The organism is Roseivirga pacifica, assembly GCF_900111145.1.
GTDB classification, from domain to species: Bacteria; Bacteroidota; Bacteroidia; order Cytophagales; family Cyclobacteriaceae; genus Roseivirga; species Roseivirga pacifica.
On record NZ_FOIR01000002.1, the window covers coordinates 403701 to 519043 of the forward strand.

Genomic DNA, 115343 nt, shown 5'->3' on the forward strand with positions numbered 1-115343 from the left:
GTGATACTTACCCAGCACCTCTCCTACAATTCTTGCTGATTTTTTATAGGGCTTATTCCAGTTAACACCTAAGTCGAGCATTCCGTATAAAACCCTGCGGTGTACGGGTTTTAAACCATCTCTTACGTCTGGTAATGCTCTAGAAATAATAACCGACATTGAGTAGTCGATATAAGCACCCCGCATCTCATCTTCTATGTTGATCGGGATGATGATTTCCTTATCTCCTTCTGCCATATATATTGCTAAAAGTGGGTTCTCGTTAAGCGGGCAAGATACTAAAATTAATCCTATTCAACAGCCTTGAATAGCACTAATCGTTTCCTTTATCTCCCTTCTTATCCTTACGTATTGAGAATGAAGAACCTGGCTCCTTTTTAGAGTTTCTTCTCTGGCCGTAACGTGGGTTTTGTTTGCGGTAAAAAGGCCTTCCTCGGTACATTTTTCCGTTGAACACATGTTCCATTTGTACCATATGCGCCTTGTATTTATTGCGCGGATATGTGGGGTATTTTAACAGTAGGCCAAAGTCGATGCTGAAGATGGTAAAATTGTGCGGTACACTCACCTGCTCATTGGCAATGGTGTAGCTTCTCATTTCAACCGATGGGCGAATATAGCCTTTAAAGTACTTGGAAAAGCTGCGCTGAAACATTACACCAACATTGAAGAACGGGTCGTAGGTAACCAATTCCTGGTTGAGCTGACTGGTTTTGGTTTTCCAAACCCCACCTTGCACATCGGCCAGAATAGCGAAATCGCCTAAAGAGTAGGCGTTGTATGTAATGGAACCATACATTTTGGTGGTTGAAATTTCTTGCTCCGGCAAGGTGTAGTTTCTTAAAAACGGGTCAACATCTTGGGTAGAAGCCGGATTTCTGAACTTCATTTTTCCCCAACCAATACCGCCACCAATACGCAGTAGGTCCTCTTCTAAGTAGCGCCTCTCTCCTGTTGTTTCCAAATGTGTTTTATCCACCTTTTTCAAGCTGAATGAAACGCGCAGACTCAGTGGGTTATAACGTCCATTATTTGAATAAACAAATGAAGTGGTGTCCGTTCGTACAATCTGACTATCATCGTCAATCCTATTGATTGTAATAGGCGTCAGGTCGGTCATCCAGTTGGAGAATGCATTGCTTGGTGAGGTCTCCTCTCCTAGTGGCACGATGTACAATAAGTCTCCTCTCGGGTTTCTGACTACGGACACATCGGTGAGTTCCGATTTATAGGAAAAGTAGCCATAACTCTTTTCGATATTGAAATTAAAGCGATTGATGAACTTGCGCACAGGACTCACCAGCTGACGCTCCATGGCTTTTTTGCGCTCTTCGGGCGTTAGTGCCTCTTGCACGGTAAAGCCACCAACGCTCGACATCTTCTTTTTCTTTTTACCAAAGACCTGTGCGCTTGCCTCAGGCGCACCAAAAGACAAACCAATAATTAGGAGAAGAAGGAGTTTAGTTAGTCGCAAGATTTTCGCTTTACACTATTAATGGCAAACTAATGACATTATTATTTGCTGCACAAAAAAAGACTGCGAAAAGCAGTCTCTTTAGTTTTAATATATTAAGGTTGATTAAGGTCAGCTTATTCAGCTGATAGTTCCGCTAGGTAGCCATCTACTTTGGCTTTTGCGTCTCCGCCACCAGCGTAAGCTTTTTTAACAGCATTGTATTTTTTAGCACCAATTCCGTGCGTAGCCAATTGGCTTACTACAGTTTGAGCTGCTTTTTTCTTTTTGTTCACTTGCTTCTGAACGATACCGTAAAATTGTTTCTCAAAATCGGTTGCATCAGCAGGAAGCTTTGCAACATCTCCACCCGCAGCAGCATCAAGCTCAGCATAACGGTTCCCATCAATTCCATCTTGTTTTTCAATTAGCTCGTTTACGTAAGGACTGATTTTGTCAGTAATAGATTTCTGAGCTAACAAAATAATCGCATAGTCTTTGAAGTCTTCGTCTGTAAGGTCTTGCGCGCTTAATCCATTAATGGAAACAAACCCTAGCATCAAGAATGCCAATACTACTTTCGATAATTTTTTCATCATAATTCTAGTTTTAATTTTACGAGCAGAAGCTCAATTTAAGACACAGTTAGTAGTTTAGTTGCGTAACAAGTCTACAAGAAAAATGATTTGTTTTTAAGATACAAGCCTAAACCGCGGTAAATTAAAAATTTAGGTATAACCGGTTAACGGTGCCCAAATTTTAGTCCAAACAGAAAAGATTTCACAGAATATAATTCGGAAACCCTCAAATTAACCCTAGAAACAACAGAAAATGCGAAAAGTATATTACCTATCGACTTGCGATACCTGCAAAAGAATAATGAAAGAGCTTGACCTGAGTGATTTTGAGAAGCAAGACATTAAAACTGAACCAATGACTGCCGAGCAGGTAGATGAAATGAAGGCCTTGGCAGGTTCTTATGAAGCACTCTTTAGTAAAGTAGCCAGAAAGTACAGGGCTTTGGGGCTAAATGAGCAGACCCTAAGCGAAGATGACTTTAGAAAACATATAGTTGAAGAGTACACATTTTTAAAGCGGCCTGTTTTCATTATCGATGACCAGATATTTATTGGTAACAGCAAAAAGAACGTGGCCGCTGTAGCTGATGCACTAAAGTAAGGGCTTAACAATCGAGCTAGCTTATTAAAAAAATAATTACTTCATGCCAAAGGCTGTGTCCTCACAGCGTAATACAAGGCCATTTGTAAAGACCTGCTAATGCAGGCAGGCACAAATAATGGTGGCAGGTTATAAAACTTATCTCTCGATACCTAAGTAAGTGGCCCTATTAAATAGAAAACCCCGACAGTAAACTGCCGGGGTTTTCTATAACATTCGTATCAATTCCTTATTTCGATCTAAGCTTAGCTTTGTTTTTGTTGGCTCCTGAATAGATAGCGTTGAAGATCAGCTTGTAGGTTCCTCTTGGTTGACCTCTAAATTGTGGTCTAAAACCAAATAGCACCATTTTACCACCGCCATATTCAACATCTAGCATGGCTGAAGTATTCGCTAGGTGCTCGTCTTCTCCCATGGCCCAACCACTCATTAGCAAGTCATCAGAAGCATATTTTACCACTTCGGTAATTCCTTCTGCACCGGCATTCACTTTAAAGGCACTACTCTGATTGAAAGAAGCCGCAACCTCCGGCATCATACCAAAAGCCATTGGCTGGCTTGTATCAACGTCAGAACGAATAAGTGAACCTGGAATAAAGAAGTCATTCGACTTTAGGTCTTCCAGTACATTAGTCACAGGCAACTTGAAGTGCTCAATGGCCATGTTACTAGCATCATCGAAGAAGATAACTGTTCCGCCACCTTTAGTATAAGCATCAATTGCAGCCACACCTTCTTCGCCTATACCACCACGGAAACGTTCAGGTGCACGGTTGGTGCCATCAACAATGGTTCTAGAATTTTGAGAAGGCACTATAATAGCACTGTATTGTGCTAAATCACCAGTTTTAATATCAACATTGTGCAGCGTATCCAAATCAAACTCAAACTGCTCAAGCATCCAACGTGTCCAACCTTCGTCCATATTGGCTCTCCACGATTTGTAAATACCAATTTTAACAGGCGCTAATTCTACCACCTCGGCAGATGGCTTTTTAGCCAGTTTGGCAAAGTTCAAACCTAGCTCCTCGCTCATTTTTGCTACATCAGCGTCAAGCTTACCTTTTCTGCGTACCAATACTGAACCTGCTTCAAATTCACCTTCCGCTTCTTGTAAAATGCTTACTGTATAACCAGCCTTTTGTAGCCTGTTAATGGCTGTGGCGCTTTGGTTGTCTTTGTTAGAAAACACATAGCCGTAACGGCCAGTACCTGTTACAGTACCCGCATCGAAGGAAAGTTTTTCTGTCAGCTCTTCTGCCTGAGCATTGAATGAAGTGGTTACTCTGTCAACTGTTACCCCCATTTGCAGTGGAAGTGTCCAACCTGCCAAGTCGTATGGCGGCATTGGTGGCCCACCTGGATACAAGAACTGATCTGGGTAATCTTGCTTCTCCATCAAATCGGCTAAGAAAGGTCTGAAAGCCTGACTACCATAGAAAATGATTGAACCAGCTTTATACGACTTGCCATTGGCAGTAAAGTCGCTAGTAGCACGGTGCGCTTCTATCCCACCCTGCATTAAAATGTTAGTCAGGTTTATGGCCTCACTTGGATTCCACTGATCTGTAGGAATCACATATGCAAAAGCACCAGACTCATCTTCAATGGCATCGCGGCCCATGCTATATATATTGTATAGGAACTCATCCTTTTTATCTGCTGCCAAATCTAGTACAGCCATAGATGCTTCCAACATGTAGTCAATCGCCATTCTGAAACGCATTGTTCCACCTTTATAAGGATACGGATAGAAAATCTCGGTAGAGTTAGCCGGCTTACCAGCTACGCGCTCAGGCATTTTCTCAGGATCGTATTCTGTAGGAGAAGGCGTGGGTTGTGCCGTTTCGGTCAAAATACCAATTTGGTTGTGGTAATAAGGAGCAGTACGCATACCACCATTCCAGAACATGCTATAACCTGTAGTTGCAATAGCTCCTGGCATTTTCTTCATGGCAAAACGATTGGCCATGGCCGTACCTACCAAGTTAACTCCTGTGGTTACACCAGGGTGAATTTTCTGGTTTACAGGGCTGCGGAAAGGCGGAATAAATATCATAGCGCCTCTTGGTGCAGTTTGGTGGTGGTTGTGCACAATTTGCGGATACCACTCACTGTAAAGCACCTTAGTTACGGCTTTGGTTTCAGGCATGTTATTCATAAACCAGTCACGGTTGTTATCGTGACCAACGTATTTCTGATACAAAATTGGTGGGCTTGAGCTCTCGTATGGAGTCCCCAATGTTTTGCGGTACCAGTCTACCACAATATCAAGGCCATCAGGATTAATTACCGGTACCACCAAAGTGATTACGTTCTCCCTGATCTTTTGCATTTCTTCAGACTCTTCTGCAGCTACTCTCCAAAGCAACTCCGAAGTCATTTGCGCGTGCGCACGTTCTGTAGCATGCATACCGCCATCAAACCAAACAATGGCCTTTCCATCTTTCGACAGTTTACGTGCCTCTTCTTCAGTAATTTCGGCACGCGAAAGTTTTTCACTTATCTCTCTCCACTTTTCTAACTGAGCAATATTCTCTTCAGTAGAAATAAAGAAAAGCTTAATAGGACGGCCCATTACGGACTTCCCAATCTCAATCATTTTTACACGATCTGTAGATGCCTCCAGCTTTTCGTAGTACTCAAGCATCTGGTCGTAGTCAGCTAGTTTATAGTCTGCGCCTACTTCATGGCCAAAGGTTTCTCTTGGGTGCGGAATTTGCCCTTGCACCGAAAAACCCACCACCATAAGCATGGCTAATAGTAATTGTATGGATCTCTTCATAAGATTATTAAAGGTTTGCTTGAAGATACTACTTAAGCCATCAGCATTTCACCAGATATTAGACGACTATCGCATATTTAAAATGAGTGGGAAATATGCTTAGTTATCGGTGAGGGGATTGCACTGACTAGTTAATTGGGGAATTAGGTAATTGGTTATTCGTGGACCAGTTATCCGTTAATCGGAAAACAGAAAACAGTGTGTTAACCTTTGCCACTCCCTATTCTCCTCGACCGTAGTGGAGATGCCTGTCCAACATTTTAGTTATCAGTATATTGGTTGATCAGAAATCAGTGGCATCCCTTTAGGGACAGAGGGTAATTAGTGCACAGTGCGCGGTTATTCGTGGATCAGTTATCCGTTAAACGGAAAACAGAAAACAGTGGCATCCCTTTAGGGACAGAGGGAATTAGTTAATCAGAAAACAGTTCTGCTTTTCATAACTCATGGTTCAAAGTGGCGGCTACCGCAAAACCAACTACAGCGCGTCATGCTGAACTTGTTTCAGCATCTCCAACAGCCTTGCACCTGACTGGTTAATTGGGGAATTAGGTTATTGGTTATTCGTGGATCAGTTATCAGTTAATCGGAAAACAGAAAACAGTGGCATCCCTTTAGGAATAGAGGTAATTAGTTAATCGGAAAACAGCTCTATAGTTCATGTTTCATGGTGTCGGCAACCGCAAAACCAACCCATTGTCTCCAGTAATCTGACTACTCAAGCTAATAGGCTCTGTACTCAAATGAGTTATGAAAACGGCACAAAGGCCACCTTGGAAGAGGGTACTAATTTTTGGCTAAATATTTATTTTGCTAGGACACTTCCGCAATAACGACCAAAATCGATAGCATGTTAACCAAAATGGAAATATGCGGAACTTTATGAAAACCGATACCATAGCAATTGTAAAAGTTGGTTATTGCGGAATTATTTAGGAAGTTCCTTATATAAATGAGTTATATGCCATGACTGCAAATCCAAGTACATATCTCCTTGATCAACGGAACGGTAAATTTATACTGTACTTGGGCGAGTATTCATCTGAACAAGGAATGTCGCTACTCCCAAGAGATTTGGAGATTGCGAACGTATCACTTGGAACAAGCGATTACATGAACTTGAGCTGGGCAACCGAAAGTGATTTTCCAACTTTTAGAACATCGGGCGAACTCTCAGACTTCCTGAACTCAAACGAAGTTTGGTTTTTAACTTTTGAAGTGGATTTTAAAGATTATGGCTCCCTCAGAACTCATGATAACGGAGAGTGTCATTTTGAACTGCTGAATAAATCTGATGCAATCGAACTAATCAAGAAATCCGCTCCTGAACAACACTCGTCACTAATTCTTTCTAAACTTCTCGAACTTCCTGACAAGTATCTAACTGTCAACTCTAACGGAGAACTCCAAGTTTATCATACATTCGACCAATACCTGAACGAAAACCAAGGCATATAACAGACACTATCGGTTATGCGCCAAACTGCCTCTTTGCCAGCTTCATTGGAACTTGCCCGCTCCAGTGCACCTTCTGATACTTCATCGCTTTTGGAGACTTTTGTGGTTCTGGTTTTTTACTTGTGGAACGCAGTGCCTTGTAGCCACCGTTGTGCTTCTGGTGCACTTCCGCTATTTTAGCTGTATTTGCCAACTGTGGCACACAAACCGATAGTTGGGCGTTGTGGTGCATTACGACCGAACACTAAGCAATGACAAGAAGACTTTTACTAACGACAATTATTTCTATGGGAATCTTCAACCTTTTTGGACAGAATAAGACGACTGAATACAAGTTTTCAGACCCCGAAGACAAAGCAATCATTACTTGTGACCACGTTTTGAATGGCGACAGACCGATTCTGTACGCTTCACACGATGCCGAAGGAGATTGGCAGTTTCTATGTGGACACGAAGACCACACGGAAGACAATGCGAAAGTTATTTCGCTCAAACAGGCGACAGAAATCGACCCTTCAATTAATGACCTGTATGAAATGCCTGTGAACGTGGGTGCTGAAAGGGAATCTGTTAAGGACAAGTGGCAACCATTCCGAATGCCAGCGGAATGAAAAAGAAAGAAAACGCACCACAACAAGAGCTAAGTGTCAGGGCTATGGTATTGCGTAACTTGGGACATATCACATCGCTCTCGTGTTCGTCACGGTGGACAGGCTATCGCCCGTCTCCCGCCCCAACACTTAGCTGAACCGTTACAAGGAATTTCACCGATGAAGAATTTACTCACCTTTACCTTAATATGTTGCTGTATGAGCCTGCAAGCCCAAACGATGGATTCTACTTGGGTTAAAGGTCAAAAGAAACTTGAGGATGGCTACTACAAAGCGGATAAAATTACATTTTCAAATGTATTAGTGACGGATTATCAAGATTCTAGTAATTTCTATTTCGTTGATGAAAAACTAGAAATTCCATTGAACAGCTTAGAGGATGCCACAATTACTGAGAATAATAATGGGAACACTTTTATCCTTCTAAAATTTAAATCAGGTTCTCACAAAAGATGGGAAGAATTGACGTCAAATCAGGTCGGAAAAGAATTAGTGCTTATAGTTAATAATCAACTCGTTCAAGCATCTAAGATCAACATGACTGTCTTTAATGGAATGAGTGCAATTAATAGAAATGATCTATCCCAAGAACAAATGCAGGGTTTAATGAAAATGATAAAGGAGAGAATTAAATAACTGCTTGTAACACAACCTATACGCAATGCGGCTGATGGTAGTGCCGAGCCTGCATCTCTCATAGCCCGTCTAAGCTGCGCTTTGACGTTTACAAAAATGAAAATTAACTTAAACCACAACTTTGGCTACGAACCGTGCTCGATTCAAAACTATCGCTTTTGAATCCCGCACTACGCATAGCCAGACCGTTACCTGCCATTGCATGAGCCTCTTCAGAAGATATGACTTAATCGAAAGCCCTCAAGAGCTATTGATAATTCGAAGGAGGGTTAGAAATCTCTCTAATGCAATAGTTTATTTAGTCGGCTTTCTTCTATGGTATATCGTATTAGAAGCCCAGGCAAATTCAGCTCAAAATGAACTTATTTACATCTTCTATTTATTCCCACTACTCTTTATATCTAGGATAATTAAGTCCATCAAATCATTAATCATAAGAGACAAAATATCATTTAATTTTAAGCTAGGCGACCTGATAATCAATGATCAAAGACGAGCTAAGCTTTCAAATATCAATTGTGTAATCGTTGATTATGATAATAAATTGGACATTCAACAGTGTTCACTTGAATTACAGACTTCAGATGAAGCAAACATCATTTTAGACAAATCGGATGCTGGCATGAATAAAGAAGTTATAGAAACAGCAAAGAGCATAGCTTCATTTCTGAAAGTACCCATTCAAGATTTACACCCATATGAGGAGAAATTATAACGGCAGGTAACATAACCTAAAGTGCAGCACCTCATAAAGTTTCTGTTTTCACAAGACCATTTAATCAAAGCCTTACCGCAAAGCCTCGTGGAAGAAGGATTGGCTGTTTAGAAATTAACAGACTGCCAATCTTGATCTTATATCCTGCGGTGTGTCTCTCCTACTTCAGTAGTTTCTCGGACTTTGCTATATTTCGTTACATTAACAAAACACGAAAGCGGCAGCTGCACATTAGCCAAACCGTTTTCCTCCCAAAACCATCAAACCTTAAACATTCATCATTAAGCATTATCCCCCTACCACCAATATAAAATCCTACAACTCTCGTGCATCAAAATTATTCCGGTAGTATTTTAATTGCATGAAATCGCATTCAACCGAAACCTATTGGCGATCCATCTTCGCCTCATTCCTTTTTTTAAGTTCATTTTTCACCCTAAAGGCGCAAGAAATACCAACTCCAGAGCGTATGCTTGGTTTTCCTGTTGGGGCAGATTTTAAACTCGCTACTTACGATCAGTCGCTGACTTACTTCCAAAAACTGGCGGAAGTAAGCGACCAGATCAAGCTTTTTAAGGCCGGCAAAACCTCTTACGGCCGCGACTGGTATTACTCGGTTATCTCTACCAAAGAGAATTTAGATAACCTGGATCGTTACAAAGAAATTGCGCAGCAACTGGCGCACCCAAAAGACCTGACAGACGAGCAAGCCAAAGCTTTGGCCCGCGAAGGCAAGCCATTTGTACACATAGATGGTGGCCTGCATGCCAGCGAGGTAGCCGGAGCGCAGCACACCATTTCATTGGCTTATGAGCTACTCAGCAGCGATGAACCCAAAATCAAAGAGATACTGGAAAACACCATCATCATGCTTTGGCCTTCCCTTAATCCCGATGGGCAAAACATTGTAGCCGATTGGTACCATTCCAATGTGGGCACGCCATACGAGGTAGCTCCGCTGCCAGTGCTTTACCAAAAGTACATTGGTCACGACAACAACCGCGATGCCTATATGCTCAACATGATCGAGTCGCGGGTAATTGCACGCACTTGGCGCGAGTGGGAACCACAAATTATTCACGTGCACCACCAGAGCAGCCCCTTCCCCACGCGTATTTGGCTACCACCTTTTGCCGAGCCAATTGCAGGTCAAACTCCGCCAATTATGGCCCGCGAAGTAAATATGATCGGGATGGCCATTGCCCAAGCGCTAGAGTCGAACGGCATGCCTGGCGCAGTGCATATGGGCACGGGCTTCGATGCCTGGTACCCGGGCTATGTAGACTACATGCCCATGATGCAAAACATTGCCGCTTACTGGACGGAAACGGCACTTTACCGCTATGCCACACCACATTTATACACCATCAACGATTTCCCCAAAAACCGCTCTGACCTCAGGGTAGAATCGCTTTATTCAAGCCCATGGAAAGGCGGCTGGTGGCGACTGAAAGACGCGGTGGATTATATGCAAGTGGCTTCTGTAGCCGTACTGGAATACGCAGCAAAATATGGCGAAACAGTACAGTATAACCGTTATCAGGCAGGAAGAAACACGATTCAAAAGTACGAGAACGAACCGCCTTACTCCTACTTTATTCCACAAGACCAACGCGACCCCGTGCGTCCGGTTGAGCTATTGAAGCGCTTGGCTTTTAACGGCATTGAAGTGTCTCAGCTCACTGAAGATGTAACTTACAATAATATTAGTTACCCTGCTGGCACATGGGTAATTCCAATGAATCAGGAATATGCCGAATTAGCACGTCAATTATTGGATGTGCAGGAATACCCAGACTTGCGCGAATATCCGCAAGGCCCGCCAGAGCAACCTTACGATGCAGCCGGATGGACGCTTCCATTTATGTTCGAAGTGAATGTAGTGCCTGCTATGTCGCCACTGCCAGAGGACCTAAAAGCGGCTATGGAAACAGTAAAAGGCAGCACCGTTGCTTGGGACTCGGAAGCAGATGGTTCCACCATCGACTTCGCGCCAATGTCCGGCTTCGACACGAATGAAAATGCAGCGGGTATTGTGCCAAAAGCCTCCAGAATTAGCGGTAGCGGCAGTATCGCCCTACTCGACCCGAAAGAGAATAACAGCTTTAGAATCATTAATAAAGTATTAAAAGCAAACGGAAGTGTTTCATTCAGCAATGGCAAATATGCGGTTCAGAATGTCTCTTCAGGAAAAATAAATGAGTGGGCAAAAGCCTTGAATGTAAACATACAATGGACCAACAGAGTGAATGGCACCGAAGTGAAAAGTCGCATTGCACTTTACCGTCCGCATACCGCCAGCATGGACGAAGGCTGGACGCGTTGGCTATTGGAGCAATTTGAGTTTGAGTTCACCAACATCGGTAACAGCGATATTCAAATGGGCAACCTCAACAGCCGTTTCGATGTGATTCTTTTTGCCTCGGAAAGAGCAAGCACCTTCACCCAAGGTTTTAGAGAGGGCTCTGTGCCACCACAGTACGCAGGCGGTTTGGGCGAGTTAGGCATTCAAGCCCTAAACGATTTTGTAAGCACTGGCGGAACACTAGTGGCTATGAACAGCAGCACCACTTTTATGATTGATGCGCTGAACTTACCAGTGAAAAACGTAACTGATGGCGTAGATAGAAAAGACTACTTTGCCGGAAGCTCCATTCTTTGTGTTGAAACAGACCCAACACACCCGGTAATGGCCGGTATGCCAACCAAAGCCAACATTTTCGTTTCGCGCAGCCCAGCATTTACCACGTCAGAAGGCTTTGAAGGCGAAGCATTAGCGAAGTATCAAACAACCGGTTCTCCGCTTCGTTCGGGTTATTTATTGGGTGAAGAATTTATCAATGGCACAGCCGCGGCACTTTCGGTAAAACATGGCAATGGCAATGTAGTATTGCTTGGTTTCAGTCCACAATGGCGCGGCCAAACCATGGGCACTTATCGCGTCTTGTTTAATTCGCTACTTTACACAGCCAATGTTGCCAGTGCTACTAGCAGCAATGCTGGTTTCTGGACAGCACCTGAACTAAAAAACTAAGACAATGAAAGCACTCACCTATTTTTCATTCCTTTTGTGCGCTGCGGCCATTATGGTTAGCTGCAGTTCCTCTGAGCAAGAAACCGCTCAAGTAATCGATGTTACGGCAAAAGCACGCATTGACTCTACCTTAACGGCTTTTGTGGCCAATGGAAAAGTGGCCGGGGCATCCGCTTTGATCTACGAAGATGGCAAGGAGGTCTATTTTGGTGCCTTTGGTTTTGCAGATAAAGAAGCCAGAAGGCCAATGGACAGAAACACCATTGTGAAGGTTTATTCCATGACAAAGCCGATCACTGGAACAGCATTAATGACGCTCTATGAACAAGGTAAATTTGACTTGGACGATCCGCTGGCCAAATATGCTCCGGAGTTTGCTGATATGACGGTATATGTAGGTCGTGGAGAAAACGGTGAATACCTTGGAGAACCACTTGAAAGACCAATTACCATTCGCGACCTAACCCGCCACACAGCAGGCTTTGGTACTAACACAAATATTCCAGGTTTAGGCGATTTAATCGCTGATGCTGACGCCTCAAACTGGAACAACACTTTGACTGAAATGGCTGAGAAAATGGGACAAACCCCACTTTGGTTTCAACCGGGTACTCAATGGCAATATGGCCCTTCGGTAGATGTGCAGGCGTTTTTGGTCGAAAGGATTTCAGGCCAAACCTACCACGAATATGTGCGCGAACATGTGTTGGATCCTTTAAGGATGGAAGAAACACGCTATGTTGTTCCGCAAAAAGACATCGATCGTTTTTCCGCTTCTTATACACAAACTGAAAGCGGCCTTACGCAACTACCGAATGAAGAGGCCCATGCTTTCAACCTAAAAAAGTGGCCACTTACACCCGGAGGTTTCGGCCTTACCTCTACCCTTGATGATTATATGAAATTTGCGCAGATGTTGGTGAACAATGGTACTTTGAAGGAAACGACCATTCTCGAACCAGAAACCGTAAAACTTATGGCCACGAATCACTTAGATGAGAACATTGAAGAGCGCTCATGGCTACCAAGCAAGGGACAAGTCGGCTTCGGTATCGACTTTGCCGTGCGATTGCGTGAACCTCAGTCGGCTGAGGAAAACAACGGTGTAGTAGGCGAATTCTTTTGGGACGGTGCTGCCACCACACTCTTCTGGGTTGACCCTGTAAATAAACTTACGGCTGTGTTCTTTGTCCAGGTATTCCCATTCGATGGCACCTTACACAAAGGCTTTAGAGATGCCGTTTATGGTCCTGTTAAAGTAGCCTCAAAGAAATAGTAACGAGGTTTTGAAGTGCTCAGACACTCCCAATTTGAATAAATAAGCCGTAACTTCGCCTTAGCCACTAAATCCTATGGGTATGAAGAACACTGTTAAAATCATCGCCTTCGATGCGGACGATACGCTATGGGTCAATGAGCCCCTCTTCACACGCACAAGAGTTCAGTACGAAGAAATTCTTAGCCACTACTTCGAGATCACCGATTCATTGGAGCAAGAGCTTTACGAAACCGAAAGAAATAACCTCAAACTTTTCGGTTATGGCATTAAGGGTTTTATGCTTTCCATGATTGAATCGGCCCTACAGCTCACCAATTATAAGATCAGTGGAATGGACATTGAGTCCATTATTAAACTGGGGAAAGAAATGCTTCGGCACCCAGTAGAAATTCTGCCCGGAGTTGAAGAAACCCTGAAAGACCTTAAAGAAAACTACAAATTGATGGTGATTACCAAAGGCGACTTGTTCGATCAGGAAAACAAAATTGCCAGATCGGGTCTTGCAGAATATTTTGATGTGGTAGAAATTCTGAGCGAAAAAACCATTGAAGCATATGCCGATGTGCTCAAGCGCAACAATGTACACTGCGATGAATTCTTAATGGTAGGCAATTCACTTCGTTCTGATGTATTGCCAGTTTGCGAGCTAGGAGCTTTGGCCGTGCATGTGCCTTTTCATGACACTTGGATGCACGAAAATATAGTAGATGAATCCCTGCTCGACAATCACTACATCAAGATTGATGAGATAAAAGAGTTGGTGCCGTTGTTGGTTTAAACTTTACTGACACCGAACCCAAACAAAAAAGCCTTCCTGCAACGCAAGAAGGCTTTTTTATTAATTTAGTTTATTCTTAAGTCAAAAGATTTCCATCTTCATCCCATTCGGCAATATCCATGCGCTTGCTCTGGTCTACGCATTTGGCAATCCACTCCGGATCGTAATCCACATCGTGCTCTGCCAAAACATCTTCAGGAATTCCATCCCAAACACCAGGAGTATTTCCCTTATAGCCTAGGTCTTTAATGCCCATTTCTGAAGTAAAGTAGCCCGTCATGGTTAGGTTACGCATTCTGGTGAAGAATTTCTCTCCATGAATTAACTCAGGAGCCGTTTTACCTGGAAAAGCAATGCTATCACAAATAGCCTTTTGCTCTTCAACACTCAGGTCTTTAAAAACCTTATTGTGGAGCTTGTTAGAGTGAATATCCAACCAAGCCAAACCACCTCTAATCGGTAGCTGATTGTTTGGCATATCCTTCACTATAAACTCAATAAAGTCTACCACACCAGCATCAGAAGCCGAACCAAACTCAGCATTTGCTGGCAAGATCAGGTCAACTAATACGGCAATAGTTTCTAGCTCATATTCGGTCAAAAACTCTTCCGCAAGTACTTCACGGTCGTGTGCTTTTTCTTTTTCGTTTCTACCGTAACCAGGCAAATCCTGAATCTCAGGTGCCACATGAGGTGTTTTGGTTTCAGGCGCACAGCCCGTTACCAACATACCACCGGCAACAGAACCAACAAGTAATGATTTTAATGAATCGCGTCTATCCATGATTAAATATTTCTTTGTTTTACTTGTTCCACTAAATAATCAGAAGCTCTCCAAGCCAGTGCAAGAATAGTCCATGTAGGGTTCTTATCGGCTTGCGATACAAATGGTCCTGCATCCATTACAAATACGTTCTCACAATCGTGCAACTGGTTGTATTTGTTGGTTACAGAGTCTCGCTTATCGTTACCCATTCTTGTAGTACCTACTTCGTGAATGATCTCTCCCGGAGCAGTCAAGCCATAGTCTCTATCGGCACCTGGCTTATCTCCTAACAATATTCCGCCTGTAGCCTCAAGAACTTGCTCAAAAGTATCCTGCATGTGCTTGGCCTGTCTTACCTCGTGCTCAGTCCATTTATAGTTGAACTTCAACACAGGAATTCCCCACTCATCTACAGTATTGTTATCAATCTCACAGAAGTTGTCTCGCTGTGGTACAGATTCACCACGGCCAGAGATACCCATTACGGCACCATAGTATTTCTTCACGTCTTGTCTCAGTGAATCACCATAGCCGCCTATTGTACCACCAGTCACCTTGTTGAGGTCGTTCGGGTTAAAACCAAAGCCGTAGCTTGGCATGCCCATTCCACCCCAAACCTCAATGTGGTAACCACGCGGGAAGTCTAGTTTTTTATCGTTCAACCACCATGGTGTGTAAACGTGCATTCCACCAGTTCCATCTTCATTGTAAATCTTACGATCCATCAATTGAGGAATGAATACCGAACGGCTAGCACCTGTAGAATCGTGCAAATAGCGGCCTACAAGTCCACTGCTATTACCCAATCCATCTTGGTGAACAGAACTCTTAGAGTTCAATAGAATTCGCGCAGTAGAACAAGCCGAAGCAGCCATTACAACTACCTTCGCTTTTAAGTGATACTCTTTGCGATCTTCTTTATTAATATAGTTAACGCCAGTAGCCTTACCGTTTTTATCGGTAGTTACTTCGCGTACCATTGCGTTGGTAAATAGCTGTACTTTTCCGCCACCGCGCTGAGCAGGGAAAATCAAACAAGTTCCTGCTGAGAAATCTGCATAAGCAGAACATGCTCTGTTACACTGACCACAATAGAAACAGCTACCACGTTGGTTGTTTATTCTTTTGGTAAGAATAGAAAGACGAGAAGGAATTACCGGAATACCCGACTTTCTTGCTGCTTTTACATAGTAAAGCTCGTGCAATCTTGGCTTTGGTGGTGGCAAGAAGAAACCATCAGGCTCATTCGGTATGTTTTCTTTGGTTCCGAAAACCCCGATAAGTTTATCCACTTTATCGTAGTAAGGTTTTACATCTTCATAGCCAATTGGCCAGTTGTCGCCAAGGCCATCAACACTTTTTCTTTTAAAGTCTAATGGTCCAAAACGAAGTGAAATTCTTCCCCAGTGGTTTGTTCTACCACCGAGCATTCTCGAACGGAACCAAGCAAAGCGCGTTCCTGGTTCTGTTGTGTAAGGTTCTCCTTCAATGTTCCACCCTCCATAGGCTGCGTCAAAGTCGCCAAAAGAACGCCTGTTTGAGCTTGCACCGCGCCTAGGAGACTCCCAAGGCCAGCGCAACTGGTTTCTGTCTTCTTCCTTTTGTGGATCGAAATGTGGACCGGCTTCTAACACCGCCACATCGAAACCAGCCTCTGAAAGGATTTTAGTGGCCATACCGCCACCAGCCCCTGAGCCCACAATGGCTACGTCAAAGGTTTTAGCTGATTCAATAATTTGCATAAAAAATGAGGTAGTTAATCTACGGTTGTAATTTGTTTTTTCACCAAAAAAAGAACCCACCTACAAACATGGGCACTTGCCTTGATTTTTGTTGACCTCAAAAGATAGAGAGTTTCTCTTTAAATCCGAAAGCTTTATTTGACCAGTCGTTCAATCAATTGGTATTTAGAACTGATTCAAATTTCTAATCCATCGAAATATTTTTTGTCCAGAAGGAAAAGTATAAATTCTCGCTTTGTTCAGTATTAAGCCATTCACCATGAATTCGAGAAGAACGTTTATAGGCAAAGCAGCATTATTTGCAGCCAGTGCATTACTGGGAAAACCAGTCTATTTAAACAGATATAACTCAAGCAAAGCGCTACCACTCCCCTCGCTTAAAGGACGAAAAATACTATTTACTTATGGTGGTTGGCCCGGACACGAACCCGATAAATTTAAAGACTACATGGTGCCTTGGTTGGAAAGTGAAGATGCTACTGTGGTTAGCTCGAGCAACCTTGAACCTTACGCTGATGCTGACTTTATGAAGGAAATCGATCTGGTGATTCAGTGCATTACCATGTCTTCTATAACTGCAGAACAAGAACAAGGCCTTTTAGCGGCCATAAAAGCAGGCACAGGAATGGCCGGTTGGCATGGCGGTATGTGCGATTCTTTTCGAAATAACCCTGAGTACCAATATATGACTGGTGGCCAGTGGGTTGCGCACCCAGGTGGCATACTGGATTACTCGGTGCAAATAAGCCAACACACCGATGCAGTAACTGACGGCCTGAATGATTTCAAAATCAAAAGTGAGCAATACTATATGCATATAGACCCAAATGTAAAAGTGCTGGCTACCACCAAATTTAATGGCAACGCTGATAGTTGGATAGATGGCTGTGTAATGCCGGTCGCTTGGAAGAAAACTTACGGCAAAGGGCGTGTATTTTATAGTGCCTTAGGCCACAGCTTGCAGCATTTGGCAGATACGCCTGCTGCCCTAACCATAATAAAACGCGGCATACACTGGGCAAGCGCCAGTAAACATGAAGCTACCGAAAACTGGGTAAATCCGGTTTATGGACTGTAGCTCGGTAAAGAATAACGCTTACATATCTATGTGACCTTAATATCTCCAACATATGTTTTGGTGAGGACACCAAAACTGGCGAGTTCAGATATACGTAATGACACCATATGAAATTCAACACCACACTTCCGCAAAAGCTCAAACCTTACTATCAAGTAGAGTTGATTGCATATCAAAACAGTTATGCTCAGAAAGACTTGCAGTCGGCTTGGAATCACCTAGAAAGAGCACATGTAATTGGTCAAGCTTACCCCTGGCCGCACACTTATGTACATTGGAAAATGCTACAATTCGGCATAAGCATTAAAAGCTGGAAAGAAGTGCTTGGCCAAATCCCCAGACTGCTGGTTGGCGGTGTAAAATCCTATGTAGGTAAAATTCCGGTAGGCAATACTGGTGGAGCAAATGTACCGCCACTTAAGCCGCTTCCCATAGACTCTGAGATCATGGAAATATTTAGAAAGGCGGGGATTAAATAATAATTACAAAACTAATATTGCCGCTACTCTAACTTCATTCGGAATATCAGCAAGCTCAATTCTCCCATTTAAATCTACACCCAACTCCTCCATTTGATAAACATCTAGTAGAAATGATAAATCCTTTTCCTTACTGTAAACCACAATATTGCCTTCCCCTCTTAACACTTCTTCAAACGAAAAATATTCTTTAAGCTCTCCTAATGTACTTCCAATATGTACACCTTCTTTAGTTTTATAATCAGGAGAAACCACTTTTATCCTCCAAATAGTATTGCAGTTTAGTTCTGCCACTAATTCTACCATTCCGTGCTCATTTTTTATGTTAAAAGCAGGAGAAAATGTGGCCTCCAAAAACTGATCGAATAGTTCTAATGAGTTGTGTTCATAATAACCATAAAGCTCATCGGCTTGCATTCCAATTTGGACATAGCCAGCTTTATGGTCACCAAGTATTTTCTCTTCTGATTTAAAATAAACCATAATTGTAACCAAGAAAAGGCATGCTAGTGTACTCTTCATTATTATTAGCTTTGTGTATCAATGTAATTCTAATCGAATTTATTCATAACTCTTCCTTGAACCAGATAATTTAACAGCATGAGCATCCAACTTCGTCCTGCAGCAATTACCGATATAGATCGCATTTTCGAACTAATTCAAGAATTCTCCATCTTTCAGAAAACTCCAGAGAAAGTAAAGATCACTCCCGAGCAGATGAAGGCCGATATGGACATTTTTAAATGCTTGGTTGCGGTTGATGGCAACACCATTATAGGTTTTTCGACCTATTACTATGCCTATCACTCATGGTCGGGCAAGGTAATTTACCTAGACGACTTGTATGTACAGCCTGCTTACCGTGGCCAGCACATCGGGAACCTAATGTTCGATGCAGTAATGGATATTGGAAAGCAAACCAACTGTATTAAAATGAAATGGCTCGTTTCCCACTGGAACACAAAAGCCCAAGAGTTCTACAAAAGCCGTGGCGCCACCATAGAAGATACCGAATGGATTTGTGATCTGGTTTTTTAGGGAACTGGTTATTAGTTATCGGTATATCAGTTGATCAGAAAACAGTTTTTGAGTTTATGGTTCATAGTTCATGGTATCGGCCACCGCAAAACCGACTATAACGCGTCACTCAGAGGGAGGTACGACCGAAGAATCTCAACAGGGTTTGCACCTGACTAGGTTGTTGGGTGATTAGTTATCAGTATATCAGTTGATCGGAAAACGGTCTTTGAGTTCACGGTTCATAGTAACGGCCAGTACAAAAAACCATCATATGAAATCATTCAGAGGGAGGCACGACCGAAGAATCTCCACCGGCCTTGCAGCAAAGCCCCCATCCAAACCTTCCCCCAAGGGGGAAGACTTAAACACTCTCCTTTTTACCTCGACCGTAGTGGAGAGGTCTGCCAGGAGGTTGGTTATTTGGTCGATAGATCTCTGGTCATTAATGGGTTCCTTAGCAGTCTTTTAGCTCAAAGTGAACCAGCCAACCCTCTATTCACTCTTCAAAGTATCCACCGGATTTTTACTGGCCACATAAAGGGATTGGTAACCCGTGGTAAATATGGCTATTAACAAACTGATAAGTGCTGCTAATGCAAATACACCAACTTGGATAGGTGTTCTGTAGGCAAAGCCTTCTAACCAAATATTTACCAACCAATAAGCTAATGGCACCGAAACCAAAATTGACAAGCCGACCAACTTAATAAAGCCTGTACTAAATAGTAAAGTCAGCTGGCTGGTCTTAGCACCTAATACCTTGCGAATACTCAACTCTTTGGTACGTTGCTCTGCCGAATAAGCAGCCAAACCGAACAAACCAAGACAAGCAATTACCATGGCCATTAGCGTAAAGAAATTCAGCACTGCCCCCATTCTTTGCTCATTGCGAAAGGAGTCTTCAAACTGTTGATCCATAAAACTGAATTCAAAAGGAATAGATTGGTCAATACCCTTAAGTATCGCTTCAGAATCGTTAATTAAAACCCTTAAATTGTCTGATGTTTGCACAGCACTAGGCTTTAGGCGCAAGGTATAGTAAGACAAACCAGCACCATAATCCCACACCCTATCATTGCCATGATGTAAAAGGATCAGCGGCAGTATACCTGTTTTTGTACTTTGAAAATTAAAGTCCTTAACTACCCCGATCACTTTAAATTCATCCTCATTTCCGGAGGCTACAGCGATGGACCTGCCTATGGCATCTTCCGCATTCCAACCCAAGAGTTTTATCGCCTCTTCGTTGAGAATCACACGATACTTATCAGCAGGCCGTTCAATGTCAAAATTTCTACCCGAAAGAAACGACACATCAATGACATCTAAATAGTCTTCGTCTACTCGCAAATTGCTTAGTTGAAGCACAGGTGCATTTGGTTCTGTTGAGCGATAACGGTCGCCAGAACCAACATTGGGAGGAATGCCAAAGGACTTACCAATCTCTGAAACCGCGGCCAAGCCACTCAATGCTGTTTTTATGGGTTCAGAATTAAAGCCAAACTGTTCAATATTGTGTATTTGCAGCAGGTTCTCTTCGGTCAAACCCAAGTCGATAGTCGATGCGTAGCGCAGTTGCTTTTGCACAAAAAGCGAGCAAATAATAAGGCAAATTGATATGGTGAACTGAAAAACTACCAAAGCATTACGGAAGCTTTTACCCTTGTTGCCTTTACTCAATTGGCCTTTTATTACAGCAATTGGCTTAAAGGATGACAGATAAAATGCCGGATAACCGCCCGAAAGTATTCCTAAGCCTAATACAAAAAGTAACAGTATTAGCAAAAAGCTAGGCTGGCTTAGCCATGGTATTAAACTGAGCTCCCGCTCGGCCACTATGTTGAACCAATTGAGTGCACTATTTACAACTACCAAGGCCAGCAGCGTGCCTATAGCCACAAACAGCACTGACTCAAACACAAACTGTCGTACCAATGTACCGCGCTGTGAGCCTAGCACCTTTCTTACCCCAACCTCTTTGGCACGATTGGCCGAGCGAGCAGTAGAAAGATTAATAAAGTTGATGCAGGACAGCAATAAGATCACAACGCCTATAGCCGCAAATATCTGCACAACCTGAGCATTGCCCACCGGACCAAAAGCGTTTTGACTTGGCGATACACCCAAGTAAATATCGGTTACCGGCTGTAGTTCGAGTTTCCATGGATTGCCTGCCGTGAATTCCTCATAGCTTTGATTGAAAATGCGTTCGGTAGTTGGTGGCGCGTATTTAGGTGGAATGGTCTGGAGCTTGTCCGTTAACGCATCAATGTCAGCACCTTCATTTACAAGTACATATGTTGAAAAAGCTGTCCATATCCACTTCCAGCTATGATAATCCATTTGCTCCTGATTACTTGTTAAAGAGGCCAGCATATCGAATTGGAGGTGGCTTTGGCTTGGCAAATCGGCTAAAACTGCTGTTACCACATAGGTTTTCCAGCTGCCATCCCAGTCTTTCACTTCAATTGATTTCCCTAAGGCGTCAGTAGTACCAAAGTACCTTTTCGCAGTAGTCTCGGTTACTACGAGATTCATTGGTGCAGCCAAAGCTGTGGCTGGATTTCCCTGTAAAAACTCGTAGTCAAACACTTTGAAAAAGTTCTCTTCAGCAAGGTGAAAGCGCAGTTCTTTAAATGTCTTAGCCTTAGTTGATTCCGCTGAATACCTTGTGAACTGATTTCCCATTACGAGTATACGCGTCACCTCTTCGAATTCAGCAATTTCCGCGCGCAGCGCAGTAGCTACATTTGGCCCCGTAGTGGAACTCATTTCTGTCCACTCATTCCAAATATCGGGTTGATTGACACGGTAAATCCTGTCCTTCTCGGTCAGAAATTCATCAAAGTTGCTTTCGTTGTAAACATAAAGCCCAATGGTAAGGGAAATGCTAATGCCGATAGTGAGCCCCAGCAGGTTTAATACGGTAAATTGCTTTTGCCTGATAGCGTTGCGCCAGGCAATAATGAACATTGATTTGAGCATAATAGTGTTGTTTTGAGTTTTGAAAAGTTTGAATGATGTAAATCCGAAGAGCAAGTGCAGCGCATCGACCCAATACATGCACCAGGCATAAGCGCGACTTTTGCTCGCCAACCTGTCTTCATAAATTTCTTGTAGATCCCCGAAAAACTCTTCGAGGTATTCATCACCTATTAGATTTGAAACCAGCCAATCGGCCAATCTAGGTGGTTTATGACCCTTTTTGCTAAACATTTACTGACCCGAGTTTAGCTGTGGAATTAGCGACCACATTTTCTGACGCACATCTTGAGCCGCCTCAAGCTGTTTCATTCCTTCTGTAGTAATCTCAAAAAGTCGCTTGCGTCTATCTCCTCTTTTCTCGGTGTTGCCTCCCATTTCAGAGGTGAGCAAACCTTTGTCCTGAAGTCGGTAAAGTGTAATATGCACTGCACCTAGCAGTACCGAACGCCCCGAATGCTTCTCCACCTCCTTTTTTACATTAATGCCATAGGCCTCTCCTTTCAGAATGCAAACGGCTAGTAAAACCAATTCTTCGAACTCACCTAAACCCTTGTTTTTCATTAGTTATAAAAATGTATGTTATACAAAATTATAAATAATAAATTATTTAGCAAGGGTTGCGATTGATTGACATATCCAACCATCAGTTAGATGGAGAAAAACACCTGCCTATTCAAGTATTAGGGAGTTAGAAATTAGTTATCAGTATATCAGTTAAAGGGAAACGGGGTTCAGCTCAAAGTAAGCACACCACTTACTCTCATCATCCAACAAAAGACGAACGCAGTCGCCAAGACTAAACATGAACAATTATATTTGCAGCCATTTATTACAAAGGCATTAATAATTGATTGATTATGAGAACTCCAATGATCACTCCGGAGGGATTAGAAAAGTTGAAGGAAGAACTGAACTACCTATGGAAAGAAGACAGGCCTGAAGTTACCCGAAAGGTTTCATGGGCGGCAAGCTTGGGAGATAGATCAGAAAATGCCGATTATCATTATAATAAAAGACGACTAAGAGAGATTGACAAGCGCATTTTGTATCTGCGCAAGTGTATCGATGATTTTCAGGTAATCCAATATCATCCACACCAAGAGGGTAAAGTAATGTTTGGGGCCTGGATAGAAATTGAGAACAACCTTGGGCTCAAAAAGCGACTGAGGATTGTCGGTTACGAAGAACTGATTGGCAATAAAGACCACATCTCCATTGACTCTCCCATTGCCAAAGCCCTGCTAAAAAAGCAAGTAGGCGATGAAGTAGAAGTAACGACTCCTGCCGCTACATTCACTTGGAAAATCCATAAGATAGAATATACGAAGTAGGCGTTTTTGATCTAGTCAACACAACCAGTCTCTTCACACCAACTCTCCTCCTTGTTCACCGCTAGCTGGGCCTAGCATAATCACTCTATCGGCAGAGGAAATCATGGTTTTATTATGCTCGATGAAAATGATGGTATCGCCCTGATCTATCAGCGACTGAAACACCTCATTCAGCTGGAGAATATCGAAATAGTGCAAACCTGTGCTAGGTTCATCAAATAGGTAAAGCGTGGTGCCCTTCTCTACTTTTTTGCCTTTGGCAGTAATCATCGAGTGAGCCAATTTCAATCTTTGCGATTCACCTCCCGACAAGGTGTTTCCCGACTGCCCCAAAATCACATGCCCTAAGCCCACATTCTTCAAAATATTCAGGCTATCTACAAGGGTACTGCTCTGGAAAAAGTCAACAGCTTCTTGCACTGTTAGCTGTAAAACCTCACCAATCGACTTACCTTGATAGGCGACTTCTAAAATCTCCTGACTGTAGCGCATACCTTGGCACGTATCGCAGGTAAGCCAGATATCGCTCATAAAATCCATGGTGGTTTTGAGCATTCCGTATCCTCCGCAGGTTGGGCACTTACCTCGCTTACTCTGGTAAGAAAAGTCAGCTCGTTTCCACCCACCCGCTTTGGCCGATTCGGTTTTGGCATAAATAGCCTTTAGCTGATCTAAGATTCCTGAATACGAAACAGGAGTAGTTAGTCTGTTGGCAGTCAAGGCTTCTTGAGTAATCATCAAAACCTCTGAAAACTGCTCTAAACCAAATACTGACGAACAATTAATTGCTTTTCCCTTTTCCCAAGAACGATAAAGTACCTCTTTTACCAAACTCGATTTCCCGCTTCCCGATACGCCTGTTATTGCAGTGATTTGGCCAGCGAAAAAGTCCACATCAATCTGCTTTAGGTTGTGCGCAAAAGCACCTTTTACTCCAAAAGCTCCCCTTGCTGAATTCTGTTGTTTCTTTGCGCTTTTTTCATGCGTCTTTAAAAGTCGAGCGGTCACCGAATCTTGCACTTGGCTTACACCTTCAACGCTTCCTTGATAGATAAGCTCGCCACCTTTTCTTCCCGCTTCTGGTCCCATCTCTATCAAGTAATCGGCTTGAGATATAAAAGTAGGATCATGCTCTACCACCACCACTGTATTGCCATTGGCTACCAGTTTTTTCAACGCTTTTGAAAGCACGAGCACTTGCTCTTCATCCAATCCAATAGTTGGTTCGTCTAACACATAAATCACTCCGAAAAGATGCTTAGAAAGCTGACCCGCTAAGGTTACTCGCTGACGTTCCCCACCCGAAAGGGTGCTCACCGCTCTATCGAGGTTTAGGTAACCCAGGCCTAAATCGATCATGGTTTGCAGCGATGCTTTCACCGATGGCAACACCACCTGTGCAATTGCTAAAACAGTCGAATCAGTGGATCCTGGAGTTTCTTCCAATAAAGCGAAACATTCACTGATGCTCAGTGATGAAAGTTCGTGGATGTTTTTGCCCAAGAAAGTGGGCTTTAACAACTCAGGTTTCAGTCGGCTACCATGGCAAGTAGTGCAAGTCACTTCATGCATTAAACTCTCAAAATCGCTCAACTTTTTGTTGTGCAATCTGCGTTGGTATTCTTCGTCAACATATCGGCAGAAGCCCTTCCATGGTGCTTTTATTTCTTGCTTCCCCTCGCCCGTTTTGGTCTTATAATGCCAAGTAGCCTCCCAAATTCGGTCGCCCGTTCCATAAAGAATGGATTCTTGAATTTCTGAGTCGAGATCGTTCCACGGTTGCTCTAAATTCCACGAATTTTGGTGTGCTACTTCTTTCAACGTAGCCATAAACTGACCATTTACATCGGCATAATACGCAATGGCTTTGTTGGTTGAAACCGCTCCTTCAAAAATCGATTCTCTTGGGTTCACGATAATTGCTTCAGGATCGGATTTGAGTTGAATTCCCATGCCTTCGCAAGCTGGGCAAGCTCCCAAATAATGATTGAAAGAGAAATGCTGTGCTGTGAATACTTCTCCCTGATGTTGAGCAATTCGAGAGTACAGCAAACGAAAAGCATCGTGAATGGTAGATTGTGTTCCTACCGTAGACCGTTTAGATGGGCTACCACCTCTTCGGTTAATGCCAATGGCAGGACCCAAACCACTGAACGACTTTATTTCTGCTTGGCTGTTTTGCTGCAAAAAGCTTCTGTGATACGTAGAAAGCGATTCGGTAAATCGCGCATTCGACTCTGCAAAAAGCGTGTCGTAAACCAACGATGATTTTCCACTTCCAGAAAGACCCGTTACTACCGTTAGCTTGTTTTTAGGAACCCGAACATCTACATTTTTAAGACCGTGAGTTGTTACCCCTTCCAGTATAATTTCGTTCGCTGAAAGTTTTTTGACTGACGCTTGACTCTCTTGATCATCTATCCTTTCTCTGTTTTGTTGTGGTACTCCTTGGTAAAGAATAGTTCCACCTTTTTGACCACTTTCTGGCCCTAACTCAATGTGCCAATCGCTGTGGGCAATCACCGTTTCGTTCTGTTCAATACACACAATGGTGTTTCCCTTTTGCTTGATGCGATCGAACAAACGCAAGAGCGAATGGATGTTATCGTGGTGGAGACCAATGCTCGGTTCTACAACAACATAAAGGGTATCGCCCGTATCTTTTTTCTGTAGTTGATTGGCGATTTTAATTCGCTGGGCTTCACCACCAGACAAGGTGGTTGAAGACTGACCTAAAGTGAGGTAACCCAAGCCCATTTCTTCCAACAGGAGAAGTCCTGCAAGTACTTTTTTGTCTTCTGCAAAGAACGCCACTGCGTTAATCACCGACAATCGATACACATCGGCTATGGATAAGCCTTTGTACTTCACCTCTAGCGTTTCTTGGTTAAACCGATCACCATTACAGGTTCCGCAAACCAACTCCACATTACCCAAAAAGTGCATCCCAATTTGGGTTTTCCCCGCCCCTTGACAAGTCTCACAGCGTCCACCTTTATTGTTGAACGAAAATCGAGACTTGGTAAATTTCTTCTCTTTCGACTCTGGCAACTGGGCAAAAATATCGCGGATATAATCTGACAAGCCCAAATAAGTAGCAGGATTGCTTCTTGGCGTTTTTCCGATGGGTGAATGATCGATAAAAATCAGTTTATTGATGGCTTCTAGGTTTCGATGTTCGGCAACTTTCACTTTCCCATCTACCGAAACACCTAATTGCTGCTCTACCACCTTGAGCAATGTACCTTTCACCAAGCTCGACTTGCCTGCACCCGATCGGCCACTGACTACATTGAGTTGCCCAAGATGAAAGCTAACATCAATATTTTTGAGGTTTCGTTCAAAACAGCCAATGAGTTCTATCGCGGCTCCCTTTTCGATTAATTTTGATGTAGAAAACGCTTCAGCTGTAGTTTGTAAAGCTCTAAAAGTAGGACTCGTTGCTGCCAAATCTTTTTGTTGCAAAAAATCTGACAAAGCTCCATTAAAGATGAGTTCTCCCCCATTCACTCCCGCTTTAGGACCTATTTCTATAATGTGATCTGCACTTTTAATGGTGGCCAAATCATGCTCTACCACAATTACCGTATTGCCCTTCCGCACCAGCTCTTTGAAGTGAAAAATCATTCTTTGCTTTTCGTGCCAATGCAAGCCAATTGAAGGTTCATCGAACACGTAAAGCACATCGCTAAGCGGCACCAAAATCTGATTGGCCACGCGAATTCGTTGAATTTCACTCGCTCTGAGCGAAGCCGAAGACCGATCTAAAGTAAGGTGCCCCAAACCTAAATCGGCCAGTAAATCGGTTTGAGCTTTTATTTTTTCTACTATCTCGGAAGCGACTTCGTTCCACTTGTTTGCTTCTATCCAAGCATTGAGTTCATTCAATTCAAAACGGCTGACTTCAGCAATGTTTTTGTCTTGCACCCGAACACTCAGCGCATCTTGATTGAGTCTTGCCCCATGGCATTCAGGACAAGTAACTGCGCTCACAAATCGGAGAATGTTCGGATTCCTATCGCGCTTCAGGATATCCGACATGATGGTAAGAATGCCTTTGTAATAGCCTTCTTCCCTGGGTTTTGCCTTCATGCCTGTCCACCGTAAACGCGATTCTAAAGTATGTTTACCGAAAGGCACTTTTATCTTGTCACTACCATGAAGAATCACATGGCGTTGAGCATCGGTGAGTTCGTTCCAAGGAACATCAACACTAAAACCCTCGGCCTCACAAACTTGGTTGAGTACATCAATAGTAACCTGAGAATATGTAATGTAGCCATTGGGCAAAGTGGTGGCCAGTGCGCCTTCTCTAATGGTTTTCTGAGGAAAGGCGACCAGCTTGTTGACATCAATTTGCTCTTCTTGGCCAATACCTTGGCAACGCTGGCACTTGCCGATAGAAGAATTGAATGAGAACAGCGAGCGAGTAGGCTTAACATTCCGCTCGGTCTCTCCTGTTCTAGCAAATAGTAATCGGAGTAGATCGTGAATATCGGTAAGAGTTCCTACGGTAGACCTTGCATGAGCACCGCTTGTGCGCTGACCGATGGCAATTACTGGAGAAAGCCCTTCGATTTCATCTACCTCTGGGCGATTGAGTTTACCCATAAATTTGCGGGCGAAGGAAGGCAAGGTTTCGAAGTACCTACGCTGGCCTTCTTGAGCTATAATATCGAAGACCAAACTCGATTTTCCAGAACCAGAAATACCCGTCACGACAATCAGTTGATTGTGGGGAATTTTAAGCGAAACATCTTTTAGGTTGTTAGCTTTAGCTCCTTTAATAAGAATGGCAGGCTGCGAATATTCTTGCATTCCGTGAAATTAGTAAAAGCCCTATGGAATGCTAAACCTCACTTCGTCTTCTGCCCTTATTGGTGTTGTCTCATCTGGTCTAAGCGTCTCGCTTAGACCTGTGCCCTATGCCCTAATTACTGTTGTCACCAACAAGCAAAGTAAAACCGATTGTATTCAAACATAGAAGTCTTAGCCTGTCTGCCAACAGGCAGGCGAGACGATTAGACTAGTACTAGGCGCTTAGACTAGCAAGAGTATTTAATGGATCAAAGCAGGAATCATTTGCCTATTCATTAGGTTTACCCTATTATGGAAAATAGAACCTTCACCTACAAATTGACCATTGTCACCAACAAGTAAAATCGAACCGATTGTATTCAAACACAAAAGTCTTAGCGAGACACTTAGACTAGTACTAGTAAGAGAGAGTATTTAATGGCTCAAAGCAGGAATCATTTATCTATTCACTAGGTTTACCCTGTTATGGAAAATAGAACCTTCACCTACAAATTAACCATCAAAGAGCATCATCTAGATACTTTCGGACATGTGAATAACGCCACTTATCTACAGCTTTATGAGGAAGCTCGTTGGCAGTTAATTACCGACAATGGCTACGGACTGAGTACGGTAAGAGAAAAACAACAAGGCCCAATAATTCTGGAAGCTAACTTAAAGTTTATGAGAGAGCTCCGCCTTCGCCAAGAAATCACCATTCATTCTCAAACAACCGAATACAACGCTAAAGTCGGTACCATTAAACAATGGATGACCGATGCAGATGGAAATGTTTGTTCGGAAGTGGTAATGAAATTCGGACTATTCGATACTAAGAATAGAAAGATCATTTCTGCCACAAAAGAATGGTTGGAGGCTATTACTTAGGTTAAGTATCGTAATTACACGAGTACTTAAAGGTTTATCCCCTTCAACTCAGCAATTGTACCAACAGAGTCAACAGATTTAAAAACAAAGCTACCAGCTACCAATACATCGGCACCGGCTTCTAGAAGGGCTGGTGCGTTGTGTGCATTTACACCACCATCAATTTCTATTAATGTCGAGGCTTCATTCTCCACAATGATCTCCTTTAGTTGGCGAACTTTTTTATAGGTGTTTTCTATAAAAGACTGCCCACCAAAACCTGGGTTTACACTCATTATAATTACCAGATCGATATCTTTAATGGTATCTTCCAGTAGCTGCACATTAGTATGTGGGTTTACAGCCACGCCAGCCTTACAATCAAGTGCTTTTATGGCCTGTAGGGTTCTGTGCAAGTGATTACAAGCCTCATAATGTACAGATATATTTGCTGCTCCAGCATCGCGAAAAGCTGCAAGGTAGCGGTCTGGGTCTTGAATCATCAAATGAACATCAAGAGGTTTTTTCGCATGCTTGTACACCGCTTCTACCACTGGCTGTCCAAAGGAAATATTGGGCACAAACACGCCATCCATTACATCTACATGGATCCAATCGGCTTGGCTTTCATTCAGCATCTCAATGTCGCGCTGAAGGTTGGCAAAATCTGCTGCTAAAATCGAAGGGGCTATAATGGGTGCACTCATGTTCAAATATAAATCAATTAATCATCAACTTTTTGGTGACTTGTCGTCCATTTGAGTTAATGCGAATAAAGTAAAGACCAGATGGCATTCCTTCCAAATTGATCTCAAGTCTATTATTCGCTATTCCGTTACCGAAATCCAGTTGTTGTATGGTTTCTCCCCGCACATTGGCAACTGCCAATTCTAAGGCTCCTGCAAACTCATCGTCCAAGGCTATGGTAACAAAGTCTTGACCGGAAACAGGGTTAGGAAAAACCCGAATCTCACCCGTTTTTAGGTTTAGTGGTTTCATCAACTCCTTTGCTTCGGTATAGCTGGGCACGCCATAACCAAACAAATTATTGGGTTCATCGCTAATATTTGCGGAGTTTCTAATAAGTGTTCGTAACTCAGCTGCAGTTAGCTCGGGATAGGCCTGCCATAAACCAGCAGCAAAGCCGCTGACAATTGGTGCGGCAAAAGAAGTTCCGTTTTGATAAACGTATGCACCATTACTAGCGACTAGAGCCGTAGAAACACCCAAAGCCACCACCTCGGGTTTAATTCTGTTATCTGCCGAAGGTCCAATACTCGAAGTGTTCGCCTTGAAACCAGCTTGATTAATACCGCCAACTGCAATTACATCGGCTACATCGGCCGGAGCAGAAATGATTTGCCAGGCCGTATTACCCAAGTTTCCTGCTGATGTTATTAGTAAAATGCCTTTATCGGCAGCCAGCTGAGCCGCCTTTGAAATTACCGCAGTTTCACCGTCCATATCACTTGGGCTGTAGTCCATGGTTTCATCATCAAACTCAGTATAGCCCAAGGAGGTTTGAATGATATCAACACCCGCACTGTCAGCCATTTCTGCTGCAAACACCCAGTTGTACTCTTCTATTCTGTACTCTTGCGGAGCCTCAGTAACCGAAAGAATGTAGTTAGCATTAGGCGCAGAACCGATATAGGTTTCAGAATTACCAGCAATTGCCGATAACACCCGTGTTCCGTGCGTTTGACTGTTTTCTACTTGAAATGCGTTTGTAGTAAAATCTCTGGTATAGAGAACTCTATTATCGGCCACTAAATGAGCGAATTCATCTATCTGACGATAGTTTTCAAAGCCCGAGTCAAACACTCCAATCAAGATTCCTTCCCCCCTAAATCCATCTTGATGCATTCGGTTTATACCTAGCATTTCGAGCTGAGAAGCAGTGATGTTGCTACTTGCTGCCGTTGAAACCGTTTCAGATTGACTCGGTGTTTCATCGGCCGATTTGCTAAGTAGTGTATTCGGTGCTACTAGCTCAACTTTGGTAACATAAGGCAGTGCCTCTATTAAAGGCAAAACAGATGAATCGGCCTGAATCAGCAATCCGTTCATCCATTTGGTGGTAAAATAAGTTTCCGCATCTAAGGATGCCACGCCAGCTACATAGTTCGGATCTACCGGCAAATCGGTGTTCGTAATGCTAATCCCTTGTTTTGACCTGCGTTGAATAGCACGTTCCGAAAGGAAAGCTTCAGGCGTGTTAATGCTGTAAGGTGTGTTTGTTTTATCTGCAAAGAAAACCATAAACCTATGCTGACCATTAAGACCAAAGCACAGGAAAAGGAGCATCAGGACGATACTAGTCTTCTTCCACATCATAAATATTACCACTCTCTATCAGTGTTTCTCTATAGTACTTACCGGATTGAATAATTCCGGCTCCAATCTCGCATTGGCCAGCAGTACTACAGTAAAGTAGTTGATTATACTCTTTTTTCACTAAACCTATACTATCTGCATAAACCTCGTAGCGCACATCTTTAGATACTATGATATCGTCCAAGTTGCTTATTTCAACCTCCATTGCATGCAAAAAAGTATTCAAACCTACGGTATATGGCTCATCGAATGATAAGATTTTAGTGTCTGTCTCTGGCTGAACGTTGAAAATATTACGGTCCCATTCACGTCCTTCAATTGCCGGAAATACCAGCTTTACAAAAGGCACATTGTTTTCTACAGAAACTGCAATATCCTCTTCTACTCTGGCAGACCAAATTGAATCTAGCTCCCAACTCTCTTGGCTGTTCAACCTGCTGTAGCGCCTGATTGTATGCGAGGTACTCCCGTTATTATTAAAAGGCTCGCCTACTTCTTCGCGAATCTGATACTCTAAAGTATCGCTCATATCTACCGCCTCGTACTTTATTTCGTACACATTGTATATGCGGTATTGCCCTTCTTTTAGGTAGAAATAAGTCTTCCCTTGATCAGGGTCGGTCGGCTTTTCTGCCGCAACGTCTTCCCCACACGACCAAAGTGCTAGTGCAGTACAAATCATTAAGCTTAAGACCAAGTATCTCGTCATGCTGCAAAAATAATAGTAATAACGTATGTTATACTCCTGAATTATGGAATATTCAAAACTCCTTAATTAGACACCATTAGTGGCCTTTCCCCTAGCATTACCCGTAAAAACCTTTTTTATTAAAGATTGAACTAAGGCTAACAACTTTCCCTTTAATTCTCCTCAAAAACCAGAGTAGTTTTAGTCCATAGTGGTTTAATCAATTACCTTTGCGCCAATTCGAATAAAAATTAAAAGTATGGCACTGAAGACATTTGTAAAAGTTAGTGGAGTGAACAATTTGAGTGATGCACGTTACTGCGCAGGCATGGAGGTGAATCATATTGGATTTAATATTGAATCTTCTCACCCTAACTACACTAGCCCTCAGGACTATAAAGAACTTTCAGAATGGCTTTCAGGTGTTGAGTTTGTTGGTGAAATCACAAGTACCAATAGCGATATTTTGGCACTTTTGGCCGACTACGATGTACATGCCATTCAAGTGGAAGACTTGGCACAAGTGGACACTGCCCTTACGACCGGTAAGGAAGTGATTTTTGCAACGGATGATTTGGACACTGCTGAAAAAGCCTGGTCTGCTTCAGGTGAAAAACTTAAATACGTTTTGTTCGATTCTTCTAAAACCGAGTTGGATGCTATTGCTACTGCCGCCTTGTCCACTCCTATTGTGCTGGCCGGTGGCTTTACCGATGAAGATGTAGAAGGTAAAATAGATTCGCTTAACCTCTTTGGTATTGCAATGAAAGGTGGTGATGAGATTCGTCCTGGCTACAAAGACTTTGATGCATTAGCCGATATTTTAGAGGCCTTGGAAATTGACGACCTAGCCTAGCTGTTGGTTATTGCGATATTTTCGAATGGTTTGGAATAATTCGATGCATGCTTAAAATTGCTACATTGAGTTATGAAAAGAATACTTCTACTTGCCGCCCTTTGTTTCTCCTTTGCTTCAACCACTTTAGCACAAGAAGAGCTAACCACTTTTATCCTTGTTCGCCATGCCGAAAAAGGAACTGATGATGCCAGAAACCCGAACCTATCAGAGATAGGTAAAGCCAGGGCCGAAAAGCTGAAAACAGTATTAGCGTCTACAGAAATTGCGGCCATTTATTCTACTCCTTACAAGCGCACGGAACAAACGGTGGCGCCTATTGCTACAAGTTTAGGCTTAAAAGTTCAACCTTACGACCCAAGTAACATGGACTTGGTGGTTGATGTATTGAAAGCACACAAAGGCAAAACCGTTTTAGTTTCTGGCCACTCCAACACCACACCAATAGTTGCTAACTTTCTACTTGGGGTAGAGAAATTCGGATGGCTGAAGGAAGACGAATACGACAAAATCTTTATCGTAACCGTTTCTGATATCGGTAAAGGAACTGTTAATGTGTTGAGTTACTGATTAGAGTTTACAATGCTCTTCTAAAGCAGACTTGCCGTTTTCATCCCCCATTTCTGCTGCCTTCTTAAAATCCTTGCAAGCATCGAATTTATTGCTCAGGTTAATTTTAGCTAGCCCTCTTTCGTAGTAAATGTTCGAATCTTGTTCTAAATCTAAGGAAGAAGTAAAATCCTCGACAGCTCCCAAATAATCACCTATGGCCTCTTTCATTCTTGCTCTATGGTCATAATAAAGTGCAGCATTAGGAACGAGCTTTATGGCTACAGAAATATCATGAATGGCTTGTTCGGTCATTGAAATTTCAAACTTAGAAATGGCCATATCTGCCCAAGCACTGTGTTGAGTCGAGTCTTGTAAAACTATTGTTTCATAAACTTCAATGGCATCCGCATAATTGTTCACTTCTGTAAGAGCATTAGCATAATTGGTACTATACTGGACATTACTGCTATCCATAGCCATTGCTCTCTCAAAATTCACAATAGCAGAATCGTATCTTTCTAAGTAATACAGAGCAACCCCTTTGTAATTATATACCGGTGCCTCATTCAGGTTTAACATTTGTGCCTGACTATAATCATCAACAGCCAATTCATAATTACCTAATTCTGCGTTAGCAACCCCTCGGTAATAGAAGCCTATGGCATTAGTACTATCGTATTGAAATGATTTTGAATAATAATCTACCACCTTATCATAATCTTGAAATCTAAATTGTAACAAAGCCATATTCCTTAGAATAGTAGCATCTGTTGAATCTAATTCAATCGCTTTCAAATAATCAGACTTGGCTCCTTCATTATCGTTCAAGTAGTACTTTGATAAACCCAAGTTATTATAGTCAACTGGCTTAATAGTATCCCTTAGTTCAATAACACGATTAAAGTCTGATATAGCACCGTATTGATCTCCATGCTGACGCTTGGCTGCACCCCGCTTTGAAAGTACCGTAATATCATTAGGCGCTAATCTATTTGCCTCATCAAAACGCTCAATTGCCCGATCATACTCCTGATTATCAAACGCTTCAACTCCTTCCTCATAGGCAATTAGTGCAGGACTCTTTTCTTTCTGCTTCAGAATAAATTCTGCGTATGCCTTCTTTGTTTGCTCGCTCATTTCAAATTCCTCGGGAGTCATGTTTAAAGAAAAGTCAAACTTGCTAACATTAAACGTAGTAAGGTCATTTGTGGCGTTTTGATAAATAAAGCGATGAGGCAAAAGCATTTCATTCGAAAGCTTGTAATCAAAATAATACTCTTCTGCACCCTCCTTTACAGTTCCAATTACATAATATGTGTTTTGATCAAAGTAGAATGTTTTAGATTCTTCGGTTCCCTCAACATCATTAGTCAAGACTAATTCATAAACATCCAAGGTGTCAAAAAGAACAAGCTCCTTAACATCGGAAGGTTCCCATCCACTATCCAGTAAATGCAAAACATCATTTTGCTTATTATCAACAAAGTTTAGGTTATTACTTTGGTCACTAGCTGGCTCAAAGTTGTATTTGTTAGAAAATGGATCAAATTGCCACTCAAGCGTGTCATTAGATATTCTAGTAAGCTTGGTTCCCAAAAACTCCATTTCAAGCTTCATAAAATTATTCTGCATCCAGACCCTAACAGGGATATCCTTCAACTGTCCAATTTCCATTTGTCCTTCCATGAAAACTGACTGCTGGTCGGCCAAATCATAATCATAGCCCTCCAAAGTCTTTGAATACTTCTTTATTAAATTTTTACTCGAAATTTGGGCCGAAGTAGTCAAGCATAAGAGCAACAATAATGTTGAAATGAAGTGTGTTTTTCTCATGTGTTAATTATTAAGCATCTTCGGTTGTCGTTCTTAAGTCTAAGAACGCAATACCCGTCAATGCACTGATTAAGCTAATTAAAAAGAAGAGTGAAGCCAAAGCCACAGAAGAGGTTTGGTCAATCATAAAGTAGGTATAGCCGTAGGCAAATATAGCTTCTCGAATACCTATCCCTCCGGGCAGTGATATAGGCAGTGAGGCAGCTACTGAAGTAACCAAAAATAACGTCAGGTAGTCTAAATACCCTACTTCTACGCCAATGGATTTTAGGATAAAAAAGGCACAAATCAACTGCAAGCCCTGAACGCCAAGTGCCTGAAGGTTTGTGGTGCTGATTACTGCTCTATAGGTAGGAAAAACATACTTTACCAAAAGGTAAAACAGCGGATAGGCCAAAATTAAACAGAGCCAAAGTAGAAACCCATATTCACCCAGAAGGTCCTTAGCTGATCCTAAAAAGCCTAAGCCTAAGGCTAAAACACCCAATGCTACTACCCCACTAATTCTATCTAACAAAGTGGCGGCAATAAGCCCTTTTACAGGCGCCTGAAAGCGTTTGTTAAGTAAGTATACTTTATAACCATCTCCTCCTATTCCACCTGGCAAAAACTGGTTGTACAGCATGCCTAGGTAGTAAAGCTTTAGGTTGAATACTTCGTCAAGGTTTAAACCGAGTGCTCTAAAAAAGTAGTTTAAACGAAAGGCACTTAAGATTTTAGAAGCGTTGAAAGCCACAAAGGCCACAAATAGCCACCAGAAGTTTGCGGTAAGCACTAGGGCCTTGAATGCCTCGAAGTCGATATCGCGAACAACAAAGATGATAGCCACTACAGCAATCACTAGTTGCACCCCAACCTTAGCCCACTTTTTAAGCTTTTGCTTCTCCAACAAAAGTCTCCTTTAAGCGATAAACCTTTTTGTTTTGCGACTCATAGTAAGTACGCATCATCAGTTCGGCAATAATACCCACGGTAATAAACTGAATACCGCCAATCACCAAAATGGCACCTAACAATAAAAGCGGTCGTCCCCAGATATCTTCTCCAAAACCAAACTTAACGATCAGTAAGTAAAGGTTAATAAGCATACCAGCCGCAAAGGTCAGAATTCCTAAACCACCAAAAAGGTGCATCGGTTTTTTAAAGTACTTCTGAAAGAAAATCATCAGAATCAAATCGGCCATTACCTTAAACGTTCGGTTAATACCGTATTTTGATTCTCCGTGAATTCTGGCGTGGTGATTCACGTCCACCTCTGTCATACGTGCGCCTTGCAGTTTGGCCAATACAGGAATAAAGCGGTGAAGCTCTCCGTACAAACCAAGATTTTTGGCGATATCTGAACGATAAATTCTTAGTGAGCAACCGTAATCGCTTAAGCGCACATCGGTGGTGTTTCTAATAATCCAGTTGGCGATTTTACTCGGGAATTTCCTCAATACAAAGCCATCCTGACGGTTGGCTCTTACCCCTGCTACTACATCTAATCCAGACTCTTCTAGCTTAGCCAACATTACAGGAATATCGGCAGGGTCATTCTGAAGGTCACCATCCATTGTTACAATGTACTCTCCTTGTGCTGCATCAATTCCGGCAGACATGGCAGTACTTTGCCCATAATTCTGATTGAAGATAAGTAGCTTGGTTCTCTCGTTAGCCACCTTTTTAATGTTCTCAACCGTTTTATCTGTTGAGCCATCATCAACCAAAATCAATTCGTAATCAATTCCTTCTAACGCTTCGTACTCCTTCTCGCACAATGGAATTACATTGTCTTCTTCGTTGTAAACTGTTACGACAACAGAAAGCTTCATAGACCTTTAAATTTGACTGCAAAATAAACGAGTTCTGCCCCAATTACCTAACCATTGTACAATTGGTTGCTATGGCAGCGCTATCTCGAACAAAAAGCATCAACAGTTAGGCCGAAAAATAAGTTTCGGGGAGCGTTTTTTCTTTAGTTTTGCAGCCAATGAAGCCTTATCGCTCAATCGCCATTATAGCCGCACTGGCCATTGCCACCATGTTTGCCAACATTGGCGGACTGGATATTTATGCCTTGGATGAAGCGAAAAATGCAGAAGCCGCTCGCTATATGTTTGAAAGTGGAGACTATGTGGTGCCCTATTACAATGGGGATATACGCACCGACAAACCACCTTTGCATTATTATTTTATGGCTGCTGGTTATCAGCTTTTTGGTGTCAATGCCTTTGGTGCTAGGTTCCTGTCGTCTCTTTTTGGTGTGCTTACGGTAATTATCACCTTCCTTTTTGTGCAAAAGCACTTTAATCAGCGAATGGCCATTTTCAGTAGTGTTGTGCTTATTTGCTCATTGCACTTCAATTTGCAAATGCACATGTCGGTGCCCGATCCCTACTTAATCTTCTTTACCACATGGGCATTCTTTGCCTTTTACGAAGCCTACAAAACCGATTCTTGGGTGCATAAATTGGCTTATTATTTTGCTATTGGCTGCGGCATTTTGCTCAAAGGCCCCATTGCGATTGGCTTGCCAGGTTTAACCGCCTTGCTGTTCCTCATTATAAATAAAGACTTTAAATGGAAAACCATTTGGCGTTTGCAGCCATTTGGTGGCCTGTTGCTCAGTTTGACCGTTTCAGCACCTTGGTACTATGCGGTGCACAAAAAAACTAATGGCTTTTGGACGGAGGAATTCTTCTTCAAACACAACTTTTCGCGCTTTTCCGATGCTATGGAAGGCCACGAAGGCATTTTTCTAATGACTTTCGCCTTTGTGTTTTTGCTCGGAATGCTCACCTTCTTTCCCTTTGTGTTCCAGTCATTGAAGTTCGCTTTTCAAAAGCGTCAATCAGAAGCCATGCTTTATTGCCTAATTGGCGTAGTAGTGGTTGTTGGCTTTTTTAGCGTTTCTAGCACCAAATTGCCTAACTATACGGTGCCTTCCTACCCACTTTTGGCAGTACTCTTGGGTGTTTACTTGTCTCAGCTTGATGCAACTTGGTTCGATAAAATTGGAAATAGAGTCATATACTTCTTTTATGCTGTGTTAATCACCCTTTTTCCGGTTGGAATCTATTTTGGTTTGAAAGCAGCCCCAAGCTTAAACCACCTTACAGGCCTGTTTGTGTACTTTATTCCACTATCATTAGGTGGAATACTTCTGCTGGCAAACGGTTTTAGACGAACCAAAATGGAACAAACACTTGCAGTGAATAGCATGGCTTGGTTAGTGACAATTCTGCTTTTCTTTTACTTCGCCTTTCCGCAAGTAGATGCTGAAAACCCTGTGAGGAAGCTTGTTCCTAAGATGGACACCTCTAAAACCATAGTGGCCTACGAGCGGCTTAATCCAGCCTTTGTCTTTGCATTGGAAAGAGAAATTCCGCGCTATCCTACCATTGCTGAAGTAAAACAAGCCATGGCGGAACGCCCAAGCGGCTATGTAATCTCACGAACCAACTATCGCGAAGCTCTTGAAGAAATTGATGGCCTCACCTATTTTGATGAAGCCAAAGATCTCTTCGAAAATCCTACAACACTTATAATGAAGTGGGGAGAGTAGCCGCTCCTACTTGTGCAAGTCAAGTGAATCTATTCTGATCTAAGTGCTTTGATAGGGTTTGCACTGGCCGTTCTAATAGATTGATAGCCAACAGTGAGCCATGCAATAAGTGCTACAAACAATGCAGGCAATACCCAAACTAAAGGGTTATTGATGTCGATTTGATAAGCGAAATCAGAGAGCCACTGCTTCATTGCCCAATACCCAAGCGGAATGGCAATTACAGCCCCAATTACCACCAACTTAGTAAAGCTACTGATAACCATTAGCGTAAGGCTTTTTACAGATGCTCCAAGCACTTTCCTTACAGCAATTTCCTTGTATTTTCTTTCCAATGTATAGGCCGCCAGAGCAAACAATCCCAAGCAAGCAATAACTATTGCCAAGCCAGAACTTGCCGTAAACAACTTACCGAAGCGTTCTTCTTCCACATATAAATCATTAAAAGCATCGTCTAAAAACACAAACTCGAAAGGCTCATCGGGAATGGCGCGTTCCCACGCGGCCTTAACCGACTGCACCGTGTTCTGATAGTCTCCGCTGAGCTTTAAAGACAGGTAATTACCGGCATACCACCCAGCTTCGGCCTTTCCATCCCATGTCATTGGTCTTATTACGAAAGGTTCAATCTCCCTTTTCAAGCTCTCAAAATTGAAATCCTTTACGATACCAACAATCGTGTAATCGGCATTCACTCCCCTGCTTAACTTTCTACCAATCGGATCTTCCCAGCCAAGCCATTTTGCTGCTGATTCATTAATCAATATGCTTGCTGTATCAGAAGTAACCTCGTTGGAGAAATTTCTTCCATCTACTAGCGCTATACCCAGCGTTTCTAAATATTCATCGGTAGCGAACATATTGATAAAACTGTGTTCACGGGGTACTTCTTCCACCGTTTGGTAACCCCAATCAGATATGCCAGAAGAAACAAACTGACTTGACAGCGTAGCATTCTCCACACTTGGAAGTCGGTTTATATCATTTAAAAACGATTGTCCCTTTGCACCCAATCGGTTAGCATTCTTTACCACCAACACTTGGTCAGGTTCAAAGCCCAAAGACTGCTTACTTAAAAAATTGAGCTGAGTAAAAACCACTACAGTACTCACAATCAAAAATATAGAAATGGCAAACTGAAAAGCCACAAGCCCCTGACGCAAGGCGGCATTGCCTTTGCCTCCCGTTTGCGACTCTCCCTTCAATGCTTTGATAGGTTTGAAGGCCGATAATACAAAAGCAGGGTAAGCTCCTGCCAAAAGACCAACAACCAAAACTAGCCCAAGTAACTTGAGCAGTGTTGGCAGGGCAAAAAGCTCATTCAAAGTAAAAGTTCTATTAGCCAGTGTGTTGAAACCATCTAGCGAAAGCGCTGCAATCCCCAAAGCCAAAACCATGGCTGAAACGCTAATCAACATAGATTCAACCAAAAACTGACTGATCAACTGGCCTCTAACCGAGCCCATGACCTTGCGCATTCCCACTTCTTTAGAGCGCATGGCCGATCGGGCAGTGCTCAAATTCATAAAGTTGATGCAGGCAATAATTAAGATAAACAGTGCTACGGCAGAAAAAATATAGACATTCTCTATGCTACCAGATGAACCAAGTGCTAAGTGCGGATACCTTAGGTGCAAGTCAGTCATAGGCAACAACGAAATACCGGGTTTTCTACCACCTTGTGCCAAATAATCCTCATAAGATGAATGCCCTGAATACTGAATGATTACAGGCGCAATGTACTTTTCAGCCAAACCATCAAACTTAGTCTCAACAGATGTTGGCAAAGCCCCATTGCTCAGCTTAGCATAAGTATAAAAGTTATTACCCGTCCAGTTGCCAATGGTTACCCACGATTCGTGCGGATATGAATTGATGTAGTTGTATTTAAAATGAGTATTGCTTGGCGCATCGGCAATTACACCGGTTACCTGAACATCTTCCCCATCTACCTTAATCACCTTGCCCAAGGCAGATTGGTAGTTAAAGAATTTATCTGCCAAAGATTTGGTCAGCAATATGGCGTTGGGCTGAGTAAGTGCCTCATCAGGATTACCCTCTACAAACTTTATTTCAAAAAGCTTATGCACCGTGGAATCTGCATTAAAGCCTTGTTCTTCTTTGAAAATTCTATCGCCAATTTTGAAAGTTTGACTAAATGGCCCTTGAATTCTCACAGTTTCTTCCACTTCTGGCAAGTCGCCCTTCATGCGCATACCAAGCCTTGCGGGTGTCCAAGCACCCGACTTACCATTGGCTACTCTGTATACACGCTCCACATCAGGATGATACTTATCGTAGCTTACTTCATTTGAAATATAAAGTACAATGAGCAAGCACACAGCGAGACCAAGCGCCAAACCTGCAATGTTTATGAAGCTATAAAACCGTTGTTTCATTAAGCTTCTAAATGCTGTTTTGAAATAGTTTTTGAACATTGAAATGTTGTTTAATGAGTTAAAATCTTCAAGACCTTTGATATAGCGAAGGCGAAAAAAGCGAATGACATCCCACGAGAATTTTCTCCGAGCCGCCTTCAACCCTTCCGTTTCTATGCGCCTGTAAAACAGCTCGTAAGCATCGCCCTCTATAATTTCGAGTGCCCTTGGTTTGCAGTACAGACGCAGCAGTGTAATTGACCAGCGTGGTGGCTCATGATCATATGGCGACATACTTGAGCCCTAAGTTGATTTGGTTATACAATCTATTGCGTTGCTCATGAATTGCATCTAATGCCGTTTGACCCGCGGTATTGATGCTGAAATAGCGTTTTCTACGTCCGCCACGTTCTTTTGTGGCACCACCTACACGAGAGTCCAAATAGCCCTTGCCTTCCAACCGATCGAGCGCAGAATGCACCGCACTGATGTTGATTTTACGGCCGGTTTGCTGCTCAATTTCTTCCATTACGCTAATGCCGTAAGCATTATCTTTTAGAATGGCCACCACCAACAGCACAAGCTCTTCAAACTCCCCTATGTTCGTTCTTTGCATGGTTTTTATTTATTTCACTTTAGTAAATGAAATATATTTGTTTCACTATTGCAAATTAAATAGAACCGTGTTGTACTGAACCGTAATATCACCTGACTCAAACGGTCAGTACAAGCTTTAAACAAGATAAATTGAAAAGGTAATGTGACGGAATTAGTCCTTCTGTACGCCCCTATAACCAATGGTATATGTGCCTTTGCCAGCCTTTATTAATTCATAAACCAAATTATGAATGCGAGGCCGCACGTTTAACTGATAGATCTTACTGTTGTTGCGTGTTGGGTGTACACGGTTAGAAAGGAATACGAACAGCACATCATTATCCGGATCGGCCCAAACCAGCGTGCCGGTATAGCCTGTATGACCGAAACTGCGTGGAGAAACATCTTTGGCCACACTACTAGCCGTTTCGCTATATTCTAACAAGGGCTTATCAAAGCCCATCCCGCGCTTGTTGTCATTCTCGGGAAACTGCACTTTCGTAAACTCTTCTATTGTTTCTGGCTTTAGGTATTGCTTCCCATCGTAAGTTCCACCATTCTGCAGCATTTGATAAACTTTGGCCAAATCTTCTGCATCACTAAAAAGCCCAGCATTGCCCGATACTCCCAACATCATAGCAGCACCTTCATCGTGCACCACGCCATGCAAAGTCTGCATTCTAAAGAAAGTATCTACTTCTGTAGGAACGATTCGCTCTAAAGGAAAATGCTCTCCGGCTTTAAAGCCCAAGGTTGTAGCACCAAGCGGTTGGTAAAAAGTTTCCCTCAAATAAACATCGAATGGCTCACCTGTTAGGCGTTCTACTAGGTCTGGTATTAGGTAGAAAGTTAGCCCTGAATAAAGATATTTCTTCTCATCGCTCACCTTCGATTTTTTGATCATCTTATAGATTTTCTTCTCTTTGAAGTCCTTATGCATCCATAAACCAGCATCGGAAATTTTATAAGGGAATCTACGACTAGAATCGGCCTTTACCGTATTCCAGCGGTATTTACCGTTCTTTCGCTGCGACTCAGACCAATACGGAATCCAAGCCCTAAGTCCAGCCTGATGCGCCAAAACATCGCGCATTACCAAGTCTTTCTTGTCTCCTTTTGCTACATCAGAAAAATAGTCGCCCATGGTTTTATCTGGGTCGAATAATCCGTCTTCGTAAAGCTTCATTAGCGCCAGTGTTGCAGCTGTCGTTTTGGTAACAGACGCCAAATCGTAGATGTCCGTTAGTTGAACTTGGTTCTCTTTAGCATAAGTATGGTAGCCAAATGCCTTTTGATAAAACACCACACCATCTTTGGCCAAAAGCACTACACCGCCAGGAAAAGCCATCGAATCCATTGCCTGATGCATTACCTCTTCAATGCCATGCGATAAAATTTTACCATCAATGCCAACAGATGCTGGGGTTCCTACAACTAGGACATCAGTTTTAAAATTGGGCTGTTCGGTTACCGTTAGCTGACCTTCCTGAGCAAATGAAAGTACCGTACAAAGCGAAAAAAGTGATAATAAAAATGAACGCATTCGGGAAATAATAAAGAACGTTGCTAAACTCCTAATGGAAATACATCTAAACTCATTTCCATGGCACGAGCGAATTCGTCCTGATCCAAGCCGGTTTCAATTTGCTGCTTATCAAAGTAAGCGATCATCTGCTCTGTGGCAATATTTCCGGTCAGATCATCCTTGGCCATTGGGCAACCACCAAAGCCTTTTATAGCACTATCGAATCTGCGACAACCCACCTCATAGGCCGCGCTTATTTTGTCCACCGCAGTTTGCGGTGTTGAGTGAAAATGTGCGCCAAATTCAATAGTTGGATAAGCAGTTATACTTGTACTGAATATTTTCTTAATCAACTGTGGTTCAGCCACTCCTATCGTATCAGATAAACTAACAATAGAAACACCTAATTGATCGAGCTTTTGGACAAACTGAGCTACAATTTCTTCATTGAAGGGCTCATTATACGGGTTGCCAAAGCCCATAGAAATATAAGTAACGAGTGTCTTATTTTGCTTTACACAAATCGACTGAATTTGTTCCAATTGCACTAATGCTTCGGCTACGGATTTGTTGGTGTTACGCTGCTGAAACTGCTCCGATATTGATAGCGGAAAACCGAGATAGTCTATCTCATCAAACTGTACAGCGTCCTCTGCCCCTCTTACGTTCGCAACTATGGCCAAGAGTTTTGACGATGTTTGCGAAAGCTCCAATTGCCTGAGCACCTCAGCCGTGTCGCGCATTTGTGGAATGGCCTTTGGCGACACAAAGCTTCCAAAGTCAATCGTATCGAAACCGACTTTTAATAGCTGGTTGATATAAGCCGCTTTCCTCTCTGTTTGTATAAAATCATGCAGCCCTTGCATGGCATCCCTCGGGCACTCGATAATCTTCATCTGGTAAGTTTATAAAAGTTAGACAGCTCCTCAAAGCGATAAATTCAAAACAGCGTATTTGGTTAACATGTTCGTTGAATTTGAATGCTAATCACAAAAAAGCTATTTTCATACAAACCGAATGAACATGAAAAAGCGTGATTTTTTAAAGAACCTTGCCTCTATCTCTTTAGCCACTCTCCCAGTTTCTCAGGGTATTCAACAACTTTTAAGTGCGGTACCTGATAGTACTCCTAAGGCTTTAGCTTCTAATGAAGCATTTTGGGCTAAAATTAGAGCCGATTACAAACTCAAACCTGACTACATCAACCTAGAGAATGGTTACTACTGCATGATTCCGGAGCCCACACTGGAGAAACTGATACAGAATATGCGAGAGGTAAATTATCAGGCATCGCACTATATGCGCACGGTTCGGTTTGAAAACAAGAAGAAAGTGGCAAATGCCCTTGCCGATATGGCTGACTGCAACCACGGTGAACTGATTGTTACGCGCAATGCAACCGAATCGCTCGACACCATTATAGCTGGTTTTCCATGGCAAGCAGGTGATGAGGCTGTTATGGCACATCAAGATTATGGTGCAATGCAAAACATGTTCAGGCAAGTAGAAAACCGACAAGGCATAAAGGTAAATTCGATTGATGTGCCGATGCATCCGAAAAATGATGAAGAGGTTGTGGCGGCATATGAAGCGGCCATTAGCCCTAAAACCAAACTGCTAATGGTTTGTCACATCATTAATATTACTGGGCATATTTTACCCATACGCAAGATCTGCGACATGGCGCATAGCAAAGGGGTTGAGGTGATGGTAGATGGTGCTCACGCCTTCGGTCAGTTTCAATTTTCTATAAAAGAACTCGACTGCGACTATTATGGCACAAGTTTGCACAAATGGCTCTCGGCTCCGCTTGGTGCAGGCTTTCTCTTTGTAAAGCGAGAAAAAGTAGATCAGATATGGCCATTGATGGCGGAAGGAAAACGCGAGCCTGGCGACATTTCTCGGTTGAACCATATTGGAACACACCCATGCCACACCGATCTGACCATTTTAGATGCCGTAGCCTATCAAAACGCAATAGGTGGTGCTCGCAAAGAAGAACGATTACGTTTTATTCAACGCTATTGGTCAGAAAAGGCCCGCAAAATGGAGCATGTGGTGGTGAATACGCCAGCCGACCCGAAGCGCTCGTGTGCCATAGCCAATGTGGGTATTAAAGGCATGAAACCAAGTGATATGGCAGATACTCTGCTGAAGAAATACAACATTTGGACCGTGGCGATTGATGGTGCGGGCGTAAAAGGTTGTCGTATTTCACCAAACGTTTACACCTCTTTGGAAGAACTTGATACGTTTGTGGCAGCCTTGGAAGAGATGAAAGTTTAGATTTTCACTGAGCCTGAGAAATATCCTACCAATGCTTTAGTTATTTAGTGAACCAAACCTCGGCAGCTCTATGGAAGGCTAGTTCTTTATTCATAGTTCAAAGCTGAAGCTCCCGAAAAAGCAAACCACTCCACGTCATGCTGAACTTGTTTCAGCATCTCCCAAAGTGCTCGGCAGATTTAGTCACTCCATTTTACCTAGAGAGTAAATAAGCTCGCTTTTTAGTCCTTTGTCTTAAACTCAACCACTTCAGACCAATCACTCCAGTTAAGATGCTGATCGCGGTAACGCACACGCACATAGTAGGTGGTATTTGGGTGTAACCTGCGCATGATCAGCTCATCGGTCAAGTCATCGCCTGCCTGACGGTTTTCATTGTAGTACCAGTTTTCGAATTGTTTCCAGCTGTCAACTATAGTTGTTTTAAAGTCAGGTATAGTCGAAATTTGCCAATTGCTAGCCGCATGAAAAGCATTCACCATTTGGCTTTCAAATTGGCTGGCCTTTACGGTTAAACCAGTAATATCAACCGACTCATTGGCAGGGTAAGTAATCTGGGGAGCATTTGGCAAGGCATTCATTTTGAAAACCGTAACACTATCGGTCAGCACATTATCTTTTGGGTTGGCCAAATTGCCACGGCTAATCCGTTTAACCGTAAAACTTGGGTTCTCCTCATTGGCATCCACTTCTACCATTACGAAGCCGTAATCATCATCGCTGCGGCTGAACTCTGCGTAGTCCCGCCCCTCAAATTCACCCCAATTGTCGATGGCCCCACCGGCAGAAGCCACATTGATCCACAAGTGTTTGTGGTCTCTAGATTGACCACGCGAGTAGCCATGCGTATGCCCAAACATGTGCACACTTGGTTTGCCTGTTTTAGTAGAAAAGTCTTCCAGCATTTTCACCACTTCGCCAGTAAAATCTGTCTCACCCGGAATCCACAACTCCGACTTGTGTGGATGGTGGAGCTGTGCAAATACAAAGTCTATATCATCATTTTTGGCTGTTTCATTCAATAGCCTTCTTAACCACGATTTTTGCGCACCCATATCGCGGTATTTATCATTAGAGTCTAAACCGATAATCCGGGTATTACCATAGTCCTTGTACCACCAATGTTCGGCATAGGCAGGCGTACCGTTTTCGGGCAAGGTAAAATACTTGAAATAGAACAGCGAGTTATCCTCGTGGTTACCCAAAACCGGATATACAGGCACTTGGGCAAACAGCTGTTGCGCAGGACGGAAGAAATGATCGTTCCAATGTGTGTATTCGCTACCGCGGCTGACCAAGTCGCCCGGAATCATTACCAACGCCAAATTATCAGGAACTTCTCCCCCATACTGCTTTTTCATATAGGCCAAAATACCATCGTTCACTACTTCCAAAAACTTGTCTGGCTGGTTGCTATCAATCTGCATATCGCTCATAGAAACCATATTAAAGGACTGGTTATCCTTAGCGAATGGAGGTGTTTTAAACTGGTAAATATCTGACTTTAGTTTACCCGTCTGCACACGATAATAATAAGTAGTGAGTCGTTTTAAGCCAGTAAGCCTTACCTCATGCAGCCTCGACTCGGTAAAGTTTACGCCTTCCGCCTTTCCAGTAGTTTTTTGGCCTAGTTTAGCTGTTTCTCCCCACTCAACAATGCTCTCTTCATTGGCACTGGTTTCCCATTTTATTACAATGCTATTTGGCTCTGCATCTTGCAAATAGGGTTTTACAATAAAGGTAGGTTGCTGCGCCAAGGCTGAAAAAGCACAAAGCATAGCAGCCAAAAAAGTGATTCTAGCGAACATTGCTGCGGTGGTTTAAAAGTGTTAAGGTTGATTTGGTGAATAATCGCAGCGAAAATAAGAAAGAAAACAACCTTCACACCCAGCAGCCGTGTTTCGAAATGATTATGAGATTGTGAAGGCAGAGGCTTTCAAAGAAGGGAAATAATTGTGCTAGGGTAAATTAATAGACTAACTTGTATCCTAAGCTATAACTGAAGAACAATTATTTGCTTTATGAGTTTTTTTAGTAAACCCGAAGTTCTAGCGTTCCCTGTTTCATTGAAGACCGATGAAGAAGGCTTCCACTTTTTAGCAAACCTATTAATACATACTGCGCGGAAGCAAAAGTTCATTCTAGACTTTAAGAATGTTACTTGGTTAGAAGCAAATTTATGCGCGATACTGGGTGCAATTATAATTACTAACAAGAAAGAGGGAGCTAGTTTCACATTTCAAAACTTTAATAATCAATTCATTGAAAATACCCTGAGGAATAATGGCTTCCTAAAATACATCAAAGCGCAGGCTCCAGAACCTTCAAAGAAACATTCTGGAATACCTTTAGAAAAATTTGACCTAAAAGATGAGGATGATCTTGAAGAATACATCTATGAATATGTCCTATTGGCTAAGGCTGTTCCGGACATGAGTGAAGGTGCTAAGAGGAAGATTTTCAGAAGCATTTTTGAACTATACCAAAATTCAGTCATGCATAGCGGTGCTGAGAATGTATTTGTTTGTGGACAATTTTATCATAATAAGAAGCGAATGGCTCTTACAATGGTAGAAGTTGGTCGAACATTTAAAGATAATGTTACTGAACATGCATATGGCTTCGGGAATTTCTCTGGAAGACAGTCTATAGAATGGGCCGTAGAATCTGGCAATACAACGAAACCAAAAGGAGAGACAGGTGGTTTAGGATTGGATTTGATAAGAGAATTTCTTAGAATGAATTTTGGAAAGATTCAAATACGGAGTGCAGATGGATATTGGGAAGAAAAAAAAGGCGTTACTTTTGCAGTAGATTGTAAGTCTTATTTTCAAGGTAGTATTGTAAACATCGAATTCAATCTGCGAGATAAAAAAGAATACACTACTCCAGAAGAAATTGACATAAAGAGTATTTTCTAATGAGCGTAATTAATATCACTGATATAACACATAGTAAACGAGCAATTTCAGCTGCAGATGGAGAAGTACTTTTTGACAAAATCAAAAGTCATATAGATAAAAAGGAAAAAGTAGTCTTAGATTTTTCTGGCATCGAACTTACTATAACCGCTTTCCTAAACTCAAGTATCGGCAAACTCTATTCCCTTTACTCTTCAGACGAAATTAAAGAACATCTTGATATCAAGAACCTCCCAAATGAAGAAATCAGTTTATTAAAGTTAGTAATTGATAGAGCCAAGCAACGTTTTACAAAGGAATATCCTTCCGACTTAGATTCGATAGATATTGTAAATGAAGATTAGTAACACATACAGTTTCAAGCCTAATTACACACATAAATTCTTCTTTGATTCAAATGTGTGGCTCTACTTAATGTATCCTCAATTCAATGAAAAGGCTACAGGATATATAAAGCGCTATTCCGAATTTAGTAATAGGGTTTTTGACAATGAGTGCTTAATTCTCACAAACCCTGTCCAAGTTTCTGAAATGATTAATGTAATCGTTAACACAGAATTAAAAGTTGCTAGGAGAAAAGGAATTGCTAATGACCTTAAAAGCTTTAGAAAAACTGAAGAGGGAAAAAAGGCAATGTTTACTGCCAAAACCTTTTTAGAGCAAGTACTGAAGTTTGCTACAATAAAGTCTGGAATATTTAATGAGACTGAACTTAAAAGGATTTCAGCTCAATGTGATAGGGCTGACTTTAATGATCTTTTCTTTTCACAGTATTGTTTGAAAGAAAGCTGCATCTTGGTAACTCATGACTATGATTTTCAGGAATTACCAAATCTAGACTTACAAATTATCTCTGCCAATTCGAGTTATTTTAATTAGTAAAGCCCCACTTCTCAGTGAGGCTTTGTTATTTTAGGCACAAGCTAGACGCTTGCGCTAGATTTCTATAATGTGCTTAAAGCTCGCCAGCTTGAATCTTCTCGGCCACAGCCTGTGTTTCGTCAAGTACGCGCAGCAGATTGCCACTCCAAAGCATACCAATTTCTTCTTCGGTATAGCCTCTTTTTACAAGCTCTAGCGTAACATTAAAGGTTTCTGAAGCATCGGCCCAGCCTTCTACGCCACCACCGCCATCAAAATCGGAGCTAATACCAACGTGCTTCAAACCGATCTTATTAACCAGGTAGTCAACATGGTCTACAAAGTCGGATACATTAACGGCCGGAGCCACCTCGTTTACCTCTAGTGCAATGCGCTCAGCTTGACCCTCCTGAAAACCAGAGTAAGCAGCAAAGTAAGCTTCACGCTCTTCGGCATTCATATTTCTAATATCAGAACGCTCCTTTAGTTCAAAACCAACTTCTTCAGCAATTCTGCCTTCTACTTCCCTTCTTTTGGCACTATTGGCACTGTTCTTTTCGCCATTCACATAGCTTTTAAAGGCGACAGTTTGTACCACACCGCCATTTTCTTTTAGCATCATTAATTGCTCATCGTCCAAGTTGCGGCTATGGTCGTTCATGGTTCTAGCCGAGGAGTGAGAGGCAATAACTGGAGCTTTAGAGAGGCGCATCATCTGCATATTGGCCTCCTTACTCGGGTGCGAAAGATCGATCATAATCCCCCATTTATTCATTTCGGCAATCACTTCCTTACCCAAATCGCTTAGGCCATTGTGCAACCATACGGTATCTCTTTCGCCTGTGTTAGAATCACTCAACTGGCTGTGTCCGTTGTGTGCTAGCGACATGTAGCGCGCTCCTCTATCGTAGAATTCTTTCACTCTATCGATGTTGGTACCGATTGGGTAACCGTTTTCAACTCCGATCATGGCTACTTTTTTACCAGCCGCTACAATGCGCCTCACATCGTCAGATGTGTAAGCCAGCTCAATATCGTTTGGTGCAATTTCTTCGCACAAGCGGTGAATTGCCTTGAATTTATCATCAGCATTTTCATAGGCTTTGGCATAGCCTTCTTCGGTAAGCTCTCCTTGGCCTGTGTACACTACAAACCAGGCTACATCGAGCCCACCTTCTTCCATTTTAGGTAAGTTAACCTGCGTAGAAAGTCGCTCAGTGTAGTTTTTCTCTGTTGTAAAATTCGATGTATTGATGTCATCGTGGGTATCGAGTGTAATTACTCTATCGTGAATACCCTTGGCGTATTCTGTAAGCTCAGCTTCGCTCATGGTACTTACATCTACTGTTTTTTCTTCCTTTTTAGTTGAATCGCAGGACCATAAAAATGCTAAAGTGGCCGCAGCGTAAAAGATTCGTTTCATAGATTATGGTTTAAGGTTCTAGCCTAATCTAGGAAGAATTGCTGCCCTTTTCAGCCATAATTCTTTTAGTGGTAAGGGGATTTGATTTTAGATGTGGGATTTATGAAGTCCGAATGGACTTGAAGCCATTTGATCCTCGGTGCCAATAGAATTTAAAGTACCCGCCCTTCATTTCCCTAAAGGTAATGCTTTATAATTTTCCTTTTATGGACATACTGCTGCCAAAAGAAAACGGCTTGAAAGCATGCTTTTGCAAGATTTCAAGCCGTTATTTTATAATCTCATCGATAAGGATTTTAGAATGACAAATCGTAAATCTAAAGTCCTATATCATGCATTTCTAAACTCTAACTTGGCCTGTACCAAATACATAGTACTTATTCGTCACCAACTGCTTAAGTCCTAGCGGACCTCTATGGTGAAGCTTATCTGTACTAATTGCAAGCTCGGCTCCAACACCCATTTGACCACCATCAGTAAATCTGGTAGACGCATTATGGTACACTGCACCACTATCTACCTGTTCCATAAAGCCAATGGCTTTGGTAAGATCGTTCGTCATAATACCCGAAGAGTGACCTCCTGAGTACTGATTGATCTTGTCGATTGCTTCATCTTCATTTTCAACCAAGCCAATGCAAGCTTTAAGTGCTAGAAACTCCTCATACCAAGTCGATTCTTCTGGAATCAATGGCTCATTTTTAAGCGTTTCTTGCACTTGCTCATCAACCAAAAGGCTTACATTAAACTTGTGCAGTGACTTCTGCAAATGAACCAGTTTTTTCTCCAATTCAGGAATATGCTTATCAATAAGTATTTTATCTAAAGCATTGCAAGCTGATATTTTATCTGTCTTAGCATTAAGTATTACTTTAATACTTTCATCCCAATCGGCTGTACGGTCAACATAGATGAAATTGTTTCCTCTACCGCTCACCAATACCGGGCATTCAGCGTGTTCTTTTACAAATGCAATTAGGCGCTCACCACCTCTCGGTACAATTAAGTCGATTTTTTGTGGCGGATTTTTTAAGAACTCCTGGGTTTGGGTACGGTTTAGTTTGAGCAGCTGTACCCAATCCACAGGGAGTTCATTTTCCTTCAGGGCCTGATGCCAAATATCGACCAACACCTCGTTGGAACGAATGGCTTCTTTCCCCCCTTTTAGTAAAATTTTATTGTTCGCTTTAAAGGCCAAAACTGCTGCTTCTACAGTAACATCAGGTCTTGATTCATAAATAATCATGATGGTACCGAATGGTGCAGTTTTATTGATAATGTTTAACCCATTATCCCTGTTCACTTCAGAAATAACCTGCCCAACGGGATCTTCCTGCTCCATTACTTCCCTTACGGAATTGATCATGCCATCTACCTTTTTATCATCGGCCACCAAGCGATCGTACATCGCCTGATCCTCCTTGGTAAAGGCTTCCAAGTCCTCTTTGTTTGCAGCAATAATCTCGGCTTTGCGTTCACCCAAAAGCCTGATTACACTCTTTAAAACGTTATTTTTTATATCTGTTGATAGTAATTTCATTTCCTAGTGTTCTATTATGATACAAATTTTGTTCCTACGGTTTTTCCGTCCACAATGTCGAGAATCACGTTATCGCGTTTACCATTAGCTATATAAACCGTGATGTCTTTGGCGGCAGTATCTTGCGCCACTTTTACTTTCGACCCCATTCCGCCACGGCCTTCGCCATCGGCTTTACCACTCTCGCGAATAAACTGGCTGATTTCATCATCAACGCTTACTTCGCGAATAATTCGGGTGTCATCATCATCTGGATGACCATTATAGAAACCGTGTGTATCGGTTAGAATTATCAGCATGTCGGCACCGATCAATTCGGCCACTAAACTGGCCAGCTCATCATTATCGGTAAACATGGTATTCGAAACTGATGTGGCGTCATCTTCATTGGCAATCGGAATAATTCCTTCGGCCAACAGACCCTCATAACAGTTGATCATATTTTCTCTCCACACCCCTGGATTAAAATCACGCTTAGTGGCTAGCACTTGGGCGCATTTCATACCGTAGTCGTGGAATGTTTCATAGTAAGTTCTCATCATTCTAGGTTGCCCCACAGAGGAGAAAACCTGTCGCCTGATGGCTTTGTCTGTGATATCACAGTTTCCTAATACTTCTTTTCCGGCAATCACCGACCCTGATGATATAAGGACAGAAAGTATGTCTTGTTCGTACAATTCGGCAATTTGCCTTACAATGTTGTGGATGATTGGACGAACAATTCTGTTATCCTTGTTTGTGAGTACATTAGTACCCACCTTAATCACTACTCTTTTCTTATCTGATTTTACCAAAACTTATTTTTCAAGTTCAACTTCTTCTTCAGGCTTACCTAGCTCTATAGCCCTGTTAAAGGCAGCGTAGGCAGCTTCTCTAATTAGGTTGTGTACATTGTTATCATCGAAAGAATCCAATGCCGCTTGGGTAGTTCCACCCTTTGAGGCCACGCGCTTCATCCATCCTTTTGGGCTCAATTTATTCTTGTTGAATAATTCGATAGCCCCTTCAAAAGTCTGGCTTACAAGCACTTTAGAGTCGTTATCTGAAAAGCCCATGTTTCTGGCCGCTTCCATCATAGACTCCATAAAATAGAATACATATGCAGGCCCACTACCAGAAATACCTGTAGAGGCATCAATAAACTTTTCAGAATCTACACGCACAGATTTACCTGTACTATTCAATAGATCTTCCACCATCCAAAGCTCAATTCTTGAGATTTCTGGCGCTGCCAAATAAGAGGTCATTCCCTTACCTACTTGTGCTGGTAAGTTTGGCATAGCACGCACTACTTTCTGAATACCAAGCCCTGCTTGAATGGTCTCGATGGTAACACCAGCCATAATGGATATTGCCAATTGCTGGTCGTTCATCATTGGCTTCATTTCTTCCATCAAGGCATCATTGTGGTAAGGTTTTACCGCAATAAAAATGATGTCGGAAATTGGCAAACACTCTTCCAGGTCATCGTAAACCTCGTAGTTCGGATTGTTCTTTTCTCTTAATTTTTCAACTACTTCGGTCGACTTATCATATATCATTAAGTCTTCCTTGTCTAAGTAGCCGGACTGACCAATAGATGCCCCATACGTTAGGCCCATATTGCCCGCCCCAATTACTAATACTTTCATTTCTGATTAATTATTTATGGTTTGATTAAATACAATAGCATAGCAATCCAGCACCGACCTTATGTCGTGTGGAGTGTTACGTTAATTGAAGGGAATTAATATTGAATAGAGCGGTTGGCCTGTAAAAGGCACTTGGGATGTGACTTGAAACAATTTGCTTCGGGTAATACATTACTTAAGCTGCTCATACTACAAAGAACAGGATAATGAGCGTTTGGTTCAATAAATCTGAACTTTTCTCCTGAAAACGTTTGAAAAGACAGAAAACCGACCTCATTTTTCAGGAATTTCATTCAAATCGAATCACTTTTTAAGTTAAAACAGAGTCAAATCCCGTTTTTCTAGCTTACATAATCAAAAATGGAAATCTCGGTATTCATACTAAATGTATTAAAGAAAGACTCCGCTTAATCTCTTTACAGCCATTCGTACATCAGTTAATTATTGTAGATTGAATAAGAGGTTTCGAACCCTTTTTGTAATTATGTGTTTATACATACAAATAATACAACAATGACAAAATCAATCATAAAAATAGAACAACTACAATTTCCCTGGCAAACACAAGATCCTTTCCTTTTCTGTGCTTTTCACAATGATAGCTACCCAAAAGGCAATGGCAAACTTGGCCCAGATGCCTCGCTTAGTGGCCGAGCAATTGGCAGCGATTTTAGCGGAAAAGATGGCTGGAGCATGTACCATGGGCAATCGGTACCCGGTTTTCCCGCCCACCCACATGCTGGCTTTGAAACAATTACTATAGCCGAAAAAGGCCTAGTAGATCATTCCGATTCGCTTGGAGCAGCAGGCCGTTTTGGAAATGGCGATGTACAATGGATGACAGCAGGTGGCGGTGTTCAGCACAGTGAAATGTTTCCGCTGCTGAAAGACGATGAGGAAAACCCTTTATTGTTATTTCAAATTTGGTTGAACCTACCAAAAGCCAGCAAACATGTACCTGCTTACTTTGGCATGTTGTGGAATGAAGACATCCCAGTACATGAACACACGGATGCAAGCGGTAGTAAAACAAAAGTAAAAGTAGTTGCAGGAACCCTTGGAGAAATTACGCGCCTCGCCCCTGCTCCCGATTCTTTTGCGGCTAACGCACAGAATGAAATAGCAGTATTAATGATTGATATGGAGCCCAATGCTGAGTGGACCTTACCAGTCGCTTCTTCCGGTGCAAACCGATCATTATATATGTATGAAGGAAGTTCGATCACAATTGACGGTGAACGCATGAACAACATGCAGGTGGCAAGTTTACACGCAAATGAAGCTACTGTGCTAAAAAATGGCGACCAACCAGCAAGAATGCTTTTACTGCAAGGCAAGCCAATTGGTGAGCCGGTGGCCAAGTATGGCCCGTTTGTAATGAACTCTCAAGCGGAGATACAACAGCTGATCATGAACTTTCAGCGTACAGAATTTGGTGGCTGGCCTTGGCCAAGCCATTCACATACGCACGATCCAAAAAGCGGACGTTTTGCATTGCATGCCGATGGCCGCAAAGAAATAAAAGACCAAACTGAAGCATAAAACACTAGAAATATGAAAATCAAACTAACCTTTTTATTCCTGTTTTTGGGCGGCATATTAACCGCGCAAGAGCTGACAGAACCCGACATTATCAGTACCAACAAAGGAGAGCTAAAAATTCAACCCGTTACACATGGCTCTTTGGTACTTGAGTGGGATGGAAAAACCATCTACGTTGACCCGTATGGAGGTGCAAACCTTTATGAAGGCTTAAACGCCCCAGATTACATTTTAATCACCGACATTCATGGAGACCACCTGAACCCTGCAACACTTAATGAGGTTGTAACGAGTAATGCAAAGATCTATGTTCCTCAGGCCGTTTATGATCAAATGCCCGAAGACCTTAAATCTCAGGCAAATGTGGTATCGAATGGAGCCAGTAGAAAGGTGGATGGTTTTACAATTACAGCTATTCCTATGTACAACTTACCCGAAAGCGAAGATGCTTTTCACACCAAAGGGCGTGGAAATGGTTATGTACTCGGCCTTGGAGGTAAAAAGATATACATTTCAGGAGATACTGAAGATATTCCTGAAATGCGAAGACTGAAGAACATCGATGTTGCCTTTGTATGCATGAATCTTCCTTATACCATGACGGTTGACGCAGCTGCAGATGCCGTTTTAGCCTTTAAACCCAAAACGGTATACCCTTACCACTACAGAGGAACAGAAGGTCTTAGCGATGTAAATAAGTTCAAAAGCACTGTAAACGAAGGCAACAAATCCATTGATGTAAAACTTAAAAATTGGTACCCCGGCAACTAAACCAAAAGGCATTTTGATTGTCAATAAAACCAAGGGTTCGGAAAACATTATTTCGAACCCTTTTTCATGAATTAAACCATTCAAGAGGGTAAATATTCAACCCTTTTTACCCGAAAACACGAACTTTAAGCACACTTGAATTTTCCCCACACATTATTTCACTTTTGTGCTAAATCTAAAGACACAAGCTTTATATAAAGTATAACCATTTATAAGAATTATTCTTCTATTACTTACAATCCTTTAATAATATGCTGAATGAGTTTGAAAGTAATTGGAGTTGGAGGACCGCGAACTGGTACTGCCTCGCTTAAAATGGCGCTGGAGCAACTGGGCTTCGGCAAGTGCTATCACATGGAGTGGGTTTTTAATCACACAGAAGATGTAGCTTATTGGAAAGAATTATATGAAACAGGCACCACAGACTTCGAAAGGTTATTCGATGGTTTTCAAAGCACTGTAGACTTCCCTGGCTACCTTAATTATCAAGCTTTTCTTAAACAATACCCTGAGGCTAAGTTTATACTTTCGGAACGTGACCCTGAGGCATGGTATGAAAGTGCACTAAACACGGTTTTTAGCGTAACGCCACAAACTTTTGGGCAAAAACTTGGCATGATGAAGAAAATGCTGTTTTCTAAGAAGTTCCGAGATATGTCGAAGGCATTTTTATTGGTTGAAAAGTATTTATGGAAAGGGCTATACGAGGGACGCTTTAAAGATAAAGCCTTTGCATTAAACCGCTACCAAGGCACCAACGAAGACATTATTAAGACAATTCCTGCTTCACAACTGTTAAGGTTTAACCCCGCTGATGGCTGGGAACCATTGTGCGAGTTTTTGGGAGTTGCAGTACCAAATGAGCCCTTCCCTTATAAGAATAAGAGGAAGGACTTTAAAGAACAACTAAATAAAATGCTTAATACTGGTGAAGCGCTTGTGCTGAAATAGTTGACTTGCTCGAGGTTGCGATTTCCTTGCCCTGACCATCGTCATAAAGGTTGTAACGCTGGCCTCGATAAACCAAATCGAACTGAGCCCAAGCTTGTTCTCCAGTTCCTTTTGCGTCTTTGAAGTAGATTTCTGCTTCAAAGACTACCTCATTTTTAGGGTATGTAATTTCAATTAACTTAGCATGAGCCGGCTCATCTGAAAGCCGAATATTGCCAGAGGTAATTAATCTATTGCCATTTGCGAGTACATCCACATCACTTGTAATTGGAGAAAACATTTCTAATCCTCTTTCCTTTCCATATTGCCAAACCTGCTGAATAGTCCTTTTTTCATCGTCAATTTTGTACTCAACAGCTCTTGAATAGGTAGGCTTTTCAGCAAAATCTCTAGACATGCCATTATCGAATATCAGTAAGTTGCCGTTGGGTAAAATATTCATGGAGTGCTGTCCAGTATTCCAACTAAAATCATCGGTGCTTTCAATACCAAACTGAACATTCTCTGGCAAAGGCTTCCCCTCACTATCCAGTGCTGTAAGTAAAAACGGTTCGGTAGGATTTCCCTGTCCGGTTCTTCCGGCCCTTCCCCACCGGGCGTGAGGTGCCATAATCCACTTAAGCGATTTATCCGCACCCATTTTCACCACCCCTTGGCTACGGCCAGAAGCAATGATAGAACCATCCTTTGGATCTTTAGCAATACCATTTAGGTGAAACCAATCTGCCATAAAATCGAGGCTATAACCAGGATTAAAAACTATTCTATCAATATCTAAGTACTCTCCTATGTCCCAATAGTTCACAGGTTGGTTGGCTGCTAGATCCCACTCCAAAACATGGTCGAACCTAGTAACTACTCGCCTACCATCAGCCCTAACTACATCTGCTCCCTTGCGAGTCCCTCCCATTAGCAAATTGCCGTTGTCGGCCTCCATTACGTGGTGGTTGCCCGCAAAACTGGTCATTTGCTTTTTGCTAACCTGCCTTCCTAGGTCGTCTAACTCGTAAATATCATCCCAATCTAAATAGAGCCAATTGCCACGCTTATTTCTAAGTGCGCTGTAGGTTATCTGGCCTGTGCTGCTCATATCCATGTACCATCGAACTGCTCCATTATCATCGAACATCATGGTATATGAATGAAATTTACCATTGTTTGCGACCAGCATCTCAATTAAATGCAGTCCCTCTTCCATCTTGTTTTTTTCAAGCTTGGTAATATTTATACTTGGTAAAAAATCAGGAAGTGGTGCAGTTTGTATTGAAAAGTCTTTGGTAACAGATGCACCAGCCTCTGTTGTTAGCGTTAGCTTAACACTATTGAGTTTGTTTGGGTACAAACCTAAAATGGGGACACTATGGATTGTATTGTAGGTGTCAAAGGTCTTGGATATAGATATATCGCCCGCTATCTCCAAACTCACAGCCACAGGCTCGGTGGTGGTAAATGAAGTTAAGGCACCTAACGGAGACCTTTCATATGGGTTCAGCGTAAGCGCTAAGTCGCCTTTAACTAGCTCATCGAATGTTTTGGGAGCGGTACCGCAGCCAGACAACACAAGCAGAACAGCAAAAAAAGCACCAACCTGCTGCAGCCCCTTCACAGACCAATTAATGTGTGTTTTCATTACCTCAATCATCGTTTAAAGAATATCGATTCAACCAACTAAATATTTAATAGTTGGTCACTTAACAGACACCTCTGTTTAGCGCTACCCTTAGATGCCTTCACTCCCTTTTGGTTTACTGAACCATGCGGTTCTTATGTCAGTGGAGAGACAGAAACATTACCGACCAAACACCCATTAATAATCAATGAATTACAAGCCGTTATCAGCACATTTATTTACATGAATGGAGTGTGATAAATTCAAAAAATATTAAAAAATTATGGAGATATATTTAAACTATAATGCTCATATAGCTACTACATGCTCAAAGACTTAATTTACTTTGATACCTCTTTAAACAACCTATAAATCAACACAGCCGCTCTTTTCGACTGCTTTGGTAATGCTCTGAGGTCACCGGTTTCGTTAATCGTGTGATCGTCTTTTCCACTCATTCCCATGCCGTCTATGCCCATTTTAATGTACTCCGATGTGAAGGAGATATCGGCAGCTCCGGCATCTGCAGGATTAACAGGGCCTACTTCGCCATAACCCAAATCTTGACTCACTTTACTAAACTGACGCATAAGATCGTAATTGGCATCTTTTGGAGCGAATGGAGGGTAACCTTCGCTAAATTCTATCGTGGCTGAAGTCTTTGGAAGGTTTCTTGCTACAATGGCTTTCATTACCTTTTGTGCGTTCGTCAACTGCTCTGGAGATATACAGCGAATGTCGCCTGTTACGGTTACATCTTTAGAAACTACATTGTCTTTGCCATAAGCCGAACCACCGTTCTCGTTTTCATTATAGGTTACGGTAGTTCCTCCCAAAATCATTCCTGGGTTAAAAGTCAAAAACTCCTCTTTCGATAATTCTTCATAGAATTGATAAAGTATTCTAGATGCTTCGTAAATGGCACCAGCACCAACCTCGGGCTTAAACACCTGTGACGAATGCGCTGCGTTACCGGTTACTGTCAACTTCCAGCCAGAAGAACTTCTGCGCGCTACATTTACTGTAGCTGGGTTACCATCGCCATTCTCAAAGCCTAAGGCAATATCTGCCCACTTGGCGGCTTCCACCAACTCTGCTTTAGAGGCAGAAAGCGGGCTTCCACTTAGCTCCTCATCTCCAGTCATAATCACACCGATATTCATATCCTTTAGCAAGCCTTGGGCATGCAATGCCGAGAGCGCCTGTAAAATAATCACGTCCCCACCCTTCATATCGGCAATACCCGGACCAGCAACCGTATGATCATCAATCTGTCGCCATTCCTGATTTGGACTGTCTGGTTCAAAAACAGTATCCAAATGACCTATCATTAAAATCTTAGGGCCTTTTCCTCCTTCGATTTTCGCCATTAGGTGTCCGGCACGATTAAATTCACTACCCTCTTCCCAAATCACGTCCATTCCCAATGCTTCAAACTTTGGAGCCAGTACATCGGCCACAGCCTTTACTCCTTCAAAGTTCATTGTGCCACTGTTTATGTTCACAATTTGCTTTAAGAGCGCTAAGGCATCATTATTATTAGCATCTACCCATTCCGCAAGTTTTTTCTCGGTTCTATCTAACTGAGCAAAAGCAAATGGTGAGGTAAAAACAAACAGGGTAACTAGTAGGAATAATCGGTTTTTCATAGTCAGTAATTTGCTCAATGATACACAAGTATTTGCTTTGGGCAAACCCCAAAAAACAGAAAAGGTAGCCAAACCTGACTACCTTTCAATCTATCTTAATTGCTTTTCAATTACTTGGCCATCCAAATGGTTTGTTTGGCAGCATCGCCTACTGTAACCACAAGCCTTGTTGGGCCAGGCACAAGGGCAATGTACACTTCTTGGTCAGGAAATTTATCCGACTCAATCGGAATACCTTCACGGTATTCAATATCGTATCCCGGTCTGCCTTGGTTATCTTTTTGCTTTCTCACATAGTGCTTAGCAATATATGCAGTTGGCAAAAGCACATCATTATCTGGGCACAAATTGTCATAAGCCTCGGCAATAGCATCTTCCAACTCATCACCAAAGTCTTCCATCAATTGGTCTTCTAGGTCATGCAGCTCTTCTTCCACATCGTCATACTGCTCATCGCTATAATCCATGCTGTCCAATTTGGTTACTAGCTCTGCAATTTTTGCGAAATCCTCGTTTAACTTGTCTACGTCCATAAATTCTTCTTTGAAGCCCTGATTTGACTTACTTTTATAAAATTCGAGCCACAAATTAGGCCACTTCGATTTAAAAAGACAAGCATATTGAAGATAAGCCTCTGTTAAGCGTTGGAATAATTCTTAATAGCTTAAATACACACAGAAATATTTCCAGCTTCTGAACAGACGCTTATTTTTGTGAATTATTCACGCCCAGCAAACGGTTTGAATTAACTTAGTATAAACTTACCAACTTATAATAATCGACACCTCTTATGATTGATCAGCAAATTCAGGAAAAAGTAGACCTATGGTTGAATAGTGCCATAGATGAAGAAAGCAAAGCTGCAATTAAAAACATGTCTGAAGATGAATTGGCAGACGCTTTTTACAAAGACTTGGAATTTGGAACAGGCGGCCTTAGAGGTGTTATGGGCGTTGGCTCTAACCGTATGAACAAATATACGGTAGGCATGGCCACGCAAGGCCTAGCCAATTATCTTAAAAAGACTTTTACTGGCGAAGCGATAAGCGTTGCCATAGCTCACGATAGCCGTAACAATAGCCGCTTTTTCGCTGAAACCACGGCTGCCGTATTCTCGGCAAACGGCATTAAAGTGTACCTTTTTGAAGCATTAAGACCAACCCCAGAACTATCTTATGCCATTCGCCAACTAGGCTGTAAGAGTGGCGTGGTACTTACAGCTTCTCACAACCCAAAAGAATACAATGGCTACAAAGCTTACTGGGACGATGGTGCGCAGGTAATCGCTCCTCACGACAAAAACATCATTACTGAAGTACAGGCAATCTCTGGTGTTGAGGCGATCAATTTTAAGCAAAACGATGACTTGATCGAGCCTATTGGCAGAGCAATTGATGAAAAGTATATTCAAGAGATTCTAAACCTCACATTGGCACAAGATGCCGTTGATGCCCAAAGCGACCTTAAAATTGTCTTCTCTCCTATTCATGGTACTTCTATTACCCTTGTGCCAGAAGTATTGGACAGAAAAGGCTTTAAAAATGTAACGGTTGTTGAAGAGCAGGCCGAACCAAACGGCAACTTCCCAACGGTGGTTTATCCTAACCCAGAGGAGAAAGAAGCCATGACCATGGCACTTAATAAAGCCAAAGAAATTGATGCCGACTTGATTATGGCAACCGATCCGGATGCCGACCGTGTAGGTATTGCTGCTAAAAACAAGCATGGCGAGTTTGAACTATTGAATGGAAACCAAGCAGCCACACTTCTTATCTACTTCTTACTTAAAAAGTGGGAAGAAAACGGCAAACTCACTGGTAAACAAATGATTGTAAAAACCATTGTAACCAGTGACATTTTAGATAAAATGGCCGAAAGCTTTGGTGTAGACTGCCCAAGTACTTTAACTGGCTTTAAATTTATAGCGGCACACATTAAGGCTACCGAAGGTGAGAAAGAGTTTATTGGTGGTGGCGAAGAAAGCTACGGTTATATGATCAGCGATTTTGTTCGCGATAAGGACGCCATTGCCTCGTGCGCCATGTTAGCCGAAATGACAGCCTGGGCTAAGAACCAAGGCCTTTCTGTGTTCGATCTACTGGCAGAAATTTATGCGCAGTACGGTTTCTTCTTGGAAAAACTTATTTCTATTACCAAAAAAGGGATGCAAGGAGCCCAAGAAATTCAGGATATGATGGCTGGATTTAGAGCCGATCCTCCTAAAACCATAACTGGCAGCCCAGTAACCCATCTTTACGATTACAACAGCTCTGAAAGTACAGACTTAACCAGCGGCACAAAAAGTAAAATAAACCTTCCTAAATCGAACGTACTGCAGTTTGTTACGGCCGATGGATCGAAAATTTCTGCTAGACCGTCTGGTACAGAACCGAAAATCAAGTTTTACATTAGCGTCAATTCAAGACTCTCCTCTAAAGCTGACTACGATAATGTAAAAGCTTCGTTAGAAGCTAAGATTGATGCAATACAACAAGATTTGAAGTTATGAGTTTGTCTACAGAAGGACTATCAGAGTTATTCAAAAGAGATTTAACCCGACTTTTAGACGAGGTTAAGGCTTACAAGAAAGAAGAAAACCTTTGGAAAATAGAAGGTGAAATTGCTAATACGGGAGGTAACCTCTGTCTCCACCTATGCGGTAACCTGAGGCACTTTGTGGCTGCCGTATTAGGCAACTCAGGCTATATTAGAAGAAGAGACGATGAGTTCAACCTAAAAGATATAAAACGTTCAGAGCTAGTTGATGAAGTAAAAACAACCCGAAAGGTGGTGCTCGAAACATTGGCAGAACTTACTCCGGAGCAACTTCAAGAGACTTACCCTATAAATGTGTTTGGCTCGGAAATGTCTACGGAGTATTTCCTGATTCATCTTTACGGGCATCTGAATTATCACCTAGGCCAAATTAATTACCACAGAAGACTACTCGATCAATAATGAGTGAATTCCTAACGGACTATTCCTTACAACCTTACAACACTTTTGGTTTAGATGTAAAGGCAAAATCTTTTGCCAGATTCAAAAGTTTAGAAACTTTAAAAGAAGGCCTTCAACTAGCTAAAAATCAGCCGATTTTAATACTTGGAGGTGGTAGCAACTTGCTATTCACCAAAGACTATGATGGCCTGGTGTTAAAGAATGAGTTGAAAGGAATAGACGTTATTCAAGAAGACGCAGAGCACTTTTATGTAGAAGCGCAGGCTGGTGAAAACTGGCACCAGTTTGTAATGCATTGTATTGCGAATAACTGGGCTGGCGTGGAAAATCTATCGCTTATTCCAGGCACTGTGGGCGCTGCCCCTATGCAAAATATTGGTGCTTATGGTGTGGAGATTATTCAGGTTTTCGATCACTTAAAGGCCATGGAAATTGCTACAGGTGAAATCCATACTTTCAATAAAGAAGATTGTCAATTCGGCTATAGAGAAAGTGTTTTCAAAAAGTCGCTCAAAGGCAAATATGTGATTACTTCTGGTTGCTTTAAATTAAAAAAGACACCGGATTTTAATACTTCATACGGAGCAATTGCACAAACATTGGAGGACATGGGCGTTACAGAATTGAGCATAAAAGCGGTTAGCGATGCGGTCATTCACATTCGTCAGACTAAACTCCCCGACCCTAAGGAAATTGGCAATTCTGGAAGCTTTTTTAAAAACCCAGAAGTTGACAAAATTGACTTCGAAGGTTTAAGAGCCGAGTTCCCTAGTATTCCAGGCTATCCACTACCAGATAACAAGGTTAAAATTCCGGCCGCCTGGTTAATCGATCAAGACGGATGGAAAGGCAAGACTTTTGGGCAAATTGGCGTGCATAAGAACCAACCTTTGGTGCTGGTAAATTATGGTGGAGGCAAGGGTGCCGACATTAAAGCACTGGCTTTTAAGATTCAAGCCTCGGTAGCTACCAAATTTGGCATTGAGCTTACACCAGAAGTGAATATTGTTTAATAAGGCCTCAGAACTTCGTACATTTCGAGGTTCAAAAACTACTCCATGTCAAAAAGAACTCCTGCCTTAGGTTTTATCTTCATTACCGTTTTAATCGACATTATAGGTTTGGGTATCGTAATCCCAATATTTCCAGACCTATTTAAAGAGCTCGGTGGCCTCACTTATGGCGAAGCTGCTCGTGTAGGTGGCCGACTGGTTACAGTATATGCCGTAATGCAATTCATCTTCTCACCTATTCTTGGTGGCTTGAGCGATAAATACGGCAGAAGACCCGTAATCCTTATTTCGTTAATAGGCTTGAGCATTGACTATATGTTCTTGGCCCTTGCTCCTACCATCTCCCTGTTGTTTTTAGGTAGAATAATTGCTGGTATTTGTGGCGCCAGTTTCACCACCGCTTCTGCTTACATTGCTGATGTAAGCCCGCCAGAAAAACGAGCAAAGAACTTTGGTTTACTAGGTGCGGCATTTGCCTTGGGCTTTATCATTGGTCCGGCCATAGGAGGTTTGCTGGGTGAATTTGGTTTGCGCGTGCCTTTCTTTGTAGCCGGTGGTTTAACATTGGTCAACTTTCTGTACGGATTGTTTGTGCTCCCAGAGTCACTTTCTAAACATGAAAGGAGACCATTTAGCTGGAAGCGCGCCAACCCGATTGGCTCACTGAGCCAACTCAAAAGAAACCCTATTATTTTAGGCTTGGCTACGGCATTCTTCTTCATTTACATTGCGGGGCATTCGGTGCAAACCAACTGGTCTTACTTTGGTGCCGAAGTGTTCGATTGGGAGCCAAAAGACATTGGCGTATCATTAGCGGTTGTTGGGGTAATGGTAGCAGCAGTTCAAGGAGGACTTATTGGTGTAGCTACAAAAAAACTAGGCGTTAAAAAAACAGCATATTTAGGGCTTTTCTTCAATATGCTGGGCTTGATACTCTTCTCAATAACCAAAGAAGTTTGGATGCTTTACACTTTTTTAGCGGTCTACGTATTGGGCGGTTTGGCCACACCAACCATTCAAGGCATTATGTCATCACAATTGCCAAATAACGAACAAGGAGAGCTGCAAGGAGGACTAACGAGTCTAATGAGTTTGGCCGCGATCTTTGGTCCGATCATTATGACCGAAACCTTCTTTTACTTTACTGAGGGGGGCGGAAGCACCGAGCATTACTTCCCTGGTGCCGCTTTTGCACTTGGCGCAGTTTTCTCAGCTATTTGCTTCTTTTTGGTGTTTAGGGTATTGCAGAAAACGGATAACAGCTCGTTACCGAATCCAGAAAAGGACAAAACAGTTGTGGCTGAACCAACTACAGAATAACTTGTTTAGCATAATGTTCTGATTTTCTTAACTAAACGAACACCTTATATTTAATACTTAAAAACTAGCCAATTGAGTAAAATTTATCTTCATATCGCCAACGAAACAAATGAGTTAAAAGCAGTAGTACTGGGAATAGGTACCGATCAGGGTAAGCCTTACGACATTAACCCGGTGGCTAAAATGCACAAAGAAGAAGGCACCTACCCAACCGAAGATGATGTAATTGCAGAAATTGCTACTGTTGAAGCAGCACTTAAAGCTGAAGGTGTAACTGTATTTAGGCCAAAGAACATGCCTAATCAAAAGCAGATTTTTACGCGAGACATAGGCTTTGTAATTGACGACAAGTTTGTGGTGGCCAATATGAAAGAACCTGTGCGCAAGGCGGAAATTGAAGGCATTCAGCATGTGCTCGATCAGCTTGACCCAGATTCTATTATTGAAGTGCCCGAAGGTGCAACTATTGAAGGTGGTGACGTTTTAGTACACCAAGACCATGTGTTTGTCGGAATTAGCAAAAGGACAAACCAAGCTGGTTTCGAATTCTTAAAAGCTACATTTCTCGATAAACAAGTTATTGGACTGAATGTAGTGGTAAGCGATGACCCTAAGAAAAACATTCTGCACTTAGACTGCGCCTTTCAGCCAGTAGGCGACAAATACGCTATTATTTATGAAGATGGTTTTCAGGACAAACCTCAATCTATTTACGACCTTTTTGGAGAGGAAAACCTTATAAAGGTTAACCAACAGCAAATGAATCGCATGTTCCCAAATGTATTTTCTGTGAGCCCTAAAAAAGTATTGGTAGAAGAAGGCTTCACCACACTTATAGATGCGCTTGAAAGTCGCAATATCCAATGCATAAAAGTAAAATATGCCGAAACCTCTAAACTGAGCGGCCTTCTACGTTGCTCTACTTTACCTTTAATTAGAGCATAGTCAACACGAATCAAAAGCACATAAAAAAGCCCATTTCACTAGAAACGGGCTTTTTACTTAGGTTAGTTGATAGTTATTTATCTTTTCTTTCTTTAATGATAATGGCATCAACAGACTTTTGCTTTACCAGTTGATTAAATGCTGGCAAGTCATTCTCCATAATACCTTTTAGCGTGGCTAACTCTGCATCTACTTGCTTGGTTAGTTCTACTCTCACATCTTCCGACTGCTTGGTTGGTCTCCATTCGCCACTGCCTGCAACGCCCATAAGTGCCGCAAGTTTGTTGTTCAATCGAATTGGGAAGTTCAAAGGATCTTGACCTGACTGATTCTTAGTCTGATACAAGGCTTCTTCTACTGCCGTCATTTTTTCCATTAACGCCTTTCCTTCTTCTACCACTTCGGCATAACGCTCATCATCCTTGATTTTCGCAAGTAAATCATCCATTTGCGTTCTCGCCTCTCGAACATCCTTAATCGCCTGATGCGCCTCTGTTACTTTGTCTCTTACTTTGATCAAGAAATCATACTGTGCTTGAATATCAGCATCAGTTGATGGGTAACGAGGGTCTTTAATCAAGTTGAAAGAAGTTTCAAGCTCTTGCTCTCCTAGCTTTAGCTTAGCCGAATAAGTTCCCGTTGGTGCAACCGGACCTGGGCCACGCAAAGAAGCAGACCACATGATCAAACCATCAAAGCCTTCAGCATTTTCTGCTCTCATATCCCAGTTGAAAGAATTCAAGCCTTTAGTTGGCTTAATTGGGTACGATTTGAATAGTTCGCCATTCTTATCGTAAATCTCGATAGTGGCCTTTGTTCCTTTGGCTGGTGCTTCTTTCATGAAGTAGTAAATCACTGGGCCAGCTGGTTTATTCTTACCGTAAAGCAAGTCGGCACTACCGCCTCCACCGCCTCTGCCCCAACGGCCACCACCACCGCCTAAGCGGTAAGCATCCATTGGCTTGAACACGTAAGCATCGCTGCTAGTCACTTCGTCAGAAAGCTGATGAAGAATCGTCAAATCATCAATCATCCAGAAACTTCTACCTTGCGTAGCTGCAATCAGGTTGTTCTCTTTAATGGTCAAATCTGTAACCGGAACAACTGGTAGGTTCATTTGGAAAGGTTTCCAGCTCGCACCGTCATCAAATGAGATGAACATTCCACGCTCAGTACCTGCGTAAAGCAAGCCTTCTCTTTCAGGGTCGGCTCTTACTACACGCGTAAAATACGTATCAGGAATTCCGGTAGTGATCTTTGTCCAAGTTTTACCGTAGTCTTTTGTTTTGAACAAGTACGGCTGATAGTCGCCCAATTTGTACTGCGTACCAGCAATGTATGCACCACCTGGCGTAAACGGATCAGCATCAATACTGTTAATCATTAAATACTTAGGGAAGCTCTCTGGCGTAACATTCTCCCAATTATCACCACCATCTTTAGTTACGTGAATCAATCCATCATCAGAACCAGCCCAAATCAAATCTTTCTCGTAAGGTGATTCTGTAGCTGCGAACACCGTGGCATAATACTCAACAGACGTATCGTCATAAGTAATAGGCCCACCAGATTTACCTAGTTTGTCTGGCTCAGCGCGTGTCAAATCTGGGCTAATTACTTCCCAAGACTGACCTTCGTTGGTTGAAACATGCACATGATTAGATGTGGTATATAGTTTATTCGCATCATGTGGAGAGAAGAAAATTGGGAAGTTCCACTGAAAACGGTACTTATAATCTTCTGCACCATGCCCCATTGGGTTATCTGGCCATGCATTTACATTTCGGCTAATACCTTTGTCATGGTCAACTCGTGTAAGCAAACCACCATAGCTACCACCATAAACAATATCTGGATTATTAGGATCTGGAGCTAAGTGTGCAGATTCCCCTCCTGCGGTAGACTCCCACTCACCTTCAGTAATGGCAAAACCAAAAGATCTGTGGTTGATTCTTACCGTAGAGTTATCCTGCTGAGCACCATAAATTCTGTAAGGGAAAGCATTGTCTGTGGTAACACGATAGAACTGTGCTGTAGGCTGGTTCATCATAGTAGACCATGAGTCGCCACCATCGTAAGATACCTGAGCACCGCCATCATCGGCAATTACCAATCTCTGGTTGTCTTCTGGCGCAATCCACAAATCGTGGTGGTCACCATGAGGGGCATTTCTTCTGTCGAATGTTTTTCCACCATCGTAAGATGTGTGGTATCCAACATTCATAACATATACTTTATTCTCGTCTTGGGTATCGGCATAAATTCTAGAGTAGTACCAAGCTCTCTGACGAAGCGAACGATCAGAGTTCACATAACTCCAAGTTCTTCCTCCGTTGTTCGATCGGTAAACACCACCTTCATTAGCCTCTATAATTGCATAAACTACATCTGGGTTAGCCTCAGAAATAGAAACACCAATAATACCAATCGGGCCTTCAGGCAGGCCTTGGTTACTCATAATATTTGTCCATGTTTCACCACCATCGGTAGACTTCCACATGGCTGAACCTTCTCCACCTGAAGTTAGGCTGTATGGCGTTCTTCTTACCCTCCAAGTACTGGCAAACATGGTGTTCGGGTTACTAGGGTCTAAAGTAACATCAACAGCACCAGCATCAGCATTGGCGAAAAGGACTTTTTTCCAAGTGTTACCACCATCGGTCGTTTTATAAACACCTCTCGTCTCGCTCGACTTAAACAGGTCTCCCATTACGGCTGCCCAAGCAACATCAGGGTTTTCTGGGTGAATTTTGATTCTACCTACGTGCATGGCGTCATTCAAACCAATGTTTTTCCAGGTTTCGCCACCATCAGTAGATTTCCACATGCCTTCAAAACCTGATGAAACGTTACCACGCACGGTTTGCTCACCTTGGCCAACGTAGATTACGTCTGGGTTAGATCGGCTAACGGATACCGCTCCAATAGAGCCGCCAAAGTAGCCATCAGAAATGTTCTTCCATGTGGTACCACCATTTTCGGTTTTCCATACACCGCCACCTGTGGCGCCCATATAGAAAACGTCTGGATTGCCCACAACACCAGCAACTGTTCCCGATCTACCACCTCTAAATGGCCCGACTAATCGCCACTCTATATCATTGTAAACGGTGGCTTTTGGATCTGGAGCTGGTTGAGAAGGCGTATTATTCCTTCTATTTCTCCTTTGCGCTTCAGAATCGTTAAGGCCAAGCATTAATAGCAATGCCAAACACCCCACTACTCTCCAAAGCGAAGTTCTCTTAGTTATCATAGTTAAGTTTTTTGGTTTAAGGTTTGAATGCATCAAACCGAATGAAAAAATAAGAAGACTAGCCTTAACCCTGAAAAAGCGAAGTGCTTTTTACATGAATGGAATAAAAAAGGGAGCCTAAAGCTCCCTACCAATTTTTATTATACTAAAACTACTTAACAACCCTGTATATTCGGCTGTTGTTATATTCTGCCATAAATGACGCCTGATTGAGGAGTATGGAAAACTCTTGATCCGGTAACTCATCAGGAGATAGAATTCTAGTATCTATCAGTTCATCATTTTCGTCAAACACTTTAATGATCTTATCCAACGGGATTAACCATTCACTGTCCTCTGAATCAACAACATCATTGTAAGCCCTGTCTAAAACCGACTTATCAATTATTTGCTCATCCCCCAGTACTTCATCGGTATAATGGTAGTTAACCGAAGCACCAAATGCGATAATTGAGACTAAGACAACCATAAGTCCCAACACATATTCTTTATTCACTTTCATATTGTTAGGAGTTTGATTTATAACTTCAATTAATATACCGATTAAACAGATTTAAAGCAAATATTATTTTGGTTGAGCAGAAATAATCAAAATATACTTAAAAATGATTTTTGTGTAATCGATTTCTGTCCGTAGAATATTCTACTGTTGAAATAAAAAAAGGGGCATAAGCCCCTTTTCATGTTGATATTTTAACCTGATTAGTTTAACAATCTGTAAATAGACGTGTTTTCGTAAGAAGTAAGAAATTTTGCTCTGTTGTAAAGCATTTGAGTTTGCTCATCCTCAATAGTTTCGTTTCCTCTTAAAGAGATCATTTTTACCAGCTCATCTTGTGCATTGTAAATCTTAATTACCTGAGGCTGATCTAACTCAAAGTCGAAAGCTTCTTCTTTTACTACATCAGTATATGCTCGCGCTACTGCGGCATCAAATTCCACAGCAAGTGGACTATCCATTTCAGTTTCACCATACGAGTTCAAACCCGCTGTAAATGTGACGATTAAGGCAAGTGCACATGCGACTATCGCTGACACTTTTCTTGGCTTTTTAAAATCTTTTCCCATGACCGTAATGTTGTTTTTGAGTAAATGTTGTGTTTACGTTAACCAAATGTTACTTATTCAGAACAATATTTTGTTCGTTTGCTTTATTTGACGTCAAAGTTCGGAAAAGGTTTACTCTAGACCATAAAAAAAAGAGAATATTTTTCTCAAGTGGCACAAATAGTGGATGAACTGTAGAAAATGGGTGGTGAAAACCTGAAGTAATAAAAAAACCTCACTCCTGTATATAGAAGCGAGGCCCGCATGAATCTAAATATTTAAGGTATTTGCCTACTTTTCGTCTACTACCATTCTAATCTTATGGTATATCTCATTATTTTCATAAATACCTTGAAAGTTTTCAGCTCCAACACCTTTGGCAAAAACCGGTATTAGTTCGGCCGTATGTTGGTCGGTATCAAAATAAACTTCGGTTTGCGTTGGGTCTTCTTTCATTCTACCAGTTTTAGGATCTTTTGTCAGGTATTTCCCTAGGCTCACTCCGCCTGTTTCATGGTCTGCAGTGACCACCAAAAGTGTATTTGGATTCTTCTTTACAAAGTCCAGCACCAAGCCCAATGTTTTGTCCATTTCCTCTACTTCCGAAATCAGCATTTCCTTGTTGGTATCATGCCCTCCCCAATCGATATAGGACTCTTCGATCATCATAAAGAAGGGCGATTCATTATTGCTGAAATAGCTTAGGGCATTTGTAGTAGCCTCAGTTAGAAACTCTCCCCTACCTTCAATCTTGGCAGGCATACTTTCATCAGCCAATAAGAATATGTTCTTCTTATCGAACTCAGGGGTAGAAAGAGCAACAGTATCTAAATGATACCCTTTGCCCAAAAACGATTTGTAAAGATTCTTACCGTCAGACCTTTTACCAAAGAAGTTTCTTCCGCCACCGGCAACAAAATCGACATTCGCCTCTGACAGTTGAAATGCAATCTCCTCGTGCATGTCCCTATCAGTTACATGCGCATAGAAAGCCGCAGGTGTGGCATGGGTAATTGTAGTGAGGCTGATAAGGCCTGTTTTATAGCCTTTAGTTTGTAGGTACTCCAAAATTGTTTCTCTTGAAAGAGAGTCTGCACCAACGCCAATGGCTCGTTTATAGGTCTTTTCACCAGTAGAAAAAGCCGTGGCTCCTGCTGCCGAGTCGGTTACCTTGTGGGTAACATCAGCAGTTCTATGTAAACCAATGTGTTTGAATTCAGAGAAGTTAGACTGCTCATCGCCAAAATAATAGGCCGTAGAAACCTGTGGAACTCCCATGCCATCGCCAATAAGCAAAATAATGTTTGGTGCAGCAGCTTCTTGCCTCTCAGGCTTGGAATTATCCGTTTGTTGCTCTGCATTACAAGCAAACAAGCCAAATGCAGCCGTAGCTAACAATGCTTTGATATATGTATTTTTCATAAGTTTTTGTTTGGATAAACTGAAGGCGACCATAGGCCGCCTTCATTATCTGATTTTTCAAAACCTACTAATTAGTAGCCTTCATTTTGGATTAAATAACCTTCAACACTCGAAGCTCCATCAATGGCGCTTTGCGGAATTGGGAACAACCTGTGATGTACGTCTGTATCTGTTTTCTCAGTCCAGCTGTCTTCGTACTTACCAAATCTAATCTGATCACCCCTTCTAAAACCTTCCCAGTACAACTCAAAACCACGCTCACGGAAAAGTATATCCAAATCGATGCTAGCAAGTGCTGCAGGCGTTTGGCTAGGGCGTGCGGTTCTCGATGTTCTCACAGCGTTTACATCGGCAAGAGCTCCGGCATTGTCGCCATTTCTCAACTTAGCCTCTGCTCTCATTAGGTAAATCTCAGCCAGTCTCATCATTACCAAGTCTACACTACTGTAGTTGTTACCATTTGGCGAAGTATGGCTAAACTGGTACTTAGATGCTCTGTAGCCAGCTTTGTGCGCTCTACCCTCATTGGTAAAGTCCACCTGCATGGTGTGGTTTACATAATCCACATCCTTATCTGGGCCATTACCCTTGATTTGCTTTACAGGATAAATTCTAGTTCTACCGTCATCACAAGTCAAGAAAGCACCATCAGTACCCTTTCTTGGACCCCATGGCACACCGCGAAGCACACCTCTATCAATCTCAAACTCTTCTGCCGTAACACAGTAATAGTGATCTTCATCATTCAATGGAGAAAGTCCTGTTAGGTCTTGAAGGTCGGCAGGTACGTCTGCCTTGCGTTGGTAAAATCTGGCATCAGCCTCTGCCGGATCAACACTACCGTAAGCGTCAATCCATGTTTCGATAAAGTCGGAAGTGAAAGCAGGGCCATCTGTACCATCTGCACTCGGAAACTCAGGTCTTGGGAACATAGAGCCCGCAATTGACCAGTACGCCCAACGGCTGTGCTCTCTGTTTAAAACGCCACGCTGATCAAGTGCAAAAATCAACTCTTGATTACTGTTATTATCGTCATTGAACAGATCGAAGTATTCTGGTGAAAAACCGAATTTACCTGAGCTAATAATCGCATCGCAGTACTGAATCACCTTGTTCATTTCTTCGGTAGAAAAGCTAGGTGTACCGTATGGATCGCGGTAAACTGGTGCATTGAGGTACAATCTTGCTAAAAAGCCTTGTACAGCAGATTTTGTCAATCTACCCGGGCCTTTGTCATCATTGATCACATCAACTACTTCAAGTAACTCAGCCTCCATGTAATCTATCGCCTCTTGTCCTCTCAAAATTTCAGATTGCTGGCTAGAGTTCTCCTTTTTAAAGATCAAGCCCCAGCTATCAAGCATCAACATGTTCAAATAACCTCTCAAAGCTTTCATTTCGTAAAGGGCGCCAGCGGCTTCCTGATTGCCATCATTAGCCATTGGGGTTAATACCTCAATGGCTGTTAAAGCACGCGAAACGTTCTTTGTCAATTCATTCCAAGAACTACCCACCAAATCGTTACTTGGTGTGATTAAGTGCTGGTGCGTGGCCAAGAATTTACCACCGTCAAACCAGTCAGTTCCGCCACGATAAGGCAAAATGGCCTCATCAGCAGCAATTAGTTGCAAACCATAGTAGTTTGTATGTCTCCAGGTCCAAGAAACCTGCCCGTAGGCCGGTGCTATGGCACCACTAATGGCTTCGGCCTGCCCACTTCCTGTTAAAGATTCATCCAAAACCTCTTCTTCAAGATCGGTACAACCCCAATTCACAAGGTTGATCGCCAGAAGGAAAATAAGAATTCTGCTTTTCATGATGATATTTTTGATAGTAGTTAGAATGTTACGTTAAGGCCAAAAACAACCGTTCTTGGAGTTGGGTAAGTAAATCTGTCAACACCGAAAGTTTGTACGCCACCAAGTGAGCTACCAGTGTTTACCTCAGGGTTGTGGCCAGTGTAGTTGGTTATTACAAACAGGTTTTGACCTGTTACAGTAAATCGCACGTTGCGAATCCAGCTTAGTGCACCGCTTTCGTTCAACTTAAAGTTATAGCCCAAAGTGGCATTGTTTAAGCGAAGGAATGAACCGTCTTCTAGGTATCTAGTAGACACCTCGTTTGAGTTGGTAATCGACTCATTAGGGTATTCTGTAGCAAAATCGGTGGTATTGAAAGAAGAAGTAAGCCTTCCTTTATTAAAGATTGAAAGTGCCGTGTGATTGAAGATCTTGTTTCCTGAAACACCGTTGAAGTTGGTACCTAAATCGAAGTTTTTATACCTGAAGTTTAGGTGGAAACCATAAAGCATTTTTGGCAAAGCACTGCCTACTACACTTCTGTCATCATCCAAAATCTCTCCATCACCATTAATGTCCCTGAACTCATTCAGTCCGTCAGCGCCAATACCAATGAACTCCTTCATGTAGAAAGCCCCAATAGGCTCACCGTTGATGTAACCGTTAATAGTAGCACCCGTTTGCCCCGCTCCTTGTGCAGCACCAGTGGTTAAAACTGCGTATGGAGAGTTGGCTACTTCGTTTTTAATGCTAGAAACGTTACCGCCAATATTGAAGGAGAAGTCATTTGAAATTTCAGCCGCATAGTCCAAAGTCAATTCCACACCTGTATTTCTGATTTCCATTTCAGGAATATTCGTCCAGTAAGTAGCCGTTGGCTGAATTGGATCGGCAGGCACCACCTCTAACAAAATGTTCTCAGAAACCTTTCTAAACACGTCTAACGTACCAGTTAGCTTGTTCTCCATAAAGCCGAAGTCTAAACCGATGTTAGTTTGTGTTGACACCTCCCACTGAATATCAGGGTTGGCCAAACGTGTGTAAATAGTACCGTATGGGTAACCATCTAGTGTGGTAGCATCTGGGTCCAACGGATACGTATCGTTTTCTGATTTACTATCGGTATAGCTCGATTGCGTGATTTTTGAAGGAATCTCTTGGTTACCAGTTTGCCCCCAGCTCATACGAAGCTTAAGGTTGTTTAGGCTTGTGGTAGCCATAAAGTCTTCCTTAATAATATTCCAACCCAAAGCAACTGAAGGGAAATACCCGTACTTGTTGTTTTCACCAAACTTTGATGAACCATCGGCACGCATAGTAACCGTTGCCAAATACTTATCGCCATAGCTGTATTGTACCCTAGCTAGGAAAGACTGTAGCTCGTTTCTTACCGCGAAGGAAGAAAGTGTCGTTGGAAATTCTGCACTACTGATTTGATCCTGGTAGCGCGGCTCCACGCCATTATCAGCAAATCCTTCCATGCTTATGCTCTTTTGTGTAAGCAATGTTTTTTGGTAAGAATGCCCCGCCAAAACAGTAAAATCGTGCTTATCAACTCCGAACTTATAAGTCAGCGTATTTTCAACTAGCGTATTTTGGTTGGCCGTAGTAACCGTAGTTAGCGTACCGTTTTCATACCCTTCCAAAAGTGCATAAGGCATCCACTGAATATCTCTATCGGTTGCCGAATAATCCACACCCAAATCAAGCTTGTAAGTAAGGCCTTCAAGTATTTCAATTGAAGGTGAGATCTTAGCAATAATTCGGTTGTTGATAGCTTCGTCAGTGTACAGTTGGTTTCTCACCACCGGATTAAGCATATCGTCAATTCTGGTTGGCTCACCATTGGCATAAATCGGAAGTGTTGGATTTAACTGAAGCATATCCACCACCATTGCATTTGCGTCTGGTCTGTGGTTTTCCGTTCTAGTTCCGTTAATATTCAAGTCAACATTCAATCTGCCATCAATGGCCTTTTGGTTCAAATTGAGACGAGTAGAGTAAATTTTCAAGTCACTGTCATCCAAAATACCTTCTTGGTCATCAACCCCAACAGAACCATAGTAAGAGAACAGGCCTTGGTTAGCACCGCTCATTGAAAGGTTGATCTTGTTTGAAATGGCTGTTCTTGTAAGCTCATCCTGCCAGTCTGTATTTCCGCCAGCATCGTAAAGAGTACCACCTTCATTTACTACTTGCTGTCTGAATTCGTCAGCACTGAAAACATCTATCTTCTTGCTCATATTAGATATGGCAGTAGAGACATCTAGGTTTATTTGGTTTCCTTGGCTTGATGTACCTTTTTTAGTGGTGATTACAATTACTCCATTGGCACCTCTTGCACCGTAAATAGCCGCGGCAGAAGCATCCTTCAACACATCTATAGAAGCGATATCATTCGGATTAATAAAGTTTAATGGGTTTGATGCAACACCAGTTTGACTGTTATCCAACACAAAACCATCTACTACATAAAGTGGCGTTGTACCCGACCTTAAACTACCAATACCACGAATAATTACGTTCTGTGAAGCACCCGGCTCACCGCTAACCATTGAAACATTAACGCCTGCAACTTTACCTTGCAAAAGCTGGCCCGGGTTAGAAACCACCCCTTGGTTAAACTCACCTTCTTTTACCGATGAAATTGAACCGGTAACATCGGCACGTTTCTGAATACCGTAACCTACTACTACTACATCGTCAAGCTGATTGCTATCGAGTTGCATGTTGATAGTAAGTTGCGTTTGACCATTTACCGCAACCTCTTGCGTAACATAGCCAATGTATGAAACCACCAAAACGGCATCATCGCTCACATCAAGGTTAAACTTGCCGTCAGCATCGGTAATAGCGCCATTTGCAGTTCCTTTTTCTCTTACTGAAGCACCTGGTAGCGTTACGCCATCCTGATCTAGCACGGTACCCGTAATGGCAGTCGTTTTAATCTCCACAACAGGCTCTGCGGCTTGCTCTTCCAAACCAACAGATATGGTATTACTAATGCGCTTAAAAGACAAGTTTGCCTCTTTAGCCATTAGTTCAAGTACAGTTCTAAGCGAAATATCTTCATTCTTAATGCTGAATGAATTGTCCAGTTTTGACACCTTTCGGTCGTATACAAACTTAAAAGTAGTCTGAACTTCTATCTCCTTGATTACATCCACAATGGAAGCCTCTCTTAAGGAAAGATCTACGCTGTAGTTTTCCAGCTTTTGCCACGATGCAGCCATGGCCCAATACGGATTGATCAGGACCATAATCGCAACGCAACATAGCGTTCTAATTGACAGTTTTGTAAACTGTTTTTTGATGGTTGAATTCATAGTTAAACAGAAAGTTTGATTAGTTTTTGATTAGGTTTAAACACTTGATTGTCTATAGTTTATGATTAGTTGTTTGAGTTTCAGTTATCGGTACATTTTCCTGAGAAAATGATGGTTTTCTGATCATCCATGCGGTACTGCATGCCCTTTTTGGCATAAACAATACTGCCCAAAATTGTCTCTAATGATTCGTTGGCATAAGTAGCGGTTAGGTGGCATTGCGCCAGTTCCTTGCTAGCAAATGATATGTTCACTCCGTACCATCTTTCGAGTACACTTTTCACCTCGCCAAACGTGGCATCTTCAAAGTGAATAATACCGTCTTTCCAGAGCAATATCTTCTCTATATCTACCCTGCCCTTGGTTACATTTCCTTTCGATCTGTGGTAAACGCCTTGCTCATGAGGAGATAGAAAAACCTTATTTTCTAACGAGGCTACTTCTACTCGACCAGTAAGCACTGAAACTGAAATATGGCGCTGATCTTCATAAGCTTGTACATTAAAAGAGGTGCCCAACACCTTAGTCTCTACTTGATCCGACTGAATAATGAAAGGCTTGGACTCATCTCTTGCTACATCAAAAAATGCTTCACCAGAAAGCTCTATTCGCCTTTCGTCTGCAGTAAAAGCTTTAGGGAAACGAATGGAACTACCCGAGTTGAGCTTTATTTGTGTTCCATCGGCTAAAATGAGGTTGAGCTTTTCGCCCCAATCGGTTTTACGCTCTACCCAAACAAGGGCAGGCTCTTCTACTACACCCATGCTTGTAGGCTGTAAGAAGATGAACTTGAAGGCAAAGAATACACTTATGGCTGCTGCCACTCGTACGGTGTACGCCCATAATTTGCGAGTTTTGGTACTTCTACCAACCGCTGTGTTTAGCTTGCTGCTAACACGTTCTTTGGCCCTTTCTGCGTGAGTATACTTATCCAAGTTCTCAGCCAGTACTTTTGCATCAAAGCTCTCGAGCAAACGCTCATCTTCTGGAGAAATGGTGCCATTTAAATAATCTTCAAACAGCTGATTTAACTTCTTTTCGTTCATGTGTTAATGGTCCTCTCACATAGAAATACCATCTCTCACATGCTACTCACATTCAAAAAGTGAAGGGTAACCGTTACTTAATGTGTGCTGATTTCTGTTAATCTTTTGATAACTGCGGGTTAAAGGCAAAGGAACATTCGAATGATCTCCAAGTCCTTTTTCAGCCTGCGCAGTGCTAAAGAAATTTGATTTTCGACAGTGCGCTGAGAGATATTGAGGGTTTGAGAAATTTCTTTGTTGCTCAACTCATTTATTCGGCTCAGCAAAAATATCTCTTGACAACGCTGTGGTAAGGAAGCTAAAATTTTATCTATCCTGAAATTAAGGTCGAGTACATCGGCATTGGCAGATATTGCCGGCTCCACCCCTATAGTTTCGGCCAACTCCAAGTGTGCATCGGGAATCTTGTTATTGCGCAAATAGTTGTAGCATTTATAGCGCATGGCCTTATACAAGTAAGCTTTAATATTATCGGTCTGAATATTCTCCCTTCGTTTCCAATAATCTATCCAAACCTCCTGCTGTAAGTCCTGAGCGGCTGTTTCATCTTGAATCAATGAGGCCGCATAGCCAAACATTGGCTCCCAAAGTAAATCGAAAAGTTTATTAAAAGCCCGCTGATCAGATTGCCTGATCTGTTCGGCTAATTCTTTTACGCTAGTCATTTTAATTTTCGTTTCGGGAGAGGACTGAAAATCACTAACAAGTAGCGCAGAAACTATTGCTTGAATATTACCCGAGTGTAAAGCTTTACAGAAGCTTGCGAAAAAAGGCAAGCAACCTCATAAACACAAAAACCCCAGCAAGCTGGGGTTTCATATCTTAATGTTGAGTACTGATTTAAGCTAAGGCTTGCTCCAAATCAGCTATCAGGTCATCTGCATCTTCAATCCCCACACTTAGGCGAATCAAAGAATCGAGCAAGCCAACTTTCATTCGCTCCTCTCTTGGAATAGCACCATGCGTCATGGTTGCCGGGTGATTGGCCAAAGACTCTACACCTCCTAAAGATTCAGCCAAAGCAAAAAGCTTGAGTTTCTCCATTACGCGGAACGAAAGCTGCATATCATCCTCATGGAAAGTAAAGGAAATCATTCCTCCAAAACCTTTCATTTGCGCCTTTGCAATGTGGTGGTTTGGATGGCTTTCAAAACCAGGCCAGTACACATCTTTTACCTTTGGATGATTAGCCAGGTAATTGGCTACTTTCTCACCGTTTTCGCAGTGTCGCTCCATGCGAATACCTAGGGTTTTAATACCTCTCAAAACCAAAAAGCAATCTTGAGGGCCAGCTACAGCACCACAAGAGTTTTGTATAAATGCCAATCGTTCGTAAAGCGTATCATCATCCATAGCCAACGCTCCCATTACCACATCCGAATGACCACCGAGGTACTTGGTTACTGAGTGCATTACAAAGTCAGCACCCAAATCCATTGGGTTTTGCAAGGCCGGAGAAGCAAACGTATTGTCTACTCCTAGTAATATCTTCTGCTCTTTGGCAAGCTTAGCAACCGCCTTAATATCGATAATGGACATCATTGGGTTGGTTGGTGTTTCTAACCAAATAAGCTTGGTGTTTTCATTAATGTGCGACTTGATATTGTCGGCATTCGACATATCCACAAAGTGAAACTTAATGCCAAAGTTTTCGAAAACCTTGGTAAAAATACGATATGTACCACCGTAAAGGTCGTTTCCGCTTATCACCTCATCGCCAGGCTTTAGTAGTTTTATTACAGCATCAATAGCCGCCAAACCAGAGCCAAAAACCAACCCATGCTTAGCATTTTCCAATGCCGCAATACTGTCTTGCAGGGCAAACCTAGTAGGGTTTTGGGTACGTGAATATTCAAAACCCTTGTGGTCTCCAGGCGACCTTTGCACATAGGTAGATGTTTGATAGATCGGAGTCATAATCGCTCCGGTTGAAGGATCTGGCTTCACTCCGGCATGTACTGCCTTGGTACCAAATTTCATAGACGTTTACTTTTCTTTGTTCTTAAAATAATTCTCCATTTCGAGCTGGAATTGATCTTTAGTTTGATCGTACTCAGGTGTTAAAGACTTTTGACCCGGCATTTGTTCCACAAAAAGCGTTTGAGTTGGGAATGCGAACCTTACGCCCAGGTGCTCGGCCAATTTATTTACTTCCAGCATAACCTCCTGTCGACAGCGAAGTTCGTTGCTCCAGTCTGGCACTTGAAAGAATATGTAAAGCATAATCTCTAGCGCACTACCCGCATAGTCGTTCAGGTATATATTATGGTAATCCTTTCTGGTATAAGGATGTTCCTCAACAATTCTCTTTATTCCATCTACAAACACTTCGATTAACCTAGTAGGCGTGTCGTAGGTAATGGATAGCCTTGTAGAAAACCTGCGGTATTTCCTCAAACCGTGGTTATCTACCATTTTATTGGCAATTTCTGCGTTCGGAACATACATCACAGAATCTCTAAAAGTCCTAATTCTTGTTGACCTAAAACCAACTTCTTCTACCGTTCCATCAATCTTGTCAGAAGTTATCCAATCTCCTATTTGAAAAGGCTTATCTAAGAAGATCATAAGCGAACCAAAGAAGTTACGCAGTGTATCTTGGGCCGCCAAAGCAAAGGCCAAACCACCAATTGAAAGCCCTGTAAGCAAAGGCCAAATATCTACTTTGAAACTCCTAAGCACCGCTACAAACCCCACCACAACCACAAAACCACGCATAATCTTGGCAATCATTGGCACCAAGTGGTCATCTAACGTATTGTCTGTTCTATGTGCTACCCCTACAAAATAGAACTCGGCCATTTCCACTATGCGATAAAACAGCATAGTAACAAAAACCGGAATGGCAGCATCTGCTATCTGTATAAAAACACCACCAGTATAAGGAGGTAACTGTAATACCGGTAAAAATATTCGGATAACAACAGCCACAATCAGTAAACTAATTGGCTTGGCTGCTGGGTAAAGTACTTTATTGGCTACATCAATATGTAGGTATTTCGCCAATAGCTTTAGAAAGAAAATCCGCAGAAAGAACGATAACAACTTATGAAGCACTACGGCAATTATTATCAGTGCCAAAATGCCCCCGTACTGCCAATAGTATAAGCCAAGAAACTCATGCTCCTCATTATGCGCTATTTTCTTCAGCAGTTTACTCGTGCCAAAAGGAAATACCTTATTGTGAATTTCCTCTATTTTCTCAACAGATTCGCTTGAATAGAGCCAAGTGCTACCATACTTTTTAACATATAAATCAGGAAACTCTTCTGTGATTATATACTTGTGTTCGCCCGAAAGAGAATCCAAATAGTTGGGATCATCAGGTAAATCCTCCAAGTCGATGTAATGACCACTACCGTCAAAGATCTGCTTTAATTCAATGGCTAAATCTGCTCTTTCGGTACGCGGAATACCAGCCCTAGCCAACGACCGAGCAGCTTGTAAATCATTAAAGGATTCTTCTTGAAGGTATTTGAGATGGTTTTCAATTGCCGCCCTTGGTGTTCTGAAAGAAGTCGGCAGGTTATTTTCTTGGGCTTTTAATTGAACGAAAAAGCAAACAAAAACTAAAGCAAAAATATAGCGCATGTGTATTAACGACTTACCTTATAAATACTCATTTGATTGGCGAAGTTAACAAACACTTCGTATTCATTGCTATTCTGAAAATAAAGTACCGCCACCGGATGACTTGCTGGAATTGCTGAACACAACAACTCTCCTTTTCCATTGTAAAGCCAACATTGCTCCGTTTGTGCATCGAAGAGTACATAAACATCTCGGCCATTGCGATAATTGTAGTAATTAAGCTCAAAGTCTTCCGATATAAAGCCTGGCACTTCGAACTTCTCATTTCCTTTATTATCCAATACTACTAGCTTGCTTTCATCAGTTCTTGCTATGACAAAGTCCCGCTTCAGTTTATCCTCAACCAGCTCAAAACGGCTGGCGGCAGTTGGCTTCACAAGCTGAAGATCTTGCACCTTTTTGCCGGCTAGGTTCACGGTTAATAATTGTCCTTCATCAGATACTACGGTAATGGTGCTGCCTTCAAAATTTGGCCCTTGGTTAAAAGATACATCACCAGCAAACACGCTATTCGTATTTACTGGAAATCCATCAAAAGTTTCTCCACGCCTGTTCAATAAATGAATACTTCTGTTTTTTTCAACTGCTACAAAAGCATCCTTACCTAGCACGCGCACATGGAAAGGCGAGCGAGTTAAGGCACCTCTAAATGCCTTTGGATTCCAACCATCAAGCAAGTCTGCTTCTTTGTTATACAAAAACACCTGTCCCCTGCGGTTATAAGTTAGGTATCGGTAGCGCTTGCTATTATCGTAATCAACCACATTGAAGCCTTCGATGGCCATTGGCAGGTTATTCAACTTTGGAAAACCGTCCAAATCATCACCATTTCTATCTATTATATGTACCAAAGAGTCAGAGAACATAAGGTACTGCAGCTTCTTATTATTGTAATAATCTACCTGCCTAATCTCACCGTTTATCTGGGGCAACTGTTTTTTCCAGAGTATGCTTCCGTCTTTGTCCACCAAGTAAAGACTGCCCTCCTTGTCTTGAAAGATCACTTCATTTAAGCCTGTATTATGGTTTTTAACCACAAAAGGCTTGGTAGACAGGGACGAATTGGCAAATGCATTAGCAGCAATTGGAGGCAAACTACCCTCAATAGCTATCGGCTCGGCAGGTATGCTACTTTGTTCAAAACTTCTAAAACTAAGGTTACCCGAAAGCAAAAACTGATTGTTCGTTTCATCTAACTGAAGGTTCAGCATATCGAGCATATTCAGCAGTGCTGGCGTATCATTAAAGAACGTTTTCCACTTAGGTCTTAAGTGCTCTAAAATAGGCTCTTGGGTATATTCAAAATCTTCTAAGTAGGTAAACTCAGACTCTTGCACCAGCTCTTCTAACATGCCTCTTCTTATAACCGACTTCCCCCAAGTGGTCTCATCATCGAATTGTGCCAATACAGATTTAAGCACATCTACATTGGCGGAAAACAAAGCATTTCCCTGAAAAACGGTGTAATAGACCTTGACGTCTTCCTTAATAGATTGATTGGTCAATTCAGCCAAAAAGCCGCTTTTATTAACATAGCCTATTTGCTCATTCAAATAATCCTCCTGATAAATTGTAGAGTCTCCTGCAGGCTTATATGACTCAGCAATTGCATCAAGTTGCTCTTTTAGGCCTGCTGGAGCCTTTGCTTCAAACACATGTACTTTGCTTGAAGACCCCGCATATGCATCGATTTTAAAACTGTGGTAATTTCCACTTAAATGTCCGGTAGCTGTTTTATAGTTTTCGTTAAAGGCAACGGGCTTCCAAACCATTGAATAAGCTCCTATTGGCAATAAATTCTCTGCTACAATTGCCCCTCTCGTAACATCGGCCGATGCCTGAGAGCCACCTCTACCTTTCAAAACAATATCATCAGCCATAAAAGTAACATCCACTAAAAAGGCATCCGGAAAACTTTCAGGAGCTACAAACTGGCTCTGATCAAAAAATACGCGCCCCAATTCGCTCGTCCGCTTTGTATTAAAAATCAACAAGGCATCACTTCCATACTTTAGGTCATTCGCCTTATCAATCAGTCTACTTTCTGTTTGATTAGCTGCACGAATAACATCTTCAATTAATACCGCATTGGTAGATACCGCCAGCACCTGATTATTAATAAATGTATTTAGGGTTATATCTCCTGCTTTAAAAATGGTAATCTCATCATCATTAAAAACTTGAGTCGAAACCGTCACTTGTTCAACATCTGTAAACATCTTAACAATTGATGCAATAGATGAAGGTTTCCAAGAAAACCCACTTGATTGTATCAAAAACAGTGGTTCTATAGTGCTACTAGAAGAAGTATGCCACGAGATTACTACTGGTAACTCTGTAATCTTAGATTGTAAAACACCACTCTTCTGTAACGATGCAAAACGCTCATATGCTGATGAAATTTCGCCTAACTGAGTACTCGCATCTAGCTGCTGGTACCAATTAAATTCTGAGAGTTTTGTAAAAGTTGCTTCAAAGTCGTTTGCATAGAAAGCAAACAAACTGGTATTAGGAATTAAGTGAGCAAGTTCCTTTTTCGGCTTTAAAAAGTAGAACCAGCTTAATGTGGCAGCTACCAATACAATACCTAAAAGAATTAAAATTTTATACTTCAAGCTTCCAACCATTTCGTTCTAAATCGGGTCTGAAATTACATACTTGAACATTGAAACGACAACCAATACGGATAATTATCTTCTAGAATTAGGTTTTGAAAGCGATACACAACACAGGCCTTGTATAAATGGCATAATAGTTGGTGTTATACGCATAAATACCTATTGGTAGGTAACAGAATAAATACCATATTTGTAAAACTAAGTATTTAGTACAAATACCAGAAACCAACCTATACTAGATAAACAACAACTATTAACACAATTCTTTTATGAAATTGATTCTTTCACTATTCCTAACCAGCTCATTGTTTCTGACTCTTGGTTTAAAAAAAGAGAACACTGTTAGGTTTAAAGAAGTCACTTATGCTGACGGGTTTTACACCTATCAGGACAGAAAACTAACGGGAGAAATTATTGATTACTACGAAGACGAGGTATTGAAATTTAGATACCGCGTAGTAGACGGCTACTTACATGGCACTGCATACGAATACTACCATGACGGTAGTGTAAAAACAGAAAGAACCTATCGATTCAACAAACTTCATGGCGAATACACAGAGTTCTTCGACTCTGGCGATGTTAAAATTTCGTTTGATGTAGAGATGAACGCTTATGGAGGTGGAGAAAAAGTAGAAGGAATTGAGTACGCTTCGAAACCAGGTAAAAAGTTGAAGGATATGGGCAACGGGGTTTTGTTCTTCTTTGAACAAGGAAAGGAACTAGACAAAACAAGTGAGTCTCTTTCTATTCTTCAGCAATCAAAGATTGAAATTAGAAAAGAAGAAGGCGGCAAGGTTATTTATAAAAACTAAGCTTGATTTTTCTTAAAAAAAGCCCGTTTATGAATTCATAAACGGGCTTTTTTTATGCTAGTGGTTATTCACAAAAGAGAGCTCGACCCTTCTGTTGTATGCTCTTCCTTGCCTTGTGTTATTGGAGGCTATCGGCACGTTTTCACTAAAGGATTTTACCTCAAGCTGTTCTGGATCTACACCTTTATCTACAAAATATTTATAAACCGCTTCGTAGCGCTTTTTACCAAGACCGGTATTGTAGAGATTGGTACCATAAGAGTCAGTATGGCCAGCAATCAATATTTTCAAATCCGTTCTCTCTTTTAGTAACGCCACAGCCTCATTCAACCGATCAAAATACTCTGCCTTAATTGCACTCTTGTCAAAATCAAAAAAGATAATTGGAAGTTTTAATGAAGGCAAGGCTGCAACAACTGCAGCTTCTGTATCATCTGCTGCTGGACCTATGGCCGCAACAATTTCCTCTTCTAGTAAAAGTCCTTCTATACTTGGCGGATCCACTTGAATGTTCAACGGATCCAAATCATAGCTATTGATCATAGTGAGGTAAATATCCTCCATCACATCGCTGGCACAATCGCCTACCAAAAAGTCATGCTCAATATCGAACTGATCGCGAAAAAGAACTCTAAAGAAATGGTCTTTCTCATAAAGTACCTCCCCATTCTTCTCCAATTTAACGACTACTTTTTGCTCAATAGGAACTACAAGCTCATATACACCATACTCATCAGTAGTAGTTTCTGTTACTTCTCCACGCTCAAATTCTGTAACCGTAAGCCTCGCATTCGCAAAAGGCCTGTTATCGCAATCAATAAACTTACCTTGTAATTTTGAGGCATTGAACATAAACACCTTGTAGATATCATTTTCACCGTACCCAGCCTCTCTGTTAGAAGATAAGTAGGCATATTTTCCATAAAGAGTAAAGAAGGTATCATCACCTGGCAGGTTTATAGGTGCGCCTAAATTTTCTGGAGCACTAAATTTACCTGTTGCACTATCAAGCCGCGTTTTAAAAATATCATAGCCTCCCATGGAGTCATGTCCTCGGGAGGAGAAATAAAGCGTTCCATCCCCTGCAACAAAAGGCGCATCCTCATTTTCGTCTGTACTAAGCTCTTGAATTAAGTATGGTTTAGTCCACTGCCCATCTTCGCCAAGGTGAGTAATGTACAAATCGGCATTCTCATCGTTGTTGCCAAAGTCCGAAGCAAAAATTATCGACTTGTGATTGTTATAAACAAAAGCATGAGACTCCCATTTAGGCGTATTAAACGGAAGTGGTTTGTCGTTTCCATATTGACCATTGGCCTGAAGCCTAGCCATATATATATCCTCATTCTTATAATAGATAATTGTACTATCATTATCTAGTAGTTGTAAAGGTGCCAAGAAATCAGAACCGGAGTCATATCCTTCGACTTCCTCATCTTTCGCCCATTTGTCGAATTTGTTCATAGACGACCTGAGCAAATGTTCATAATACTCCCCATCGGCTGCCATTTCACCAAGTCCTTCTCTCCTTGCTGTAAAATAAATACCTCGCTGATCTGCCCTTACAACCTGACTGTACTCATTGCCTTCAGTATTAATTTTAGCTCCCAGATTTTGTACAACTACACGCTCAGGGTTGGGCATATACTTTTGAGCAGCACGAATGTTATTCAATACCTTTACATACACCTCCTGAAAGTACTCGTCCTCAAAATCACTAGGACTAGTCCTTCGCAATAAGCGTTCTGCTTCATCTACACGGCCGCCATATAGGTACGCTTGAGCATATGGAACCCAGAAAAAGGGATCGAATTCAGCATAAGGTAATGCTTCTTCAAACAGTTGATAAGAAGTCTCGAAACGGTATCGGTTAGCATGGCAAATAGCAGCTAACCATTTAGCCTCGTGGTTCCTCTTTTTCTTCAATAAAGGTTGAACCAGCTCCAACGCAACCTCCCAATCCTCCTCTCCCATGGCGGCATAAACATCATTTAAGTTTTGCGCATTAATTAAGGAGCAAATGGAAAGTAATAAGCCAATAAATAGAAGCTTATATCTCTTCATAATACAATTTGTAACAACTATGAAACTGAGGTATTTTATCGATCGAAAGATCCAAAAAATGGTTGAGATGTCTCTCTTGGTATAAGTGAAGATATAAAAGTTTAAGAAGCTAAAAAATGCTACTCACAAATATAAAGAATACTATCTGAGGAGTAACCGAGGCTAACTTGAGACCCTAAATCAAAAAAATCAGAATTGTAAAATGAATAATTAGTGCTGTTAACATCAACAGCTTCATATAAATAAACATTACCCAAGTAGAAACGTCTAATGACAGACGCTTTGACAGAATTATATTTTTCGCTATTTACATACACACTTTCAACTCTTACATAAGTATTTTCACCACAAACATCTTTGTTGAAAATATTTACTTTGCCGAAAAATTGAGCAATTTCGAGCGACTTAGGTAGGTTGTAGACGTCTCTTGGTGTGTCAAACTGAACCAAGTCACCATCTTCTAAAAAGCCGATTTTATTAGCAACCATCAAGGCATCTGAAGCATCATGGGTGACTAATAATAATCCTATTTGTTCTTCTTCAATAATCTCAAGTAAATCGAAAAGAATTTCTTGTTTAGTAGAAGGATCAAGACTACTAAATGGCTCGTCCATTAAGAGTAATTTAGGTTCTTCTGCCAAAGTTCTGGCTAGGGCCAACCTCTGCTTTTGACCACCAGAAAGTTCCGAAGGCTTTTTATCCCGCAGAGCTTCTATTTTACACAAACTAAGTAACTCTTCCGTTCGTGCGTATTGATAAGTCTTATCGTAATGTAGTAGGTTGTATTTCACATTTTCGAAAACCGTCATATTCGGCTTTACTTTCAAATCCTGAAACACCATTTTTATTTTATCGTGCCCAGCAATCAACTGTTCGTCAGGATCCTTTAATGGCTCGCCTTCAAACGCGATCTCTCCCTCATCAGGTTTTATTAAACCGGCAATCATGCGCAGCGCAGTGGTTTTACCCGAACCACTCTTGCCAACCAGAGCAACCTTTTCTCCTTCGGCCATTTGTAGCGACAAGTTGTTTACTGCCCCTAATGACTCACCGGGGAATTTTTTCGATATGTTTTTTACAAAAAGCACAGGCAAACATAAAAAAGAAACTGCCTTAAAAGTAAGTTTACCTCGCATTCCCACTCTGGATAATGCGCTTACCTCTAAGACAGCCTCTATTAACAGCTATTAATTACTTTTTATAGCTAATTCGGTAAATACAGTTGGCTACATCGTCAGAAACTAAGATAGAACCATCAGGCATTTCCAGAATATCTACTGGCTTACCCCAGCCTTCATTTTTTTCTTGGTCTAACCAACCATCTGCAAAGATTTCACTCTTCACTACTTCGCCATTCTCAATTTGAACAAAGCGCAATTGGTAACCAATATGGCCAGCTTCTGGGCTTCTGTTCCAAGAACCATGCTGTGCTACTAAAAGTTGCCCACGATACTTCTCAGGGAACATATCACCTTTGTAAAAAGTCAAGCCTAGCGGTGCAGAGTGTGGTTCGAATTTATACTCAGGCTCCACAAACTTTTCTCTTGGATATTTTTTGCCAAACTCAGGGTCGGCAATGTCTCCTTGATGCCAGTACGGAAACCCATAGTGATTGCCAATTTCAGTAGCCTTATTGAGTTCACATGCAGGAATACTGTCCCCAAGCATATCTCTACCGTTATCGGTAAACCACATTTCCTTAGTCTCTGGATGCCACGTAAACCCAACAGAATTTCTCACCCCATGCGCAAATACTTCTACATCAGAACCATCAGGGTTCATTCTGGTAATGGTAGCAAAAATCTCATTTTCCTCTTCCTTATCGCACACATTGCAAGGCGCACCTACCGGCACATACAATTTGCCATCAGGGCCAAAGTCAATAAACTTCCAACCATGATGCCTCTCTGTTGGGTATTGATCATAAATCACTTCATAAGAAGGATTCGAAAGGTTGTTCATAATGTCAGTAAACTTCAGAATGCGGCTTACTTCGGCCACATAAAGATCACCATCTTTAAATGCCACACCATTCGGCATGGTTAAATCAGTAGCAATAGTATCTACTTTATCGGCACGCATGTCACCGTCAGTATCAGTTAAGGCGTACACATTTTTTCTTCTTCTATTACCCACGAACACGGTTTTCCCGTCTTCTGTGCTTGCAAGCGAGCGCGCATCCGTCAAATTCTGGGCATACACATCAATTTCAAAACCTTCTGGCAAATTCACCTTTGCCAAAAGCGTATCGTAAGGAGTTGGTTCTCTTTGAGCTGTCTGTTTGGAGCCTTCGCAGGCTACGCCAAGTGCAAACATTGAAAACAGCGCTAAAAGACTGACTTGTTTTTTCATAGTTGTAGTAAAGTTATAAGCGAAACTAGGCATAAATCTATTCTAAATGTTTTTTCATTTTATTAGTGGCATTTGTGTGATTTGTATAGGCTAAAGCTATTTTTGCGGCATGATTGCAATCAATAACCTCTCTTACCTAATCGGTGGTCGCGCTTTGTACGAAAACGCATCCCTTCACATTAAACCTAAAGACAAAATTGGCCTAATTGGTTTAAATGGAAAGGGGAAATCTACCCTACTCAGAATGATAAATGATGAGTTTCCTCCTTCTTCAGGTGAAATCACCAAGAGTAAAGATTGTACCGTTGGCTTTCTTAATCAGGATTTACTTTCCTACCAGTCGGAAGACAGCATACTTTCTGTAGCCATGGAAGCTTTTGGCCGTGCCAGACAGTTACAGTCACAGATTGATCGCATTCTGAAGGAAATGGAAACCGACTACAAAGACGAGTTGGTAACCAAACTAACCAAAGCGCAAGAAGAGTTTGAAGCACTTGGCGGTTACAGCATGCAGTCGGAAGCCGAAGCAATTTTGGAAGGTATCGGCTTTAGAACAAAAGATCTAAACCGTCCGCTTAAGCAGTTTTCCGGAGGTTGGAGAATGCGTGTAATGCTGGCCAAGCTTTTGCTTGAAAAGCCATCGTTATTGATGCTCGATGAGCCTACCAACCACTTAGATCTTCCTTCTATTCAATGGATAGAAAACTACCTAAGAACCTATGAGGGCGCCATTATTGTGGTTTCTCACGATAGAAAATTCCTTGATAACGTGGTTACTTCTATTGTAGAAGTAGCACGCCAAAACCTAACCCAATACAGCGGCAATTACTCCTTCTATTTGGAAGAAAAAGAGCTTCGCGAAGAAATTCAGAAGAACGCTTACGAAAACCAGCAACAACAAATAAAGCAAACAGAGCGCTTTATTGAACGTTTCAGAGCCAAATCTACTAAAGCGCGTCAGGTGCAGTCTAGGGTGAAAGCGTTAGAACGTATGGACCTTATTGAGGACGTTGTGGACGACAGCATGGTAATGAACTTTAAGTTCGGGTTTAAGCAAAAGTCAGGGCGTTTCATTATAGAACTAGACGATATTTCTAAGGCTTATGGAGATCTTCAAATCCTTAAAAACACTAAGGCCTCTATTGAGCGTGGCGATAAAATCGCACTGATTGGTGCCAACGGAAAAGGTAAGTCTACCCTACTTCGCATTATTGCCGGAACCGAACCTGTTAATGGCGAACGAAAAGAAGGCTTCAATGTAATCACAGCATTTTATGCACAGCACCAGCTTGAAGCACTAACTGTTGACAATGAAATTCTGGATGAGCTAAAGCAGGCTGGCAGCAACAAAACAGAATCTGAATTGCGAAGTATTCTCGGCTGTTTCCTCTTTCAAAATGACGAGGTGTTTAAAAAGATCAAAGTGCTTTCTGGAGGAGAAAAGTCCCGCGTAGCACTTTCTAAAACGCTATTATCTGAGGCCAACTTCCTAATGATGGATGAGCCGACTAACCACCTAGATTTTCTTTCGGTTAACATATTGGTGCAGGCACTACAACAGTATGAAGGCAGCTTCCTAATCGTATCGCACGACAGGCACTTTATCTCGCAAATCGCCAACAAAATTTGGTACATCGAAGATCAGGAAATTAAAGAATACCCAGGTACCTACGATGAGTATGTTTACTGGCGAGAAAAGCAGGACGCCAAGCAGTTAGCAGCCCAACCCGAGAAGAGAGAGGTTAAAAAAGCGAGCAAAAACACGCAAAAACCTAAGCACAACCAACACGAGCAAGAGTTAAAGAAGCTACAGAAATCACTGGGAGAAATAGAGGCCAAAATCCAAAAACAAGAGGCTAAAAACAAGACGATTGAGGAAGAGATGGCGAAGCCTGTTGTTTATCAAGACCACGAAAAGCTACAAGAGAAAACTACCGAACTCGACAAAGAAAAAGCTAAGCTAGAGGCGCTTAACGAAGAATGGGCATTGCTTGCCGAGCAAATAGATGAGTTGGAAGGGTAATTAGTGGCTAGTTGTCGGTAAGTTAGTTCATGATTCGTGGTTCATTGTTGGGCTAACGAGAAAGCCAATCGCTCAACGTCATACTGAACTTGTTTCAGTATTCCAATAGCGTTGCACCCAACTAAAAAACTAGAGAATTAGCGAAATCGTGTATTAGACATTTCTACTCCCATTTCTCCTCGACCATAGCGGAGGTCGGCCAAGCGAATTGGTTATGGGCTAATCAGGAAACAGCGGTCAAACTTCCGCAGATCAAAACTGACCAATTGCTACCTTTTCAAATAGTAATTGAGCATCAAACCGAAGCCAAAAACAGAAGGCCTACTGGTTACGCCAAATTCATCATTGCTACTTGCTTGCACAAACTTCTGGTAACTGGCACCGGCATTAATGCCAAATTGTTCATTAATTCTGTAGCTTACATCTAGCCCGGTAATACCGCTGGTGTTTAATCGGTTAACAAAATCGGTTTGGTCTAAGTCTACTTTTAACACGGTAAGATCTGGCAAGTCGCCCTTGATCTTATAAGAGAAGAAGTAATCGAGCCCTACGCCTAGCTTGGCACTAACATCAAACTTACCAAATTGCAATACTCGGTAGCCAACCAAGGCCTGCGCCCCACCACTCTTAATGGTATTGGTCAACCCATAATCGGCCACAAAAACAATCTTACCTTCTTCCTCGTAACCAACTGGCTCATAGATTGGCTTTTTCACTCCATTGTTATCTGAATAGGCATTGGAATAATTGGCAAATCGATATTCTGAATAACGCAGCCCACCAGAAAGAAACCATCGTTCTGATAAGTCGAAGGACATCCCCACACCAAAAGAGAGTGCGCCAATCTGCTCATCGCTACCATTTGCTACCACAGACCTTGAAGCCAACTGCGCATCGTAATTGCTCGAAAGCGACTCAACAGTAGATCCTTGGCTAGGATTGGCATTGAATACATTGCTTCCCATTCCTCCAAAAAGGCTATTTTCTGTCTCATAATTCGATGCAATAGTATTCTTTAGCATAGCCCTCCTAACCAACAACTCAGGAGAGATGTCTTGGTCCATTTCGGGTATTTTAAAGTAATTACTCAAAGCCTTTCTTTCAGCATTGGCTATGGCAAATTCCAGTGACTGCTCATCTTCTAAAATTAGCTCTGAACCTACGGTAGTTACATTATTTATATCAGCATTTGTTCCATTACCATCGCGTGAAGCCAACACTTGCCTATAATTACCACCTTCAGGCTTCTCAGACTCATCCGCCTGAGTTGAATTACCTGGGTCTTCTACTAAGTCATTAATATTGTTGTGTACTTCAGAAGAATCATTATCCGTAATAATGCCTTGCACCGGCCCTTGCTTAAGCTGTTCTGGCAAGGTGGTATTCACTGGGTTTACAGTATTATTCTGTGGGTACAAAAACAGAAATCCCAATACTAAAAGTACAGCAGCCGCTGTACCATAATATGGCCAGTAAAGCCAAATACTCTTTTTCTTACTAGACTTTAAAGACGCCTCTACCCCTTGCCAAACACGGTCTGAGGGCTGAAATTCAGCATCTTCGAAAAAATCTCTTATGTCATTTTCAAAATTACTCACGACATTGAAACATTAGATGTTATAACTCTCTCGGCTTCTTCAATCATTTGCTTTAGTAGCGTTCTCGCCCTGGCAAATTGCGACTTAGAAGTCCCTTCACTTATCTCAAGCATTTCTGCAATCTCTTTATGGGCATAACCTTCAATAGCATAAAGGTTAAATACCGTTCTGCAGCCAACGGGTAGTTTCTGAAACATAGCCATTAGCTCACTAAAGTGTAATTGCGAAATCACCAATTCCTTTTCTACGTGAAGCGGGGTTTTCTCTATGTCGAGCATTGGCTGTTGGTACAGCTTTTTGCGATTGTGATTAATAGCAGTATTGATCACAATCCTTTTCATCCATGTCAAAAACTGAGCTTCCTTTCGAAAAGACTCCAAACTGTTGAAGATTTTGATAAACGCATCTTGCAATATGTCTTCCGCATCTTCCTGAGATTTTGCGTAGCGCATAGCCATAGGCATTAACTTAGCAGCGTAGCGATCGTACAGTTCGCGCTGCGCCTTTAAGTTGCCCTTAATGCATTTCTGAATTAATTCTATATCTTCAATCATTGACGATTCTAGGGTATCCCCATCGACAGTTAATTTGACACGACAAAATTAAAATTGGTTGCAAAGAAAATTCATCTTTGTGCAATTCGTTTATTTAGCTGCATGACACTGCAAAGGTACAGTCTTATTTTCGGCTTATTGATAGCCCTTTCGCCCCAACTTTTAGGCCAGAAAAACCTAGCATACACCGACAAAGCCTACGAGCCTACCATACAAACCATTCAGTTTTACCCGGCATCTAGCACAGTACAAGGCACCTTGGAGCCTGCCGTAATAGGCATGAATGATGGCAAAGAATGGCAGCTACATTTTGATGACCTTAGGCAGGATGCCGACTACTATTACGTACGCTTTATCCATTGTAATGCCGACTGGACGCCTTCGCGTTTAAAACCCAACATGTATTTAGGCCAATACAACGAGTTTGAAATAGTGGATTTTGAATTCAGTTCAGAGTCGCGTACGCAATATGTACACTACTCCTTCACTATACCCAAGCTGCTGAATACCGGTAATTATTTAGCGGTGGTTTACCGAGGACAGAACAAAAACGACATTATACTCAGCAAACAGTTTAGCGTTTATGACAACTCCGTTGGTGTGGGCGCACGCATTGATAGATCTGCCCAAACCAGCGAACGATTGGTGAATCAAAGAATTGAAGTCACCATGAACTACACAAATCTTTCTACCGTTAATCCGGCCGAGCAGTTTAGAGTGGTGGTAAGACAAAACGAACGCCCTGATCGTATCAAAGCACTTTCACCTACCTACATTGATGAAAATGATAAACTGATCAGGTATCAGAACCTGGGTGAGGAAAATGAATTTAAAGGTGGCAATGAATTTAGACACTTTGATTTAAGTAGTGTGAATTTTGGCGGTCGAAATGTAGCGAATACACGCTTTGTAGATAACAAGCCGATTACAGACTTACGTGTCGACAGGCCGGCCAGCGTAGGCTACTTGATCAATTTAGACATTAATGGTAAATTCTATGTACGTGACATTGAAGGCCGAAATAGCACGATTACATCGGAGTATATTCAAGTGAATTTCACACTAGAAACAGACGAACTAAACGAGCCTGTATACGTACTTGGAGCTTTTAACCAATGGAAGAAAAGTAAGGAAAGCCTCATGGTTTATAACCCATCAAAAGGTGTTTATCAAAACCAACAATTGATTAAGCAAGGCTGGTACGACTACACCTATCAAACAGAACATACTGAAACCAGTACGTTGGAAGGCTCATTCTTTGAGACCGAAAATCTGTACGAGGTATTTGTGTACTACAGAGCCATGGGTGCTCGTGGCGATGAATTAGTAGGTTACAGCAAAGTCAACTTTAACAGAAGGCGCTAGGCTTCTACATCAGCACTTTTAAAGCGGTATCTTTCGGTTCGCTCAATCGGATTAGCATTTGCAATGTCCAGCATTCCAAAGCCCTTATAAGTGTAGTTTCCTAAACCACAGTTGAACAAAAACTCCTGCACTTCAGGCGCAGCATATAACTTAAATGGCAAAGTATAGCCCCTCACTTCGTACCGTACATCTTGATTATAAACCGAGTAGATTCGCGCAAATTTCTTCTCTTTTTCGCGCAAACGCTGTAAGTATGCCTCATCAGGCACCAGCTGAAACTTCTTAAAACGAACAAAATCTTCTGCAGAATAATTACCCGTTACCTCCAAGCGCTGCAAGGTCGACTCATAAAGCAAGTCGGAAAACTCATCCGTTTCTGGCGTTATAAAGCGCTTAGACTCTTGACTATTAAAGCTTGCCTTGATGGGAACAATTGGCGAAATGCATAGAAACTTCATCTCGTCAGCAAACTCAGGCGTTTGCTCAATTTCTGTATACATTGGGCTAATTTGCAATTCACCCAAATCAACCTTTTTAAACCTAAATATTTGCTCTAACAGATAATCAATAAATCCTTGACTATCAGAAGAAACAACTAACGTTACGAGGTTAGAATAATAATGGAGTCCACTTCTAGAAACTTTGGTTTGCCCCTTTAGGGCGGAAAAGTTAAAGAATGAATACTCTGCGTATTCGTTTTCTCCCCCTTCTAACAATACGCCTTTTAAGTATTGTGCCAGAATATGCTGATGATGAAAGGGTAAATGAGCTCCCTTATTTAGCAATTTAAAAATTATCCTTACTCTCACAGATCGGTATAGGTTAAAAATACGTTTATCGAAACCTGTATCTAAAAATAGCAGGATTCTTGAAAAACGTTAACCCCGACCAAATAAAGTTTGTTCAGTATATTCTGAAAAAAAACAATAAAATCTCCTAAAAAAAGCAATTATACATTGAACCTGAAGTGCATAATGTCGCCATCTTTCACTACGTAATCTTTCCCTTCTACAGAAAGTTTACCAGCTTCTTTAATAGCAACTTCAGTCTTAAACTGCTGATAATCTGTTAGTTTAATTACTTCAGCCTTAATAAAGCCTTTTTCAAAATCGGTATGAATAACGCCTGCAGCTTGCGGTGCCTTCCATCCTTTTTTAATAGTCCAGGCACGCACCTCTTTTTCTCCAGCAGTAAAGTAGGTTATTAGGTCCAATAAGCTGTAAGAAGCTCGGATCAGCTTGCTCAAGCCAGATTCCGTAAGACCATATTCCTCTAAGAACATCTCCTTTTCTTCCTCTTCTTCCAACTCCGCTATTTGCGATTCAATAGAAGCAGAAATTACAATTACCTCTGCGTTTTCATGCTTAACGGCCTCTTTCAAAGCGTCAACATGTTCATTGCCAGTATGTATTGCGCTTTCCTCTACATTAGCAGCATAAATAACCGGCTTAATGGTAAGCAAAGAAAGGTCTCTAACAGCTGCAAAATCATCCTCATCAGCTTCTACAGCACGAGCATTCTGTCCACCTTCAAGGGCTGCCTTAAATTTTTCAAGCGAAGCAATTTCCTTTTTGGCTTTAGCATCGCCCGATTTTGCCACCTTTATATTCTTCTGAATCTTCTTTTCAATTGAATCTAAATCCTTCAATTGCAATTCAGTATCAATTACTTCTTTATCAAAAACAGGGTCTACAGTACCTGCTACGTGTACCACGTTATCATCTTTAAAACAACGTACTACGTGAATAATAGCATCAACCTCACGGATATTTGCCAAGAACTTATTCCCAAGCCCTTCACCTTTACTGGCTCCTTTTACAAGTCCAGCAATATCAACAAACTCAATTACCGTAGGCAACACCTTTTGTGGGTTTACCAAATCTTTAAGAATATCCAATCGTTCGTCTGGCACTGTTACCACACCTACGTTTGGTTCAATTGTACAGAAAGGAAAGTTAGCTGCTTCAGCTTTGGCGCTGCTTAGCGCGTTAAACAAAGTAGACTTACCAACATTCGGAAGCCCAACAATACCACATTGTAAACCCATAGCTAATGGAAGGAATTTTTAATAATCAGGGCGCAAAGATAGCAATAAAAGGCATGTCACCTATTTAAAATAGGTGCAGAAAAAATAGGAAGTTCGGGTAAATTAATCCCAGCTTAATTCGCTGTCGATTCCAGAATCGCTGCCAACGGTTTCTTCCTCATCAAATTGAGTAAAATCAAAATCCGGCATCAACTCTTCCTTAACATGATCCACAGTTTGGTTCAATGCATCCAAAAACTTACCGAAGTCTTCTTTGTAAAGGAAAATCTTGTGCTTTTCGTAAGTAAAACTGTCTTCTTTATACTTACGCTTGCTTTCGGTGATGGTCAGGTAATAATCGTTAGATCTCGTTGCTTTAATGTCAAAAAAATACGTCCTTTTTCCAGCTCTCACTCTTTTGGAAAAAATCTCATTCCTATCCTTATGCTCTTCCACTATCCAGTTATTTAAAGTATATCGAGGTTGAATTTTTCGATAAAGTAAGCTCTAATATAATCTTTTAAAAATTAGTATTGCAAACAGCCAAAAAAATATAATAACAATCTTAATCTATAAGAAACAGTAAAAAGAACCACCCTTTTCAGGTCAAATTCGGTATTATTAAGAAAACATAGTTGAATATGCAGTTCACCCTAGAAGACGTAAAGAAGTTTGGTAACGTAGAAGTGCTTGCTAAACAGATGGTTGAAGGTTTTATAACCGGGCTGCACAAATCTCCTTACCACGGTTTTTCGGTTGAGTTTGCCGAACACAGGCTTTATAATAATGGTGAAAGTACGCGCCATATTGACTGGAAATTATTTGCAAAAACAGATCGCCTATACACCAAACGATACGAGGAAGAAACGAATTTACGCTGCCAAATGGTCATCGATCAGTCTTCTTCCATGTATTATCCGCAGCACAACTTTGGCAAAATGCGCTTTAGCGTTATGGCTGCTGCGGCCCTTACCTATTTGCTACACAAACAGCGCGATGCGGTTGGACTGCATACCTTTTCTGATCAATTAGAAATTGAAACCCCAGTGCGATCTTCTGGCGCACATATTCATAAGCTGTTTCTACAGTACAATGAATTACTGGATAAGCCGCAAACAGAAAAGCGAACCAATGTGGCCGACATCCTGCATCAGTTAGCGAAAAAAGTACACCGGAGATCGCTTGTGGTTTTGTTTAGCGACATGTTCGATAACCAAAGTGACGATACCCAGATTATGTCGGCATTGCAGCATTTAAAGCACAATAAACACGAAGTACTGCTTTTTCATGTAACCGATAGAAAGACAGAGTTTGATTTTGAGTTCGAAAACAGGCCTTATGAATTTATCGATGCTGAGACCAACGAGAAAGTAAGGCTCAATCCGTCTTCAATCAAAGAGCAGTTTCGTACCCAAATGACACAACACTACCACGATCTCTACTTAAAATGCGCCAAGCTAAAGATAGACTTAATTGAAGCCGACATTAATGCTGGTTTTGATGCGATACTGAAAGCTTATTTGATAAAACGACAGAAAATGGTTTAACCTTAAATATAAAAATGTTAAAACTTAGAATAACACTCACAATTACTTTACTTCTCTTTGCCTTCAACACCTCTTTTGCACAATTGGATGGCTATGTAATCACTGCTTGGAATGACACCATTCACGGCAAAATTGATAACCCTTTTAACGACATTAAAAGTAGTAAAAGAGTAAAAATTGAGCTGGAAGATGGCAAGACAAGAAGATTTACACCTCATGATGCCATAGCTTATTACGATGGATTATATCGTTATATAAAACACGGAAGCGTATTCGCAAAAGTCCTAGTTACCGGTGAGGTAAAGCTTTTAGAATTTGACCATGCAGAAGTGACGGGTGCCGTCTTATCTATGGGAACGCAAGGCCAAGGCTTTCAAGGAATGTCACCCACCAGCTCAACCTTTAAAACCACGGTAATGATCTTACCTAACAATGATTTGGTCGAACTTAGAAGGCAATCTACAGACTCAAATAGAATTACTCTTTTTGAGAAAAAAAACTCGAAGAAACATCCACTTGCTGACCAAATCATCTTTAGCGATGCCCCAGAGATACACGAGAAAATCCAACAGGACCACAGGATGCCTTATCATCAAATAGTTTCAAACTATAACCTCTTTCTTAGGAGGAAGCCTGAAGTATCTTCAAAAGTTGCTGCATACCAGAATGAAGATGAGGTAAATATTTTACTGTTCAGAAGGGGCCAACAAATAGATAATATTCAAGGAAAATACACGATAACTATCAATGGTAAAAAGGTTGGGCAAATAGACGTTGGGGAATACCTACCGTTAACGTTGAGTACGGCTGAATTCCATACCCTACGTATTAAGAGTAAAAAAGGTAAATTTAAGTATAGCCTATATGGTAGAAAAGATCACGTAATGCCTTTGGAAATTGCAACTGGAAACATAACTGTTGTATATCCTATTGATAGTAAAGAAGCTGAAAAACATCTCGAAACAGACAAAGAAGTTAACGCTAAGTAATTAGAGAGTTCTGTTTCCATAAAACCAAAAAAGCCCTCAATCGAGGGCTTTTCATTTATCATTAGCACAATTAATTCAAATGGATTAAGCGTGCATCCAGTCTTTTTTAGCGTAAAGCTCTTCTTCTGTTTCTCTGTAGTCAGGGTCGTCCACGCAGCAGTCTACCGGGCATACAGCGGCACATTGAGGCTCTTCATGAAAGCCCATGCATTCCGTACACTTACCCGAAACAATGTAATAGAATTCATCAGAAACAGGCTCTTGCTCCTCGTTACCATCTACCACGGTACCGTCTTCCATTTCTATCTCGTTCAGGTCGGTTCCGCCTGCCCAAGTCCATTCCATTCCACCTTCATATATTGCAGTGTTAGGGCATTCTGGTTCGCAAGCCCCACAGTTAATACACTCATCAGTGATCATTATAGCCATAGTACTATTCTTTTAAAGATCAGTCGTTAGTCTAACATATTTTGAAGCACTTAGTTTCCTTTGGCTAACAAAATATTTCAGCCGCAAAACTAAGCATCAAATTTTCATTGAAGTAAAGATTACGTGTATTTTTGCGACAAGTTTTGACGAATGGAACTAGAAAGACGAAAATCTGCACTTATCTCGCTTGGAAAAGCACTTCAATCAATAGAAACTCATCAGCTCGATGAACTTTGCCTACTCGCTGCAAACCAAAACAATTGGTTTACGGCAACAAACGTAAAGCACGCGCTGGCGGCTTGGGCAAGTTTGCTTACAGCGGAGAGCGTTAATACTTGGCTTGATGGTTATAGTCTAACACCTGATTCCCCTAAAAATGTAGGGCTAATCTTAGCAGGTAACATACCGCTTGTTGGCTTGCACGATGTGCTTTCAGTGCTAGTATCTGGCCATATTGCTTGTATAAAGTACTCTTCGCAGGATACCGCACTAATGAAATTTGTGCTAAAAACCCTTTTCGATATTGAACCGGCATTCAGTAAGCAGGTAAAAGAGGTAGAGCAACTGAAAGGAATTGATGCGGCAATTGCCACCGGTTCGGACAATTCGGCCAGGTACTTCAAGCAGTACTTTGCCAAATTCCCTCACATAATCCGACAAAATCGCACTTCTGTAGGTATACTTAATGGTGACGAAACGATTGAAGACTTTAAGGATTTAGGTAATGATATTTTTCAATATTACGGGCTAGGCTGCCGGAATGTAAGCAAGCTGTATGTACCAAAAGACTACAACTTTGTCCCTTTCATTGAAGCTCAGGCTGAATTTGAGCAAGCCATTGAACACCATAAGTTCCGCAACAACTACGATTACAATAAGTCAATTTACTTAGTGAATAAGGAGCCACATTTAGATAGCGGTTTCTTTCTAATGCGAGAAAGCACAGCGCTTGTCTCCCCTATTTCTGTGCTGTTTTATGAGCAATATGAAAGCGAAGCGCAACTGGCCTTAAAACTTTCTGCCCATAAGGAAAAAATACAGTGCGTAGTTTCCAAAAATGCTTGGCTAGAAGGCTCTCTTGCTTTTGGCACAGCTCAACAACCCGCGCTTTGGGACTATGCTGATGGCGTAGATACGCTAGAATTCTTGACAAGTTTATAACCTTTCGCTTAAGAAAGTAATTTATTGGTATATTCAACAAGTTATGGGGTTCAACCTTTTACTTAATTGCGATTGCCTATGAAGTCTCCTCAAATTCCTAAGAATGAAAAAGAGAGGTTAGAAACGCTTAGGGCGTATCAGATTTTAGATACGGCACCCGAAAAAGAATTTGACGACATTGTAAAAATTGCCACACAAATATGTGGAACACCGGTTTCATTAATTAGCCTAATTGACGAAGACAGGCAATGGTTCAAATCGGCACGCGGAATGGATGTTGCTGATAGCCCGCGAGCTATTGCCTTTTGTGCACATGCCATTAACGAGCCCGACAAATTACTTGTAGTTGACGATGCTTCTAAAGACGAACGCTTTGCTGACAACCCTTTTGTACTAGGCGACCCGCCAATAATGTATTATGCCGGGGCACCGCTTGTAACCACCGATGGTTATGCTTTGGGCACAATCTGCGTGATTGACAATGTACCCCGAAAACTGAAAAAGGAGCAATTAGAAGCGCTAGAAGCTTTGAGCAATCAAGTTATTCGCCTTTTTGAACTAAGAAAAGGCAATAAGGATGTTGAAGACTCTAAGCAACTCTATAAACAATTAGTAGAGTCAGTTGGCGATTATGTTTTTGAGGTAGGCAAAAAAGGCATTTTCAACTATGTTAACCCACAAATTAGCGAGGACACGGGATACTCCTTTGAAGAGCTTACCAGTATGCACTATTTGGATTTGGTGCATGATGACGACAAAGAGAAAGTAGCTCAATTCTACCGTACCGAAATCAGCAACCGAGAAGAGGATTCGTTCATTGAGTTTAGGGTAAAAACCAAGAACAGCAAATATGACCCACTATACGTAGGTCAACGCGTTACCATATCCTTTGCTGAGGATGGTAAAATGAGCAATGTTCGCGCAATTGCCAGAAACATTACCAATGAGGTTCGGCTAAGAGCAGAGCGAGATGAGAAAGAAACGCTTTACAAGCTTATTTCAGAAAACGCTCAGGACCTTGTTTGCCTGCACGATGTAGATGGTACTTATACCTACGTTTCGCCATCTGTTAAAGAAAACCTTGGTTACGAACCTGAAGAGCTATTAGGAAAATCTCCTTATGACTTTATTCTGGAGGAAGACAAAGAAAGAGCCTATCAAGAGGCGCATGCTCCTCTAAAAGACGGTGATAAACAAAACACTTTAAAGTATAGACTTCGCCATAAAAGCGGTGAATACATCTGGTTCGAAAGTATTTCTTCTGCGGTATTGAATGATAAAAATGAAGTAATTGCTCTTAGATCATCTACACGAAACATCCAAACACGGATAAAGCAAGAGGAAATTATTAACGAGCAAAACCTTAAACTACAGTCATTTGTATCCTCTACCCCTGCTCCTGTTGCTATGCTTGATAGAGAGTTGAAATACTTGGCTTATAGTGAAAAATGGATAGAAGCATACGGATTACAAGGCCAGCAAATCTTTGGTAAACGACACTATGATATATTCCCTGAAATTGGAGATGAATGGAAGGGACACCACCAAGATGCCCTCAATGGCATTACACACAAATCTGACGAGGACCTCTTTATCCGTGAAAACGGTGATAAGCAGTGGCTTAGATGGGAAGTGCGCCCTTGGTACGAAAAAAGTGGTGATGTTGGCGGAATAATTATGCTTACAGAAGATATTACTGAACTAAAAAAGCAAGAACTTGAGTTAATAGATGCAAAAGAAAAAGCCGAAATTGCTTCTGAAGCTAAGGCGAACTTTCTTTCGGTAATGTCGCACGAGATAAGAACACCACTGAACGCAGTGATTGGCCTATCTCATATTCTTTTGCAGGAATCTCCGCGTACTGACCAGATTGAAAGTTTAAAGACAATACGATTTTCAAGCGAAAACTTACTCAGTTTAGTAAACGATATTTTGGATTACAATAAAATAGAATCGGGAAAGATTGATCTAGAACACATCCATTTCAACTTAAGAGAATTGGTTGTGAATATTAAGCAGGCGCAAAATTTTAAAGCGGTCGAAAAGGGAATTGGCCTTAAACTGTTTTATGATCAGGACATTCCTTTAATGGTAAAAGGCGACCCAACGCGATTAGCTCAAATAATAAACAACTTATTGGGCAATGCGATAAAATTCACACACAAAGGAGGCGTTAAATTTACAATTGAAGAAAAGCAGCGAACAGAGGAAAAAGTAAGCCTTCATTTCGAAATCACCGATTCTGGAATTGGTATTTCGAAAGAAAATCAAGACAAAATATTCGACAGGTTTACACAGGCCGAGTCGGATATTACGAGGCATTTTGGAGGTACTGGGCTTGGTTTATCAATTACCAAACAACTTTTAGAGGCGATGGGAAGTGAGATAAAGGTAGAAAGTGAATTGGGAAAGGGTGCAACCTTCTCTTTTGATCTAACCCTTACGGTTAGTAAAAATCAAGAAAACAACATTAGTAGTGGCCTTAACTTTAGCAGTCAGCTAGAAAGCCTTGAAGAAGAGAACATCAAGATACTTCTTGTTGAAGACAACAAGGCTAATCAACTGGTAGCCAGAAAGTTTTTAACCAATTGGGGTATAAAAGTAGACATTGCCAACGATGGCTTTGAGGCACTAGGCTTAATAAACAGCGAAGATTATAATTTGGTACTTATGGATCTTCAAATGCCTAAAAAGGATGGACTTACCACTACTAAAGAAATAAGAAGCATAGCTGGCGATTATTACAAGGAAATTCCCATTCTGGCCCTTACAGCAAGTTCCGAAAACAGTACTTATGAAAGAGTTAAGGAGATTGGCATGAATGATATGATCACTAAACCTTTTATTCCTGCTGAACTTTATAAGAAAATCGTAAAATTCGCACTTAAGAAAAATAAGCCTGTGCCTAATACTGTAACTGAAACTACTCCTTCGGCTGAAGAAAATGAGCTTTACGACCATTTGAACACCTATGCAGAAGACGATCACGAATTTTTGCTTGAGTTGGTAGATGGTTTAGTGGATAACATCAATGGTTTTCTCAAAGAGTACCCCGAAATGATTACTACTGGCAACGAGTCGAAGGCAAAGTTCTTACTACATAAGATGAGGAACTCGCTCATGATGACCGGTTCTAATGAAATTATAGCTTTGGGGGAAGATGCCATTAGAATGATGAACAATAAGGAAGAAGCCAGAAAGGTTTTAGTGGAGTTGGCACAAAAGAGCCATGAGTTGCTTGACGAGCTAGCAAAGATCAAATAGCGCGTAACGCTATATTCGAGTAAGGGAGAAGCCCAGCCACTTCTCCCCTATACTGACCTCTGTTTTCTCATCCTTTTTAAATACCAGAAGTCACTAAAACTGTAAGCTTCGGGTGGCGGTAAATCCGCTCTTCAAACAATCTCCCCCAAACTCGACTTATTTTAGTAAAAACACTATCTTTGGAACCCTTTACGAAGGGTACGTTAGAATTTGAAAACCTTACAAAAACCCCATTTAAATGGCTTTTGACATAGAAATGATCAAGGCTGTATACGAAAAGATGCCCGCCCGGGTAGATGCAGCCAGAAAATTAGTTGGAAAACCCCTTACACTTTCAGAAAAAATCCTTTACTCACACCTTTGGGATGGTGAGGCTAAAGAGGTTTTTGAGCGTGGTAAGTCGTATGTAGACTTTGCTCCTGACCGTGTTGCCATGCAAGATGCAACGGCTCAGATGGCGCTTTTGCAGTTTATGCAAGCTGGTAAAGAAAAAGTGGCGGTTCCTTCAACTGCACACTGCGACCACTTGATTTTGGCCAAGCAAGGTGCCGAACAAGATTTAAGAAATTCATTAACAGCTTCAGGTGAAGTTTTCAACTTTTTGGAGTCTGTTTCCAACAAATACGGTATTGGTTTCTGGAAACCAGGTGCTGGTATTATTCACCAAGTAGTGCTTGAGAACTACGCATTCCCTGGCGGAATGATGATTGGTACTGACTCTCACACCGTAAATGCTGGTGGACTAGGAATGGTTGCCATTGGTGTTGGTGGTGCCGATGCAGTAGATGTAATGGCAGGAATGGCTTGGGAGCTTAAATTCCCTAAGCTAATTGGCGTTAAGCTTACTGGTAAAATGAACGGTTGGACATCTGCCAAAGACGTAATTCTTAAAGTAGCTGGTATACTTACTGTAAAAGGTGGTACAGGAGCTATTGTAGAATACTTCGGCCCAGGTGCTCAGTCGCTTTCAGCTACTGGAAAAGGTACAATCTGTAACATGGGTGCCGAAATTGGAGCAACAACTTCTACTTTCGGTTACGATGATTCAATGGAGCGTTACTTAAAAGCTACAGACCGTGCCGATGTTGCTGAATTGGCCAACGGCATTCGCGAGCACCTAACTGGCGATGCAGAGGTTTATGCTAATCCTGAGCAATATTTTGACCAAGTAATTGAAATCGACCTTGATACTTTAGAGCCGCACGTTAACGGTCCTTTCACTCCAGATAGAGCAACGCCTGTATCTAAAATGAGAGAAGAAGCCGAAGCTAACGGATGGCCACTAAAAGTTGAGTGGGGATTGATTGGTTCTTGTACCAACTCTTCTTACGAAGACCTTTCAAGAGCATCTTCTATTGCGCAACAAGCGGTAGACAAAGGCTTAAAAACTAAGGCAGACTTTGGTATTAACCCAGGTTCTGAGCAGGTACGCTACACTGCAGAGCGCGATGGTTTGTTGAAAATCTTTGAAGATTTAGATGCAACGATCTTTACAAACGCTTGTGGCCCTTGTATCGGTCAGTGGGACAGAACAGGTGCAGATAAAGGTGAAAAGAACACCATCGTTCACTCTTTCAACAGAAACTTCTCTAAAAGAGCCGATGGTAACCCTAACACTCACGCATTTGTAACTTCACCAGAAATGGTAGCAGCTATCGCTATCTCTGGCGATTTGGGCTTCAACCCTATTACAGATACGTTGACCAACGAGAAAGGTGAGCAAGTAAAACTTGATCCACCAGTTGGTGAAGAGTTGCCAGATAAAGGTTTCGCTGTTGAAGACAACGGTTACCAAGCACCTGCCGAAGATGGTAGCGGCATTGAAGTAATTGTAAAGCCAGATTCTAAGCGTTTGCAACTGCTTGATCCATTTGCTCCTTGGAACGGTGAAAACATTACTGGTGCTAAGCTTTTAATCAAAGCATTTGGTAAGTGTACTACTGACCACATCTCTATGGCTGGTCCATGGTTGAGATTCAGAGGTCACTTAGATAATATTTCAGACAACTGCTTGATTGGTGCCGTTAACGCATTCAACCAAGAAACGAATAATGTTAAGAACCAGCTTACTGGTGAGTACGGCCCTGTACCGGCAACACAGCGCCAGTACAAAGCTGAAGGAGTTCCAACCATTGTTGTGGGCGACCATAACTACGGTGAAGGTTCTTCTCGTGAGCACGCAGCCATGGAGCCTCGCCACTTAGGTGTTAAAGCTGTATTGGTGAAGTCTTTCGCGCGTATTCACGAAACTAACTTGAAAAAGCAGGGTATGTTGGCATTGACATTTGCTAACGAAGCTGATTACGACAAAGTACAAGAAGATGATACGATCAACTTCTTAGACTTAGATAAATTTGCAGCTGACAAACCATTGCACTTGGAGTTTGTTCATGCCGATGGAAGTAAAGATGAAATCGAAGTGAATCACACTTACAATGAAGCGCAAATTGGTTGGTTCAAGGCAGGTTCTGCACTGAACTTAATTAAAGCACAGAACGCTTAAGCAACAGCTTAACGTAAACAATACAAACCCCGACTGAGAAGTTGGGGTTTTTCGTTTACAAAACGTACTCAGCTTATAATTTGTGAATCAAACAGTTAGCGTCTTTACTTATCAAAATCATTACTAGCATTCATCCTTAGCCCCTTTTTGGCAAGAATATTGGTTCGTCTCTAATCATTATGAGACAACTACTTTACTTAACACTTGCCCTAGCCATACTTTTCACTGGCTGCTCTAAACACCAATATTTTACTTTCTCTAGCGATTTACCCAAAACAAGTAACGACTTGTACTACTACGAGTCAGACTCGCTAAAAATTGAGTATAATTTCACCTCATCAAGTTCTATTGAAGTAACCGTACACAACAAATCAGACAATCCAATTCTTATCAATTGGGAAAAATCCTCCATCATCTTCAACAATGAAAGCCTTGCCATGGCTAATGGAGATTTAAACTTTAAGGGGTCTGGTTCATCTTTAGAACTCTTCGAGGACGTGACATACTCCGACTTTCATGGAACAATTAAAGGAGGTAAAAACCAGACTTTTTTACCACCACAAGCCTTTGTGGCAAATACATTTAACAAAGTACCCTTGGGCTATCAAAAGCGACTTAAAAGAGAAATGGATTTTGAGAAAATGTACTTTCCAGATGCGGTTGTAAAAAAATATTCATTCGACAAATCTCAACCTCTGGCCAAATTAAAAAGCTATCTATACATCGAAAATCCCGATGAGTCCGCATTTAATGTTAGCCACGATTTCTGGGTTTCCGAAATCCTAGAAACTAATAATGGAAGACTAAAACTTGGACAAAACCACTTAAAACAATCCAAGGTTACAACGACCGGAGCTATACTTGGTACCACAGGGGTTGTTGGGCTTTTGGTTGTAGCAGCGGCAGCCGAAGAAAGCAACTAGCTTTTTCACCCAAAAAGGCAGGTAAAAACACCTGTTTACATACATAATTATCTCTGAAAGAAGTCATTAGACTTATTGCTACGGGATAATTATGTAACTTTCATTAAACAACAAACACACACAATCATGTCGAATTCTGTTCAACCAAACATCACTACACCCATTGTTCGCGATGACTTGGGTCAAACATTGCCAAACGTTCAAACTGGACTTGGCCCTTTGCTAGGTCTTGTAGGCAATTGGAATAGTCCGCAAGGTGCTAGCTCACAGTCGGGCTACAATGTAATGCCATTGCCTCAGGACAATACACCTGCAAGTGACAATGTAATTTTGAGAAATTTCCATTACTACGAGGAAATGACTTTCTCTGCTATTCCGGGCGATGCAGCCAACCGCGGTGGCGACTACCAGCAAAATTGCTGGGTACTGTTTTACGAGCAGCGCGTTTACTTTGGCTTTGATGCAGGCCCTGCTGCAAACACTTTGGTACATGCCGAAAATGGGGACTGGCTACATTTGGTAAATGTACAGCAGGACAAAGGTGCCACTGAAAACCCGAACGATCCGGAACCACTTCCGACCGGAGGTATTCCGCAACCCATGTTCCCTATTGTAAAGCAGGTATCGGTGCCGCATGGCAATTCTATTCTGGCAGTTGGTAACGCCACTACTGGTACAGGTGCGCCTCAAATAGCCAATGCCAATACAATACCAACAGGTCAGGGAGTAACAAGTGCCCTCAAGTCCATTTATAACAATGGTGTATACGACCCGAACAATTTAATGCTCAACCCAAACAAAATTCTTCAGGATCATATTGAAACGGTGAATGAAGGCGACAAGCTAATTGAAAGCTATATTCAGTTTGATGTATCTAGCAAAAACGGAAATGGTGATGTACGCAACATCTTGTTTGAATACAAAAAGGCTAAGGTAACAGACTTCCACACCACTTTCTGGTTAGAAACACTCAAAGATGGTACTAAGCAATTACAATATTCTCAAACCATAGAAATGACATTTGCAGATAATCCAAATGTTACTTTCTACCATATTGATGCGAATACACTAGTTCCTGTTGCTCAGGACGCTTAAATCAAATGGGCTGCTGAATTTAAGTTCAGCAGCCCATTCTCTAGTCTTTGAATCTCCTCTTCCCTATTGCTCTCTAAAGAAATTAAGTTCAATCCACCGAGCTTTCCAAATTTGCCATACCGCAGTCACTTCATCAATTGACTTACTATAGTCTTTTGCAAACTGTTTGATTGTCAAGTTGATATCATTCAGGCGCTTGAGAAGCGTTAAAAAATGAAACTGTTCTTCATGAATATCAAAAAGAGAGAGTTTGAAGTTATGTCGTAATACAACACAGTAACTCAATTGCTTTAAGGGTACTTCTGGTGTTCTCTCATGCTTAAAATCGCTATAATAGTTTTGAACAGGGAAATCGTATTTAAAGAGATAACAAATGGGCACCAATTTCAAATTGCTCTTAATCGTCTTGCTTGTCGCTAGCTTATAATGCTCCTCAGCTTGCTCTTCAAATATTTCATTCAGCTTAAATTCAAAATCAGCCAAGGCGATTATAAAATCTATCCATTCTTCCTTTTCCGTAGCTTCTCTATCTGGCCTGGCATTTTCAAGGTACTTGGTAAATCCTCTTCCGAGTTCTCCTAAATTGTAATGCGTACTAGGATTTTCCGCTAAGTATTCATCCGCAAATGCGGTGAACAGTTCTTCACCCAAGCAATACTCCAAAGCACTAAACTGCTGTGCCATACAATTGCGCAGTCTGGCGATATAGCTTCTCTGGTAAATAGCTAAATGCTCCTTAGCAGAAAGTCTTGAGCTTTCTTTCACCACATTCCCTTCAAAACTTGACGGAAGTAAATCAGCTGGGTTTTGTGCAGTTTTCTGATGCGGATCCAACAACATCTGTTGCATCCACTGCTGAAACATACTCAGGGGTATTTTGCTATCGGTAGCCATAAAAAGCTAAGCTATTTCGGTAGGAATGAAATTAATCGGATTGGAAACAGACTCAACCATTCCCTCGTGCTCAGTCTCCACTAAATCAGGCATATTTTCATGCATGTATTTTTTTGCCTTAAGCAACTCAGAATGGTAAACATCAAACTCAGGAATGTTACCATCCCACTCCAAAAGAATGGAGTTCTTTCCAACAAGTCGATAAGCTAGATTGAACAATTTCCATACTTCGCTGGTCACTTTTCTATCGTGCGTATCGATAATATAGTTGCCACAGTGCTGATGGCCAGCCAAGTGCATTTGCACAATACGATCGTGTGGAAGGCCTTTTATGTAAGTCACTGGGTCGAAATCATTATTGAAGGAAGAAACATACACGTTGTTTACATCCAACAACAAACCACAATCGGTTCGTTTGGTCATTTCAGATAAAAATTCCCATTCGGGAATATCCGAATTGGTGAAGCTGGCATAGGTACTCGGGTTTTCAAGCATCAATGGCCGCTGCATAAACTCCTGTACTTTTAGCACCCGTTCGCACACATGATCCAACGACTCCTCATTTAAAGGTAAGGGCAACAAGTCGTGTGAATTAATGGTCAGTACGCCCGTCCAACAGAGGTGATCGCTCACCCATTTTGGCTTAACCTCGTCAGCCAGCGCTTTCAAGCGTTTTAAGTACTCGAAATTAAGCGGATCGGTGCTACCGATAGATAAAGATACCCCGTGAAGCACCACGGGATATCTTTCGGCAATCTGATTTAGAATATTTCTAGGCCTACCGAACGAGTCCATAAAGTTTTCCGAAATGGCTTCAAACCATTCCACTTCTGGTGCTTGCTCTAGAATATGGTTAAAGTGCTTACTTCTAAGTCCCAAACCAAGTCCAAGAGCTGGTAGTCCTAATCTTTTAATAGACACGTTTAGGGCAAGTTGAAAGGGTTTTGCTCATCTCCTGTTGACTGTTTTCTTCCATGGTCTCTACATTAGCATTTGCCTCAGCCTGTCTTGCATCTTTATTCTGAATGTAAGAACAGCTTCTGCTTCCACTCTGTCCACAAGAAGAATGATCTTCAACGGTCTTTTCGCCATAAAGCTCCGAAATGTATTCATTACTAGGCCCAAACTCACCTGCCGGAGGTGCACCAAACTTTTGGTTAGAAGCCTTCCTTTTTTCTTCAAAACGGGCACGAGCTAATTGCCATACACTACGCCCTTTGTTCGGACCCTGTACTATAAATCGAGAGTTAAGAATTGGCGCTCCACAGCTACCTTGGTAGCGGCATTCATTTTCTGATGGATGACAAAACTCTTCGGTAGTACCAAACAAGCCGCATCCGCCTTGTCCTTTACACTCATTTAAAGTGTGGCAAGGATGACTAATAGTTGAGCAATCTCCCATTCCTGCACATTCATTTGTGCCCGAATACCCATTGCCTTGGCATGAATTAAGCCCCATGCAAACATGTAGTTCTTTGCCAACGTGTAATTCTGCCTTGTTCAGCTTCTGGTTGGACTTCTCTCTTATCTTGTTGTGTGTTAGTTTCATTGTTATGCTGGTATTGATGGAACATTTGGTTGTACAGAATGGTCTAAACCTACATCTGGTAAGGATGGCAAATATGCCTCGTCATTATATAGCCAACTCCAAGCAGCCACAGAATCGATATCGGGGTTTTTGCTAGGATTAGAATTAGCCAAGCTCTTGGCTATTTCTATTAGCTGTTCTTTTGGTGAACCTGAAGCCTCTGAGAAATCATAAAATTCAAACGTCAAAGATGGTGTGTAAGAACTACCGTCATTTGCAGTAAATGTATAGCTGCGCATTGCATTGCCCACATCACTCAGCAGCCAAATCATAGACTTATGAATACCGTACATAAACACCTGAAACTGCGTATGCTCATCTTTATAATAACAGGTTTCAACCATAAGAATAATATAGGTATAAAGCGCGTTACCAAGCTTCGACATCCAAGCAATCTCTTCTTGGTTTGGCCCCGTACCTAAGTCGTATGTAGCCTGTTTTTGGTTTGGCAATTGATCGGCCACGAAATAGCTAAAAAAGTCATCCATGCCGGCAATTGCACCAAATTTCTCTTTGTAATGTACGCCTAAACTGTACACCTCTAAGAACTTAGCGTAATGCGAAAGCTCTTCCTTAGCAGGATCATCGTAATCTCCCGGTTTAAACTGCACCTTTCCATTAACCACAGGTAAAGGAATTGGCATGTTGTTACTATCGAATTCTAACTTATTATGGTCATCCGAATCATTTCCTTCGCCTTGATGCTTAATTTCATTCATGGCTTTTATGGCCGAAGCAGCATCATAAACTCCCACCAAGTCACCACTGTCATCGGCACTACCAAAAACAGGCTTGTGTTTTTCATCATAATAGACCGTGTTTACAGAGTTTTGAGAGTAAAATGGTCTAGGCGGCTTACCTGGCTCATTAGGCAGTAACTGCGGTTTTGGTGCATAAGGACCAGGGTAATGCTCTTGAACGCACTCAATAATCATATTATACAACCTGCCGATTGTCTTATACTTCACCACGTCATTAGCCGTCTCTGGTGAATCTGCTGGATCAGTAAATGGATCTGGGCTTTCTATTTGTAAGAAGGTAGAAAGTTGGTCTAAGTCGAGCTTTCCTATATTAATGACAAACTCAGGTTCATGCCCCACTAATTCAGCCGGAAACTTCAGCGTTTTACCAATTGATATAAGATCTGGAGAAGAAGAGATAGCTTGCTTAACATTACATGCTAAAGAAAGGTGCAGCATTTCTTCTACAACTACGCTCATAATTAAGGCCGCAGCCTTGTTGGCGTATACTAAAATATCTGTCTTTAACTCTTCCGCTAGCCTCTCATTCGGTACTTCCTGATCAATAGAGGTGTTGTTCAGCTGCTTATATATTTTATCATATAGTGCATCCTGATCTTGCGCCCTATTGATGGAGTAATAAGTGGAAAGGTAAGTTGGAATTGTAGCGAGCTCAAGGGCTATCGCCTGTTGCATTACTTCCTCGAAATTTGCAGGCGTAACTTGATCCGCTACTGCAAACAGTTTGTGTGTTTTCATACGTAAGTGTGTTTATCTTTAGGAAATTAGCGCTTTCTTAAGTGTTTTTCAAAACCTAATGAATGAAAAAACTTGAGTGCAAGGTAAAAGCAAATTGTATAGCGGAATTATTCAAATTGAATAAGACCCTATATAGTTGCTTCGGTAATACCCAATGACTTAAGAAAAACTCTTAGGCATAAAAAAAGGGCATTTAAGCCCCTTTATCTATACTTTCTAAACCAAGCCAAAATGTTATCCACTTTGGCAATTAACTGGCTAGGCCGATTAGCAATGCCATGATATGCACCCGGCAACTCTACTAATGCCGTTGGAATTTTACGAATTTTCAAAGCACCGTAAAGCTGTTTGGCTTCGCTTGGTGGTGTTCTGCGGTCTTCCATCCCTACCATTACCAAAGTTGGCGTTTGAATATTCCCCACAAGTGAAATTGGCGAAAAGCCCATATAGGCCTCTATATTTTCCCAGGGCTGACCCGGAAAACGAGAGTTGGCATAGCCATAGTAATTATCGGCCATTAGAGTTTTGCTTATCCAGTTCATTACTGGCTTTACCACGGCAGCCGAACGGAAACGGTTGTTCTTACCAATCATCCAGGCAGTCATTATTCCACCAGCACTACCGCCCGTTACATAAAGCTGATCTTGATCGATGTACCCTTTTTCAATCATAGCATCTACCCCACTCATTACATCGTCATAGTCGTTGCCAGGGTAATTGTGGTAAAGTAAATTACCAAACTCTTCGCCATAACTGGTACTTCCTCTTGGATTCGGGTAGAAAACCACATATCCATCGGCAGCAAACAACTGAAGCTCCATTGAGAAGCGGTCGCCATAGTTCGAAATTGGACCACCGTGATTTTCTACCAACAACGGATACTTCTTATTCGGGTCGAAATTCGGAGGTGTTATGATCCAACCTTGCACTTCTCTATTATCAAAGCTCGACCTGTACCACACCTCTTCTACTTTGCCTAAGTTTCTATAATCCAAAAAATCTTTGTTCAAATCGGTTAACTGAGAAGTTTTGCCACCCTTAACCACCTTAGAAACATCGGCAGGGCGATACGGTGTGCAGCTGGTGTATACAATAGTACCATTATTGGCAATGCTGTAAGAACCACCTCCGTATGGACGACCTATTGAAGTACCGCCAACACTTTTTGCTACCTCGGTAGTTTTACCCGATTTCAGTTCATGGTAACCGATTCGGGTATTGCCCCTATCATCGTAAATAAAGTAAAATCCCTTGCCATCAGCTGCCCAAGTAAGCGATGAAACAGAACGATCTAAATCGAGCTTGATTTCCTTTTTGCCAGAACCATCCTCGTTCATTTGGTAGACCTTTGTGATTTGATAGGTCTGTACCCTATCGTCATAACCAGTATAAAGTAATGTTTTACCATCAGGTGAAAGTGCGGCACCTCTATCAGGACCATTTCTATCTGTTAAGGCGGTTATGTTTCCACTCGCTAAATCGAGTTTATATATCTCTGAATTGCGAAAGTCATAATCCCATTCCTCGTTTAGGTTTGTAGTGAAAATAAGTGCACTCCCATCTTTAGTCCATACCGGAGCGCCAGAGAAGTTAAAATCTCCATCAGTTAACTTACGAACAGTTCCCCCATCAGCAGGAATGATGTAATAATGGTTGAAACCATCAGGGATATAACCTCGCCCATCTGCTTCATATTTCAGTCTAGTTGTTACTCTTACCGGGTCTGCCCATTGTGCACCACTTGGTTTGGCTGGTGGTGACACTAACTGTGGAGCTTTCGCTGGAACGAACATTGAAAAGGCTATTTCATCTCCATTTGGCGACCA

The 115343-nt window shown here is 41.7% G+C and carries 92 protein-coding genes (2 of these 92 cut by a window edge); 38 read left to right on the plus strand and 54 right to left on the minus strand.

Annotated features, from left to right (window positions below):
* The 3 genes from gyrA to BMW98_RS10660 all read right to left on the minus strand — a co-directional run.
* A protein-coding gene (gyrA, locus tag BMW98_RS10650) for a DNA gyrase subunit A (RefSeq protein WP_090258570.1) crosses the window boundary here: on the minus strand, window positions 1-237 show its 5' end (the start). 2286 nt of this gene lie to the left of the window's left edge; the window shows 237 of its 2523 coding nt (coding positions 1-237); it begins with the start codon at window positions 235-237; its stop codon lies off the left edge, out of view.
* Window positions 238-313: 76 nt separating this feature from the next.
* Window positions 314-1474 carry a hypothetical protein gene (locus BMW98_RS10655; RefSeq protein WP_090258571.1) on the minus strand — a complete coding sequence of 387 codons (1161 nt, stop codon included), beginning with the start codon at window positions 1472-1474 and terminating at the stop codon, window positions 314-316.
* Window positions 1475-1590: 116 nt separating this feature from the next.
* Complete coding sequence (locus BMW98_RS10660) at window positions 1591-2052, minus strand: hypothetical protein (protein WP_090258572.1); 462 nt, start codon at window positions 2050-2052, stop codon at window positions 1591-1593.
* Window positions 2053-2284: 232 nt separating this feature from the next.
* Here BMW98_RS10660 and BMW98_RS10665 point away from each other — a divergent pair, with 232 nt between their 5' ends.
* Entirely contained in the window at window positions 2285-2632 is a 348-nt protein-coding gene (locus BMW98_RS10665) for an arsenate reductase family protein (RefSeq protein WP_090258573.1), read from the plus strand.
* A 229-nt stretch (window positions 2633-2861) separates the two neighbouring features.
* Here the strand turns inward: BMW98_RS10665 and BMW98_RS10670 are convergent, their stop codons facing one another.
* On the minus strand, window positions 2862-5417 hold the full coding sequence (locus tag BMW98_RS10670; RefSeq protein ID WP_090258574.1) for a M14 family metallopeptidase: 2556 nt from the start codon (window positions 5415-5417) through the stop codon (window positions 2862-2864).
* Window positions 5418-6443: 1026 nt separating this feature from the next.
* On the opposite strand from BMW98_RS10670, the gene BMW98_RS10675 reads away from it, so the two are divergent.
* A complete protein-coding gene (locus tag BMW98_RS10675) occupies window positions 6444-6875 on the plus strand; it encodes a hypothetical protein (protein WP_147407717.1) in 432 nt (143 codons plus the stop codon).
* Between the two features lie 13 nt (window positions 6876-6888).
* Here BMW98_RS10675 and BMW98_RS10680 read toward each other — a convergent pair whose 3' ends face one another.
* On the minus strand, window positions 6889-7107 hold the full coding sequence (locus tag BMW98_RS10680) for a hypothetical protein (RefSeq protein WP_090258576.1): 219 nt from the start codon (window positions 7105-7107) through the stop codon (window positions 6889-6891).
* A gap of 19 nt (window positions 7108-7126) precedes the next feature.
* Here BMW98_RS10680 and BMW98_RS10685 point away from each other — a divergent pair, with 19 nt between their 5' ends.
* From BMW98_RS10685 to BMW98_RS10710, 6 genes are all read left to right on the plus strand, one after another.
* Window positions 7127-7486 (plus strand): hypothetical protein, encoded by a 360-nt coding sequence (locus BMW98_RS10685; RefSeq protein WP_222843633.1) that lies wholly within the window; start codon window positions 7127-7129, stop codon window positions 7484-7486.
* 198 nt (window positions 7487-7684) lie between these two features.
* Window positions 7685-8122, plus strand: coding sequence for a SecDF P1 head subdomain-containing protein (locus BMW98_RS10690; protein WP_090258578.1), 438 nt, complete (start codon window positions 7685-7687; stop codon window positions 8120-8122).
* A 202-nt stretch (window positions 8123-8324) separates the two neighbouring features.
* On the plus strand, window positions 8325-8837 hold the full coding sequence (locus BMW98_RS10695; RefSeq protein WP_090258579.1) for a hypothetical protein: 513 nt from the start codon (window positions 8325-8327) through the stop codon (window positions 8835-8837).
* A gap of 361 nt (window positions 8838-9198) precedes the next feature.
* Entirely contained in the window at window positions 9199-11871 is a 2673-nt protein-coding gene (locus tag BMW98_RS10700) for a M14 family metallopeptidase (RefSeq protein WP_090258580.1), read from the plus strand.
* Window positions 11872-11875: 4 nt separating this feature from the next.
* The gene (locus tag BMW98_RS10705; RefSeq protein WP_090258581.1) at window positions 11876-13147 is read left to right on the plus strand and encodes a serine hydrolase domain-containing protein; all 1272 of its coding nucleotides are present in this window, start codon (window positions 11876-11878) and stop codon (window positions 13145-13147) included.
* A gap of 82 nt (window positions 13148-13229) precedes the next feature.
* Window positions 13230-13928 carry an HAD family hydrolase gene (locus BMW98_RS10710; RefSeq protein ID WP_090259439.1) on the plus strand — a complete coding sequence of 233 codons (699 nt, stop codon included), beginning with the start codon at window positions 13230-13232 and terminating at the stop codon, window positions 13926-13928.
* Between the two features lie 76 nt (window positions 13929-14004).
* Here the strand turns inward: BMW98_RS10710 and BMW98_RS10715 are convergent, their stop codons facing one another.
* Complete coding sequence (locus BMW98_RS10715; RefSeq protein WP_090258582.1) at window positions 14005-14712, minus strand: gluconate 2-dehydrogenase subunit 3 family protein; 708 nt, start codon at window positions 14710-14712, stop codon at window positions 14005-14007.
* Between the two features lie 2 nt (window positions 14713-14714).
* The gene (locus tag BMW98_RS10720) at window positions 14715-16436 is read right to left on the minus strand and encodes a GMC family oxidoreductase (RefSeq protein ID WP_090259440.1); all 1722 of its coding nucleotides are present in this window, start codon (window positions 16434-16436) and stop codon (window positions 14715-14717) included.
* 259 nt (window positions 16437-16695) lie between these two features.
* Between BMW98_RS10720 and BMW98_RS10725 the strand changes: the two genes are divergently transcribed.
* Window positions 16696-17514 carry a ThuA domain-containing protein gene (locus tag BMW98_RS10725; protein ID WP_090258583.1) on the plus strand — a complete coding sequence of 273 codons (819 nt, stop codon included), beginning with the start codon at window positions 16696-16698 and terminating at the stop codon, window positions 17512-17514.
* A 107-nt stretch (window positions 17515-17621) separates the two neighbouring features.
* On the plus strand, window positions 17622-17993 hold the full coding sequence (locus BMW98_RS10730; protein ID WP_090258584.1) for a DUF3703 domain-containing protein: 372 nt from the start codon (window positions 17622-17624) through the stop codon (window positions 17991-17993).
* A 3-nt stretch (window positions 17994-17996) separates the two neighbouring features.
* On the opposite strand, the gene BMW98_RS10735 is transcribed toward BMW98_RS10730, so the two are convergent.
* Window positions 17997-18515 (minus strand): hypothetical protein, encoded by a 519-nt coding sequence (locus tag BMW98_RS10735; RefSeq protein ID WP_121505269.1) that lies wholly within the window; start codon window positions 18513-18515, stop codon window positions 17997-17999.
* A gap of 78 nt (window positions 18516-18593) precedes the next feature.
* On the opposite strand from BMW98_RS10735, the gene BMW98_RS10740 reads away from it, so the two are divergent.
* Window positions 18594-19031: a GNAT family N-acetyltransferase gene (locus BMW98_RS10740; protein WP_090258586.1), complete on the plus strand. Its 438-nt coding sequence runs from the start codon at window positions 18594-18596 to the stop codon at window positions 19029-19031.
* A 474-nt stretch (window positions 19032-19505) separates the two neighbouring features.
* Here the strand turns inward: BMW98_RS10740 and BMW98_RS10745 are convergent, their stop codons facing one another.
* Together BMW98_RS10745 and BMW98_RS10750 are read right to left on the minus strand one after the other, a co-directional pair.
* A complete protein-coding gene (locus BMW98_RS10745) occupies window positions 19506-22229 on the minus strand; it encodes an ABC transporter permease (protein WP_090258587.1) in 2724 nt (907 codons plus the stop codon).
* On the minus strand, window positions 22230-22559 hold the full coding sequence (locus tag BMW98_RS10750) for a PadR family transcriptional regulator (protein WP_090258588.1): 330 nt from the start codon (window positions 22557-22559) through the stop codon (window positions 22230-22232).
* Between the two features lie 296 nt (window positions 22560-22855).
* On the opposite strand from BMW98_RS10750, the gene greB reads away from it, so the two are divergent.
* Window positions 22856-23329: a transcription elongation factor GreB gene (gene greB / locus BMW98_RS10755; protein WP_090258589.1), complete on the plus strand. Its 474-nt coding sequence runs from the start codon at window positions 22856-22858 to the stop codon at window positions 23327-23329.
* A gap of 33 nt (window positions 23330-23362) precedes the next feature.
* Here the strand turns inward: greB and BMW98_RS10760 are convergent, their stop codons facing one another.
* Window positions 23363-28147: an excinuclease ABC subunit UvrA gene (locus BMW98_RS10760; RefSeq protein WP_090258590.1), complete on the minus strand. Its 4785-nt coding sequence runs from the start codon at window positions 28145-28147 to the stop codon at window positions 23363-23365.
* A 465-nt stretch (window positions 28148-28612) separates the two neighbouring features.
* Here BMW98_RS10760 and BMW98_RS10765 point away from each other — a divergent pair, with 465 nt between their 5' ends.
* Window positions 28613-29014, plus strand: coding sequence for an acyl-CoA thioesterase (locus BMW98_RS10765; RefSeq protein ID WP_090258591.1), 402 nt, complete (start codon window positions 28613-28615; stop codon window positions 29012-29014).
* Window positions 29015-29040: 26 nt separating this feature from the next.
* Here BMW98_RS10765 and rpe read toward each other — a convergent pair whose 3' ends face one another.
* Genes rpe through BMW98_RS10780 form a run of 3 tightly spaced genes read right to left on the minus strand, consistent with a single transcriptional unit; the run spans window position 29041 to window position 32039 of the window.
* A complete protein-coding gene (gene rpe, locus BMW98_RS10770; protein WP_090258592.1) occupies window positions 29041-29700 on the minus strand; it encodes a ribulose-phosphate 3-epimerase in 660 nt (219 codons plus the stop codon).
* A 13-nt stretch (window positions 29701-29713) separates the two neighbouring features.
* Window positions 29714-31330 carry a S8/S53 family peptidase gene (locus BMW98_RS10775; protein ID WP_090258593.1) on the minus strand — a complete coding sequence of 539 codons (1617 nt, stop codon included), beginning with the start codon at window positions 31328-31330 and terminating at the stop codon, window positions 29714-29716.
* Complete coding sequence (locus BMW98_RS10780) at window positions 31311-32039, minus strand: hypothetical protein (protein WP_139177502.1); 729 nt, start codon at window positions 32037-32039, stop codon at window positions 31311-31313. The genes BMW98_RS10775 and BMW98_RS10780 overlap by 20 nt, the downstream gene beginning before the upstream one ends.
* Window positions 32040-32277: 238 nt before the next feature.
* Between BMW98_RS10780 and trpF the strand changes: the two genes are divergently transcribed.
* A complete protein-coding gene (gene trpF / locus BMW98_RS10785; protein WP_090258595.1) occupies window positions 32278-32874 on the plus strand; it encodes a phosphoribosylanthranilate isomerase in 597 nt (198 codons plus the stop codon).
* 72 nt (window positions 32875-32946) lie between these two features.
* Complete coding sequence (locus BMW98_RS10790; protein WP_090258596.1) at window positions 32947-33444, plus strand: SixA phosphatase family protein; 498 nt, start codon at window positions 32947-32949, stop codon at window positions 33442-33444.
* On the opposite strand, the gene BMW98_RS10795 is transcribed toward BMW98_RS10790, so the two are convergent.
* Genes BMW98_RS10795 through BMW98_RS10805 form a run of 3 tightly spaced genes read right to left on the minus strand, consistent with a single transcriptional unit; the run spans window position 33445 to window position 37073 of the window.
* The gene (locus tag BMW98_RS10795) at window positions 33445-35259 is read right to left on the minus strand and encodes a tetratricopeptide repeat protein (RefSeq protein WP_090258597.1); all 1815 of its coding nucleotides are present in this window, start codon (window positions 35257-35259) and stop codon (window positions 33445-33447) included.
* A gap of 10 nt (window positions 35260-35269) precedes the next feature.
* Window positions 35270-36148 (minus strand): lysylphosphatidylglycerol synthase transmembrane domain-containing protein, encoded by an 879-nt coding sequence (locus tag BMW98_RS10800; RefSeq protein ID WP_162844744.1) that lies wholly within the window; start codon window positions 36146-36148, stop codon window positions 35270-35272.
* Window positions 36129-37073, minus strand: coding sequence for a glycosyltransferase family 2 protein (locus BMW98_RS10805; protein WP_090258599.1), 945 nt, complete (start codon window positions 37071-37073; stop codon window positions 36129-36131). The genes BMW98_RS10800 and BMW98_RS10805 overlap by 20 nt, the downstream gene beginning before the upstream one ends.
* Before the next feature lie 158 nt (window positions 37074-37231).
* Between BMW98_RS10805 and BMW98_RS10810 the strand changes: the two genes are divergently transcribed.
* Window positions 37232-38806, plus strand: a complete 1575-nt coding sequence (locus BMW98_RS10810; protein WP_090258600.1) for an ArnT family glycosyltransferase — start codon at window positions 37232-37234, stop codon at window positions 38804-38806.
* 29 nt (window positions 38807-38835) lie between these two features.
* Here the strand turns inward: BMW98_RS10810 and BMW98_RS10815 are convergent, their stop codons facing one another.
* The 4 genes from BMW98_RS10815 to BMW98_RS10830 all read right to left on the minus strand — a co-directional run bounded on the left by BMW98_RS10815 (window position 38836) and on the right by BMW98_RS10830 (window position 44202).
* The gene (locus BMW98_RS10815; protein WP_090258601.1) at window positions 38836-41478 is read right to left on the minus strand and encodes an ABC transporter permease; all 2643 of its coding nucleotides are present in this window, start codon (window positions 41476-41478) and stop codon (window positions 38836-38838) included.
* The gene (locus BMW98_RS10820; RefSeq protein ID WP_090258602.1) at window positions 41465-41800 is read right to left on the minus strand and encodes a PadR family transcriptional regulator; all 336 of its coding nucleotides are present in this window, start codon (window positions 41798-41800) and stop codon (window positions 41465-41467) included. Before BMW98_RS10820 ends, BMW98_RS10815 begins: the two co-directional genes overlap by 14 nt.
* A gap of 153 nt (window positions 41801-41953) precedes the next feature.
* Window positions 41954-43324, minus strand: a complete 1371-nt coding sequence (locus tag BMW98_RS10825) for a serine hydrolase domain-containing protein (protein WP_090258603.1) — start codon at window positions 43322-43324, stop codon at window positions 41954-41956.
* A 23-nt stretch (window positions 43325-43347) separates the two neighbouring features.
* A complete protein-coding gene (locus BMW98_RS10830; RefSeq protein WP_090258604.1) occupies window positions 43348-44202 on the minus strand; it encodes a hydroxymethylglutaryl-CoA lyase in 855 nt (284 codons plus the stop codon).
* A gap of 127 nt (window positions 44203-44329) precedes the next feature.
* Between BMW98_RS10830 and BMW98_RS10835 the strand changes: the two genes are divergently transcribed.
* Window positions 44330-45592 carry an aminotransferase class V-fold PLP-dependent enzyme gene (locus BMW98_RS10835; protein WP_090258605.1) on the plus strand — a complete coding sequence of 421 codons (1263 nt, stop codon included), beginning with the start codon at window positions 44330-44332 and terminating at the stop codon, window positions 45590-45592.
* A 221-nt stretch (window positions 45593-45813) separates the two neighbouring features.
* On the opposite strand, the gene BMW98_RS10840 is transcribed toward BMW98_RS10835, so the two are convergent.
* Window positions 45814-47400, minus strand: a complete 1587-nt coding sequence (locus tag BMW98_RS10840; protein WP_090258606.1) for a fibronectin type III domain-containing protein — start codon at window positions 47398-47400, stop codon at window positions 45814-45816.
* Between the two features lie 213 nt (window positions 47401-47613).
* On the opposite strand from BMW98_RS10840, the gene BMW98_RS10845 reads away from it, so the two are divergent.
* From BMW98_RS10845 to BMW98_RS10855, 3 genes are read left to right on the plus strand one after another with little or no spacing between them, the layout of a single operon-like run.
* Window positions 47614-48513 carry a hypothetical protein gene (locus BMW98_RS10845; RefSeq protein ID WP_090258607.1) on the plus strand — a complete coding sequence of 300 codons (900 nt, stop codon included), beginning with the start codon at window positions 47614-47616 and terminating at the stop codon, window positions 48511-48513.
* Window positions 48513-48857 (plus strand): STAS-like domain-containing protein, encoded by a 345-nt coding sequence (locus BMW98_RS10850; RefSeq protein ID WP_090258608.1) that lies wholly within the window; start codon window positions 48513-48515, stop codon window positions 48855-48857. The genes BMW98_RS10845 and BMW98_RS10850 overlap by 1 nt, the downstream gene beginning before the upstream one ends.
* On the plus strand, window positions 48847-49392 hold the full coding sequence (locus tag BMW98_RS10855) for a PIN domain-containing protein (protein ID WP_090258609.1): 546 nt from the start codon (window positions 48847-48849) through the stop codon (window positions 49390-49392). The genes BMW98_RS10850 and BMW98_RS10855 overlap by 11 nt, the downstream gene beginning before the upstream one ends.
* 76 nt (window positions 49393-49468) lie before the next feature.
* Here the strand turns inward: BMW98_RS10855 and BMW98_RS10860 are convergent, their stop codons facing one another.
* The 4 genes from BMW98_RS10860 to proC all read right to left on the minus strand — a co-directional run bounded on the left by BMW98_RS10860 (window position 49469) and on the right by proC (window position 53968).
* Window positions 49469-50797 carry a dipeptidase gene (locus BMW98_RS10860; protein WP_090258610.1) on the minus strand — a complete coding sequence of 443 codons (1329 nt, stop codon included), beginning with the start codon at window positions 50795-50797 and terminating at the stop codon, window positions 49469-49471.
* A 340-nt stretch (window positions 50798-51137) separates the two neighbouring features.
* The gene (locus tag BMW98_RS10865; RefSeq protein ID WP_090258611.1) at window positions 51138-52337 is read right to left on the minus strand and encodes a glutamate-5-semialdehyde dehydrogenase; all 1200 of its coding nucleotides are present in this window, start codon (window positions 52335-52337) and stop codon (window positions 51138-51140) included.
* A 14-nt stretch (window positions 52338-52351) separates the two neighbouring features.
* Window positions 52352-53131, minus strand: a complete 780-nt coding sequence (gene proB, locus BMW98_RS10870; RefSeq protein ID WP_090258612.1) for a glutamate 5-kinase — start codon at window positions 53129-53131, stop codon at window positions 52352-52354.
* A gap of 3 nt (window positions 53132-53134) precedes the next feature.
* Entirely contained in the window at window positions 53135-53968 is an 834-nt protein-coding gene (gene proC, locus BMW98_RS10875; RefSeq protein ID WP_090258613.1) for a pyrroline-5-carboxylate reductase, read from the minus strand.
* A gap of 513 nt (window positions 53969-54481) precedes the next feature.
* Here proC and BMW98_RS10880 point away from each other — a divergent pair.
* The 3 genes from BMW98_RS10880 to BMW98_RS10890 all read left to right on the plus strand — a co-directional run bounded on the left by BMW98_RS10880 (window position 54482) and on the right by BMW98_RS10890 (window position 57232).
* On the plus strand, window positions 54482-55510 hold the full coding sequence (locus BMW98_RS10880) for a pirin family protein (RefSeq protein WP_090258614.1): 1029 nt from the start codon (window positions 54482-54484) through the stop codon (window positions 55508-55510).
* Window positions 55511-55522: 12 nt separating this feature from the next.
* Window positions 55523-56281, plus strand: a complete 759-nt coding sequence (locus BMW98_RS10885) for an MBL fold metallo-hydrolase (RefSeq protein WP_090258615.1) — start codon at window positions 55523-55525, stop codon at window positions 56279-56281.
* A gap of 258 nt (window positions 56282-56539) precedes the next feature.
* A complete protein-coding gene (locus BMW98_RS10890; protein WP_090258616.1) occupies window positions 56540-57232 on the plus strand; it encodes a sulfotransferase family protein in 693 nt (230 codons plus the stop codon).
* Here BMW98_RS10890 and BMW98_RS10895 read toward each other — a convergent pair.
* From BMW98_RS10895 to BMW98_RS10905, 3 genes are all read right to left on the minus strand, one after another.
* Window positions 57201-58862, minus strand: a complete 1662-nt coding sequence (locus BMW98_RS10895) for an aryl-sulfate sulfotransferase (protein ID WP_162844743.1) — start codon at window positions 58860-58862, stop codon at window positions 57201-57203. The two genes, BMW98_RS10890 and BMW98_RS10895, sit on opposite strands and share 32 nt — an antisense overlap.
* Window positions 58863-59182: 320 nt before the next feature.
* Window positions 59183-60490 carry a M20/M25/M40 family metallo-hydrolase gene (locus tag BMW98_RS10900; RefSeq protein WP_090258618.1) on the minus strand — a complete coding sequence of 436 codons (1308 nt, stop codon included), beginning with the start codon at window positions 60488-60490 and terminating at the stop codon, window positions 59183-59185.
* A gap of 110 nt (window positions 60491-60600) precedes the next feature.
* Complete coding sequence (locus BMW98_RS10905) at window positions 60601-61023, minus strand: hypothetical protein (protein WP_139177506.1); 423 nt, start codon at window positions 61021-61023, stop codon at window positions 60601-60603.
* A 257-nt stretch (window positions 61024-61280) separates the two neighbouring features.
* Here BMW98_RS10905 and BMW98_RS10910 point away from each other — a divergent pair, with 257 nt between their 5' ends.
* The 5 genes from BMW98_RS10910 to BMW98_RS10930 all read left to right on the plus strand — a co-directional run bounded on the left by BMW98_RS10910 (window position 61281) and on the right by BMW98_RS10930 (window position 66726).
* On the plus strand, window positions 61281-62999 hold the full coding sequence (locus BMW98_RS10910; protein WP_090258620.1) for a phospho-sugar mutase: 1719 nt from the start codon (window positions 61281-61283) through the stop codon (window positions 62997-62999).
* Complete coding sequence (locus tag BMW98_RS10915; protein ID WP_222843634.1) at window positions 62996-63448, plus strand: DinB family protein; 453 nt, start codon at window positions 62996-62998, stop codon at window positions 63446-63448. Before BMW98_RS10910 ends, BMW98_RS10915 begins: the two co-directional genes overlap by 4 nt.
* Window positions 63448-64461 (plus strand): UDP-N-acetylmuramate dehydrogenase, encoded by a 1014-nt coding sequence (gene murB, locus BMW98_RS10920; RefSeq protein ID WP_090258621.1) that lies wholly within the window; start codon window positions 63448-63450, stop codon window positions 64459-64461. Before BMW98_RS10915 ends, murB begins: the two co-directional genes overlap by 1 nt.
* A gap of 45 nt (window positions 64462-64506) precedes the next feature.
* The gene (locus BMW98_RS10925; protein ID WP_090258622.1) at window positions 64507-65781 is read left to right on the plus strand and encodes a TCR/Tet family MFS transporter; all 1275 of its coding nucleotides are present in this window, start codon (window positions 64507-64509) and stop codon (window positions 65779-65781) included.
* A 72-nt stretch (window positions 65782-65853) separates the two neighbouring features.
* The gene (locus BMW98_RS10930; RefSeq protein WP_090258623.1) at window positions 65854-66726 is read left to right on the plus strand and encodes a dimethylarginine dimethylaminohydrolase family protein; all 873 of its coding nucleotides are present in this window, start codon (window positions 65854-65856) and stop codon (window positions 66724-66726) included.
* Window positions 66727-66799: 73 nt separating this feature from the next.
* On the opposite strand, the gene BMW98_RS10935 is transcribed toward BMW98_RS10930, so the two are convergent.
* The 11 genes from BMW98_RS10935 to BMW98_RS10985 all read right to left on the minus strand — a co-directional run bounded on the left by BMW98_RS10935 (window position 66800) and on the right by BMW98_RS10985 (window position 84825).
* Complete coding sequence (locus BMW98_RS10935) at window positions 66800-69979, minus strand: WD40/YVTN/BNR-like repeat-containing protein (RefSeq protein ID WP_245733566.1); 3180 nt, start codon at window positions 69977-69979, stop codon at window positions 66800-66802.
* A 151-nt stretch (window positions 69980-70130) separates the two neighbouring features.
* A complete protein-coding gene (locus BMW98_RS10940) occupies window positions 70131-70481 on the minus strand; it encodes a hypothetical protein (protein ID WP_090258624.1) in 351 nt (116 codons plus the stop codon).
* Between the two features lie 200 nt (window positions 70482-70681).
* Window positions 70682-71047, minus strand: coding sequence for a hypothetical protein (locus BMW98_RS10945; protein ID WP_090258625.1), 366 nt, complete (start codon window positions 71045-71047; stop codon window positions 70682-70684).
* 270 nt (window positions 71048-71317) lie between these two features.
* Complete coding sequence (locus tag BMW98_RS10950) at window positions 71318-72448, minus strand: alkaline phosphatase (protein WP_090258626.1); 1131 nt, start codon at window positions 72446-72448, stop codon at window positions 71318-71320.
* A gap of 71 nt (window positions 72449-72519) precedes the next feature.
* Window positions 72520-74265 (minus strand): RagB/SusD family nutrient uptake outer membrane protein, encoded by a 1746-nt coding sequence (locus BMW98_RS10955; protein ID WP_090258627.1) that lies wholly within the window; start codon window positions 74263-74265, stop codon window positions 72520-72522.
* 20 nt (window positions 74266-74285) lie between these two features.
* Window positions 74286-77573: a SusC/RagA family TonB-linked outer membrane protein gene (locus tag BMW98_RS10960; RefSeq protein WP_090258628.1), complete on the minus strand. Its 3288-nt coding sequence runs from the start codon at window positions 77571-77573 to the stop codon at window positions 74286-74288.
* Between the two features lie 80 nt (window positions 77574-77653).
* Window positions 77654-78619: a FecR family protein gene (locus tag BMW98_RS10965; RefSeq protein ID WP_090258629.1), complete on the minus strand. Its 966-nt coding sequence runs from the start codon at window positions 78617-78619 to the stop codon at window positions 77654-77656.
* A gap of 119 nt (window positions 78620-78738) precedes the next feature.
* Window positions 78739-79284 carry an RNA polymerase sigma factor gene (locus BMW98_RS10970; protein ID WP_090258630.1) on the minus strand — a complete coding sequence of 182 codons (546 nt, stop codon included), beginning with the start codon at window positions 79282-79284 and terminating at the stop codon, window positions 78739-78741.
* 175 nt (window positions 79285-79459) lie between these two features.
* Window positions 79460-80599, minus strand: a complete 1140-nt coding sequence (locus tag BMW98_RS10975; protein WP_090258631.1) for a cystathionine gamma-synthase — start codon at window positions 80597-80599, stop codon at window positions 79460-79462.
* A 6-nt stretch (window positions 80600-80605) separates the two neighbouring features.
* Entirely contained in the window at window positions 80606-82210 is a 1605-nt protein-coding gene (locus BMW98_RS10980; protein WP_090258632.1) for a mechanosensitive ion channel family protein, read from the minus strand.
* Window positions 82211-82215: 5 nt separating this feature from the next.
* Window positions 82216-84825 carry a hypothetical protein gene (locus BMW98_RS10985; protein WP_139177509.1) on the minus strand — a complete coding sequence of 870 codons (2610 nt, stop codon included), beginning with the start codon at window positions 84823-84825 and terminating at the stop codon, window positions 82216-82218.
* A gap of 272 nt (window positions 84826-85097) precedes the next feature.
* On the opposite strand from BMW98_RS10985, the gene BMW98_RS10990 reads away from it, so the two are divergent.
* Window positions 85098-85643: a toxin-antitoxin system YwqK family antitoxin gene (locus tag BMW98_RS10990; protein WP_121505268.1), complete on the plus strand. Its 546-nt coding sequence runs from the start codon at window positions 85098-85100 to the stop codon at window positions 85641-85643.
* A 57-nt stretch (window positions 85644-85700) separates the two neighbouring features.
* On the opposite strand, the gene BMW98_RS10995 is transcribed toward BMW98_RS10990, so the two are convergent.
* The 3 genes from BMW98_RS10995 to BMW98_RS11005 all read right to left on the minus strand — a co-directional run bounded on the left by BMW98_RS10995 (window position 85701) and on the right by BMW98_RS11005 (window position 90059).
* Window positions 85701-87707, minus strand: coding sequence for an OmpA family protein (locus BMW98_RS10995; protein WP_090258635.1), 2007 nt, complete (start codon window positions 87705-87707; stop codon window positions 85701-85703).
* A gap of 119 nt (window positions 87708-87826) precedes the next feature.
* Window positions 87827-88843 carry an ABC transporter ATP-binding protein gene (locus BMW98_RS11000; RefSeq protein ID WP_090258636.1) on the minus strand — a complete coding sequence of 339 codons (1017 nt, stop codon included), beginning with the start codon at window positions 88841-88843 and terminating at the stop codon, window positions 87827-87829.
* A 55-nt stretch (window positions 88844-88898) separates the two neighbouring features.
* Window positions 88899-90059, minus strand: a complete 1161-nt coding sequence (locus BMW98_RS11005; protein WP_090258637.1) for a PQQ-dependent sugar dehydrogenase — start codon at window positions 90057-90059, stop codon at window positions 88899-88901.
* A 109-nt stretch (window positions 90060-90168) separates the two neighbouring features.
* Here BMW98_RS11005 and BMW98_RS11010 point away from each other — a divergent pair, with 109 nt between their 5' ends.
* On the plus strand, window positions 90169-92082 hold the full coding sequence (locus BMW98_RS11010; protein WP_090258638.1) for an ABC-F family ATP-binding cassette domain-containing protein: 1914 nt from the start codon (window positions 90169-90171) through the stop codon (window positions 92080-92082).
* A gap of 269 nt (window positions 92083-92351) precedes the next feature.
* On the opposite strand, the gene BMW98_RS11015 is transcribed toward BMW98_RS11010, so the two are convergent.
* Complete coding sequence (locus BMW98_RS11015) at window positions 92352-93680, minus strand: hypothetical protein (protein WP_090258639.1); 1329 nt, start codon at window positions 93678-93680, stop codon at window positions 92352-92354.
* Entirely contained in the window at window positions 93677-94234 is a 558-nt protein-coding gene (locus BMW98_RS11020) for an RNA polymerase sigma factor (RefSeq protein WP_090258640.1), read from the minus strand. Before BMW98_RS11020 ends, BMW98_RS11015 begins: the two co-directional genes overlap by 4 nt.
* Window positions 94235-94336: 102 nt before the next feature.
* Between BMW98_RS11020 and BMW98_RS11025 the strand changes: the two genes are divergently transcribed.
* The gene (locus BMW98_RS11025) at window positions 94337-95599 is read left to right on the plus strand and encodes a type IX secretion system plug protein (RefSeq protein ID WP_090258641.1); all 1263 of its coding nucleotides are present in this window, start codon (window positions 94337-94339) and stop codon (window positions 95597-95599) included.
* Here the strand turns inward: BMW98_RS11025 and cas6 are convergent.
* The 3 genes from cas6 to BMW98_RS11040 form a co-directional block, all read right to left on the minus strand.
* Window positions 95596-96408: a CRISPR-associated endoribonuclease Cas6 gene (gene cas6 / locus BMW98_RS11030; protein ID WP_090258642.1), complete on the minus strand. Its 813-nt coding sequence runs from the start codon at window positions 96406-96408 to the stop codon at window positions 95596-95598. The genes BMW98_RS11025 and cas6 overlap by 4 nt on opposite strands.
* Window positions 96409-96548: 140 nt before the next feature.
* On the minus strand, window positions 96549-97646 hold the full coding sequence (gene ychF / locus BMW98_RS11035; protein WP_090258643.1) for a redox-regulated ATPase YchF: 1098 nt from the start codon (window positions 97644-97646) through the stop codon (window positions 96549-96551).
* A 102-nt stretch (window positions 97647-97748) separates the two neighbouring features.
* Entirely contained in the window at window positions 97749-98081 is a 333-nt protein-coding gene (locus tag BMW98_RS11040; protein ID WP_090258644.1) for a DUF3276 family protein, read from the minus strand.
* A gap of 185 nt (window positions 98082-98266) precedes the next feature.
* Between BMW98_RS11040 and BMW98_RS11045 the strand changes: the two genes are divergently transcribed.
* Both BMW98_RS11045 and BMW98_RS11050 read left to right on the plus strand, forming a co-directional pair.
* Complete coding sequence (locus tag BMW98_RS11045) at window positions 98267-99172, plus strand: DUF58 domain-containing protein (RefSeq protein ID WP_090258645.1); 906 nt, start codon at window positions 98267-98269, stop codon at window positions 99170-99172.
* 14 nt (window positions 99173-99186) lie between these two features.
* Window positions 99187-100161 (plus strand): hypothetical protein, encoded by a 975-nt coding sequence (locus tag BMW98_RS11050; RefSeq protein ID WP_090258646.1) that lies wholly within the window; start codon window positions 99187-99189, stop codon window positions 100159-100161.
* An 84-nt stretch (window positions 100162-100245) separates the two neighbouring features.
* On the opposite strand, the gene BMW98_RS11055 is transcribed toward BMW98_RS11050, so the two are convergent.
* A complete protein-coding gene (locus BMW98_RS11055) occupies window positions 100246-100590 on the minus strand; it encodes a 4Fe-4S dicluster domain-containing protein (protein WP_090258647.1) in 345 nt (114 codons plus the stop codon).
* A 150-nt stretch (window positions 100591-100740) separates the two neighbouring features.
* On the opposite strand from BMW98_RS11055, the gene BMW98_RS11060 reads away from it, so the two are divergent.
* From BMW98_RS11060 to BMW98_RS11080, 5 genes are all read left to right on the plus strand, one after another.
* Entirely contained in the window at window positions 100741-101751 is a 1011-nt protein-coding gene (locus BMW98_RS11060; RefSeq protein ID WP_090258648.1) for an acyl-CoA reductase, read from the plus strand.
* A 78-nt stretch (window positions 101752-101829) separates the two neighbouring features.
* Window positions 101830-105015, plus strand: a complete 3186-nt coding sequence (locus BMW98_RS11065) for a PAS domain S-box protein (RefSeq protein WP_090258649.1) — start codon at window positions 101830-101832, stop codon at window positions 105013-105015.
* A 238-nt stretch (window positions 105016-105253) separates the two neighbouring features.
* Window positions 105254-107518: an aconitate hydratase gene (locus BMW98_RS11070; RefSeq protein WP_090258650.1), complete on the plus strand. Its 2265-nt coding sequence runs from the start codon at window positions 105254-105256 to the stop codon at window positions 107516-107518.
* Window positions 107519-107697: 179 nt separating this feature from the next.
* Complete coding sequence (locus BMW98_RS11075) at window positions 107698-108441, plus strand: hypothetical protein (protein WP_090258651.1); 744 nt, start codon at window positions 107698-107700, stop codon at window positions 108439-108441.
* A gap of 126 nt (window positions 108442-108567) precedes the next feature.
* Window positions 108568-109536, plus strand: a complete 969-nt coding sequence (locus BMW98_RS11080; protein ID WP_090258652.1) for a heme-binding protein — start codon at window positions 108568-108570, stop codon at window positions 109534-109536.
* Between the two features lie 63 nt (window positions 109537-109599).
* On the opposite strand, the gene BMW98_RS11085 is transcribed toward BMW98_RS11080, so the two are convergent.
* The 5 genes from BMW98_RS11085 to BMW98_RS11105 form a co-directional block, all read right to left on the minus strand.
* Window positions 109600-110430: an HvfC/BufC N-terminal domain-containing protein gene (locus BMW98_RS11085; protein ID WP_090258653.1), complete on the minus strand. Its 831-nt coding sequence runs from the start codon at window positions 110428-110430 to the stop codon at window positions 109600-109602.
* A gap of 6 nt (window positions 110431-110436) precedes the next feature.
* Window positions 110437-111351 carry an MNIO family bufferin maturase gene (gene bufB / locus BMW98_RS11090; protein WP_090258654.1) on the minus strand — a complete coding sequence of 305 codons (915 nt, stop codon included), beginning with the start codon at window positions 111349-111351 and terminating at the stop codon, window positions 110437-110439.
* The gene (locus BMW98_RS11095) at window positions 111341-111979 is read right to left on the minus strand and encodes a hypothetical protein (RefSeq protein ID WP_090258655.1); all 639 of its coding nucleotides are present in this window, start codon (window positions 111977-111979) and stop codon (window positions 111341-111343) included. Before BMW98_RS11095 ends, bufB begins: the two co-directional genes overlap by 11 nt.
* Before the next feature lie 2 nt (window positions 111980-111981).
* Complete coding sequence (locus BMW98_RS11100; RefSeq protein WP_090258656.1) at window positions 111982-113517, minus strand: ferritin-like domain-containing protein; 1536 nt, start codon at window positions 113515-113517, stop codon at window positions 111982-111984.
* A gap of 203 nt (window positions 113518-113720) precedes the next feature.
* Window positions 113721-115343: the 3' portion of a S9 family peptidase gene (locus BMW98_RS11105; protein ID WP_090258657.1), read on the minus strand. 399 nt of this gene lie beyond the right edge of the window; 1623 of the gene's 2022 nt are visible here — the last part of the coding sequence; its start codon lies beyond the right edge, outside the window — the gene reads right to left on this strand; the stop codon is at window positions 113721-113723.

Excerpts from the sequence above, each read along its gene's own strand:
- BMW98_RS10660 (WP_090258572.1), bottom strand. The coding sequence starts at position 2,052 with ATGATGAAAAAATTATCGAAAGTAGTATTGGCATTCTTGATGCTAGGG.
- BMW98_RS10665 (WP_090258573.1), top strand. The coding sequence starts at position 2,285 with ATGCGAAAAGTATATTACCTATCGACTTGCGATACCTGCAAAAGAATA.
- BMW98_RS10670 (WP_090258574.1), bottom strand. The coding sequence starts at position 5,417 with ATGAAGAGATCCATACAATTACTATTAGCCATGCTTATGGTGGTGGGT.
- BMW98_RS10680 (WP_090258576.1), bottom strand. The coding sequence starts at position 7,107 with ATGCACCACAACGCCCAACTATCGGTTTGTGTGCCACAGTTGGCAAAT.
- BMW98_RS10685 (WP_222843633.1), top strand. The coding sequence starts at position 7,127 with ATGACAAGAAGACTTTTACTAACGACAATTATTTCTATGGGAATCTTC.
- BMW98_RS10690 (WP_090258578.1), top strand. The coding sequence starts at position 7,685 with ATGAGCCTGCAAGCCCAAACGATGGATTCTACTTGGGTTAAAGGTCAA.
- BMW98_RS10695 (WP_090258579.1), top strand. The coding sequence starts at position 8,325 with ATGAGCCTCTTCAGAAGATATGACTTAATCGAAAGCCCTCAAGAGCTA.
- BMW98_RS10700 (WP_090258580.1), top strand. The coding sequence starts at position 9,199 with ATGAAATCGCATTCAACCGAAACCTATTGGCGATCCATCTTCGCCTCA.
- BMW98_RS10705 (WP_090258581.1), top strand. The coding sequence starts at position 11,876 with ATGAAAGCACTCACCTATTTTTCATTCCTTTTGTGCGCTGCGGCCATT.
- BMW98_RS10710 (WP_090259439.1), top strand. The coding sequence starts at position 13,230 with ATGAAGAACACTGTTAAAATCATCGCCTTCGATGCGGACGATACGCTA.
- BMW98_RS10715 (WP_090258582.1), bottom strand. The coding sequence starts at position 14,712 with ATGGATAGACGCGATTCATTAAAATCATTACTTGTTGGTTCTGTTGCC.
- BMW98_RS10720 (WP_090259440.1), bottom strand. The coding sequence starts at position 16,436 with ATGCAAATTATTGAATCAGCTAAAACCTTTGACGTAGCCATTGTGGGC.
- BMW98_RS10725 (WP_090258583.1), top strand. The coding sequence starts at position 16,696 with ATGAATTCGAGAAGAACGTTTATAGGCAAAGCAGCATTATTTGCAGCC.
- BMW98_RS10730 (WP_090258584.1), top strand. The coding sequence starts at position 17,622 with ATGAAATTCAACACCACACTTCCGCAAAAGCTCAAACCTTACTATCAA.
- BMW98_RS10735 (WP_121505269.1), bottom strand. The coding sequence starts at position 18,515 with ATGAAGAGTACACTAGCATGCCTTTTCTTGGTTACAATTATGGTTTAT.
- BMW98_RS10740 (WP_090258586.1), top strand. The coding sequence starts at position 18,594 with ATGAGCATCCAACTTCGTCCTGCAGCAATTACCGATATAGATCGCATT.
- BMW98_RS10745 (WP_090258587.1), bottom strand. The coding sequence starts at position 22,229 with ATGTTTAGCAAAAAGGGTCATAAACCACCTAGATTGGCCGATTGGCTG.
- BMW98_RS10750 (WP_090258588.1), bottom strand. The coding sequence starts at position 22,559 with ATGAAAAACAAGGGTTTAGGTGAGTTCGAAGAATTGGTTTTACTAGCC.
- greB (WP_090258589.1), top strand. The coding sequence starts at position 22,856 with ATGAGAACTCCAATGATCACTCCGGAGGGATTAGAAAAGTTGAAGGAA.
- BMW98_RS10760 (WP_090258590.1), bottom strand. The coding sequence starts at position 28,147 with ATGCAAGAATATTCGCAGCCTGCCATTCTTATTAAAGGAGCTAAAGCT.
- BMW98_RS10765 (WP_090258591.1), top strand. The coding sequence starts at position 28,613 with ATGGAAAATAGAACCTTCACCTACAAATTAACCATCAAAGAGCATCAT.
- rpe (WP_090258592.1), bottom strand. The coding sequence starts at position 29,700 with ATGAGTGCACCCATTATAGCCCCTTCGATTTTAGCAGCAGATTTTGCC.
- BMW98_RS10775 (WP_090258593.1), bottom strand. The coding sequence starts at position 31,330 with ATGATGTGGAAGAAGACTAGTATCGTCCTGATGCTCCTTTTCCTGTGC.
- BMW98_RS10780 (WP_139177502.1), bottom strand. The coding sequence starts at position 32,039 with ATGACGAGATACTTGGTCTTAAGCTTAATGATTTGTACTGCACTAGCA.
- trpF (WP_090258595.1), top strand. The coding sequence starts at position 32,278 with ATGGCACTGAAGACATTTGTAAAAGTTAGTGGAGTGAACAATTTGAGT.
- BMW98_RS10790 (WP_090258596.1), top strand. The coding sequence starts at position 32,947 with ATGAAAAGAATACTTCTACTTGCCGCCCTTTGTTTCTCCTTTGCTTCA.
- BMW98_RS10795 (WP_090258597.1), bottom strand. The coding sequence starts at position 35,259 with ATGAGAAAAACACACTTCATTTCAACATTATTGTTGCTCTTATGCTTG.
- BMW98_RS10805 (WP_090258599.1), bottom strand. The coding sequence starts at position 37,073 with ATGAAGCTTTCTGTTGTCGTAACAGTTTACAACGAAGAAGACAATGTA.
- BMW98_RS10810 (WP_090258600.1), top strand. The coding sequence starts at position 37,232 with ATGAAGCCTTATCGCTCAATCGCCATTATAGCCGCACTGGCCATTGCC.
- BMW98_RS10815 (WP_090258601.1), bottom strand. The coding sequence starts at position 41,478 with ATGTCGCCATATGATCATGAGCCACCACGCTGGTCAATTACACTGCTG.
- BMW98_RS10820 (WP_090258602.1), bottom strand. The coding sequence starts at position 41,800 with ATGCAAAGAACGAACATAGGGGAGTTTGAAGAGCTTGTGCTGTTGGTG.
- BMW98_RS10825 (WP_090258603.1), bottom strand. The coding sequence starts at position 43,324 with ATGCGTTCATTTTTATTATCACTTTTTTCGCTTTGTACGGTACTTTCA.
- BMW98_RS10830 (WP_090258604.1), bottom strand. The coding sequence starts at position 44,202 with ATGAAGATTATCGAGTGCCCGAGGGATGCCATGCAAGGGCTGCATGAT.
- BMW98_RS10835 (WP_090258605.1), top strand. The coding sequence starts at position 44,330 with ATGAAAAAGCGTGATTTTTTAAAGAACCTTGCCTCTATCTCTTTAGCC.
- BMW98_RS10840 (WP_090258606.1), bottom strand. The coding sequence starts at position 47,400 with ATGTTCGCTAGAATCACTTTTTTGGCTGCTATGCTTTGTGCTTTTTCA.
- BMW98_RS10845 (WP_090258607.1), top strand. The coding sequence starts at position 47,614 with ATGAGTTTTTTTAGTAAACCCGAAGTTCTAGCGTTCCCTGTTTCATTG.
- BMW98_RS10850 (WP_090258608.1), top strand. The coding sequence starts at position 48,513 with ATGAGCGTAATTAATATCACTGATATAACACATAGTAAACGAGCAATT.
- BMW98_RS10855 (WP_090258609.1), top strand. The coding sequence starts at position 48,847 with ATGAAGATTAGTAACACATACAGTTTCAAGCCTAATTACACACATAAA.
- BMW98_RS10860 (WP_090258610.1), bottom strand. The coding sequence starts at position 50,797 with ATGAAACGAATCTTTTACGCTGCGGCCACTTTAGCATTTTTATGGTCC.
- BMW98_RS10865 (WP_090258611.1), bottom strand. The coding sequence starts at position 52,337 with ATGAAATTACTATCAACAGATATAAAAAATAACGTTTTAAAGAGTGTA.
- proC (WP_090258613.1), bottom strand. The coding sequence starts at position 53,968 with ATGAAAGTATTAGTAATTGGGGCGGGCAATATGGGCCTAACGTATGGG.
- BMW98_RS10880 (WP_090258614.1), top strand. The coding sequence starts at position 54,482 with ATGACAAAATCAATCATAAAAATAGAACAACTACAATTTCCCTGGCAA.
- BMW98_RS10885 (WP_090258615.1), top strand. The coding sequence starts at position 55,523 with ATGAAAATCAAACTAACCTTTTTATTCCTGTTTTTGGGCGGCATATTA.
- BMW98_RS10890 (WP_090258616.1), top strand. The coding sequence starts at position 56,540 with ATGAGTTTGAAAGTAATTGGAGTTGGAGGACCGCGAACTGGTACTGCC.
- BMW98_RS10895 (WP_162844743.1), bottom strand. The coding sequence starts at position 58,862 with ATGAAAACACACATTAATTGGTCTGTGAAGGGGCTGCAGCAGGTTGGT.
- BMW98_RS10900 (WP_090258618.1), bottom strand. The coding sequence starts at position 60,490 with ATGAAAAACCGATTATTCCTACTAGTTACCCTGTTTGTTTTTACCTCA.
- BMW98_RS10905 (WP_139177506.1), bottom strand. The coding sequence starts at position 61,023 with ATGGACGTAGACAAGTTAAACGAGGATTTCGCAAAAATTGCAGAGCTA.
- BMW98_RS10910 (WP_090258620.1), top strand. The coding sequence starts at position 61,281 with ATGATTGATCAGCAAATTCAGGAAAAAGTAGACCTATGGTTGAATAGT.
- BMW98_RS10915 (WP_222843634.1), top strand. The coding sequence starts at position 62,996 with ATGAGTTTGTCTACAGAAGGACTATCAGAGTTATTCAAAAGAGATTTA.
- murB (WP_090258621.1), top strand. The coding sequence starts at position 63,448 with ATGAGTGAATTCCTAACGGACTATTCCTTACAACCTTACAACACTTTT.
- BMW98_RS10925 (WP_090258622.1), top strand. The coding sequence starts at position 64,507 with ATGTCAAAAAGAACTCCTGCCTTAGGTTTTATCTTCATTACCGTTTTA.
- BMW98_RS10935 (WP_245733566.1), bottom strand. The coding sequence starts at position 69,979 with ATGATAACTAAGAGAACTTCGCTTTGGAGAGTAGTGGGGTGTTTGGCA.
- BMW98_RS10940 (WP_090258624.1), bottom strand. The coding sequence starts at position 70,481 with ATGAAAGTGAATAAAGAATATGTGTTGGGACTTATGGTTGTCTTAGTC.
- BMW98_RS10945 (WP_090258625.1), bottom strand. The coding sequence starts at position 71,047 with ATGGGAAAAGATTTTAAAAAGCCAAGAAAAGTGTCAGCGATAGTCGCA.
- BMW98_RS10950 (WP_090258626.1), bottom strand. The coding sequence starts at position 72,448 with ATGAAAAATACATATATCAAAGCATTGTTAGCTACGGCTGCATTTGGC.
- BMW98_RS10955 (WP_090258627.1), bottom strand. The coding sequence starts at position 74,265 with ATGAAAAGCAGAATTCTTATTTTCCTTCTGGCGATCAACCTTGTGAAT.
- BMW98_RS10960 (WP_090258628.1), bottom strand. The coding sequence starts at position 77,573 with ATGAATTCAACCATCAAAAAACAGTTTACAAAACTGTCAATTAGAACG.
- BMW98_RS10965 (WP_090258629.1), bottom strand. The coding sequence starts at position 78,619 with ATGAACGAAAAGAAGTTAAATCAGCTGTTTGAAGATTATTTAAATGGC.
- BMW98_RS10970 (WP_090258630.1), bottom strand. The coding sequence starts at position 79,284 with ATGACTAGCGTAAAAGAATTAGCCGAACAGATCAGGCAATCTGATCAG.
- BMW98_RS10975 (WP_090258631.1), bottom strand. The coding sequence starts at position 80,599 with ATGAAATTTGGTACCAAGGCAGTACATGCCGGAGTGAAGCCAGATCCT.
- BMW98_RS10980 (WP_090258632.1), bottom strand. The coding sequence starts at position 82,210 with ATGCGCTATATTTTTGCTTTAGTTTTTGTTTGCTTTTTCGTTCAATTA.
- BMW98_RS10990 (WP_121505268.1), top strand. The coding sequence starts at position 85,098 with ATGAAATTGATTCTTTCACTATTCCTAACCAGCTCATTGTTTCTGACT.
- BMW98_RS10995 (WP_090258635.1), bottom strand. The coding sequence starts at position 87,707 with ATGAAGAGATATAAGCTTCTATTTATTGGCTTATTACTTTCCATTTGC.
- BMW98_RS11000 (WP_090258636.1), bottom strand. The coding sequence starts at position 88,843 with ATGCGAGGTAAACTTACTTTTAAGGCAGTTTCTTTTTTATGTTTGCCT.
- BMW98_RS11005 (WP_090258637.1), bottom strand. The coding sequence starts at position 90,059 with ATGAAAAAACAAGTCAGTCTTTTAGCGCTGTTTTCAATGTTTGCACTT.
- BMW98_RS11010 (WP_090258638.1), top strand. The coding sequence starts at position 90,169 with ATGATTGCAATCAATAACCTCTCTTACCTAATCGGTGGTCGCGCTTTG.
- BMW98_RS11020 (WP_090258640.1), bottom strand. The coding sequence starts at position 94,234 with ATGATTGAAGATATAGAATTAATTCAGAAATGCATTAAGGGCAACTTA.
- BMW98_RS11025 (WP_090258641.1), top strand. The coding sequence starts at position 94,337 with ATGACACTGCAAAGGTACAGTCTTATTTTCGGCTTATTGATAGCCCTT.
- ychF (WP_090258643.1), bottom strand. The coding sequence starts at position 97,646 with ATGGGTTTACAATGTGGTATTGTTGGGCTTCCGAATGTTGGTAAGTCT.
- BMW98_RS11045 (WP_090258645.1), top strand. The coding sequence starts at position 98,267 with ATGCAGTTCACCCTAGAAGACGTAAAGAAGTTTGGTAACGTAGAAGTG.
- BMW98_RS11050 (WP_090258646.1), top strand. The coding sequence starts at position 99,187 with ATGTTAAAACTTAGAATAACACTCACAATTACTTTACTTCTCTTTGCC.
- BMW98_RS11055 (WP_090258647.1), bottom strand. The coding sequence starts at position 100,590 with ATGGCTATAATGATCACTGATGAGTGTATTAACTGTGGGGCTTGCGAA.
- BMW98_RS11060 (WP_090258648.1), top strand. The coding sequence starts at position 100,741 with ATGGAACTAGAAAGACGAAAATCTGCACTTATCTCGCTTGGAAAAGCA.
- BMW98_RS11065 (WP_090258649.1), top strand. The coding sequence starts at position 101,830 with ATGAAGTCTCCTCAAATTCCTAAGAATGAAAAAGAGAGGTTAGAAACG.
- BMW98_RS11070 (WP_090258650.1), top strand. The coding sequence starts at position 105,254 with ATGGCTTTTGACATAGAAATGATCAAGGCTGTATACGAAAAGATGCCC.
- BMW98_RS11075 (WP_090258651.1), top strand. The coding sequence starts at position 107,698 with ATGAGACAACTACTTTACTTAACACTTGCCCTAGCCATACTTTTCACT.
- BMW98_RS11080 (WP_090258652.1), top strand. The coding sequence starts at position 108,568 with ATGTCGAATTCTGTTCAACCAAACATCACTACACCCATTGTTCGCGAT.
- BMW98_RS11085 (WP_090258653.1), bottom strand. The coding sequence starts at position 110,430 with ATGGCTACCGATAGCAAAATACCCCTGAGTATGTTTCAGCAGTGGATG.
- BMW98_RS11095 (WP_090258655.1), bottom strand. The coding sequence starts at position 111,979 with ATGAAACTAACACACAACAAGATAAGAGAGAAGTCCAACCAGAAGCTG.
- BMW98_RS11100 (WP_090258656.1), bottom strand. The coding sequence starts at position 113,517 with ATGAAAACACACAAACTGTTTGCAGTAGCGGATCAAGTTACGCCTGCA.